Source organism: Fusibacillus kribbianus, assembly GCF_030053595.1.
Taxonomy (GTDB): Bacteria; Bacillota; Clostridia; order Lachnospirales; family Lachnospiraceae; genus Lientehia; species Lientehia kribbiana.
The window spans coordinates 115,344-230,686 of the sequence record NZ_JASGBQ010000002.1 but is presented as its reverse complement, the minus strand read 5'-3'; the positions used below and the strand labels follow the sequence as shown (position 1 = coordinate 230,686).

Genomic DNA, 115,343 nt, shown 5'->3' with positions numbered 1-115,343 from the left:
TTTTTCTTCCGCTGTCCACATAGAAATAATGGTGATAATCGTCCACCGTCAGTCGAAAGAGAAGGGCAAGGCCGCCTTCGTAGCGCTTTGCAAGCCCTTTGTTTTTCAGAAGGCTTTCTGCAGTATAGAGGGTGTGCTTCACACAGAACTGCCCTTCTTTTGAGATGGGCAAAACCGTCAGCTTTCCGTCACAGGGACTTACCAGATGGGAAGACTCCGGATCGAAGGGACGGTTTTCTTTTTTGATCCTGCGGATAAAAAAATCATTGTAGGAGCGGTAGGGCACTCCCTCATAGAGCTTCAGATCGATCTGATTCTTTCGGGTAAATGGACCGATAAAGGGGCGGGAGAGAGGACTTTTGAGAATGACTCCGCCTACCTTCGAAACGGCGGGCTTTGTCAGGAGCTTTACGGCAAATCTCCCGGGAGCTGTACCATAGAGCAGCCTTAAAAAACGGTCCTGACCGTCGTTGGCATAAACATCGTTTCCGGTTCTCGTTCTGTAACGCATTTCCGCCTCCTGAATGGTTTGTTATTCGATCTCTTCGATGATTTTTTCAATGATGGGACTGGTATCCCGATTGGCCCGGGGAGCACGGAAGTGATTGTAAACAAACAGGACGATAAGAGCGGCTCCGACGATTGCCACCAGGACTGCCAGCGTGCTGTTCTTCGGTTTGCGGAACGGAAAATCAACCACGAAGAGAATACCGACTACCAGAAGCACGATATGAAGCAAAACAATGAAATAAAAATCCGGAATAAAAAACTGAGTCAGGAAAATCAGTGGCAGAACCACAGACATGGATGTAATGGGAAGTCCGTGGTAATAATGGTTGGCGCCCTCTTCCGTCTGCTGACGCTTCCCTTCCAGAACATTGAAGAAAGCCAGGCGAATGACGGAGCACACACAGTAGATGGCAATGATCAGAAGCCCAAGGAAACCGCGGACACCTAAAAGGTAACAGATGAGAGCGGGAAAGGCACCGAAGCAGACCACATCGCACAGAGAATCGATCTGAATGCCGAAGGACTTTTCATCATCCGTCCGGTCTTTTTTTGTTCTGGCTATTTTTCCGTCAAACATATCACAGAGGCCCGACAGGGCAAGGCAGAAGATGGCAGTCTTAAAGTGTCCGTGGATGGCCTGTGTCATTCCGAAAACGGATGAAAGCAGGCTTATGTAAGTGAGTATCACTGTGTAATTGTAAAAACCGATCATATTGTGCCTCCTGAATAAAATATAAAATTAAGGCTGCCGCCTCTTATTTCCGATGATCATATGTGCTGCTCCGGTCATGACCGCACTGATGGTGAGCTGAGAATAATAGCTGATCCCCCGGCTGATGATCATGGCGGGCAGCAAAAGGCCGGCGCCGAAAACCGGAGTAAAGATGGATATAAACAGTTTTTCACTGATTCCCATACCGCCGGGCAGGGGAAGCATGTCAACTGCCAGGGAAATCATACCCTGAAGGCAGACGATGGTTACCACCGACTCTTCCGACAGTCCGAAAGCGCGGTAGGTCAGATAGGTGACAAAAAACAGTAAAAGCCGCTGTATGACAGTAATCAGAAACGCGTTGAAGACCACCATTTTGTGGCTCCAGAAAAAATCAGCGGCCTGATGATAGCGGTCCATGGAGGCTTCCAGTTTTTTTAAGCGTTTCTCCTTTTGCTTCAGAAGGTGCAGCCGTTCCAGAAGCTTCAGTCCTTTTACCATCAGCCATTTGGCCAGGCGGGGATGAAACACCAGGATCATCATCAGAGTGACGCAGAATACGTTTAATGCCAGACCGAGATACATCCAGAACATGACCGGTGAGAGAAACTCCATGACACGGACGGGACGAAGAATCAGAACAAGAACTCCCAGTACCACCAGAACCAGCTTGTAGGTGATGGTTACGATCATCAGAACAAGGGTGGATTCCGGGACGGGGATATCATCCTTTTTCATATAAATAATCTGGGCAGGCTGTCCGCCGGTGGCCGAGGGCGTGATGCAGCTGAAAAAGAATCCGATGAAGGAATAAAGATAACATCTCATCGGGCGGACCTTGTGACCGATGACCCGAAGAAGATAGCAGATGATAACAGATTCCCCGAAAATGAAGGTTACGACACAGATGATGCCGAACACGAGATAAAGGGGATCCGCAGTTTCGATATATGAAAAGATCAGCTCCAGGTCCTGGCCCTTGAAGACAGCCCATACGGTAAGGGTAAATACCGTGAGCAGAAAAATCAGATTTAAAATCTGTTTCTTTTTATTTCCCATGTTTTTTTCCTGTCGATGTAATCAGGCGTCTGATTCTTTCATTGACACCTTCAAAAAAAACCATAACCGGTTTATACCAGTCGAATTTCATTGCAATCCAGTAGCACAGCTGAGCCAGTCCGATACCGCCGATCACATCAACCAGATAATGCTGTTTGGTGAACTGAGTGGACAGACAGACAAGCAGTGCAAAAATCAGTGAGAAGATCTGATACCATTTTGGAACTTTTTTCTGTCCGCGGATTCCGATGTAGCAGAACCAGCTGGTAAGACAGTGAATGGAGGGAAACAAATTGGTCGGTGCGTCGATGGCATACAGCCAGCGCATCAGATTTTCCCAGATACCGTTTCCGACGACCTCCGGACGTACATTTGTTGTGGGAAGAATTACGAAAAACACTCCGCAGATCAGGCGGGAGAGAATATCAGCCACAACAAAACGGTATAAATGCTCCTTGCTCTGAGCCGCAATCAGCAGATAATTGACGATCCAGAAAATATAACAGATGAAATAGATGCTGACCCAGGCGGGAACAAAAGGAATCATCCGGTCAAAAGAAGTCGTTAAATCGTAATGATAGGCTCCCTCCATAAAGAGGCGGAGAATAAAATATACAATGTCGTTGACAAGGAAGCAGGTAAGGAGAGGAATGATTCCGTAAAACGGTATTAGTTTAACATATTTTTTCATTTTTTAACAGAGGTTTTCCGAAAGAAACTGCTTTCGGCGCCAAATTTCCGGCGGATAACATGAAATACCGTCCGGACAGGGAACCCGCCGGACGGTATCGGGTCTCTTTTGTGTCAGATGCTGATGAAGCCGAAGGCACTCAGGACAGAAGTGATCAGGATCGCGATGATACAAACAGGTGCAATATATTTGATAACAACGACGAAGAGCTTTTTCCCCTTGAAGGAAGCTCCTTCCGCCTCCGCCTCTTCAATGAGGGCAGCAGGCTTGATCACATATCCTACCAGTATGCAGGTGAGGAGAGCGACTACAGGCATCAGGACGCTGTTGCTGATGAAATCAAAGAAGTCCAGGAAAGCCATTCCGATGATCTGAACCTGAGCCAGTACTCCGTAGCCGAGGGCGGACAGACTTCCCAGTGCAATGATGCCGATGGTGGTGACGATACAGCTGGCCAGACGCTTCATGCCGGTTTTGTCGCAGATGATGGATACCACGGTCTCCATGAGGGAGATGGCAGAGGTAAGCGCTGCGAAAATCACCAGCACGAAAAACAGAACGCCGATAATATTGGTGATGGCAATGCTTCCGAATACCTTTGGCAGGGTAATGAACATCAGGCCGGGGCCTGCATTGATATCTGCTCCGCCGGTAAAGGAAAAGACGGCGGGGATGATCATAAGGCCTGCCAGGAAGGCGATGCCTGTATCAAAGATCTCGATCTGATGAACAGATGCAGTCAGATGAGAATCTTTCTTCATGTAGGAGCCGTAGGTGATCATGATACCCATGGCAAGGGACATGGAATAGAAAAGCTGTCCCATGGCAGCCAGTACCGTAGTCATGGAAAACTTGCTGAAGTCCGGCTTCAGGTAATAGATCACGCCGTCGATGGCTCCGGGAAGAGTCAGACAGTATACCGCGATGCCGATAGACAGGATGACCAGCAGAGGCATCATGAATTTGCTGACCTTTTCAATTCCCTTTTCCACTCCGGTCATAACGATGATGGCAGTGATCAGCACGAAGATGATAAACCATACGATCGGTGATACAGAAGAAATAAAGCTGCCGAAATAGTTACTGTCGGTGAGCACAGCCCCGTTGCCGGTGGCGTAAACAAACAGGTACTTGATGACCCATCCGCCGATTACACAGTAGTAAGGCGTGATGATGATCGGCACTAAGGATGCCAGCGGCCCGAGAAAGCGGAAGCGTTTGTCAAGAACGCCGTATGCATGAATGGCACTCTGTCTTGTTTTGCGTCCGATGGCGATCTCAGCCACCATCAGGGCAAAACCGAATGTTACAGCCAGGATCAGATAGCAGAGTAAAAAAATTCCTCCGCCGTATTTTGCGGCGAGATAGGGAAAACGCCAGATGTTTCCGAGTCCCACGGCGGAACCGGCCGCGGCAAGTACAAAGCCAAGCTTCCCGGAGAAACTGCTTCGTTTGGTTGTCTGTTCCATACATTACCTCCTGAAAAATATTATATGATAATTGTGTGTTCCTACTAGTTTACAATAAGATTGCAAAAGGAACAAGAGTAAAATTGGTTTTCCAGAAAAAAACTATAAGAAATTATCAAAAAAAGGCGAAGGGATTTGCTTTGCTATCGTTCTTTATTATGATATACTGATAGGAGATTCAGGAAAGGGATGGTAATATGAATATCCGGGAAGAGCTGGAAACTCTGGAAGAAAATACCTTAAGTCCCTATGCGGCCCTCAGCAGAAATACCAGGGGAAGGGACCGGGAGGAACCTCCCTGCGATATCCGTCCTGTTTATCAGCGGGACCGTGACAGGATTCTTCACAGCAAATCTTTCAGACGCCTGAAGCATAAAACACAGGTGTTTCTGTCACCGGTGGGGGACCATTACCGGACAAGGCTGACTCATACTCTGGAGGTGGCACAGATCGCCAGGACCATCTCAAAATCCCTTCGACTCAATGAGGAGCTGACGGAGGCCATTGCCCTGGGCCACGATCTTGGCCATACGCCCTTTGGGCATGCCGGAGAACATGCTCTTAATACTGTATGCTCCGAGGGCTTTGCTCATTACAGGCAGAGCGTCCGCGTGGTGGAGCGGCTGGAAAAGAACGGGCAGGGGCTAAACCTGACCTGGGAAGTGCGGGACGGCATATTAAATCATCGAACTTCGGGCCATCCGGCCACCCTGGAGGGTTCCGTGGTGCGCCTGTCGGACAAGATCGCCTATATCAATCATGATATCGACGATGCTATTCGGGCGGGGATCCTGAAAGAAGAAATGCTTCCTGCGGCGTATACGGACGTGCTGGGACATTCGGTGCGGGAACGACTGAACACGCTGATCCACAGCATTATCAGGGAGAGTATGGGAAAGCCGCAGATCCTCATGGTTCCGGAGGTGGAAGAGGCTATGAAAAATCTTAGGAGCTTTATGTTTGAGCATGTGTATACAAACAGTGTGTCAAAAAAGGAAGAACCGAAGGCAAAGGCCATGGTCATCGACCTTTTCGGTTATTATATGGACCATGTGGAGGAGCTTCCCGACGAATTCCTGCGTCTCATGGATCAGGGAGATTCCAGGGAACGGGTGGTCTGTGATTACATAGCGGGCATGAGCGACGGCTATGCCATTGATACCTTTACCGATTTGTTTGTGCCGAAGGCATGGAAAAACTGACAGAGGTGGGTTTATGTTTTATCCGGAGGAACTGGTGGAAGAGATCCGTTCCCGAAATGATATTGTGGATGTGATCTCTTCCTATGTGAAATTACAGAAAAAGGGCAGCACCTATTTTGGGCTCTGCCCCTTTCATAATGAGAAAACGCCTTCCTTTTCTGTGACTCCTTCCAAGCAGATGTATTACTGCTTTGGCTGCGGAGCCGGAGGAAATGTGATCACTTTTTTGATGGAATATGAGAATTATACTTTTAAGGAGGCGTTGACCTGGCTGGCGGACCGGGCAGGCATCGAGCTACCGAAGGAGGAGGAGAGCGCCGAGGCGAAAAAGCAGGCGGATCTTCGCGCCAGGATCCTGGAGGTGAACCGGGAGGCCGGCAAATATTTCTATTATCAGATGAAAGGCCCGGGCGGAAAGCGGGCCTATGAATATCTGCGGGGCCGGGGGCTGTCCGATGATACCATCCGCCGGTTTGGTCTTGGGTATTCCAATATGTACAGTGACGATCTGTACCGGTATCTGAAAAAGAAGGGCTATGATGACGAGCTCCTGAAGGAAACCGGCCTTGTGAAGGTGGAGGAGCGGGGGGCTCATGACAGGTTCTGGAACCGGGTTATGTTCCCGATCATGGACGTGAACGGAAGGATCATTGGCTTCGGGGGCCGTGTCATGGGAGACGGTGAGCCGAAGTACCTGAATTCGCCGGAGACGAAGGCCTTTGACAAGAGCCGGAATCTCTATGGCCTCAATTATGCCAGGACGGCCAGAAAACCCTATATGCTCATCTGCGAAGGATATATGGATGTGATCTCCATGCATCAGGCGGGCTTTTCCAATGCGGTGGCGTCTCTCGGAACGGCCTTTACATCGGGACAGGCCAGCCTGTTAAGAAGGTATACGGATCAGGTGGTTTTGACCTATGACAGCGACGGCGCCGGGATCAAGGCGGCCTTGCGGGCGATCCCGATCCTGAAGGAAGCGGGTCTTTCAGCCAGGGTGCTGAATTTAAAGCCTTACAAGGATCCTGATGAATTCATCAAAAATCTGGGGCCGGAGGCCTTTGAGGAACGGATCAGCCAGGCGAAGAACAGCTTTCTGTTTGAGACGGACGTGCTTTACAGCCAATACGATATGAAGGACCCGGAGCAGAAAACGGCATTTCACAATGCACTGGCGAAAAAACTCCTTCAGTTCCCGGAAAAGCTGGAACGGGAAAATTATATGGAGGCAGCTGCAAGACAGTATTATATTGAATTTGAGAGCCTGAAAAGCCTGGTCAATTCCATGGGAGGAAGAGTGGGGCTGGCGGCAGAAAAGCCGGTGCAGGTGAAACGGGAGAATAAAAAGGACAAGCCCGACGGAGTGCGGCAGTCCCAGAGGATCCTTCTGACGTGGCTTATCGAGGATGAGAGGGTATATCCGGCAGTGAAGGGGATCCTGGAGCCGGAGGATTTTACGGAGGAGCTGTACCGGAAGGTGGCAGCCATGGTCTATGAGGGACTGGAGCGGGGAACCCTTACCCCGGCCGGTATCCTGAGCCATTTTATCAACGACGAGGAAGAATATAAGGAAGTGGCGGCTCTGTTCAATACGTCGCTTTCCGAGCTTACCAGGGAGGAAAAGGAGAGAGCATTTTCGGAAACGGTGAAGCGGGTCAAACGGTACAGTCTGGAGGAAAAGAGCAGGAGTGTGACGGACATCGCTTCGCTGCAGAAATTAATACAGGAGCAGGCAAAAATAAACACACTGCATATTTCTCTCAATTAAGGAAAAAATATAGCCGAACAGTAGTTTTGAACGGAAGGACGGGAGTCATATGGAGGCGGTGAAGGGCGGGCTCAAGGACAAGCTGGCGAAGCTTATGACGCTGGCTGCACAGAGGAGAAATACCCTGGATTATCAGGAGATCATGGAGGTGCTGGGGGATGACAGTCTGAGTGCAGACTCCATTGACAAAACCTTTCAGGTTCTGGAGGCCGCGGGAGTGGAGATACAAAGTGAACTGGACGGAGATACCCTGCTGTTACCCGACGGCTCTGTTTATTCAGGCGGGGAAGCCGGATTCGAAGGAAACGACGGTTCGTCTGATTCGGGGGAAGACTCTGCCCGGGAGGCAGAAGGTGTTTCCAGAGAAGATCCGGTACGCCTGTATCTGAAGGAAATCGGCAAAATACCGCTTCTGACTTCGGGGGAGGAGGAGGAACTGGCGAAACGGATCGAAGATGGGGATGAGAAGGCTGCCAGACGCCTGGCGGAGGCCAATCTCCGGCTGGTGGTCAGTGTGGCCAAACGTTATGCAGGCAGGGGAATGCAGCTTCTGGATCTGATCCAGGAGGGAAATCTTGGCCTTATGCGGGCTGTGGAAAAATTCGATTATAAAAAAGGCTATAAATTCAGTACCTACGCCACCTGGTGGATTCGCCAGGCCATCACAAGGGCCATTGCGGATCAGGGAAGGACTATCCGTATTCCCGTACACATGGTGGAGACCATCAACCGGGTGATCCGTATATCCCGGCAGCTGACCCAGGAATACGGCCGGGAGCCCAGGCCGGAGGAGATCGCTGAGCGCATGGATATTTCGCCGGAGCGGGTTCGGGAGATTATGCGGTTTTCCATGGAACCGGTTTCCCTGGAGACGCCGGTGGGGGAGGAGGATGACAGTCATTTGGCAGATTTCATCCAGGATGATAGAATCCAGGTACCTGCCGATGCCGTGGATTCTGCCATGCTTCGGGAACAGATCGGCCAGGTGCTTCATACCCTGACAGAAAGGGAACGCCAGGTCCTCTGCATGCGGTTTGGGCTTCTCGACGGAGAGGGGCGGACTCTGGAAGAGGTAGGAAAGAAATTCAATGTGACAAGGGAGCGGATCCGACAGATCGAGGCAAAGGCTCTCCGAAAGCTGAGACATCCCAGCAGGAGCCGGAGACTCAAGGACTTTCTGGATTAGAGACAGCTTTATATCAGAAATAACAGGAGAGAAAAGTTAAATGATAGAAAAACAGGAACAAAAGTCTGAGGTCAGCTCGTTTTCGCTGTCCGAAAGGCTTAAAGCCATAGGGGCCATGGTGGATCGGGGAAGCCGTCTGGCAGATATCGGAACAGATCACGGATATCTGCCCATCTGGCTTGCGGAAGCGGGAATTGTCCCTGCGGCCATTGCCATGGATGTGAAGGAGGGGCCTCTTTCCAGAGCCAGGACCCATGTGAAGGAGCATGGGCTGGAAGAGAAAATAGAGCTTCGTCTCAGCGACGGCTTTTCAGCCCTTTCTCCGGGAGAGGCCGACACTGCGGTGATTGCGGGAATGGGAGGCCTTCTCATGGTACGCATTCTGGAACAGGGGGAGGCGGTGGCCCGGTCTTTGCGGCAGCTGATCCTCTCTCCTCAGTCAGAAATCGGACAGGTGCGGCGCTTCCTTCTGGAAAAAGGTTATGAGATCCTGGCTGAGGACATGGTTTTTGATGAGGGAAAGTATTACACGATCATAAAAGCAGCTTATGGCAGGCAGGAGAAGCCTGTCCCGGAGGAAAACTGGTCTTACATAGAACTGAGGTACGGACGGTTTCTTCTTGCCTCCGGAAAGCCGGTGGTGACAGATTTTCTTCGGAAAGAGATCCGTACGCTGGAGGAAGTGGAACAACGGCTTTCAGAGGCGGCAACTCCCCGGGCAGGCGAACGGCTGCCGGAGGTGGAGGAGGAGCTTCAGGCGGCCAGGGAAGCGCTTTGTACAGCGGAGGAACAGGAAGGGAAAGGAACGTGCGAAGGATGAAAACATGCGGAGAAATCAGAGACTGGTTCAACGAAAGGTGGCCGGAGAGTCTGGCCTGCCAGTGGGACAACGTGGGCCTTCTTGTGGGAAGGGCCGGAAAAGAGATCCAAAAAATATATGTGACTCTGGATGTGACAGATGAGGATGTGGAGGCGGCTGTTTCCATGGGAGCAGATATGATTCTGAGTCACCACCCGCTGATCTTCGGACCGGTAAAGAGAATCAATGACGCAGATCCTCATGGAAGGAGGCTTTTGACTCTCATAAGGGAGGATATCTGCTGCTACGGCGGTCATACCAGCTTCGATATTGCGAAAGGCGGCATGGCTGATCTGGCGGCCGAACGCCTTGGCCTTTTTGATGAAAAAAAGCCTCTTGAGCCTCTGGAGGCGACGGCGGAGCAGGATGGAGAAGCAGTTGGGATCGGCAAGGTCGGGTTCCTGAAAGAACCGATGACTGTGGAGGCGCTGGCCCGAACGGTAAAGGAGCGGTTTCAGATACCGGCGGTTACCGTGTACGGCGATTTTTCAGAAAAAAGAGCCGGAAGGATTGCAGTTTCTCCGGGTTCGGGGAAGAGCATGATGAAAGAGGCTGTCCGGGCCGGGGTCGATGTCCTGATCACAGGTGATATGGGGCATCACGAGGGCCTGGATCTTGCAGCGGAAGGAATCTCCCTGATCGATGCAGGGCATTATGGACTGGAACACATTTTTGTGGAAGAAGTGGCGAAGGCGCTGGAGGAGGAACAATTCGGGCTGGAGGTTGTGAGGGCTCCCCTTCATTACCCCTGCCGTGTTATATAATATAGAGTACAGAAGGTGACAGAGCCGGAAAGGGGTTGAAGTTATGTGGAAAATCATGTGGAGAGATCAGGAAATCGAGGTGGAAGAGGGCAGTACCCTCGGAGCGCTTGCAGAAAAGGTACAGAAGGAATATACCCACGAGATCCTTCTGGCCTCTGTGAACGGAAAGCTGGCAGAGCTGCATAAAAAGGTGAAGGATAACAGCCGGGTGGAGTTTTTGACGGCGGCAGATAAGCCGGGATTCCAGACCTACAGGAGAAGCATGGTCTTTCTTCTGGTGAAGGCGATCTATGCGGTGGCAGGCCGGGAGAAGCTGGATAAGGTGCTGGTGGACTTTGCAGTCAGCAAGGGCGTCTACGTGGACATCCGGGGCAGTGTTGCGGTCAATGAAGCCTTTACCAGGCAGGTGGAGGCAAAGATGCGGGAGTTTGTGGAGGAACGGCTTCCCATCAGCAAACGGAATGTGTCCACCGATGAGGCCAGGGAGCTTTTTGGAAAATACAGGATGTATGACAAGGAAAAGCTGTTCCGTTACCGCAGAGTGTCAAGGGTAAATATTTACAGCATCCGGAATTTTGAGGATTATTATTACGGCTATATGGTGCCGGATACCGGCTATCTGAAGTATTTCAGGCTGTATTACTTTGACGGCGGCATTGTGATTCAGATGCCGGTACAGAACACTCCGGAGGAGGTGCCGGATTTTGTGCCGGGAGAGAAGGTATATCTCTGCCAGAAGGAATCCTCCAAATGGGGGGAGGATCTGGGAGTCGATACGGTGGGAGATCTCAATGAGCGGATCGTGAACGGGACCATCGGTGAGCTGATCCTCGTTCAGGAGGCGCTGATGGAAAAAAAGATCGGTGAGATCGCCACGGCCATCGCTGCGGACAGAAAAAAGAAGTTTGTTATGATCGCCGGCCCTTCCTCATCGGGAAAGACCAGCTTTTCCCACAGGCTTTCCATCCAGCTTCGGACTCTGGGGCTGAAGCCTCATCCCATTGCCGTGGACAATTATTTTGTCAATCGGGAGGATACGCCGAAGGACGAGTTTGGGGAATACAATTATGAATGTCTGGAAGCCATCGACGTGGAACAGTTCAATCAGGATATGACAGATCTTCTCGATGGAAAGACGGTGGCCATGCCCACCTTCAATTTCAAGAAGGGAAAGAGGGAGTATAAAGGGGATACGCTGACCATGGGAGCAGACGACATTCTTGTGATCGAAGGAATCCACGGCCTCAATGACAAATTGTCCTACAGCCTGTCTCCGGAAAACAAATTTAAAATCTATATCAGTGCCCTGACCCAGTTGAATGTGGATGAGCACAACCGGATCCCCAGCACGGACGGACGGCTGATCCGGCGGATGGTGAGAGATGCGAGAACAAGAGGAACCAGTGCCCGGGATACCATCGCCATGTGGACTTCGGTGCGAAGGGGCGAGGAGGAGAACATTTTCCCCTACCAGGAGTCGGCGGATGTGGTGTTTAATTCTGCACTGATCTATGAGCTGGCGGTGTTAAAGCCTTATGCGGAGCCGCTGCTTTTCGGAATCCCGACGGATTGTCCGGAGTATATGGAGGCAAAACGTCTGCTGAAATTCTTTGATTATTTTCTGACGGTAGTCAGTGATGATATTCCGAAAAATTCCCTGCTTCGGGAATTCATGGGCGGAAGCTGCTTCAACGTGTAAAGGAAGGCAGGAGAAACACTTTGATATACGGCTGAAAAAAAGAAGGCGGTGAGCATGCTCATCGTCTTCTTTTAAGCAGGACTGTAAGCCGGGTTCTGTCGTGAATGGTCATCTATCTAGGCCTGCCGTCGCCGGCAGGCTCGAGCAACCTACCCGAAAGCAGACGGGCCGTCTTATGCTTTCTGTTCGGTCTTGCTTCGGATGGGGTTTACATATGCCCCTCCTGTTACCAGGAGGGCGGTAGTCTCTTACACTGCCCTTCCAACCTTACCGGTCAGAGACCGGCGGTACATTTCTGTTGCACTATCCTTGGAGTCGCCTCCACCGGACGTTATCCGGCATCCTGCCCTGTGAAGCCCGGACTTTCCTCGTCTGCGGCCTTTCGGCTCTGCAGCCGCGACCATTCATCCTGCTCTGAGGTATCATAGCATAAGCCGGACGGAAATTCAAGCGCCGGAGGCGATTTTCGGCTTTTCAGGAGCCGGGGAAAAGGATATGTCTTTTCTATTCAGGCAATCTGTAGTAAAATACAAAAAGTGGTTGTATTTTGTGATAGGAAAGGATAAGTTTATGAAACGAGAGATTCCTGTGGAGGAACTTCAAAGGCTGTATGGGCTAGGTGATCTGGTAAAGGCGGATTGTATGGGCTGTGATGGCTGTTCAGCCTGCTGCCGGGGAATGGGAAGCTCTGTGGTTCTCGATCCGTTTGATCTGTTTCGGATGGAAGCAGGGCTTGGAGTTTCCTTTGGAGCGCTTCTTGAGGATAAAATAGAATTGAATACGGTCGACGGACTGGTTCTTCCCAATATCCGGATGTCCGGAGAAGGAGAAAGCTGCGTATTTCTTGACGGAAGCGGCCGCTGTCAGATCCACCGGTTCCGCCCGGGGCTTTGCAGGCTGTTTCCTCTGGGGCGGTATTATGAGGGCGGGAGCTTCCGTTATTATCTCCAGAAAAGCCAGTGCCCGAAAGAAAACAGGGCCAAAATCAAGGTGAAAAAATGGATCGATACGCCGGAGCCTGTAAAAAATGAGGAATACATTCTAAGCTGGCATGATTTTCAGAAAAAGCTTCAGGCATGTTTTGACCGGACAGAAGAGGAAAAACTGAAAAACGATGTGAATACCTTTGTATTGAAGCTGTTTTACTCAGAGCCATACGATTCGGATCATGATTTTTATGAGCAGTTTCAGTTCCGGCTTAAGAAGGCGGAGCGTTTGCTTGAACTGATCGACTGGTGATCGTGGCTTCCACAGACATGATGTAGTATTGAAAACTATGAAAAGTGGTAAAAAATCTCCAAAATGCAAAACAAGGGGTTACAATCTTCACAATTCATGGTACAATGACCTGGAAAGCTTTGGGTATCACAACAGGAGGAGCTTCGATGAAACAGGAACATATCATAAAACGAATAGCGAAATTTGAAAAAGTAAGCCGGGGACAGTTTGAAAAGGATTTTCTGGATACCTTCGGCGGGGATGCACCGTGGGAGGAGGCTTACGAACGGGTGGCCATTCCGAGACGGGCGACGGCAGGCTCGGCGGGATATGATTTTATTACTCCGGTGGATATCACGCTGAAGCCGGGAGAATCTGTCAAGGTCCCTACCGGCATCCGCGCATCCATGGAGATGGGCTGGGTTCTGCAGATCTATCCGAGGAGCGGTCTGGGCTTTAAATACCGGCTTCAGCTCAACAACACGGTGGGCATTGTGGATAGCGATTATTATTACTCTGACAATGAAGGACATATTTTTGTAAAGCTGACCAACGACAGCAGAGAGGGCAAGATCCTGAAACTGGAAGCGGGCAGCGGTTTTGCTCAGGGGATATTCATGGAGTTTGGCATCACAGAGGATGATGATGCCAGCGCCTTTAGAAACGGCGGTTTTGGAAGCACCGGTGTATAAAGCCGGCGCTGTTAAAAATATTTATTAGGAAAAGGAAGAGAGAGCGATGAGTGATTACGTAATTATGACAGATTCTTCCTGCGATCTGCCGAAAGATTATATTGAGGAGCATGGATTAGATGTACTGGACCTGTTTTACAATCTGGACGGCGTGATTTACGACGGGGATAATCAGATGGAGATCGGGGAATTCTATAAGAAGATGCGGGAAGGAAGCATGCCGACGACCATGGCTGTGAACCCGGAGGATGTGGCGGCAGCCATGAAGAAGCATCTGGAGGAGGGAAAGGATATTCTTTTCATCGGATTTTCCTCCGGCTTAAGTGCCAGCTGCCAAAATGAAAGGATCGCGGCGGAGGAGATGCGGGAGGTGTTTCCGGACAGAAAGATCGTTGTTGTGGATTCCCTCTGCGCCTCCATGGGGCAGGGCCTTCTGGTCCACAGGGCTCTGAAGCTTCAGGCAGAAGGAAAAAGCCTGGAGGAGAATGAAAAGTGGCTGGAGGAGCACAAGCTGAATCTCTGTCATCAGTTTACGGTGGATGATCTTCATCACCTTCACCGGGGCGGCCGTGTTTCCAAGGCAACGGCGGTTCTCGGAACCCTGATCAACGTGAAGCCGGTGCTTCATGTGGATGACGAAGGGAAACTGGTGTCTCTGTGCAATGTGCGGGGAAGGAAAAAATCCATCCAGGCACTGGTTGCCAATATGGAAAAGACCATCGGCGGCTTCGAGGATGACAACGAGGATATTTTTATCAGTCACGGAGACTGCCTGGAGGATGCAAAGTATCTGGCAAAGCTGATCGAAGAAAAATTTGGCCCGAAAAATTTTACTTACAGCTATGTGGGCGCGGTCATCGGTTCTCATTCCGGCCCCGGAACTCTGGCATTGTTTTATCTGGGAAATAAGCGGTAATACTTATGAAAAATCAGAAAAGAAGGTTTATACAGACGTCTGCTGTCTGTCTGTGCTTCCTTTGCCTTTGTGCCTGCGGGCAGAAAAAGACAGGGGCGGCAGAATATGTGGAGCAGGGAATGAAGGCCCTGGAAAGTGGTGATTTTGCGGGAGCCAGAAGTTCCTTAAAAGCAGCAGGGGAGCTTTCTCCGGAGGAGCCAGGCATCTTCCGGGCTATGGGAATTGTTGATTACAGAGAGGGAAACTTCACAGAAGCGGCAGAAGCCTTTGAAACAGCGTTAGGGCTTCTGGGAGAGACAGGGCAGAGGACTCTCAGAGAGGATATTCTCCAGTATAAGGCAGATGCCGAAATGCAGAGCGGGAATTATGAAGCGGCAGTTACAGATTACACTTCCCTTGTCTCTCTGGACGGAGAAAATGCCGAATACCTTTTTAAGAAGGGGAAAGCCCTGATATCGGCAGGGAGGCCGGATGAGGCGGTTGCGGTTTTTCTTGGAGTGCGGGAGCTGGCACCGGAGAATCTGGATTACTGCGAGGATATTTACCTGACCCTTAAGGAGCAGGGAAAAAGCGAGGAGGGGCTTGTATTTCTCGAGGATATTCTGAAGAACTGTGAGCAGAACGAAAAGGAAACGGAACGGTACGGATCGGCTTGTCTGGAAATAGCCCGGTATGATATGGAAAAGGGACAGTATGAGCAGGCACTGCAGAATCTGGAGGCGGGGCTTTCAGGGGCAGAAGGAGCGGTACAGAGAGAGCTTTCCTATGGGGAGGCGGTCTGTCACGAATATATGGGAAATTATGAGACGGCCCTGGAGAAATTCACTGCTTATGAGGAGAATTATGGAACCGACGGGAAGCTGGAGCATGAGATCGCTTTTCTTAAGACCAGGACAGAACAGAGAAATTCAGGACAAGAAAATTCAGAGGAATCATGATTGAGATCAGGGAAATGGAAGAACAGGTCGTTCTGGTGGGTATAAGCACTGGTGACGGCGATGATGCGGAGGAATCTCTCCGTGAGCTTTCCGAGCTCTGCAGGACTGCAGGAGCGGTCACGGTGGGAACAATGATCCAGAACCGGGAAGCACCTCATCCGGGGACCTATCTGGGAACCGGAAAGATCGGGGAGCTTTCTGAGCTTATCCGGAAGCTGGGTGCGACGGGCATTGTCTGCGACGATGAGCTTTCGCCGGCACAGCTTAAAAACCTGGAGAATCTGCTGGACACCAAGGTAATGGACAGAACCCTTGTGATCCTGGATATTTTTGCTGCCAGGGCATCCACGAGAGAGGGAAAGATCCAGGTGGAACTGGCTCAGCTCCGATACCGTGCGGCAAGGCTGACCGGTCTCGGCAGCTCTCTTTCCCGTCTGGGCGGCGGTATCGGCACCAGAGGACCGGGTGAAAAAAAGCTGGAGGTGGACAGGCGGAGGATCCATGAACGGATCTCTGTGCTTAAGGCAGAGCTTTCGGAAGTGAAGAGACACCGGGAGACCACCAGAAGACAGCGGGAGCGGAACAAAAAGGCGGTGGCAGCCATTGTGGGATATACCAATGCAGGAAAATCCACGCTTTTAAATACGCTGACCGGGGCGGAGGTCCTTTCCGAGGATAAGCTGTTTGCCACACTGGACCCGACCACCAGGGAGCTTCTGCTGCCTGACGGGGAATCGATTTTGCTGACGGATACGGTCGGCTTTATCAGAAAGCTGCCCCATCATCTGGTGGAGGCCTTTCGGAGCACTCTGGAGGAGGCAAAGTATGCGGATATGATCCTGCATGTGGTGGATACCTCTAATCCGTCCATGGATATCCAGATGCACACGGTTTATGAAACCTTACGAAGGCTGGAGGTCATGGGAAAACCGGTGATCACGCTGTTTAATAAGGCCGATAAGCTTTCGGAGCTTCCAGTCCTCCGGGATTTTCAGGCCGATGAGACCTTGTTTGTTTCTGCAAAGACCGGTCTGGGGCTTTTGGAACTTAAGGAGATACTGACAAAGAAACTGAGGGAACGGAAGCTGTATCTGGAACGGCTCTATCCATATAGGGAGGCGGGTAAGATACAGCTGATCAGAAAATACGGACAGGTGCTTTCTGAGGAGTACAGGGAGGATGGAATTGCCGTCACCGGCTACATTCCTCCGGAATTTCTGGGGAAGCTGTAAGGGGAGGAACGATTCATGAGCTATGCGGACAGAGTCTTTATGGATACCTGCAGGGACATCCTTGCAAACGGTGTCTGGGATACGGATTATGATGTGCGTCCCAGATGGGAGGACGGAACGCCGGCCCATACCATCAAAAAATTCGGTGTGGTGAACCGGTATGATCTTTCGAAGGAATTCCCCATCATTACCATCAGACGGAGTGCCTTTAAGGGTGCCATTGATGAGATGCTGTGGATCTGGCAGAAGAAATCCAACCGGGTTTCGGAATTGAACAGCCATGTATGGGATTCCTGGGTGGATGAAGAGGGAACCATTGGTAAGGCCTACGGGTATCAGCTTGGTGTTAAGCATCAGTACCGGGAGGGAATGTTTGACCAGGTGGACCGGGTGCTTTATGACCTGAAGCACAATCCTGCCAGCCGGCGGATCCTGACCAATATTTACAATCACCATGATCTCCATGAGATGATGCTGTACCCCTGTGCCTACAGCATGACCTTCAATGTGTCAGGAAATAAGCTGAACGGCATCCTGAATCAGAGGTCTCAGGATATGCTGACAGCAAACAACTGGAACACGGTTCAGTATGCGGTGCTTCTGTGCATGTTTGCCCAGGTGTCCGGACTGGAACCGGGGGAGCTGGTCCATGTGATCGCCGATGCCCATATTTATGACCGGCATATTCCCATGGTGGAGGAGCTTCTGAAGCGGGAGCCGTATGAGGCGCCGGAGTTTGTTATGGATAAGTCTGTTACCGATTTTTATAAATTCACCGTAGACAGCTTCAGTCTGAAAGACTATCGCTATCATCCCTTCGGGGAGAAGATCCCGGTGGCGGTTTAAGGAGGAAGAAGATGCAGATAATCGTTGCGGCTGCAGAAAACTGGGCCATTGGAAAGAATGGTGATCTTTTGTGGCATCTGCCCCAGGATATGAAGTTTTTCCGTGAAAAGACCACGGGAAATGTGGTGGTCATGGGACGAAAAACCCTGGACAGCTTTCCGGGCGGTCGGCCTTTGAAAAACAGGACAAATCTGGTGCTGACGGCCAACCTGGAGTTTGAACGGGAGGGAGCTTTCATGGTCCACAGTGTGGATGAGGCTCTTGCCTGGCTTGAGAATTATGATCCGGAGCAGATTTTCATCGCCGGTGGAGGACATATTTACAGAGAATTTCTGCCTTACTGCGATACCGCCTATGTGACACGGGTCCATAAGGACTTTGAGGCAGACACCTTTTTCCCTGATCTGGATTCGGATCCGCAGTGGGAGCTTTTCAGCCGTGGGGAAGAACTTACCCATGAAGAGCTTTCCTTCTCATTTGATACGTATAAAAGGAAATGAACACTTGAAAAACAGGTGGACTGGTGCTATGCTTGTCTTGATAAAAAATTCAGAAAGGAAAGGTGAAAATCATGAAGAAATACGTATGCGGCCCCTGCGGTTATGAATACGATCCTGAGGTAGGCGATCCCGATAACGGTATCCCTGCAGGAACAGCATTTGAGGATCTTCCGGAGGATTGGGTATGCCCCATCTGCGGAGTTGGCAAGGATTCCTTTGAGGAGGAATAAAACAGGACACAGACAAAAAATGATTGTCCGGTAATGGAGGAGGCGTTATGCTTCCTCCATTTTTTCATTTCAGGCAGAATGGCTCTGTGTTCCCAGTTTCTTATAAAAAGAACAAACGTTCTGAAAACCCTTGCCATAACGGCTTTGAAGTGTTATACTGTAACAGAACATACATTCGGAATCGGAGGGCCCCATGGAAATCGGACAGGAAATCACAGGATTACAGGAAAAACTGCGGATATTGGCTGATGCAGCCAAATATGATGTGGCCTGCACCTCCAGTGGTGTGGGCAGGAGCGGAAAACGGGGATACACGGGAAATTCCGTGGCTGCCGGTATCTGTCACAGCTTTGCATCGGACGGCAGGTGTATTTCACTTCTCAAGATCCTTTTGACGAATCACTGCATTTATGACTGTAAGTACTGTATCAACAGGCGGTCAAATGACGTGGTACGGACTGCATTTACCCCGGATGAGGTCTGTCGTCTGACCATGGAATTTTACCGTAGAAACTATATCGAAGGATTGTTTTTGAGCTCCGGTGTGATAAAGTCTCCCAATTATACCATGGAGCAGATCTATGAGGTCCTTTATAAGCTGAGGGAGGTTTACCGGTTCAGAGGCTACATTCACATCAAGGCCATTCCGGGAGCGGACGAATCGATCCTTGATGCGGTGGGGCTTTTGGCGGACCGGATGAGTATTAATCTGGAGCTTCCCACCGCAGAGAGTCTTCATGCCCTGGCTCCTCATAAAAGCCGGGAGACGATCCTTACGCCCATGCGCCGGATTCAGGGGAAGATATCAGAATCCCGGATTTCCATGGGACAATCGCCCAGTCTGGAGCGGGCATGGGGAGTGAAGAATTTTTCTCATGGTATTTTTTCGGAAAAAGAGGAACGGATTTCGGATACGGGGGCTGCGGCAGCTTCGGAGTCTTCATTGACTGTTGAGTCTTCACTGACTGTTCCGGGGCAGTCCCGGTATCCGGCCCGGCAAAGGGAGATCCGCACTTATGCTCCGGCGGGACAAAGCACTCAGCTCATTGTGGGAGCTACCCCTGAGAGCGATTATCATATGATGATGGTGACGCAGGCGCTCTACCGCCAGTATGATTTGAAGCGGGTATTCTTTTCCGCCTATGTGGGGCTTAACGAGGACAGTGCTCTGCCTGCACCGGGGGAAAAGCCGCCGCTTCTGAGAGAACACCGGCTTTATCAGGCTGACTGGCTTCTTCGCTATTACGGCTTTCGGGCTGAAGAGCTTTTATCGGAGGACAGACCGAATTTTAATGTCTATCTGGATCCTAAGTGTGACTGGGCGGTACGGCATCTGGAGTGCTTTCCGGTGGAGATCATGAGGGCCGATTATGAGACCCTTCTCAGAGTACCGGGGATCGGTGCCAAATCTGCCAGGAGGATCCTGCAGGCCAGGAGAATCGGAAAACTGGATTTTTTCGATTTGAAGAAGCTGGGAGTGGTGCTCAAAAGAGCTCATTACTTTATTATCCTCAACGGAAAGCAGATGTTTCCGACGGCACTGGAGGAAAATCGCATTACAGCCGGACTCATCGGCGACAGCCGGAAAAAGAACTGGGAGCTGGAGCATACGGAGTGTTACCGGCAGCTGAATTTGTTTGATGATATGAAGCTTTCCGTGGAGGCGGAGGCGGAGGATTTCGGAAAGGCAGCCATGGGACAGCTCTGATGCAGCCTGCCTTTTGATAAGGCGGGAGAGAGGGGATGGAGGATGCGGGGATATTTGTGTGAGGATTCTCTGGAAGGGATCTTTACCGGGATTTACGATGCCTGGGCTTCCGGCCTGGGACATGATGGCGTACGTGTCCTTATGAAGAACCAGTACGAGCCGGAGTTTTTTATGGAGTATGAGGAGGTTCTGCCGGATTCGGAAAAGGCGGAGAAGGTGGCGCGTTCCATCAGGAGAAAAATTTCGGCGGAAGCTTTTCGAGCGGTGTACCGGACAGCTGTTTCACGGGAGCCGGAACGGGCAGATATCATATACCGTTTTCTGGTGGAAGGCTTCCGATATGGCAGGGAGACGCTGCAGCTTTTGCAGCTTCCTGCCGTGAGGCGGCTGTTTGAGGTGGACAGAATGGTGGGAAATGAAGCACACCGGTATCTGGAGTTTATTCGTTTTGAACAGATGAAAAACGGTGTGCTGTTTGCAGAGATTTCTCCCAAAAGCCGTGTTGTCACACTGGTTGCATCCCATTTCGCCGATCGGTTTCCGGATGAAAACTGGGTGATCTATGACGATGTTCACGGGGAAGCAGCCATCCATGGAGCTGGGAAGGACTGGGCAGTGGCCGGGCTTTCTTTGGAGGAAGCGGATGCTTATCGGAGAAACCAGGGAGTTTCTGACGAATATGAGGATCTTTGGAAGACCTTTTTTGAAGCGACCGGCATTCGGGAGCGGGAAAACTATCATTGTCAGAGGAATTTTCTCCCGCTCTGGTACCGGAAGCATATGACAGAGTTTTCTTCTTCCAGATGAGTTTAATCGATCAGGGAATTTATACTTTTCCCTCAACCAGATCAGAAAGGGTGATATGGAAGAAAAAATCGTGCACCACGGAATCAAATTTTATCCACATCGGCAGAGTTTTACAGACAGCTTTTCTTGGGCAGAGTTCTGCCTCGTTGACGAGACATGCAACGGAAGCGAGTGTCCCTTCCGTTAATTCCAGAATCTCACCAACTGTATATTCTTTCGGGCTGCGCGTAAGACGATATCCGCCGCCCTTTCCGCTTGTGCCCTTTACCAGTTTGCCTTTAACCAGTATTTTTACCACGATTTCCAGATATTTTTTTGAAATTCCCTGTCTGCCGGCAGCTTCGTCAAGAGGGACAGGGGACTCGGTCGATTGTTCAGCCAGATCTATCATAAAGCGAAGGGCATATCTTCCTTTTGTTGAAATCATAATAGCATTCCTCCTTTTTCTCCTATTCTACCTCAGTGGAATGGTATTATGCAAGAAAAACCTATTTACCCATTGATATAATAGGCAAATAGGTGTAATATAAGCACAACGAATTTGAGCAATCAATCTGGAAAGGAGAAGAATGCTATGTACAGAACAAACAATTCTTATGAGCTTATCATGTGTTGTTGCCGAATGTTGTTCTCCCGGACATTTTTATATGGCCAGGTGCATTCGTCTGCTTTGTGTTGCACCGATGTATGATTTTTCGTTATGAAATTCTTATCATGCCATTTGTCCGGGAGCTTTTGAAGCGTCCCGGATTTTTTATGCTCAAATTCCCATTATACCAAAAATCTGAAGAATAAAAGGAGATTATCGTTATGAGCAATTATAAATTTGAAACACTTCAGCTTCATGTAGGACAGGAAAAACCGGATCCCGCTTCGGATGCACGGGCAGTCCCTATTTATGCGACTACTTCCTATGTGTTCCACAACAGTCAGCATGCTGCAGACCGTTTTGGGCTGGCTGATGCAGGTAATATCTATGGCCGCCTGACCAATTCCACACAGGCAATATTTGAAGAACGGATCGCCGCGCTGGAAGGCGGTGTGGCGGGGCTGGCAGTTGCCTCCGGGGCAGCAGCAATCACTTATACGATTCAGACACTGGCTTCGCAGGGGGAACATATTGTTGCTCAGAAGACCATCTATGGCGGCACCAGCAATCTTCTGGCGCATACACTTCCCCTCTATGGAATTGAGTCTACCTTTGTTGACGTACATAATCTGAAGGAGGTAGAGGATGCCATTCAGCCCAATACCAAGCATCCAGATCATACTTTATATGAGAAATATTTCCCCAATGGCGGAGCATCTATTTTTACCTTTGAGATCAAAGGAGGACAGGAGGAGGCCTTCCGGTTTATTGACAACCTGAAAATCTTTTCCCTGCTGGCAAATGTCGCTGATGTGAAATCTTTGGTTATCCATCCGGCAACGACCACTCATTCCCAGTTGACGGATGAGGAACTTGCAAATGTGGGGATCAGCCGCAGTACCATCCGGCTTTCCATTGGCACGGAGCATATTGATGATATCATCGCAGATCTGGATCAGGCTTTCGATGCAGTATAAGGAGAAGGACGGGGAAATGCTTCATGTCATATGAATGGTCTCAATGCGGAAAACCTGTATAAAAAGCTGCCGCACCTGCTTTAAGGAACCTTCCTTAAATAGGGATAGCAAAAAGAAATAAATCGTGCTATAGTAAAAAGGAGTTTAAATACAGGTAATAAGGAGAGACGAGATCATGAACAGAGAAGACATTTTGAAGCGTGTGGACCATACTCTTTTATCCCAGACTGCTACCTGGGAAGAGATTCAGACGATTTGCGATGATGCGATCTGCTACGGGACTGCATCGGTATGTATTCCTCCGTCCTATGTGAAGAGGGTGAAGGAATATGTGGGAGACCGCATGGCGGTTTGTACGGTCATCGGTTTTCCCAATGGCTACAATACGACTGCAGTGAAGGCCTTTGAGACGAGAGAGGCTCTGAAGGAAGGCGCCGATGAGATCGACATGGTGGTGAACCTTGGCGATGTGCGGGAGGGAAATTTCGAAAAGGTTACGGAAGAGATCCGGACTCTGAAGGAGATCTGCGGGGATAAGATCCTGAAGGTTATTATTGAAACCTGTCTGCTTACGGAGGAAGAGAAGGTCGCCCTCTGCAAGGCTGTGACGGATGCAAAAGCAGATTACATCAAAACCTCCACCGGCTTTTCCAAAGCGGGAGCTACCTTTGCCGATGTGGAGCTTTTCGCGGCACATGTGGGGCCTGATGTGAAGATCAAGGCAGCAGGCGGCATCAGCTCCTTTGACGATGCAGAGAAATTTGTGAGCCTCGGTGCGGACAGGCTTGGAACCAGCCGTCTGGTGAAGATCATAAAGGCAGAAAAGCAGGCTTAAGCGGTTTTACAGATCAGGGTGGATTTGGATAACGAGAGGAGGGGGATACCATGTCGGAAAATTCGAATACTGATAAAAACAGTCAGGGGATCCCCCTGCCCCTTCCGACGCTCATCGAAGCGGCAAAACATCAGCTTGCGCTGGCATATGCACCGTATTCCGGGTTTCATGTGGCAGCTGCACTTTTATGCAGAGACGGGAGTATCTATACAGGCTGTAATGTGGAGAACGCTTCTTATCCGGCAGGAAACTGTGCGGAGCGGACGGCGGTGTTTAAAGCAGTCAGTGAGGGAAAGCGGGATTTTATCTGTATTGTCATTATGGGAGGGAAAAATGGCAGGGCAGAGGATTACTGTCCGCCCTGCGGCATCTGCAGGCAGGTACTCAGAGAGTTTGTACATCCGAAAGAATTTCAGGTGATTCTGGCGAAACCGACTGGGGAATATCGGGCGCTTTTTCTGGAGGAGCTCCTTCCAGAAAGCTTTGGACCGGAATACTTATAAGCGTTTTCAACAGGAATCACTGCTGAGAATTGGAGGTTCTTACCAAAAATATAATATTTTTGCTCTTTTTATAAAACATTTTGTCTCAATAGTTGATTTTTATTCGGGTTTTATGTATAATATGATTAGTAAATAAAAAGGGGAAACGTATCACGGAAAACCTTGACAATACGGATGGGAATATTATGACGGGGATGCAGCCTCTTTTTAGAAAATCTGCCGCCGAAGAATTGCGGCGGCGGTTCTGCCCTCAGGGCATTCGTATGCTCCGCATGGAGTATACGTTCCGTCAGACTCCGTATGTCGATGCAAGTACATATAAAGAATAATCTTTTCCGGAGGCGTAGAGGTTTCCGAAAAGAGGGTACTGTTTTTGTATGGATAAAGGGGTCTTTTACAAGACTCTTTTGTGTTTTTATTCGAGAAAACGTTTTTTGATGGAGAAAAAGGGAGTAAAAGGAGGAAGCCTATGAAACTCAAGTATGTGGGAAAGCGAATATTGATCATTATCCCGACCTTTATCGGTATTACAATACTCGCTTATTTTCTGTCGTCGATGGCACCAGGTGATCCTATTGATATGATCGTGGGTACTGCACAGCTTAGTGCCGAGGATATTGCCCGACTGAAGCATCATTATGGACTGGATCAGCCGGTCATTATCCAGTATTTCCACTGGTTTATCAGAATGCTGCAGGGGAATTTCGGTATTTCCTACCGGACAACTGAGCCTGTATTGGAGATGATCTTAAACAGATTGGGGCCGACCCTTCTGATCACTCTCACATCAGTTGTAGTATCGGTGATCCTGGCTATTCCCATGGGCGTAGGTGCAGCGGTTAAGCCTTATTCTCTTTGGGATTACATTGCTTCCGGTATTTCATTCCTGGCAGCGGCAGCTCCCAACTTCTTTGTCGCGTTGCTTTTGGTTTATATTTTCGGCGTACGTATGAAGGCTCTGCCCATCAGTGGTATGTATACAACGGCAAGCTCAAAATCCTTTGTGGATCTATTGCGTCATATGATCCTGCCGGTGACGGTCCTTGCATTCCAGCAGATCGGTAATTTGATCCGCCAGGTCCGCGGCAGTATGCTTGAGGTACTTCAGGAGGATTACATAAGGACTGCGAGAGAGAAAGGTCTTAAGGAAAAACGTGTCGTTATCCGCCATGGTCTCAGAAACGCTCTGATCCCTGTTGTCACAACGATCGGTATGAATCTGCCTTTCATCGTTGGCGGTGCCGTTGTAACAGAACAGATCTTCAGCTGGCCGGGAATCGGTTCCTTGATGGTGGATTCCATAAATGCCAGAGATTATCCCTGTATCATGGGAATCACAGTATTTATAGCCATTGTTGTTTTGATCGGAAACCTGATTACTGATCTTATTTATGGGTTATTGGATCCGAGAATCAGCTATAAATAGATGGGAGGAGATACAAATGGGTAACGAAAGCAAGAATAAGAAAAATAAAAAGAACTCCTATATGCACGATGTACTGGAACGCTTTATGTCTCATAAGCTGGCAGTCATCGGACTGGGGCTGATTATATTATTGATTATACTGGTAATTGTTCTTCCTCCGCTTTTGAAGCTGGATCCGTATACTTCATTTTCGAAGGGCGGCTTCAATCAGAAGCCCAGTGCAGAGCACTGGCTGGGAACAGATCGGACAGGCCGTGATATTTTTGCGCGTCTTGTATACGGCGGACGGATCTCGCTTGTTGTAGGTATCCTGTCAACGATCGTATCCATGCTGATCGGTGTTCCTCTTGGACTGCTGGCCGGTTATTACAGAGGCTGGGTTGAGACGATCATCATGCGTCTGGCAGATGTGTTCATGTCTTTCCCTTCCATGATGCTGATCCTGGTTCTGGTGGCTGTCATGGGTCCGTCCGTGGTTTCCATCACGGTGGTTCTCGGTGTTTTAGGCTGGACACAGTTTGCAAGACTGATACACAGCCGGGTACTCTCGGTTCGTGAAAAGGAATATGTGGAATCGGCAAAGGCAATCGGAACGAAGAACTGGAAGATCATTACTAAATATATTCTTCCGAACTCCTTCGCTCCCTGTCTGATCACGATGACTTTCCGTACTGCTTCGTCCATTTTGATGGAGGCATCCTTAAGCTTCCTGGGTATGGGCGTGCAGCCCCCTACGGCTTCCTGGGGAAATCTGATGTATGACGCCCAGTCCATCGTGGTTCTTTCCAAGCAGCCCTGGACATGGGTTCCGCCGGGACTTTGCCTGGTGATCACTGTCCTTAGCATTAACTTCTTTGGCGACGGTCTGCGCGATGCCCTTGACCCGAAGATGAAGATATAGGAGGAGAGAGCCATGCAGGAACAGAAGCCATTATTGGAAGTAAAAAATCTGAGAACATATTTTTATACCAGAAAGGGCGTTGTGCCGGCTGTTGACGGCGTGGATTTTCAGGTGGCGCCCGGTGAGATCCTCGGAATAGTAGGAGAGTCCGGATGCGGAAAGAGCGTGACTTCTCTTTCGATCCTGAATCTTCTGATAGATTATGCGAAGATCGAAAAGGGTAGTGAGATCAATTTTGACGGCCGCAATCTGGTGGAGCTTTCCAAAAAGGAAATGTGCAAGGTGCGCGGCAAGGATATTGCCATGATCTTCCAGGATCCCATGACTTCCCTGAATCCGGTCATGACCATCGAAAAGCAGTTGATGGAGACCGTTCAGACTCACAGAAATGTGTCAAAAAGTGAGGCAAGGAAGCTGGCATTGGACATGATGATCAAGGTAGGCATTCCTTCCCCCGAGAAGAGACTGAAGGAATATCCTCATCAGCTCTCCGGCGGTATGAAGCAGAGAGTTATGATCGCCATGGCACTCATGTGCAATCCCAAGCTTTTGATCGCTGATGAACCGACTACGGCACTCGATGTGACCATTCAGGCACAGATCCTTAAATTGATGAGAGAACTTAAGGATGAGACCGGTTCTGCAATTATGCTGATCACCCATGATATGGGCGTTGTGGCTTCCATGGCCGACGCTATCATGATCATGTACGCCGGCAGAGTGGTTGAGTACGGACGTGCAAAAGAAGTCTTTAAGAATCCGAAGCATCCTTATACGGTCGGACTGCTGAAATCCATTCCCAGACTGGATGAGAAGGTAGATTCCCTGTTTACCATTGAAGGTACTGTACCGAATCAGTACAATATGCCGGCAGGCTGCAAATTCTGGCCTCGCTGTCCGTATGCAACAGAAAAGTGTAAGACGGAGGAACCGTCCCTGATTCAGTATGGTGACTGTCAGGTAAGGTGCTGGAAATACGATGAAGAAAACAGAAAGGAGGAAAACGAAGCATGAGTGAAACACCCTTAGTTGAAGTGAAGAATCTGAAAAAATATTTCGTTGCCTCCAAAAGTATTTTAAAGAGCAAGAGGACTTATGTAAGCGCTGTAAACGGTGTCAGCCTGCAGATTAAAAAAGGCGAGACTCTGGGACTTGTAGGTGAGTCCGGCTGTGGAAAATCTACTCTCGGAAGAACGATCCTTCGTTTGACACCGTCCACCTCGGGAGAAATCTATTTCGATGGTCAGGATATCAATAAGCTGAGCAATGAGCAGATGCGTCTGATGAGACAGAAGATGCAGATGATCTTTCAGGACCCTTATTCCTGTCTCAATCCCAGAATGAACATTCTGGAACTTGTGCGGGCTCCTCTGGATGTATTTCAGGTGGGAACTCCTGCGGAGAGACTGGATAAGGTAAAGGAAATGCTGGAGATCGTAGGTATGGGTGAGCAGCATATGATGCGTTACCCCCATGAATTTTCCGGTGGTCAGAGACAGCGTGTGGGAATTGCAAGGGCTCTGATCTCCAATCCGGAGTTTGTAGTCTGCGATGAACCGGTATCGGCTCTTGACGTTTCTGTGCGTGCATCCGTACTGAATCTGATGAATCAGCTTCAGGAGCGGTTTGGACTTACATATTTGTTTATTTCCCACGATTTAAGCGTGGTAAAGCATATCAGCGACAGAGTAGCTGTTATGTACCTTGGCGGTATCGTGGAGATCACATCCAAGGATGAGTTATACAAGAATCCGCTTCATCCTTATACGAAAGCGCTGCTGTCGGCGATCCCTCTCCCCGATCCGGAGAAGAAGGCGGCACCGAAGATCCTGGAGGGTGATCTGCCCAGTCCCTATAATCCTCCTGCAGGCTGCAGGTTCCACACAAGATGTGAGCACTGCACAGCGAGATGCAAGGAGGAGGCTCCTGTACTTAAGGATATGGGAGGCGGACATCAGGTTGCATGTCACCTGTACGATTGATCAGGTATTTGCCGGAAAAACCGGTTGATACAAATAAATAATATTATATGGAGGAACAATATGAAGAAGAGCACACGTTTCTTGGCAGTTCTGCTTGCAGGCGTGATGGTTCTCAGCATGGCAGCCTGCGGCGGAAGCAGCGACAGCGGCACTAAGGCAGCTACTGAGACAAAGGCAGCCGGCGAGACAAAAGCAGAAGAGAACAAGGGCTCCGAGAACACCGGAGCAGAGAAGATTGTCACCATGGCAATCACCAACTCATGGGCAACCTGGTGCCCCTACTTTGATGCCGGCAATTACACCGACATCATTTCCGATCAGCTGTATGATCGTCTCTGGGTAACTTTAAAGGATGGTACTGTTGAGCCTCGTCTGGCAAAGAGCTATGAGATCGCTCCTGACCATGCCAGCATGACGATTCATCTGGATGAGGCTGCAAAATTCAGCGATGGCGAGCCTGTAACTGCTGACGACGTTATTTTCAGCGCAAAGCTGGACTGCAATCCTGAGTTCAACTCTGTAAAGAGAGACCAGATGAAGTTCGTTAAGGGTACTACCGAAGGCGGCGTTTGCGAAAACGAAGCTGATTTCGGATGGGAAAAGATTGACGATTATACCGTTAAGCTTTCCTTCAAAGAGCCCATGAATGAGCTGAACTTCCTGACCATGATGAACCGTTACTTCTATATCATTCCTGAGCACATCTACAGCCAGTACTCTGTAGCTGAGCTGAACGAGGCAGGTCCCTGGAAAGATAATATGATCGGTTCCGGTCCTTTCATTTACGATACCTCCATCGATGGTGAGCGTATTGAGATGGTTAAGAACGAGAATTACTTCCTTGGTACTCCTGATATCGACCGTCTTGTTATCCGTGTCGTTGAAGGAAGCCAGCTTCTTTCCAGCTTGATCAGCGGCGAAGTAGACGTAATCGCAGGCGCAGGTGTTGCTTCCATGCCTCTGTCTGACTGGCCGGCAGCACAGGAAGAGGAGAACCTTGAGACTGTTTCCGCTACTACATGGGCATATCAGGCAATGATCATCAACTGCACCAGCGACAAGATTCCCAACGCAGAGTGCAGAAACGCTATCAACATGGCTGTAAATCGTCAGGCTATCGTAGATAACCTCCTTGAAGGCCAGGGCGTTGTTCTTTACGCACCTTTCAGCAATGAGCATCCTTTCGTAGATGAGTCCAAGCTGACTCTTCCTAAATATGATCCTGAAGCAGCTAAGGCAAAACTGGAAGCCAACGGCTTCGACTTCAGCCAGACTCTGGAACTGATCGTTCCTGTCGGCAATGAAGTTCGTATTCAGTCTACCGTTCTGATTCAGCAGGATCTGGAAGCTATCGGCGTGAAGACCAACATCACTCAGTATGACTTCCCTACTCTGATGCAGATGATGCGTGACGGTGATTATGATCTTGGTATGTGCGGATCTGCCGGTTCCATCGATCCTACCGAGCCTCTTGGATGGCTTGGCCTTGGTACCAACCAGAACTTCCCTTGCATCATGGATTATTCCTACACCGAGCTGTTTGGTTCCACCAACTCTGTACTTGATACAAAGGAAAGAGCAGAAGCATTTGTGAATGTATGGCAGCATCTGTTAGATGATTCACCTGTTTGCTACCTCTACTCCGCAAACTTCCTTGCTGCATACAACAAGGATAAGGTATCCGGTGTTGATTATGATCTGAGCGGACAGCTTAACTGGAAGACCTGGACCTGGAAGGTTAATCAGTAATTTCCAAAATTGAGATCTATTGCAGGCGGCCTTTCCGGCCGCCTGTTTGATTCTGGCACCATATTAATAAAGGAGGGAAATAGAGATGAATGAGATGTATGTGAAGCATCTGCAGGGAATGGTTCAGATTCCTACCGTTTCCAATGCGGATGATTCCAAAATGGATTTTGGTCAGTTTGAAAAATTCCATCAGTATCTGGAGGAGATTTTTCCTGCGATCCATTCCACGATGGAAAAAAAGGTGATCGGTAAGGCAGGTCTGCTTTACAAGTGGAAGGGAAAGGACTCTGACAAGCTTCCGGTACTTCTGATGGGACATCAGGATGTAGTGCCCGAAGGTGATCATGACAAGTGGAAATATCCGCCTTATTCCGGAGAAGTGGCAGAGGGCTGTATCTGGGGCCGAGGTACCACCGACTGTAAATGTGTCATTCTGGCAGAGATGGAGACTGTGGAGGCTCTGATCAAAGAGGGCTTCCAGCCGGATTATGATATTTATCTGGCATACGGTTATAATGAAGAGGTCCAGGCACCGGTTAAGAGTGCAAAGGAGATCGTCAATTATTTAAAAGAGCAGGGCGTACGTCTCGGCTGTGTATTTGATGAGGGAAGCGGCATTACCGATGGAAGAGTCATGGGTTATGACGGCTATGTCTGCCAGGTAGAGCTGGGTGAAAAGGCTTACCATGACTACGAAATCTATAAGGATGATGCGGGTGGACATTCTATGGAACCCGGACAGGGAACTGCACTTGGTTCTGTTTCCAGAGCAGTTGTTGCCCTGGAAGCAAATCCCTTCCCCTATCGCCTGACTGACATTGTTGAAAATCAGCTGAAAGCTATGTCCCAGTGTATGACCGGTGAGAAGGCGGCTGTTTATGCTGATCCCAAGGGACATTGGGAGGAGCTTTGTGCCATGGCAAAAGAAGATAAGAAGCTGGATTCCCTGCTTCATACCACATGCGCTGTTACGATGGCATCGGGCAGCCAGCAGTCCAACATTTTGCCTGAGCATGCCAGCATGATCATGAACTGCCGTGTGCTTCAGGGCGATACGGAGGAATCCTTACTGGCTCATTTCCGTTCCGTGATCCCGGAGGATGTACAGGTGAGAAAGGTCCTGGGAGAGGATCCGGAGCCGGCTTCTTCTGTGGACGGAAGACCTTACAAGCTCATTGCGGAGATTGCAAAGGCCAACTACGGTGAGGATACCCTGGTGATTCCGGGGCTTCTGGCAGGCGGTACAGATTCCAGATTCTTCCCTGTGATCTGCGACAATGTATTCCGTCATACCGGTTTCTTCAGAGACGCAAGATGGGGCGCTGCTCATCAGGTCAATGAAAAGATTCCCTGTGACGCACTGGAATCAGCTATGAAGTTTTATCGAGAGCTTCTTCTGCGTTACTAGAGATCGTTATTTTGCCAGAAATTACCCTTGTCATAAAGCTGCTTCTGGTATATAATAGCTAATAGAAAATTTGAAGTGTATTTCAACCTGGAATGTTCGATCATCCTGTATGTTTTGAACCTACAGATTTGAAAACGGGATTCCTATATTGATGGGCGGATGTCGGGCCTCCTCAGAGTGGATGGCAGAAGTTCATTTGCGGTTACCCACCTAGCGAGGGCTAGGAATCAAAAGTACAGGAAACGGCATTTCGGGGGAATACGAAAGAGAGAGACAGCATATTATTATATGATAGTATGCTGTCTTTTATTTTTGGGCGAAAAGGCGGCTGCCAAAAGGAGGTAAGGAATGGGCAGAAAAAGAAGCTCAAACAGAAGAAAAATGCTTCCGGGAATCTTTTTAGCGCTTGCTCTTCTCGCAATTGTCGGTCTGTGTATCCGGAGCTTTTCGACGGAAAAGGAGGATACCGACGGTATTTCAAGGGCTCTGGCAGCCAGACAGACAGCGCTTTTGCTTGCATCTGCGGAGGAGATCAAAGGCGCCGGAGAAGCGAATGCTTCCGGAGCCTGGTATATGCCGTATGGAGCCTGCCTTTATGAAAAAGGGGTATGGGATAAAGAAGTGATACCGGATGACCGGGAAACCTACGAAGGCCTTCTGACATGGAATGAGCTTGCTTCGATGGCGGAGAAGCTTTCGCTGACGGAAGAACTTAATCCGGGCAAGGGGAACGTGACAGAAGAGGAATGGGAGGCATTTTATGAATTGCTTCTGAAAAAATATAACAGGGAAGGAGCGGTCGTCCGGAAAGAACTGACGATCATCGGCACGCCCAATCAGCTTTCAGAGGCGGGAGCCTGGGAGGTCTATACCGATCAGGGGGTTTTTTCTTTTGAAGGACTTTCCATGGACCGGTATGTGGACAGGCTTGTAAAAGGGCTGGTCAGAGGAAATCAGCTTCTGATGGTTACGGAGCTTTTGTCTGATGAAATTACATATGAGAACGTATGGATTGAGAGCTATGAAAACCAGGCGTTGAGAGTGAATGTGTGCGGTATCTGGAGAGAGCTTTCGCTGGGCAGAGAGGGCGAAAAATGCGGACAGGCAGTTGCGGATATCACCATGAAGGAGGGGAAAGTATCGGCGATTTTTCTTAAACGGGATTCTATCCGTGGAAAGCTCCTGGCTTTAGGGGAGACGGAGCTGGAGATTGAGGGTTACGGAAGGATTCCGACGGACGAGAAGTTTCGGGTCTTTCAGATCCGGGATGGATTTGAGGAATTCACCAGGGAAAAGCTGACGGTGGGCTACGATCAGGCCGATTATATTGTGGCAGGAGGGAAGATCTGTGCAGTGATCCTTGGAGAACCGGTCTTAGCCGGAAGTATCCGGGTGCTTCTGACCGATTACCGGATCGGTTCCATCTATCATGAGACGGTTTCCTTTACCTCTGACCATGGCTTTACCGTGTATTACGGGAAGGAGGAATCGGAACGCCATGGGGCGGGGGAACTGGTGGAGATGGCGGCGGCGGATGCCAGACTTTCAGAGGGGAGAATCCGAATTGTGCCGGATGAGGGAGGAAAAATCGGATTTACCTCTTTTTCGAGGAAATACGGAGAACCCTGGTATGAGGGAACGGCGGAGGTGGTCTGCTCGGATAACGGGCTTCTGATCATCAATGAGGTGGATCTGGAGACATATCTCTGTTACGTGGTCCCCAGTGAAATGCCGGAAAGCTATGGACTGGAGGCCCTGAAGGCTCAGGCTGTCTGCGCCAGGAGCTATGCCTGCCGGCAGATCGAAAAGGGAACCTACAGTCTATGGGGAGCCCATGTGGACGATACGACGGCTTTTCAGGTCTATAATAATACGGAAACAGATCCGTTAACCAGACAGGCGGTGGAGGAAACGAGAGGGCAGGTGATCACCTGCGGCGGGGAGCTGGTGACAGCCTATTATTACGCGACCTCCTGCGGCTATGGAAATGATCTGGCTGTGTGGGGAGAAAGTGAGAATGGATCTCCTTATCTTAAGAGCATCAGTATGTCAGACGGGGAGGCACCGGATCTGTCAGAGGAGTCCGCCTTTCGGACCTATCTGGAAACCCGGGATCCAACCAATCTGGAATACAGCGCACCCTGGTATCGATGGGAAACTGAGGTGTCTCTTGAGACGCTGAAGCAGAGGATGGACAGCTTTTTAAAGGGATACGCGAAGAATCACAGGGAGCTTGTTTTGTTCCGGGAGGAGGACGGAAGCTTCTGTGAGGCGGACGAAGACGGGCCGGAAACCATTGGAGAAATCGTTTCCATGACGGTACTGGAAAGAGAACGGAGCGGTTACGTGAGTATTTTTCTGGTGGAGGGAACCAAAGGGGCGGTGCAGATCCTGAGGCCGGGACCACTTCGGGCTTTTCTGGGCGGTACAGAACAGGTGTATCAGAAAAGCGACGGCAGCCAGGCAGAGGGGAAAACGATCCTTCCCAGTGCCAGTATCTGGCTGGAAGAAAAACAGGAGGAAGACAGTCTGAAGGGATATGTGATCCACGGAGGCGGCTACGGACATGGCGTCGGTATGAGTCAGACAGCGGCCAGTGCGCTGTCAGCCAGAGGAAAAACCTGTCAGGAGATCCTGCAGTACTTTTATCCGGGAACAGAGATCGGTGAGATTTTGTTGACACCCGTCAGAAATGTGCCTATAATGTAAACCAGTTGGGCTTACAAGGAGGACATTATGGAGAAAATTACAATGCAGACTCCCATTGTGGAGATGGATGGCGACGAGATGACCCGTGTTCTGTGGAAGATGATCAAGGAGGAGCTTCTGCTTCCTTTTATTGATTTAAAGACAGAATACTATGACCTGGGACTTCCCAACCGGGATGCCACCGATGACAAGGTGACGAGGGATGCGGCGGAGGCTACGAAAAAATACGGCGTCGCGGTGAAGTGTGCCACCATCACTCCCAATGCCGCCCGTGTGAAGGAATACGGGCTGAAAGAGATGTGGAAGAGCCCCAATGGAACGATCCGAGCGATCCTGGACGGAACGGTTTTCCGGGCACCGATCATTGTCAAGGGCATCGAACCCTATGTAAAAACCTGGAAGAAACCCATCACCATTGCCCGTCATGCCTACGGCGATGTATACCGGGCAGCAGAGATGAAGATTCCCGGACCCGGCACCTGTGAGCTTGTCTATACCGATGAGAATGGGGTGGAGACCAGGGAACTGATCCATGAATTCAAGGGACCGGGTGTGCTCCAGGGCATGCACAATCTGAATCGGTCCATAGAGAGCTTTGCTCACTGCTGCTTCACCTATGCGCTGGATACAAAACAGGATCTGTGGTTTGCAGCCAAGGATACTATTTCCAAGAAATATGACCATACCTTCAAGGATATTTTCCAGGAGATCTACGAGCGGGATTATAAAGCCCGGTTTGAAACGGCCGGCATCACGTATTTCTATACCCTTATCGATGACGCAGTGGCCAGAGTCATCAAATCGGAGGGCGGCTATATCTGGGCCTGCAAGAATTATGACGGAGATGTGATGAGCGATATGGTTGCCACCGCCTTCGGCTCTCTGGCCATGATGACTTCCGTGCTGGTTTCTCCTGACGGCAATTACGAGTATGAGGCAGCTCATGGTACCGTGCAGCGTCATTATTATAAATATCTGGAGGGAGAATCCACCTCCACCAACTCCGTGGCTACGATCTTTGCCTGGAGCGGCGCTCTCAGAAAGCGCGGAGAGATGGATGGGAATAAAGCCCTCATGGCCTTTGCAGACAAGCTTGAGAAGGCCACCATTGCCACCATTGAGAGCGGAATCATGACAAAGGATCTTGCGCTGATGACCACGATCCCCAATCCCCATGTGGCGGAGAGCGGAGAATTCATTAAGGAGATCCGGGGACGGCTGGAGGCCTGACTGTGGCGGTTTCCATCTTTCAGAATATGATAGAGTGAGGAACCGTTTTGCAGGAGGCGCAGGGTGAACCGCGTACATGAATTGATTGGCACCGAATGGGCCAGAAAACAGAATCTGACAGGAAAAGGCGTCGGAGTCGCAGTCCTGGATACGGGAGTTTATCCCCATCCGGATTTTGGCCGGCGCCTTCTTGCGTTTAAAGACATGCTTTCGGGAAAGAGAACTCCTTATGATGACAATTCCCATGGGACCCATGTGATGGGGGTGCTGGGAGGAAGCGGAGAAGGGTCAGGAGGCCTTTATGAGGGAGTGGCACCGGGCTGCAGTCTCATCGGAATCAAGATCCTTGACAGTCGGGGAAACGGTTCGGTTTCCAGTCTGCTGAAGGGACTCCGGTGGCTGAGAGACCACAAGAAGGAATATGGGATCCGGATCGTCAATATTTCGGTGGGCTCTGTTCCGAGAAAGGAAACCGGGGAGGAATCTGCCCTGATCCGTGGTGTGGAGGCTGCATGGGCCGACGGACTGGTGGTTGTGGTGGCTGCAGGAAATGAGGGGCCGGGAGCCCGGTCGGTGACGACGCCCGGAATCAGCAGGAAGGTCATCACGGTCGGATCCTCCGATGATCATCAGGCGGTGGAGGTGTGCGGCACCTCCATGGTGGATTATTCCGGTCGGGGACCCACATACAGGTGCATCTGCAAGCCGGATGTGGTGGCGCCGGGGGCGGCAGTGGTTTCCTGCAATGCCAGGAACGGAAAGGACACCCGTCTGTACGGAGTCAAGAGCGGCACTTCCATGGCAACTCCGGTGGTATCCGGAGCACTGGCTCTTCTCCTCGAAAAGGAGCCGGACATGACTCCCAAAGAGGTGAAGCTTAGGCTCAGGGAGAGTGCCGTGGATCTGGGGCTTCCCAGAAATCAGCAGGGCTGGGGAATGATTCATATTGCCAGACTGTTGAAACCGTGATAGGATAAAGTGGCAGGATTCAGACAGCTTTTGTGCCGGAAAAACCGGCAGAACGGAGATTCTATGAAGAAAAGAAGATTATTTTCCGCATGGATTCTTGTGCTTGTACTGGCGGCAGGAGTTCTTGGGGGATGCGGCAAAAAGAACACAGAAGAGACAGAAACGAGTGAGACATCCGGAAAACCGGCGGCGGCTTCGGAGCTGGTGGAGCAGGCGAGAGACGCCCTGGCCGGGGCAGATTCCATGAGCGGACAGCTTTCCATTGAAATGGCTATGGATTACAGCGCCCAGGGAGTTGAGGCGACCCTCGAATGTAAGGTTTCCCAGGATATGGAAATGGTACGGAAACCGGAGGCAGCCCATATGAAGGGGACCATTAACATTAATCTATCCGGCATTACCGTGGATACAGAGTCCTATGCGGTGAAGGAAGGTGACAGCTATGTGACCTACACCAAAAGCGCGGGACAGTGGTTAAAGCAGAAAGCGGACAGTGCCGATACCCAGGCAGATGCATCGAAAACCCTGGATATGTTGCTCAAAAATTCTGATTCTCTGACGATGGAAGAGACACAGGGAGAAGGCGGAAAGAAACTTTATCAGGTGAGCGGTGTCATTGAGGGCGGAGATTTTTCTAAACTTCTCGACCCTTCTGTGGGAGGCGTTACCTCTGAAGACTCTTATGGAGATCTGGATGCGGCAGTGACGCTTACCGTTGACGGGGAGAGCGGGATCCCTTCTGCGATCTCCATAGACCTGACAGAAAGCTACAATGCGTTCATGCAGGCCAACCGGGAAGCGGAAGGATTTGACGAGATTACAGTGACGGCCTTTTGTGTCACCATGTCCGGCTATGTATTAAACGGGGTTGGTGAGATCACAGTGCCGGAAGAGGTGAAGGCGTCAGCCATGGATATGGATGCTCTGGAGACCTCGCAGCCGGAGGAAAGTGAGACGTCTGATCCGGAAGAACCGGAAAGCAAAGATTTTGAGATCCAGCAGAATGAGTCCGGAGAGTACGTTCTGGGGACAAGCTGGGATGACAGCACAGCCAATATTGCAGTGCCGGCAGGCTTCTCCTATGATGCCGGCTCCGACAAAACCTGGCTTAAATTCAACAGTAAGGAAAACGATGGAGTCCATGAGCTTTCTCTGGTCTACAGCCTTTATACCCTCGATGACAATTACGGGGAGGAGGATCTGGCCCAGGTTCAGGAATCCACTTATGCCTACATGCTCACCTCCGGCGACTATGCGAAGGTATCCATGGAACCGCAGACAACTGTGACAGCTGGCGGAAGGACCGTTTCCTACACGAAGCTTTCCTATCTCTATCTGGGGACCATTTACTGCGAAGAGTACAATTCCTGGACTGTGCTTTCCGACGGAAGAATGATCCAGTGTACGGTGAAAGAAGAAAGCCGCGAGGAGGCCTGTGACAGGATCGATCCGGAGGAGATCCTTGAAACAGCCTTCGCGGCATTGAAAAACTGAACAATCTGAACGGTAAACCTATTCTGCAAGGCTCTCCCAAAGCTCGTAAAGGGCGGAGAGCCTTGTATCATTTTCTTCCTTTTCATGGGTCAGCTTCAGAAGCTCGCTCATGTTGGTGCAGATATCCGGTCTTGCAGACAGTTCGTCGATCTGAGCGTTCCTCTCTTCCAGGGAGGAGATTTCTTCCTCCGTCTTTTTTAATTCATTCTGGCGTTTCCGCTCTCTGGCTTTTTCTTCCTTCTGGGCCTGCCAGTCCAGACGGTTATCCGAAGGGACCGGCTGAGGAGAGAGTGCTTCTGCCGTTTCCTTTCCGACATAGGCGGCTGCCAGGGCTTCTCTTTTTTCCAGATAATAATCATAATTGCCGATGTAATTGATAAAGGTCTGCCCCTTAAGTTCCAGAATTCTGGTGGCGGTCCGGTTGATAAAATACCGGTCGTGTGACACATAGAGGACCGTTCCGGTGTAGTTATTGAGAGCATCCTCAAGAATCTCCTTGGATACGATATCCAGATGGTTGGTGGGCTCATCCAGGATCAGGAGATTGCTCTCCGAGAGCATCAGCTTTGCCAGCGATACCCGTCCCCGTTCTCCACCGCTCAGATCTCCCACCAGCTTGAATACGTCGTCGCCGGTAAAGAGAAAAGCGGCGAGAACGCTTCGCACCTGAGTGTTGTCCATGGACGGATAGGCATCCTGAAGCTCGTCGAAAAGAGTCTTTTCCATGTGGAGTACCTGCTGCTCCTGATCGTAATAACCGATCTTTACCCTTGAACCAAGACGGATATCGCCGTGGTCGGCGGGCAGCAGACCGTTTATGATTTTTAAAAGGGTCGTCTTTCCGGTACCGTTGTTTCCGATGACAGCCACCCGTTCTCCACGTTTGATCTCGAAGGAGACATCGGAAAAGAGGGTGTTGGTCCCGAAGGCTTTGGAAAGCTCCCGGACCGTCAGCACGTCATTTCCGCTCATGACCTGAGGCTCCAGCTTTATGTGCATGGCAGAGGCGGCTTCTGTGGGCTTTTCCACCCGTTCCATTCTGGAAAGCAGCTTTTCGCGGCTCTCAGCACGGCGGATGGATTTCTCACGGTTGAAGGAGCGGAGTTTCTGGATCACAGCCTCCTGATGGCGGATCTCCGCCTGCTGATTTAAATATTCCTTCATTTTGGCTTCCCGGAGCATGGCCCGCTTTTCGGCATAGGCAGTGTAGTTGCCGGAAAACATGGTGACATGGCCCTGATCGATCTCGATGATCTTTGTGACGACGCGGTCGAGAAAATAGCGGTCATGGGCTACGATGAGAACGCTTCCCGGATAATTCAGAAGATACGTTTCCAGCCAGGCGATGGAGGCCATGTCCAGATGGTTGGTGGGCTCGTCCAGAAGAATGATGTCGGGCCTGGAAAGCAGCAGCCGGCCCAGATACACGCGGGTCTTCTGCCCTCCGGAGAGGGTGGAAACCTGTTTTCCGAAATCCTCCTCGGAAAAACCGAGGCCCTTCAATACGCCGACGATCTCACTTTTCCAGGCGTAACCGTTGGCCTGTTCAAATTCATGGCTGGCCCTTGTGTAGGCGTCCATAAGACGGGAAAGCTCTTCGCCGTCGGCATGCTTCATGGAGGCTTCCAGCTCTCTCAGTCTCTTTTCCAGGTCAATGATATCCTGCTTGACCTCCAGAAGAGTGTCGTAAATGGTCTGATCCGACGTGCATTCCTGGTGCTGGGCCAGATATCCCAGAGTTTTATCTTTGGAAAGGACAACCGTGCCGCTGTCGGCAGAAAGCTCACCGGTAATGATCTTCAGAATGGTGGATTTTCCGGCTCCGTTGATGCCGACAATGGCAGCCTTTTCCCGGTCTTCTATATGAAAGGAGCCGTTTTCGATGATGGAAACGTCTCCGAAGGATTTGCTGATCTGATGGCAGGCTAAAATCATGATTCCTAATTCCTCCTCACATAAGTGCCTCATAAGGCATGCTGCAACAACATACATTGTAATAGTTACAAAGAAAATTGTCAAAGTTATTTGACAAGAAAGTATAGGGAGTCTATAATAAATAAGGGATATTAGCTTTTAATCCCGGACTTGGGTAAAAAGACATCATAGAAAAAATGGAAAACAGGTGAAAAACGTGGAACGAAAGGAAATTTCCAATGCGGTCATCAAACGGCTGCCTCGGTATCACAGATATTTGGGAGAACTGCTGGAGAGTGGGGTGGAGAGGATTTCCTCCAATGACCTCAGCGAGAAGATGAGTGTGACTGCCTCTCAGATCCGTCAGGACCTGAACAATTTCGGCGGTTTCGGACAGCAGGGCTACGGATATAATGTGCAGTATCTGTACAATGAAATCGCAAAAATTCTCGGTATAGACCGTCAGAACAATATGATCATTATCGGAGGCGGAAATTTTGGACAGGCCCTTACCAATTATTCGAATTTTGAACGGCGGGGCTTTATGATCCAGGCGCTTTTCGATGTGAGTCCGGAACGGATCGGGAAGACGGTACGCGGCATTATGACTCTGGATATGCAAAACCTGGAGTCCTTCCTTTCGGAGCATCACATTGATATCGCTGTGCTGACGATTCCGAAGCATGCAGCCCAGGAGGTGGCGGACCGTCTGGTTGCCTGTGGAATCAAGGCCATCTGGAATTTTGCTCATCTGGATCTTCGGGTGCCTGATGATGTGGTGGTGGAAAACGTCCACCTGTCGGAGAGTCTGATGCAGCTTTCTTATCGGATTTCAGAAAAAAGAGACCAGAAGTAATAGAGATTCCCCTGTCATTCTGACGGGGAATTTTGCTTATGTAAAGGAGTGACCCATGCAGGAGCTGTTGAGCGGCAGCCAAATGAAGGCTGTGGACCGTTATAATATCGAGACGCTGGGGATTCCGTCCCTGGTGCTTATGGAGCGGGCGGCCCTTGCGGTGGCCCGGGAAGCAGAAAAACTGTCAAAGCCGGAGGACAGGGTGCTTTTTGTCTGCGGAATGGGCAACAATGGAGCCGATGGTCTTGCCGCAGCCAGGATGCTGGTTCTCCATGGCCGGAAGGCGGAGGTTTTGCTGGTGGGAGATCCTGCCCGCGCGACAGAGGAACATACGGTCCAGAGAAGAATCCTGGAAAAACTGGATATCCCGGTGAACACCATGGACAGTTTTCCGGAATATAGTATAGAAAGCCCCTATGGGCTTGTGGTGGATGCGATTTTTGGCATTGGACTGTCCCGGCCCCTTGCCGGGGAGGCCGAGAAAGCCGTTTCCCTGGTGAACCGGGCGGCTTCCGGGGGCAGCAGAGTTCTGGCGGTGGATATTCCGTCGGGGATCTCGGCATCGAACGGGCAGGTACTTGGCATTGCTGTAAAAGCAGATGTGACAGTTACCTTTGGTTATGAGAAGGTCGGTATGGTGCTTTATCCGGGGACGTCCTATGCAGGACGGCGGATCGTGGCGGATATCGGGTTTGCGCCGATCCCGCATATGGAACCGTTGGCAAGAACCTTCTTTCCGGGGGAAAAGGGACGTCTTCCCAGGCGTCCGGCGGACGGGAATAAGGGAACCTTCGGCCGGGTATTTCTGGCGGCGGGAAGTGCCGGTATGAGCGGGGCTGCCTGTCTCAGTGCGAAGAGTGCCTACAGGTCAGGCGCCGGGCTGGTGGAGGTCTATACGGTGGAGGAAAACAGGCCGATCGTTCAGACCCTGGTGCCGGAGGCGGTTGTGACTGTCTATACCCCGGCGGTAGAAAACGGGTCGGAGCAGGAGAAGTATGAAGGTCTCTTAAAACGGGCGGCAGTGTTGGTGGCCGGACCGGGGCTTTCGACAGAGCCTTATGCCGGGAAGCTTCTGGCAGGACTTTTACAGGAAGCAAAGAAAAGGGAAATCCCCTGTGTTCTGGATGCAGATGCTCTGAATCTTCTGTCCGGAAACAGAGAGCTTTTCCGGTATCTTCATAAAAACACGGTGGTGACACCCCATATGGGAGAGATGGCAAGGCTGACAGGAAAAACAGTTGCAGAGCTGAAAGAGGATCCCATCAAAGCAGCAGCGGATTTTCACCGGGAAACGGGAGCTGTCTGTGTGCTCAAGGATGCCCGGACGGTGGTAGCGTCGGAAAAAGGAATTTATATCAACTGCACCGGAAATGACGGCATGGCCACGGGAGGCTCCGGAGATGTTTTGAGCGGAATCCTTGGCGGCCTTCTGGCAGGCCTTTCGGCGGAAGAAAGACAAAACGGTGCTGTGGCGGATCTGGCAGAGCTTGGCGTGTACCTGCACGGGCTGGCCGGAGACAAAGCGGCTGAGCGATATGGCCGCCGTTCCATGACAGCGGCGGATCTGGCGGCATCTGTCAGTGAGGTGCTGCTTGCATGGGAATAAGAAGAAAAAGAAAACCCTGGAGGAAAGAAATGGAAAATTACAGCCGCGCAGCGGCCTTTATAGATCTGGATGCCATTTATGACAACCTGAAAGCATTGAAAGACAATACGAAAGCGGGAACGAAACTCTGTGCGGTCATCAAGACGGATGGCTATGGTCACGGGGCTGTTCCCATTGCAAAACGGATCCGCGGTCTTGCCGACTTTTTTGCGGTAGCAACTGTGGAGGAGGCGTTCAACCTGAGACGCCATCAGGTGGAGGAGCCCATTCTTGTGCTGGGCCACACCCAGGAGGAGGCTTTTACCCGGGCAATCAAAGAGGAAATCCGTCTGAATGTTTACGATTACGAGACGGCAGAGCGGCTTTCCCAGGCGGCGGTGGCCTGCAAACAGACAGCGTACATTCATATTAAGGTGGAGACCGGTATGAACCGGTTGGGATTCCAGCCGGGAGAGCAGTCTCTTTCCGAGGTGGAAAAGATCGTGAACCTTCCCGGCATCTTTGTGGAAGGTCTGTTCAGCCATTATTCCAGAGCCGACGAGACCGATAAGCAGAGTGCTGAGAAGCAGCACAAGATATTCAGCCGGTTTGAGGAGGAGCTTTCCAAACGGGGTATTGAAATTCCGGTGAAGCATACAGGAAACAGCGCGGTGATTATTGATCTTCCCCAGTATGACGGGGATATGGTGCGGGCCGGGATCGCCCTCTATGGCATGTATCCCTCCGATGAGGTGGATATGGGAAGGATCCCTCTCAGGCCGGCTTTGAGCCTGAAGGCAAAGGTGATCTATGTTAAGACGATCCGGAAGGGAGAGGCAGTCGGGTACGGTGGGACTTTTGTAGCTGAGCGGGACACCAGGCTTGCCACCATTGCCATCGGCTACGGGGATGGTTACCCCAGAAATCTTTCCAACAAAGGGGACGTCCTGCTTCACGGACAGCGGGCTCCCATCGCGGGCCGCGTCTGTATGGATCAGCTGATGGTGGATGTGACCGATCTGAAAGAGCCTGTGAAGGTGGGAGATGAGGCTGTACTGGTGGGATTTGACGGAAAGGAACATATTTCAGTGGAGGAGTTGGCTGCTCTTGCCGGAACATTCAATTATGAGTTTGTCTGTGATCTGGGAAAACGGATTCCAAGGATCTATCTGAGCGGCGGCCATGTCGTCGGAAAAAAGGATTATTTCGAGGACGATTATCAGATCCGGTTATAGCAGAAGGAACCTCTTTGGAACCATTTTGCAGGCATATGTATGAACCGAAGAAACATTGGAAATACTTGAAAAAGAATCACCAATGGAGAATCGGAGCGTGAAATGGAAATGATTAAAAGAGGCGACATCTATTATGCAGATCTGAGGCCGGTCATCGGTTCCGAGCAGGGCGGTGTTCGTCCTGTCCTGATCATTCAGAACGATACGGGCAACCGCCACAGTCCCACCGTCATCTGTGCGGCCATCACGTCGCGGATGAACAAGGCGAAGCTTCCTACCCATGTGGAGCTGAAGGCGGATCACTGCCAGATGGTCAAGGATTCTGTGATCCTTCTGGAACAGCTTCGGACCATTGACAAGCAGCGGCTGAAGGAGAAGATCTGCCATCTGGATGACGGGCTTTTAAATAAGGTAAACACAGCATTGTTGATCAGCCTTGATTTATTTACATAAATGCAGGGCTTTCATACAGCAAAAGAAAAGGAGTTGGAAAAAAACATGGACGATGGGTATTCGCCCTGGAGTTTATTGCTGTTGTTGGTAATTATCGTACTGGAAATTGTTTTTTATGGTTTTGGCGAGGCTGTGCAGAAGTTAAACACCTCAGAGCTTTTGAAACGCAAGGAGGAGGGAGACAAAAAGGCGGCCGGGATTTTAAAGATCATGAACCGTTCCTTTACCTATTCCTCGGTTGTGCTCGCGGCATCTACCTTAAACGGGCTTCTGGGAGGCGCGATTCTTTTAAAGCAGGGACTTAAGCTTCTGTTACATAGTTTTTTTGAAGGAGATCCTCAGATCGGCCGATGGGGAGCAGTCCTTCTCACGGTGGTTACGGTCGGTCTGCTTTTTATTCTCTGTACCGGCATGGTCTCAGCCAAGCGGATCGCAGGAAAATATCCGGAGGCCTGGGCTTATCGGCTGCTGCCGGTGGTCCGCGTCTTTTCTGTTCCTTTTCTGCCTTTTGCCTGGGCGGTGGGAGGAATCTCCGGTCTGATTGCCACGATCTTTAAGGCGGCGCCCGGAAAAGACACGGAGAATGTCACAGAGGAAGACATCATGACCATGGTCAACGAGGGGCATGAGCAGGGGGTCATTGAAGCCAGTGAAGCAGAAATGATCACCAATATTTTTGAATTTGACGATAAGGAAGCCGGCGATATCATGACCCACCGGACCAGCATCCAGGCACTCTGCGGGGATATGACCCTCGATGAGGCGCTGGAGGCCATGCTGGCGGGCAGCAATTCCCGGTATCCCGTTTACCGGGAAAATCTGGACGACATCATCGGCATCATTCATCTCAAGGATGCTGTGCTGTTTCAGAAAAAGGAAGGGTTCGGTGAGAAAAAGCTGGCGGAGATCCGGGGACTTTTGCGGAAGGCCCATTTTGTTCCGGTTACAAGGAAGATCCGGAAGCTGTTTGAGGTCATGCGCCTTCGGAAGATCCATTTGGTTATGGTCATCGACGAGTATGGACAGGTGGAGGGCCTGATCACCATGGAGGACATTCTGGAGGAGATCGTTGGAAACATTCTGGATGAATATGACAAAGAGGAGGTATTTATCCAGCGGCTTTCGGACGGATGGCTGATCCAGGGGGCGGCGCCGCTGGAAGAAGTGGGAGAGCTTCTTTCACTGAATTTTGAGGACGAAGACGTTGATACGCTCAACGGTTTTCTGATCTCCCGGCTGGACAGGATCCCTTCGGAGGATGAGAAGCCGGAAATCGTATATGAAGGCTGCCGCTTCTCGGTGCTAAAGGTGGAGAATAAGATGATAAAGACTGTGAAGGTGGAACGGATTTTGGAGGAGGAGTCCCATGAAGAGGCTTGAAACAATAAAAACTCTTTTTTCCGACAGGATATTTTTGAGAAAAACAGTGATCATTGCAGTGCCTGTGGCAGCACAGGCACTTCTTAATACCGTGACCAACATGATCGACACCATGATGATCGGAACCCTGGGCGAGACGGTGATCGCCGGCGTGGGACTGGCCAACAAGGTCTTTTTTGTGTTTACTCTGCTGATCTTCGGTATTGCCAGCGGCGCATCGGTGCTGGGCGCCCAGTTCTGGGGAATCCAGGATGTGAAAAATATCCGGAAGGTTTTGGGGCTTTCCCTTGTCCTGGGCCTTCTCGGTTCCCTCCTTTTTACGATTCCCAGCTTTCTGGCTCCCCGCCTTGTCATGGGAATATTTACCAACAGTGCTGCCTCCGGCGCAGCCGGTGCGGAATATCTGCGGCTTGCCTGTTTAAGCTATCCGTTTACGGCGGTGACCAATATTTATGTGGCACTCATGCGTTCCACGGAGCGGGTGAAGACACCGGTGGTCACCAGTCTGATCGCGATTCTCGTGAATATTACCCTGAATTATACTCTGATCTTCGGCCATTTCGGAGCGCCAGCCCTGGGGGTCACTGGTGCGGCAATCGCTACACTGACCGCCAGAGTGGTGGAGATGCTCTGCATTTTTACGTATGTTTATGGATGGAAGACTCCGCTGGCGGCCAGAATTACGGAGCTTTTTGGTTATTCCCGCGCGCTGCTTAAGCAGTATGTCAAAACTGTGCTTCCGGTCATCGGAAATGAATTTATGTGGGGGCTTGGCGTTACCATGTATTCCCTCGCCTATGGGCGGATGGGAGATGCGGCAGTGGCGGCCATCACCATTTCCCAGACCATTCAGGATATGATCCTGGTGTTCTTCCAGGGAATGTCTGCGGCTGCAGCAGTGATCCTCGGTAATGAGCTGGGGGCCGGGCGGCTTACGGATGCGAAAAGAGATGCTTCCAGGATCTTATGGCTTCAGCTTCTTCTGACCTTTGTGCTGGGAGCTGTCTGCATTTTCGCCGGGAATCTTCTGGTGGGAATTTATGACGTGTCCGAGGAAGTATTCCGGGAGGCCTCCCTGTGTATGTTGGTCTACGGACTGTTTATGCCGTTTAAAATGACAAATATGGTCAATATCGTGGGTGTTTTGCGAAGCGGCGGAGATACCAGGTTCTGTCTGCTTCTGGACAGCGGAAGCGTGTGGTTCATAGGCGTTCCCATGTCCTTTCTGGGAGCTCTGGTGCTCAGACTGCCCATTCATCTGGTCTTTGCCATGACCCTCACAGAGGATGTTGTCAAGTGTTTTGTGGCCCACTGGCGCTATAAAAAGTACAAATGGCTGAAAAATCTTACGGTGTCCGTGTCTTAAGGCTTGTCAGGACAGAAAAAAGATGGTAAAATAAAAAGTCGAAAACAATTTAATGAACGATAAAGGAGAGTTTCAGATGTCAGGACATTCCAAATTTGCCAATATCAAACATAAGAAGGAGAAAAACGACGCAGCAAAGGGTAAGATTTTTACAGTTATCGGCCGTGAGATCGCTGTGGCGGTGAAGGAGGGTGGCGCTGACCCGGCCAACAACAGCAAACTGCGTGATGTTATTGCCAAGGCCAAAGCCAACAACATGCCCAATGATACCATTGAGAGGGGCATCAAAAAGGCAGCAGGCGACGCAAACTCCGTGAATTATGAGAGCATTACATACGAAGGCTACGGCCCCAACGGCATTGCCATTATCGTAGATGCTCTTACCGATAATAAGAACAGAACGGCTTCCAATGTCCGCAATGCCTTTACCAAGGGCGGCGGAAATGTGGGAACTACCGGCTGTGTGTCCTTTATGTTCGACAAGAAGGGACAGATCATCATCGACAAGGAAGAGTGTGATATGGATGCCGATGATTTGATGATGATGGCTCTGGATGCAGGAGCTGAGGATTTCGCCGAGGAGGAGGACAGCTTTGAGATCACAACGGATCCGGATGATTTCAGTGCTGTGAGAGAGGCGCTTGAGAAAGAAGGACTTCCCATGGCAAGCGCTGAGGTCACCATGATCCCTCAGACCTGGGTATCCCTTTCTGATGAGCAGGATATCAAGATGATGAACAGGATCCTTGATCTTCTCGATGAGGATGACGACGTTCAGGAAGTATACCACAACTGGGATGAATAAAGCACCATAAAAGATCAGTTGTCTGCACCCTGCGGTTTCCTGCCGCAGGGTGTTTCTTTCATATTTTACAGATACAGAATTCGGAGGTGACCGACGTGGAAATCGAACTCGGAAGAGAATGTGATGTTGATAATTGGATGCAGCTTGTTAATAAGGTAAAAGACAGTTTTCCCGGACTTGAGACGAAAGAAGCCCTGGAGGAGCACCGGCATACCGTTTTGGGTTTTATGAGGAAGGGATCTGCAATTTGTGCCAGAGTCAATGATCAGATCGTCGCTGCACTGTTGTTTTCGAGGGAGGACTCCATGCTCTGTTTTCTGGCGGTTGATGAAAACTACCGCAGACAGCGTATCGCAGAAAAAATGGTGACCTGCATGCTCTCGTTGATGAACGAAAAAAGGGATGTTGCCGTTACGACCTACCGGGAAGGAGTGCCGGAGGGAATTGCAGCCAGAGCCTTTTACAAACGATTGGGATTTGTTGAGGGAAAGCTGACAGAGGAGTTTGGAAGTCCCGTTCAGGAGCTTATATTAAAACGATGATCTCTGCTTACCGGTAGGATGAGCAGGAAATGGAAAGGCTGGAGGCAGAGTTCTGCTTTCCAGCCCTATTTGTTTTTTGCAACAGACATTCTGACAGGGAACGGCCCGACCCCTACCGGACTGCGTAAGCAGTCACTTCCGCAATGCAGGTATCATCCCAGCTTGTTCCGCTGTAGACGTTTTTGATGGTGAGGCGGACTGCAGAGGCCTCCACTGGAGAAGAAAATTCCAGATAATAAACGGACTTGTCCAAAGGAAAATCAATCGTATAGACAGCATCAGCCGAAGGGCCACCTGTAAACTCCAGTGAGAGAGTCTGCGGGCGGTTATTTCCGTAGAAATAATCATTATCCCGCCAGTTGCCCAGCTGGAAGCTCATGTATTGGATCTTGTGGGTGCCGTCATACTGGAGGGAGACGGATTCTCCGATTCCGCTGCCGGCAACTCCTTCCTGCCAGGAGGTTTCTGCCCGCCCGTCGGCGACACAAAGAGCCGAATTATCATAGCCGCTCTGAACAATGGTGGAGGTGGCAGACGCACCGGTCACAGTGACTGCATAGGCGCCGGACAGACCGGAGGGAATGGAGGAAGCCACAGTGAACGTGACAGGCTCTGCTGCCTCTGTAGTGGTAATAACAGCTGCCGTGGTGGGGATAGAAGCTTCTGTGGTGGGGGTAGACGTCTTTGCTGATGAAATATCAGATTCCTTAGTGGGAGATACAGACTCCTTGGTGGGAACTGCAGAGCTTTCAGAGGAAACGGAAGCCTGGCCGGAGGAGGATTCGGAATTCATAAGCAGGAGGGCGGTGATGCCGCCGATGGCCGCCAGAATGACGATCGTGATAACAGCGATCAGTCCCGTGTGACTTTTATTTTTTGTGGGTGGAAGGGGAGCACCGCAGTTTTCACAGAAGCGGGAATCCGGACTATTGGGGAAATTACAGTAAGGACAGTTCATAACGATCACCTCATCAGCATTTTTGTTCATTCTACTATAATTTATTTTTCTTGTCACGTCTTTTGTTCTAATGACTGGCGGGGGATCATACATTAGGGTAAGAAGGCAGGTGATGAAATGAAAGGCGGAGAAGAAATCTTAAAGCTTCTGGCCGGTTCCCTGAGGCCGCTTCTGGAACAGGCCCCTTTTTTGTTTGAACAGCTGCAGGAGCTGAGACTGCGGGCGGACAGGCCTTTTTTCTGTAAATATCAGGGGAATGAATACGGGTTTTTGGAAAACGGCAGGCCGGTTCTTATGGACAGGCAGAGTATAGGAGAGGAAATAAGGGAAGCTGCCTTTCGGCGGGTCAGCGGCCGGGAGGTGCGGGAGACGCTGGAATATGCCGGGAGCTATTCTCTTTATGCGTATGAGGAGGAACTCAGACAGGGCTTTCTGACGGTCCAGGGGGGTCACCGGGTCGGCGTGGCGGGAAAGGCTGTTTTTGAAGGAGGAAGGATCCGTACCCTCCGTCATGTTTCGTTTTTAAATATCCGTCTGGCCCATCAGGTGAAGGGATGTGCGGAGACGATCCTGCCTGTTCTTTATGACGGAGAGAGGGTGTGCAATACCCTGATCCTGTCTCCGCCCGGCTTCGGAAAGACGACGCTTCTGAGAGATATGATCCGGCTGATCTCCGACGGAGGAAAGGGCCATGCAGGAATGACCGTCGGTGTGGCCGATGAACGTTCGGAGCTGGCAGCCTGCTATCAGGGGATTCCGCAGAATGACGTGGGCATCCGCACGGATGTGCTGGATGCCTGTCCGAAGGCCCAGGGACTTTTCATGCTGATACGCACCATGGCGCCGCAGGTGGTGGCTGCCGATGAGATCGGAAGCGGGGAGGATGTATCGGCTCTCCGGCTGGCAGGCTTAAGCGGCTGCAGTGTTCTGGTATCGGCCCACGGCGCATCCCTGAGGGAGATCCGTGCCAGACCTTATGTCGGGGAGCTTCTTGAGGAAGGCTTTTTTGAGCGGTACATACTTCTGGGACAGGCGGGGAATGAGTCGGCCATGGGAAGAACTTCCGGGAAACGATCTGTGGGACAGATCGTCGGCGTGTTCGGAAAGGACGGGCAGTCTCTGCCGGCCTGGGAAAGCCGGAAAAACAGAGGGACGGACAAAAGTGCCGCCGGTGAAGAAAATAAGTCAGGAAAAGGGGAACAGCTATGGCAGTAAAAATTTTGGGGGCAGTCTGCATTATCGCAGCCTGCACAGCCATGGGCTTCAGGCAGAGCTTTAAGCTGAATCTGCGTTATAAAGAGCTTCAGGAACTGAAAAAGATCCTCTGCCTTCTTGCCGGAGAGATCCGGTTTGGAGGCGGAACACTGGAGGAGACCTTCCGGACTGTGGCGGCACGGAGCGGCTCTCCGTTTGAGGATTTCTTTTGTTTCCTTTCGGAGGAAATGAAGGAGAGAACCGGAGTCAGGCTTTCCGAGCTGTGGGACAGGGCTGTCCGGGAACGGCTTTCCGCTTCTCATCTCACGGAGGAGGATCTGGATATCCTGCTCAGAATGGGAAATGACCTGGGATGTCTGGACCGGGAAACCGGACTTTCCACTCTGACTCTTGCTTCCGAACAGCTTGAGGATGCAAGAAAGGACCTTTACGGAGAGCTTCCGAAAAAGATGAGACTGTATAACTGCCTTGGGATCCTGGCGGGAGTGTTTATTACCATATTGCTGATTTGAAGGTAAGGGGCGGAGGGAGACATGACGGTTAGCCTGATATTTAAAATCGCCGCAGTGGGTGTCCTGGTATCGGTCATCTGCCAGGTACTGAAGCACAGCGGAAGGGAGGAGCATGCCTTTCTCACCAGTCTGGCCGGCCTTTTGCTGGTGCTTTACTGGCTTGTTCCATATATTTATGACTTGTTCGAATCCATCAAAAAGCTGTTTTCCCTGTAGAAAAGAGGTGGCACAGTGATAAAAATTGCAGCGGTGGGGGTAGCAGCGGTGCTAATGGCCATGCAGCTCAGGGAAGTAAAGCCCCAGTTCGGTACCTATGTGGTATTCGGCGCAGGGATCCTGATTTTCTTTTATGCCTTTGCAAAGCTGGAGCAGCTGGTGGAGAGCATTGGAACGCTGGGAGAGTACGTTTCTGTGGAAACAGAGTATCTGAAGCTTCTCCTGAAAATGCTGGGGATCAGCTACGTGTCCGAGTTTGCCGCCTCCCTCTGCAGAGACAGCGGCTGCGGATCGGTGGCCGGACAGATCGAGCTTTTCGGGAAGCTCTCGATTTTACTTCTGAGCATGCCGGTGGTGCTGTCCCTTTTAAATACACTGGGACAGCTGCTCACATGAAGGGGCCGGAAAAGGCCCGGCGGATCGGGGCAGTCATGGGCCTTTTATGGGGCCTGTGGCTGGTGTTTTCCCTTTCGGTCCGGGCAGAGGGCGAAACGGACAAGTATGATTACAGCGAGGTTCAGGATACCATGGATGAAGTCATGGAGGAGGCCCCATCGTTTTCCTCCCTTGTGGAATCGATGGTTTCCGGAAACGCAGGAGAAATGCTGAAAGACCTTCCGGGGTATTTAAAAAACAGTCTTTTTTCTGAGATCAGGGAAAACAGGAAAAGTCTGGGACATGTTCTGCTGATTGCGGCCTTTGGGACGATTTTTTCCGGACTGGCAGCCTCTTTTCAGGATAAGCAGGCGGGGGAAACGGGATTTTACGTGACATATCTTCTTCTTTTATCCCTGCTCCTCACCGCCTTTTCAGAGGCGGCTTCAGTGGCGGAGCGTACCATTACCCATGTCCTGGAATTCATGGGAGCGCTGCTTCCGGCCTTTACCTTGTCGGTGGCTGCTGCAGGGAAGCCTCTCACCTCCGTATTTTCCTACGAGTTTGTTATGCTGGTCATCAGCCTTGCCCAGTGGCTGTTCCGGGTGGTATTTCTCCCCGGGATCCAGGTCTATGCGGTACTAAATCTGGTAAATCACATTTCCAGGGAGGACATTCTCACGAAGCTGACAGAGCTTTTGGAGCTTGTGCTGGGCTGGGGTATGAAAACGGTGATCGGTCTGGTGGTAGGCTACGGTGTGATCCAGAGCATGGTGCTTCCCATGGCGGATTCTGTGAAGACAGGAGCAGTGACGAAGGTTTTGAGTGCGATTCCCGGCATCGGCGGAGGCGCGGGCGCAGCGGCCAGTCTGGTGACCGGAACGGCCTGTCTCATCAAAAACGGGATCGGAGCGGCAGCTCTGGTGGTGCTTTTTTTGCTGGCGGCAGTGCCGATCCTTAAGCTGGCAGTGATAAATGTCCTGTATCACGGAGCAGCAGCACTGGTGCAGCCGGTAGCAGATGAACGGGTGACAGAATGTCTCACGGGTACGGCAGGAGCCGCTATGCTTCTCCTTAAGCTGACGGTATCGGCAGTGGGGATGTTCTTTTTGATCATTGGGCTGATGTGTGCCTTTACTTCAGCATGAAACAGGAAAGGGGACGGTCATGGATGGGTTTTATCAATGGGTCAGAAATATCGCGGCCTGTCTGATCTTCATGTCTCTCATTTTAAGGCTTCTCCCGGACGGGAAAAACGTCAAGTACATCCGTCATTTTATGGGAATGGTTCTGATCCTGGTGGTCTTGGCGCCGGCAGGGAAGCTTTTGCGTCTGGAGGAAAGCTTTTCGGAACTGGCGGTCTCTCTTGAACGGGACAGGGAAAGAGAGGAGTTTAAGGATGAACTGAAGCTTATGGGGGAGGAATATACAGATTCGGTGGTAAAGAGCTATGAGGAGGAGCTGGCAGTACAGGCGGGCCGTTTCCTGTCGGAAGCGGGATTCAGCTATGAGTCCGTCCGGGTAGAGATTGACGGAGAGGAAGGGAGTGCTTCCCTTGGACAGATCAGAGCTGTGGAGGTAAATATGTCTTCCGGGGAGGAGACTGGAGAGGAAGACTCCGGACAGATCGTTATAGAAAAAAAGAGGGTACAAATTTTGGATGAGGAGCCGGAACGGGGAAGCTATCGGGAGGAGGCTGAGGATGGGGAGCTTAGAAGGCTTCTGTCAGAGGAGCTTTCTGTTCCCGTAGACAGCGTTCACATTTTCCGGTGACGGTTTGAGGAAGGAGCAGAACATGAAAAAATGGAAGCTTCCTCTGGGGAAGGATGGGAAAGGAAAGACGAAAACCTGGATTCTGCTTCTTCTGGCAGGAATCCTGCTTCTGGTGATCGCGCTTCCGACCGATAAAAAGACAGAGACGACGGGGAGAAACACAGAGAGTTCTTCCGGACAGGAGGCTGCTTCGTCTGCGTCTAAAACTACAGATCAGTATGTCCGAGCCATGGAAAAGCGGGTGGAGGAGCTTCTCTCGTCCATTGAAGGAGCGGGAAAGGTGGAGGTGATGCTTACGGTGGAATCGGCGGGCGAGGTGATCCTGCAGACAGATGAAGACACAGAGGCAAAGAGCGAGAGGGAGACGGACAGCGCAGGCGGGGTGGGGACCCGGGAGGAGCAAAGCCGTTCCAGCCAGACGGTCCTTACCGGAAGCGGGAATCTGCCTTATGTGACAAAGGAGCTCTGCCCGAAAGTGACAGGGATCGTAGTTGCAGCGGAAGGCGGAGACAACGCAGCGGTAAAAGCAGAAATCTCGGAAGCCATGGAAGCATTATTTGACGTTCCCGCACATAAAATTAAAGTATTAAAGAGGATCAAAGAAGAATCTTAAAAAGGAGCGGTACTGTGAAGCGAATTGTAAAGAAAAACCAGATCATTCTGACACTGCTGGCAGTTATGATTGCTGTAGCAGGCTACTTAAGCTATGCCGGAAAAATTCAGTTTCCGGGAGGAGAAAAACAGGCTCAGGCCGATGTCGGAGAAGAGGAAACGGTTGCTGCAGGGCTTCTGGAGATCTCCGATGAGGACATTCTCAAAGAGAATCAGGCCCTGTCTGAGGCCGGCACAGGCAGTCTGAGTGATGTGTATGTGCCGTCAGAGGAGGATACGGAGGCGGAGGCCGGGGCAGATGTGCCGGGAGAGGCCGTACTGACCGGCGGAATGTCGGTCAATAACTATGTATCCCAGGCTCAGTTGAACAGGGAGCAGCTTCGCAGCAAAACAAAGGAGACCCTTCTGGAGGTGATCAACAATGATTCCCTCGGAGATGAGCAGAAGAAAGAGGCTGTCAACCAGATGATCGCCCTCACGGATGTGGCGGAAAAGGAAAATGCGGCTGAGACGCTTCTGGGGGCCAAGGGTTTCCAGAATTCGGTGGTTTGCATCAACGGTTCCACCGTGGATGTGGTGGTGGGAAAAACAGAGCTCACCGACGCGGAACGGGCCCAGATCGAGGATATCGTAAAGAGAAAAGCTGATGTGGATGCGGCAGATGTGGTCATTACCCTGATGGATCTGGATCAGTAAAGAATTACATATCGGGTTGATAAATATTCAGATTTTTGTTATAATGATAGACAAAGTATGAATTTGAGGTACAGGAGGTAACGGCAGTGGAAGTGGAAAACAGAAATACGCATATCCTGCATCATGATAAGGAAACCGTCGGTGAAGTTCAGATCGCAGATGAGGTGGTGGCCATCATTGCCGGTCTGGCGGCTACAGAAATCGAGGGCGTCGCTTATATGGCGGGCAATATTACCAATGAGCTGGTTGGAAAGCTGGGGATGAAGAACCTGTCAAAGGGCGTCAAGGTGGATGTGCTGGATACTTCCGTATCGGTGGATCTGACTCTCACCATGGAATACGGCTACAGTATTCCGGAGGTATCCGCCCAGGTTCAGGAAAGAGTAAAGTCAGCCATTGAGAATATGACAGGGCTTTCGGTGATCGATGTAAATGTAAAGATCGCCGGTGTGAATATTGACAAGACCAGATAGAAGATAATTGAAAAGGGTGCTTGGAGAAGCACCCTTTTTTAGGAGGAGACCATGAGCAGACACGAGCTGAGAGAGCATGTATTCCGGATGCTGTTCCGTCGGGAGTTTTTCGGGACAGAGGAAGAGTTTTCGGAGCAGGTAGACATGTACCTGGAGGAGCTTGAGCCCCTCGGGGAAGAAGACGAGAGCTATATGAGGAAAAAAACAGATGATATCTATGCCCATGTGCCGGAGCTGGATGAAAAGCTCAACGAGGTGGCAAGGGGCTGGAAGACCGGCCGTATGGGCAAGGTGGATCTGACCGTTCTCCGTCTGGCTCTTTATGAAATGCGGTATGAGGAGGCAGTGCCGGAGAAGGTTGCCATCAACGAAGCCGTTGAGATCGCAAGAAAGTACGGCGGCGACGATTCCCCGTCCTTTGTCAACGGGATTCTGGCCAAGCTGGTGCTGGAGCGGTAAGCATGGGGCGCAGCATCTATTCGGTGGGCCAGATCAATGCCTATATCAAGAATATGTTTACCCAGGATTATCTTTTGGGCGCCGTTTCCGTGCGGGGAGAGGTGTCCAATTGCAAGTACCATTCCTCGGGGCATATTTATTTTACTCTGAAGGATGAGAAGGCAGTCCTTCAGGCGGTGATGTTTGCGGGAAACAGGGGCGGTCTTTCTTTTACCCTGAAAGAGGGGCAGCGGGTGATCGTGACAGGAGCCGTGAACATCTATGAGAGAGACGGAAAATATCAGCTTTATGCGAAGCAGATTTCCCGGGATGGAGTGGGAAGCCTCTATGAGCAGTTTGCGGCGCTGAAAAAAGAGCTTTCCGAGCGGGGGCTTTTTGCTGAGGAATATAAGCAGCCCATTCCCCGGTATATTAAGACTCTGGGTATTGTCACTGCCGATACGGGAGCGGCTGTTCGGGATATTATCAACATCAGCCACAGGCGGAATCCTTATGTGGAGCTTTATCTTTACCCGGCAAAGGTGCAGGGAGAAGGAGCAGCCGACACCATTGTGGCAGGGATCGAGGCTCTGGAGCGGTTTGGCGTGGACTGCATGATCGTGGGGAGAGGCGGCGGATCCATGGAGGATCTGTGGGCTTTTAATGAAGAGAAGGTGGCCCAGGCCATTTTTGACTGTTCGGTCCCGGTGATCTCCGCCGTGGGTCATGAGACGGATTTTACCATAGCAGATTTTGTGGCGGATCTTCGTGCGCCGACTCCTTCGGCGGCTGCGGAGCTGGCTGTCTTCGAATATCAGTCCTTTCTTGCAGGTCTTTCGGAGGAAAGAAGGCGGCTCGAAGTAGCTATGAGACGGCGTCTGGCCTTCTATGAACAGGAGCTCGAGAGAAGGAAGCTTCGTGTCGGCAGATTCCGGCCGGATTACCAGATGGCAGAAAAAAGGCTCAGGTTGGATGCCTGTGAGGACAGGCTTACCGGTGCCATGGAGAGAAAACTCAGAGAGGCAGTCCATCGCCTGGAGCTTTATGCAGGGAGGCTTAAGGCCTGCTCTCCTCTTGACAGGATCACAGGCGGTTATGCCTTTGTGACAAGGGAGGATGGAAATCGTCTTTTGTCAGCGTCAGAAGTTTCCGCTGGGGAGCGGCTGACTCTGCAGCTTTCCGACGGTATCGTCCGGGTGCAGGTGACGGATACACAGACGGAGGAACCCTTTATGGGGGATGGTTTGTGCGCCGGAAAGGTATATGACGCGGCAAATTCCCAGGAGGGATGATGAAATGGAAGAAAACAGAGAAACACCGACAATAGAAGAGAGCTTTTCCAGACTGGATGAGCTTATTGCACGGCTGGAGGGGGACAGCCTTTCTTTGGAGGAGTCCTTCAAAGCCTATGCCGAGGGACTTTCCCTGGTGAAGCAGTGCAGAGAAAGCATCGATGAAGTGGAGAAAAAAGTGCTTGTTTTAGAGAAAAGTGGTGAATTACATGAGCTTTAAGGATGAAATGAAGGCCAAAGTGGAAGAAATAGAAAAACAGATCAGGAGCTTTCTTCCCGGGGAGAAGGGCTTTCAGAAAACCATATTTGAGGCGATGAACTACAGTGTCCTGGCGGGAGGCAAACGGCTTCGCCCTCTTTTGATGCAGGAAAGCTGCCGTCTGTTCGGGCGGGAGGGAAAGGAGATCGTTCCGTTTCTGGCGGCCATCGAGATGATCCATACCTCGTCTCTTGTCCACGACGATCTGCCGGCCATGGATGCCGATGAATATCGCCGGGGGAGAAAGACTACCTGGGTGGTTTACGGGGAGGATATGGCGATCCTGGCGGGAGATGCCCTCATGATCTATGCCTTTGAGACAGCGGCCAGGGCCTTCCGGGATACGGACAGGCCGGACCTGGTGGGAAGATGTATCGGGATCCTGGCAGAAAAGACAGGCATTTACGGGATGATCGGCGGTCAGACCGTTGATGTGGAAATGACCGGTAAGCCGGTTCCGGAGGATAAGCTGGATTTTATTTACCGGCTGAAAACAGGGGCACTTCTTGAGGCGTCCATGATGATCGGTGCCGTTCTGGGCGGCGCCACAGAAGAACAGATCAGCCTGATGGAGCAGGTGGCGTCCGATGTGGGACTGGCTTTCCAGATCCAGGATGATATCCTTGACGTGACCAGTACCTCAGAGGTTCTCGGAAAGCCGGTGGGCAGCGATGAGAAAAATGAAAAAACCACCTATGTGACCCTGAAGGGTCTTGCCGAAGCAAGAGAAAAGGTGGAGTTTTATTCCAGAAGAGCGGCAGCGGCCCTTGAAAGCCTGCCGGTCAGAAATGAATTTCTGGAAGAGCTGCTTCTTATGCTGATGACGAGAGAAAAGTAAAGAGGATTGCGCCATGTTAGAGAAAATTGGTTCTCCGGAGGATCTGAAGGCTCTGGAGCCTGAAAAATACTCTGCGCTGGCGGAGGAAATCCGTCAGTTTCTCATAGAAAGGGTTAGCGAGCACGGTGGTCATCTGGCCTCCAATCTCGGTGTGGTAGAGCTGACCATGGCCCTTCATCTGGCTCTTGATCTGCCGGAGGATAAAATCGTGTGGGATGTGGGACATCAGTCCTATACCCATAAGATCCTGACGGGCAGACGGGATGAATTTTCAAGCCTCCGGGAATTCGGGGGCTTAAGCGGCTTTCCCAAACGGCGGGAATCAGAGTATGACTGTTTTGATACCGGTCACAGCTCCACATCTATTTCGGCCGGGCTGGGACTGGTGGAGGCGAGAGACCGGATGGGTGAGGATTACACGGTGGTTTCCGTCATCGGGGACGGAGCTCTGTCCGGTGGTATGGCCTATGAGGCTCTGAACAATGCCTCGCGGCTGAAAAGCAATTTTATCATTGTTCTCAATGACAACAACATGTCTATTTCCGAAAGTACCGGAGGCTTTTCCCGGTATCTGTCCAAGATCCGTGTGGGAAGCGGTTACAATACATTGAAGCGGGATCTGCGCAGAGGGCTTTCCAAGGTGCCGGGCGTGGGAGAATCCCTGGTGGAGAATATCAGCCAGGCAAAGATGGCTCTCAAGCAGTTTATGGTTCCCGGAATGTTTTTTGAGAATCTGGATATTACCTATGTGGGGCCTCTGGATGGCCATAATATATCCCAGATGGTCCGGATCTTTGAGGAGGCCAAAAAGATCGACCGGCCGATCCTGATCCACGTTAAGACAAAGAAAGGAAAGGGCTATGAATTTGCGGAGCGGTATCCCTCCAGATTCCATGGCATCGGACCCTTTGACATAGAGACAGGAAAGAGCATCGGGGAAAAATCCGGAATCAGCTGGACGGAGGCATTTTCTCACAGCATCTGTAAGCTGGCCGGAGAGGATGGGCGGATCGTAGCCGTGACGGCGGCCATGCCGGAGGGGACGGGGCTAAAAAAATTCGGCTCCCTTTATCCGGAACGACTTTATGATGTGGGGATCGCCGAGGAGCACGGAGTCACCTTTGCAGCCGGTATGGCGGCAGGAGGACTTAAGCCGGTGGTGGCGGTCTATTCCTCTTTTTTACAGCGGGCTTACGATCAGATTCTTCATGATGTCTGCATTCAGAAGCTTCCGGTGGTATTCGCTCTTGACCGGGCCGGTCTGGTGGGAAATGACGGGGAGACCCATCACGGGATCTTTGATCTGTCTTATCTTTCCAGCCTTCCGGGAATGACGGTGTTTGCGCCGAAAAACAAATATGAGCTGCGGGCGGGGCTGGAATTTGGTCTGGCTCTTGACGGACCTTTTGCGATCCGCTATCCCAGGGGAACAGCCTATGCAGGGCTAAAGGATCATGAGGCCCCCATCGAGCTGGGAAAGAGCGAAGTGATCTTCCGGGGAGAAAAGGTTGCCCTTCTGGCAGTGGGAAACATGGTAGAGACGGCAGTCTCTGTTTATGAACGACTTCAGGCGAATGGGATTCCGGCCACCCTTGTCAATGTGCGTTTTGTGAAACCTATGGATACAGAGCTTCTTAAAGAGCTTGCTCCGGAGCACAGCCTCTTTGTCACTCTGGAGGAAAATGTGATCACAGGCGGCTTTGGGGAGCACGTGGCTTCCTGGATCTGTGATACAGGCGTTTCTGTGGGGCTTTTGAAGGAGGGAATTCCCGACTGCTTTGTGGAGCATGGTGCGACAGAGATATTGAAAAAGAAGCTGGGACTGGATGCAGGATCCATATATGAGGACATCATCCGCAGACTGAGCGACAGCAGGGAAGGATAGAGCATGAAGGAACGACTGGATGTGCTTTTGGTTTCCGGGGGCTATGCCGAGTCCAGGGAAAAAGCAAAGGCAATGATCATGGAAGGCCTGGTTTTTGTGAACGGGCAGCGGGAGGATAAGGCGGGAGCGGCCTTTTCTCCGGATGTGCCCATCGAGGTGCGGGGACAGGTCTTAAAATATGTAAGCCGCGGAGGATTAAAGCTGGAAAAGGCCATGACCCATTTCGGCCTTTCCCTGGAAGGAAAGGTCTGTATAGATGTGGGAGCATCCACCGGAGGGTTTACGGACTGCATGCTGCAGAACGGCGCGGTGAAGGTCTTTTCCGTGGATGTGGGAAGAGGTCAACTGGCCTGGAAGCTCAGGCAGGACGAGCGGGTGGTCTGCATGGAAAAGACCAATATCCGTTATGTAACACCAGAGGATATCGGAGAACCGGTTTCCTTTGCCTCTATTGATGTGTCCTTTATTTCACTGACCAAGGTACTGCTTCCTGTGAGGGAGATCCTGGGAGAACAGGGGGAGATCGTCTGTCTCATCAAGCCTCAGTTTGAGGCCGGCCGGGAAAAAGTGGGGAAGAAAGGCGTTGTACGGGAACCGGAGACCCATCTGGAGGTCATAAAAAAGGTAATGGACCATGCAAAGGAGCTGGGCTTCGGCAGACGGCATCTGGAATTTTCACCCATCAAGGGACCGGAAGGAAATATCGAATATCTTCTTCATCTTGTAAAGAACGGTGAGGATATTCCTGAGATCTGCCCGGAAAAGATCGTGGCAAAGGCACATGAGGAACTGAGATAAATGAACCGATTTTATATAATTACCAATCGAGATAAGGATCCCGATCTTCAGGTGACCGGGAAGATCAGAGATTTTCTGGAGAGCCGGGGGAAGAGCTGTATGCTGAGCGTGGAAGGACTCATGCCGGATAATACCGACTGTGCCCTGGTGCTGGGAGGAGACGGTACTCTCCTTCAGGCAGCCAGGACTATGCGGGGAAATGAGGTGCCTCTTCTGGGGGTCAATCTGGGAACGCTCGGTTATCTGGCGGAACTGGATGTCCATATGGCTCTGGAAGGTCTTTCGGAGCTTCTGGAACGGGGGCCGGCGGGAATCGAGGAACGGATGATGCTGGCGGGAACCGTGTACCACGAGGGAAAACCGGTCTGTGAGGATCTGGCCCTCAATGATATTGTGGTAGGGCGAAAATCCGGCTTCAAAATTGTCCGGTTTCATGTCTATGTAGACGGAGAGTTTTTAAGCGCCTATGCGGCTGACGGCATGATCGTGGCGACCCCGACGGGGTCTACCGCATACAATCTGTCTGCGGGTGGTCCCATCGTGGAGCCGACGGCCTCTCTGTTGGTGATGACGCCGGTGGCACCCCACGGAATGTTAAACAGAAGCATTGTGTTTTCCGACAGAAGCAGGATCAAGATAGAGCTTCAGTCTCCATCCGGAAGGCCGGAGACCGAGGCACTGGTCGGATTTGACAGTGACAGTCAGTTCCCGCTTTGTCCGGGTGACTATATTGAGATCAGAAAAGCGGAACTGACAACAAAGATTCTGAAGCTTTCCCACATCGGATTTCTGGAGACGCTTCGCCATAAAATGTCGGACGAATGACAGCCGGCACAGGGGGACAAAACTATGAAAATTGAACGCCACAGCAAAATTGTGGAACTCATCGGAAAATACGAGATCGAAACTCAGGAAGAACTGGCGGCAAAGCTCAATGAGGCCGGCTTCCGGGTGACTCAGGCTACGGTATCCAGGGATATCCGGGAACTGAAGCTGACAAAGGTAGCGGTGGACGGCGGGAAGCAGAAGTATGTGGTCCTCCACAAGGCGGACAGCAGCTTAAACGATAAATACATCCGCATCCTTCGGGACGGCTTTGTGTCCATGGATATGGCCCAGAATATTCTGGTGGTCAAGACCGTACCGGGAATGGCCATGGCAGTAGCGGCCGCTCTGGACGCCCTTCATTTCCATGAGATCGTCGGCTGCATTGCAGGAGACGATGCCATCATGTGTGCCGTCCGGAGTGTGGACGATACGATCATTGTTATGGAGAAGCTCAGGAGAGCCATGTCCGTCTGACGGAAGGAGAGGGGAACATGCTGTTAAATTTGCATGTAAAAAATATTGCACTCATCGACGAGGCAGATGTGAGTCTTGGAGACGGTCTGAATATCCTCACCGGTGAAACGGGAGCTGGTAAATCCATCCTCATCGATGCAGTGAATCTGGCTTTGGGAGTGAAGACGGCAAGAGGGCTTCTGCGGGACGATGAGACACCTGCCAGCGTGGAGCTTCTTTTCCACGTGTCAGGAAGGGAAAAAAAGCAGGCCCTTCGTGAACTTGGCGTAGTTCCGGAAGAGGATGGTTCCGTTCTTGTCACAAGAAAGCTGAGCCAGGGAAAAAGCATCTGCCGCATCAACGATGAGACGGTCACCGTGTCCCGGCTGCGGGCAGTAACCGCTCTTCTCATTGATATACACGGACAGCATGAGCATCAGTCCCTGCTGCATAAATCCAAGCATCTGGAGATTCTTGACGCTTATGCCAGACATGAGGAGGCCGATGTGAAGGCGCGCCTCAAGGAGGCCTACGGACGGTTTAAGGAAGCGGAGGAAGAGCTTTCCTCCTATGAGATCGGGGAGGAGGAGCGGATCCGGGAGATGGATTTTCTCACCTATGAGATCAATGAGCTTTCTTCGGCGGATCTGAAGGAGGGGGAGATTCCGGAGCTGGAGCTTCGTTACAAGCGGATGGTCAGCAGCGGAAAGATCATGGAATGTGTTTCCAGAGCCATGGAATATGCCGGAAGCGACTGCGGCGCGGGAGATTCCATGAGCCGGGCGGTTCGCGAGCTTTCCGAGGCGGTGAATTACGATGACAGTCTTTCCGAGCTTCTTTCCCAGGCGGAGGAGGCGGAAAGCATTGTAAGCGATCTGAGCCGGGCTCTTTCCGATTACGGATCAGAGCTTCAGTTTGATGACAGGGAACTTTCTGCCCTGGAGAAGCGACTGGATTTTCTCCATGGATTGCAGATGAAATACGGAGAAACCTATGAGGAAATGATCGGAGCTCTGGAAAGCCGCAGAGAGCGGCTGGAACAGCTGGAGGATTTTGACGGGCGGAAGAAAAAAGCTCAGGCGGCCTGGGAGAGTGCAAAGCATGAGGCGTTTCTGTTGGCCAAGGAGCTTTCTGACATTCGGAAGGTGGAGGCTTTTCATCTGACCGAATCCATCCGTTCGGCTCTGGTGGATCTCAATTTCCTGGATGTACAGTTTTCCATGGAGTTTAGCTGGCTTGACAGGATCACGGCAAACGGCTGCGATGAAATGGAGTTCCTGATCTCCACGAATCCGGGAGAAGCCCTTAAGCCTTTGGGCCAGGTGGCCTCCGGCGGTGAACTTTCCAGAATCATGCTTGCCATCAAGGCGGTGCTTGCCGATACGGATGATATTGAGACTCTGATTTTTGATGAGATCGATGCAGGCATCAGCGGGCGGACAGCCCAGAAGGTTTCGGAAAAGCTGAATGATATCGGGCGGAGCCATCAGGTGATCTGTATTACCCATCTGCCCCAGATCGCTGCCATGGCCGACAGGCATTACAAAATAGAAAAAACAGTGAAAAACGGAAGAACGGTCACAGAGGTGACGAAGCTGGGAGAGAGAGAAGAGATCGCCGAGCTCTGCAGACTTCTTGGAGGTGCGGTCATCACCGATGCGGTGGAGGAGAACGCAAGAGAGATGAAGGAGCTGGCCAAAACCTATAAATGCTGATTTTGGGGTCTCATCCTTTCAGGAAAATTTTTCCTGAGAAGGAATGAGGCTCTTTGTATGTCTGCCGTTCTTTTGCTTCATACTAAGGGAAACGGAGAACCGATTCCAAAATTCCTGAGGTACGGAGGCAGGCCATGACACGGAAGCAGAAATACAGACAGCTTTTAATCGTTCTGATCTGGTTTATGATTATTTTTACCGGTTTCTTTTCTTATTATTACCTGAGAAGTCAGATTCCTGAAAAAATTCATGTGGTGGTGGGAGAGAAAGGAAGCTTTTCGTTTTCTCTTCCCTGGGGAAGTACTCTGGAGACGGAGAGCGAGGAAGTACTTCTGGGAAACAGTTCCAATATACCGAAGGGAGCTGTCCGTATCGATACGAAGGACAGTGTTACGGTTCAGGGCATGAAAACGGGCCGGTATGCCATGGATCTGAAGCTGTTTGGAGTGATTCCGCTTCGCAGCATTCAGGTGGATGTGGTGGAAGAACGGTTGGTTTATCCGGGTGGGGAATCTATCGGATTATATCTGGAAACGGATGGGGTCATGGTGGTCGGGACAGGAGAGCTTACAGACAGGGAAGGAAATACGGTGGAGCCTGCCTACGGTATCATGCAGTCCGGAGATTATATTCTGGAGGTAAACGGAACGGAGACGCCGGATAAGGAAACACTGATAGAGACCATTTCCAAAAGCGGCGGGCAGGCCTGCATTTTTAAGATCAGAAGAAATGGAGAGCTTCTGAAGGTGAAGGTAGATACTGTGGAGACAGAGGATGGAACCTTAAGGGCGGGCATCTGGGTCAGGGACGACGCCCAGGGAATCGGAACACTTACTTACGTGGAGGAAAACGGAGCGTTCGGAGCTCTGGGTCATGCCATGAGTGACAGCGATACGGGAAAGCGGCTGGAGACTGCCGGGGGCGCTCTGGAGAGAGCCAGTATTCAGGATGTGATGAAGGGCGAAGCCGGAGCACCGGGTTCCCTCCTGGGAACGATCATTTACGGAAGCGGAAAGCTGGGAATCATAGAAAAAAATACGGAAACAGGCGTTTTTGGGACGCTGACGGATCGGACGATCCTTGAAGGAGAAGAACCTGTTTTGTTGGGGTATCGCCAGGACGTGGAGCTTGGCCCCGCTGTGATCCGTTGCTGTGCCGACGGGGAAATGGAAGAATATGAGATCGAGATCATCAAGGCCGACAGGACCACCGACAGCAACAAGGGTCTGGTGGTTCAGGTGACCGATGAGGACCTTCTGGCCCTCACCGGAGGCATTGTCCAGGGAATGAGCGGAAGTCCGATTATCCAAGATGGAAAACTGGTAGGAGCGGTTACTCATGTGCTGGTGAACGATCCGACAAAAGGTTATGGGATTTTTATTGAGAATATGCTGGATGCAGCGGGATAATCCTAAGCAGGTAATGCAATGAGTATCACATTGTGTTGCTTGCTTTTTATGTATAAAAAAGAAAGAATTATTTTTCATAAACCACGCATTGCGATTCCGCAAATAATGTGATATGATTAATGAAACACTACATGGAGGCATTCAGAAATAATGGAATCTGCAGATAAAATACGGAGACTTAGGGAACAAACAGGAATGACCAGGAAAGATTTTTCAATACATATTGGAATTCCTTTGAGAACGATAGAGGATTGGGAGGCGGGGCGCAGGAGACCGCCGGAATATATTCCACGGCTGATTGACTATCAGCTGAAGTATGAAGAATTAATCGGGAAAATGAAAAAGGAGGAGCAGGATGTTGATTAATAATGAAATTGTAATTTTTGAAACGGAAGATAAGCAGGTGAAATTACCTGTAGCTGTGGATAACGAAACAGTATGGCTGAATCGTAATCAGATATCTGAGCTGTTTGACAGAGATGTAAAAACAATTGGTAAGCATATTAATAATGCTCTTAAAGAGGAATTATATGTTGATAATTCAACTGTCGCAAAATTTGCGACAGTTCAAATTGAGGGAGAACGAGAAGTAGAAAGAAATATCGAATACTATAGCCTTGATGTTATCATTTCCGTTGGCTATCGTGTGAAATCAAAACGTGGTGTGGAATTTCGCCGTTGGGCTAATTCCGTATTGAAACAGTACATATTGAAAGGATATGCTGTGAATGATAATCGTATCAAACAGCTGGGAGAAGTGATACGAATTATGAAAAGGACGGAAAATGAACTGGACAGCAAACAAGTGCTTTCCGTAATTGAAAAGTATAGCAATGCACTCGATCTGCTGGATTCTTATGATCACCAGAACATGACTCGACCGAAAGGAAATGAAGCAACATATGTTCTTCAATATGAAGAATGTATGGAGGTGATTCAGAGTATGCGATTTGGTGATGAATCGGATCTATTCGGTAAAGAGAAGGATGACTCTTTTAAAGGCAGTATCGGCAATATTTATCAGTCTTTCGGTGGAGTGGATATTTATGAATCACTTGAAGAAAAGGCAGCCAATCTTTTATACTTTGTAACGAAGAATCATAGTTTTTTTGATGGAAATAAAAGAATTGCAGCAACCATGTTTTTGTATTTTCTGGATAAGAATAATGCGTTGTTTGTAGACGGGAAAAAGAAGATAGAGGATTCAACATTGGTTGCCCTCACGATCATGATTGCTGAATCGAGGCCTGAAGAAAAAGAAATGATGATCAGCGTGATAATGAATTGCATGCAATAAAAATGTTGTCCTTAATGACAATCACTCGTGAGCGGCAGCCCGATTATTCAGAACGGGAAGCTGGTGAGCGCGGTGACGCACGTTTTCGTCAATGACCCGACGAAAGCCGGACAGCCGACAGACACGAAGTGACTGGCGGCTGCAGCCCGGCGGAGTAAAAGGAACGAACCTCTCTGGAAGTTCTCTCAGGGAGGTTCGCCTTGATTTATTATGTTAATCTTGCCATATGGCTTGATTATACAGGCAAAGATAAAAACGCAATGTACATAATCAAAATGTACTAGAGCTGGTAGGTAGCCCAGCCGTCCTATATTCTATAGGGTAAGTAACCTGCCCTCCGGGTTGTCCATTCTTTGCTTAACAATTATTTGCGCGAACTATGAGGAAAGTAATCTGCCTGCAGAATTACTTGACAAAAGTCGCGACAACGAGCACGACTGTGCGGGACAGGAGGGATTGTCATGGACAAAGTGAGCAGCAAACTGACGGTATTTTTTGAAGATCCGTTTTGGGTAGGAGTTTTTGAGCATATCGAAAATGAAAAGCTCTCGGTGGCTAAGGTGACTTTTGGTGCAGAACCGAAGGAGTACGATATTCAGGAGTATATTCAAAAATGCTATTATGGTTTGCAGTTTAGTCCGGCTGTGGCAACTGTTGTAAAAGAGACGAAAAGAAATCCAAAGAGGATGCAGCGTGATGCGAAAAAACAGATGCAGGAAAACGGCATCGGCACAAAATCACAGCAGGCGTTGAAAATGCAGCAGGAGCAGAACAAACAGGAACGTAAGATAAGAAGCCGGGAACAAAAAGAGGCGGAAGAGATACGGATGTTTGAACTGAAACAGCAAAAGAAAAGGGAAAAGCATAAGGGGCATTAACGCCCCTTAGCGTCGGTGAACAGGAACCGTGTTGCCCTCTGTTCACCGACGCTGGCTTTATCCGATTGTTCTCAACGAATCATTTCTTCATCAGCCATGATTTCGTCTGAAAGGTCTTTTAGATTCTGAATGGAAAGCTGATTCTTTCCGCGTTTCTTAGCGGTATAAAGCTCCTTATCTGCTGCGTCGTAAAGCCCCCGGAAGGAAGAGCCGTTGGGGGAGGAACAGGCAGCACCGGCTGACAGAGTCGGAGCTGTGGGAAGCTTTGTCAGAGCTCTGCTGATTGAGCGGAAAACCTCTGAGGTCCTTCGGTGGATGTCTTCCAATGTAGCGTTTCGCCCGAAGCGGAGCAGGCAGCAGAATTCGTCGCCGCCCATGCGTCCTGCCAGGTCATCCTGGCGGATTGCGGATGTGAGGGCACCAGTCAGGCAGAGCAGAAGCTCGTCCCCCTTTGGATGTCCGAAGGTATCGTTGTAATCCTTGAAATGGTCCACATCCATCATCATCAGAACACAGCGGGAGTTTTCGCCGGAAAGCTCCCGCTCACAGTTCTTTCGGAAGGCAGCCTGATTTAACAGTCCGGTCATGGGATCCTTCTGAATGGATTCCTCAAGACGCCTGAGGCTCATCATGGCCCGGTTGCGGGCCTGACCGATCTGGAGCTGGACAGAGATGGAATCCGTGATATCCGAAACGATGATCGTGGACCGTTTCTTTCCCGAGGCAGGGTCTGTGTCGGGAATACCGGTACAATATACGTACCGCCCGGTTCCATCCTTTCGGCGGATGCGGTGTTCCAGATAAACAATGCCTGCATGTCCGACCATATCGTTAACCATTTTCCAGTAGATCTCCTTGTCTTCCTCAAAAAGAAGATCGTTTTGTGTAAGAGAAAGATTCCGGATATCATAGATGGTATAGCCGGTAAGCTGTTCGAAATTTTCATCCACCTGCTCAATGACTTCTTTATCATTCAGAAAATACTGGGAATAACGGACCGGATTCACCAGAACGGTCTTTGCGGGAGCCGTTTCTTTGGAACCTTCTTTTTCAGCGATATTCTCCGGATGTATCGTTTCACAGGTGGTTTCTGAGGGATGGGATTTTCCGTTTTCCAGCATTCGCACAAAGACATCCACGATGTAAGGGTCAAATTGAATGCCGGAACAGCGGACAAGCTCAGCACAGGCGGCTTCGCTGGTGATCCCCTTCCGGTAGGAGCGGTCGGTGACCATGGCATCGTAGGCATCCACGACACTGATGATCCTGGAGAGAAGAGGAATGGCTTCAGACTGCTGACCGTCAGGATAACCGTTGCCATTCCAGTATTCGTGGTGGTGCAGGATGGGCTCTGCCACAATGTTGAGCTCGGGGGTGGCTCTGGCGATACGGTAGCCTTTTTCCACATGTCCCCGCATGATGATCCATTCTTCGTCTGTCAGAGGCCCCGGCTTGTTCAAAATATGGAGAGGGATCCCCACCTTTCCAATGTCATGGAAAAGACACAGCAGGGAAAGCTGATCTCTTTCATAATCGGTAAGGCCGATCCGGTAAGCAAGGCTGTCACCCAGCAGTCTGGTTCGCTGGACATGCCCTTCTGTTTCCGGATCGCATTCGATCAGCATCTGACGCAGGGATTCGATGGCGCTGGAGCGGTCGGATTCGCTGTCAAGAACCTTTCTGGTTCTCAGGATGGAGATGGCCTTTCCGGCGGCATCCATGACGTCATTTGTCTCATCCAGCATACAGACGGCAAAATCTATTTTCAGACGGAAGGGAAACTGGGAATAGGTCTGCAGCTGCTCTGCTGCATCCTTCATCCGTTTTTTAATCTCATTTTTGGACAGACCATAGCAGACAGCACACAGATTGGCATCCCGGAGACGGATGAATACGGTATTGGCCGGCAAATGCTTCTTCATGACCTTTGCCTGGAGGGCGATTGCCTCATCGCCGCAGCTTTGGCCGATGGTATTATTGAGGAGAGACAGCCGGTTCAGATTGCAGACGGCAGCACCCACCGGCTGGGTCTGAGAGGAGGACAATTCTTTCCGGTGAAGAGAAAAGTAGTGTTCTGTCTGAAAACCGGTCAGGGAATCAATTCCCAGCATATTGTTGGTAAAGATAAAAAAGCGGGCTATGATCCTCTGTTTCTTGTCCCGGAGAAGCTGGAAGTCGCAGATATAGGAGGTATGCTCCCCATTGGGCTCGGTCCAGTAAAAGCGGGTCTCTTCGTCCAGGGAGGGCAGCAGGGTCCTGGCAGCCTGGTTGGAGAGAATCAGCCGGTCATTGTCATCAAAAAGGAACAGAGGCTGACTGGAATGGTCCAAAATGATCTGGCGGGCCTGGTTGAGAAGGTTTCGGTCACCGCGGACAAGTGTATTCCAGTAAATAACATAGCCAAACAGGCTGTACAGCAGAACGGAATAGTCAATGTTCCGCTCTGTCAGCTGCAGCAGATAGGCGGCATTTATGATAACGACAAACAGTACACTGAAAATGATGCGAAGATAATAGTTCCGGTATAAATAGGAAATACGGAACACATTCATAAAAATCAGAATAAAACCATATCCGATGATCAGGTAACACAGAAGCAGATGAAGAGTATAAAACGGGTGGGGTTCAAAGACCCAGCTGGCTATACCGCTGTTGCCGACATTATGAAAAGCATAGGTAATAGCTTTTTCATGGAAGGGGTTCGACAGGAGAATCAGGATATCGATGGAAGACCAGATGTGCAGACCGGACAAAACACATCGGGCACTTTTGACGCGAGAGGTATCAATATCCAGAAATGCATAAAAAAACCTAAGCAGAAAAAGCAGCATACAGTCAATGAAGCAGAAATAGATGCTGCTGCTTAAGGACATGACGAAATAGTTTTTAGTCATGATACTGATCAGGTAGGAGATGCTGACCAGGGCGGAGAACAGCATGGAAAAACCCAGCATCCGCCCCTTGCGGGACTTCTTAGACAGACACTGAAAACTTACCAGCAGATTGGCGAGTGCAGTGAAGGAAAAAAGGCAGCAGCATATAATTCGGTCCATAGGACATCCTCCGCATTCTTCTGATAAGACCATTATACGACAGGGTGAAAGGGATTTCTACTGCTTTTTCAATTTGTACCTGCATGAATCTGTGTTCCATACAGACTGACGAAAATTTTTTGTGCTTTTTGAAAAAAACAACCCCCATGGGGGCTTAAAATTCGAAAAATATATTGTTATACTATTATCAGTTGAGAGTCTAGAACGAGATTCGTTCGGGAAAGAGAGGTACATAGTTATGCATATGGCAGACGCATTAGTGGCCCCGGCAGTCGCCGCTACCATGTATGTTGCTTCCGGTGTAACCACCGGTATTTCCGTGAAAACTTTAAAGAAGGATGAAAATACAGCAAAGCTGCCCACTATGGCGGTGGCTTCTGCCCTGGTTTTTGCAGGACAGATGATCAATTATACGATTCCGGGTACCGGTTCCTCCGGTCATCTGTGCGGCGGCATGCTGCTGTCGGCGCTCCTCGGACCTCAGGCGGGCTTTTTGTCCATGGTGGTGATCCTGGCGATCCAGAGTCTGTTTTTTGCCGACGGCGGACTTCTTGCTCTCGGAGCCAACTGCTGGAATATGGCATTTTATGGATGCTTTGTAGGATATTATCTGATCTGGAGACCGATCATGCAGGGTAAACTGTTCTCGGGCCTTGGGACGAAGGCGGCAGGACGTATCCGGATCATCCTGGCAGCTGTCCTGGGCTGTGTCCTCACTCTTCAGCTGGGAGCTTTCTCGGTTGTTCTGGAAACCTCCGTTTCCGGTATCACGGAGCTTCCCTTCGCAGCTTTCGTCGGCATTATGCAGCCGATCCATCTGGCCATCGGCCTTGTGGAGGGGCTGATTACCTCAGCGGTTCTCCTGTTTGTCTATGAGACACGTCCGGAGCTTTTGATGGATGTGAATACAGATCAGGAGAAGGTCAGAAATAAATGCTCGTTAAAGACGACACTGGTGATCCTGGCAGTGGTGGTCGCAGTGGTGGGAGGCGGTCTGAGCCTCGTCGCCAGCTCCAATCCCGACGGCCTGGAATGGTCCATGTTCGGTAACGGAGAAGCGGGCTACAGCGAGAACATGGGACTGGATGAAGAAAACTATGGTGTTTCCAGCAGTGCAGCCGATGTGGCCGGATCCATCCAGGAAAAGACGGCGGTGCTTCCGGATTACGCTTTTTCAGAAAGTGACAGCGCCGTGGGAACCAGCGTTTCCGGCCTGGTGGGTTCCGCAGTAGTTGCCGGAGCAGCGGCTCTCATCTGTCTGGCAGGAGGCTTTTTCCGAAGGAAAAAAAATACTGCAAAAGCATAGAATTTATGATAAGATAGCAGAGGCATCCTTTGGGTGCCTCTATACGCTTTTTTAGAGGTTATTATGGATAAATTATCTCATGCCCAGTCGGAGCTTCGGGAAATGGATGCTCTGGCTGCAGAAAACTCGCCGATCCACAGGATCCATCCCTTATGCAAGCTTCTGGTCACGATTCTTTATATTGTGGTGGTGGTATCCTTTCCCAAATATGATTTTACAAGGCTGATCGTCATGGTGCTGTATCCGGTCCTTTTGTTTCAGGCTGCAGGGATTCCGGTTCATGTCTGCTTTTACAAGCTCAGGATCGTTCTGCCTCTCGTCTGTGCAGTGGGCCTTGTGAATCCTTTCCTGGATCATACGCCGGTGATGCAGCTGGGATCTGTGGTTATCACCGGAGGAGTGGTATCCATGGTGACGTTGATGCTGAAGGGTGTTTTTTCTCTGATGGCATCCTTTCTTCTGATAGCAACAACGCCTATGGATTCTCTTTGTGCCGCCTTAAGAAAGCTGCATGTTCCCGTGATTCTGACGACCCTCCTTCTTCTCACCTACCGTTACATCGGGGTGATGATAGAAGAACTGTCTGTCATGAGTCAGGCCTACAGCCTCCGGGCTCCGGGGCAGAAGGGAATTCATATTTCCGCCTGGGGTTCATTTTTGGGACAGATGCTTCTTCGTAGCATGGACCGGGGGGAGGAACTGTACAACAGTATGATGCTTCGAGGTTTTCATGGTGATTTCTTTTATGTCAATGTGCCGCCTCTCAAAATTTCCGGCATCGTTTATACTGCGGTTTGTACAGGAGCGTTTTTTTGCGCCAGATATTTTGATATTACACAGCTTCTCGGAAGTCTGTTTGCGGGGTGAACAGGATGATAAAATTTGATCATGTATTTTTTTCCTATGACAGAGAACACTATGTGGTGGAGGATCTGAGCTTTTCCATTGGGAAGGGAGAGTCGGTGGGACTCATCGGAGCCAACGGAGCAGGAAAATCCACTATTATGAAACTTCTTTTGGGACTCCTCAGCGGGCAGGGAGAGATCCTGGTGGAAGGGATCCCTGTGGAGAAGAAGAATCTGCCGCAGATCCGACGGAAGCTGGGATTTGTTCTGCAGGATTCCGATAATCAGATGTTTATGCCTACCGTTTATGAGGATATGATCTTTGGACCGAGAAATTACGGACTAAGTAAGGAAGAAGCGGACAAAAAGGTGGATGAGGTCCTGGGCCGCCTGGGGCTTTTGGAGTTAAAGCATCGCTATAATCATAAAATATCCGGAGGGGAAAAGAGGATGGCAGCCATTGCCACCATACTTGCCATGGAACCGGATGCCATCCTGATGGACGAACCTTCCACGGCACTTGATCCGGTCAACAGAAGGACGGTAATCAATACGATCAACAGCCTTGCTCAGACAAAGCTCATTGCCTCCCATGATCTGGATATGATTCTGGATACCTGTCAAAGAGTGATCCTTCTTGCCCATGGGAAAATAGTGGCGGACGGGGATGCAAAAACGATCCTGCAGGACAGGGCTTTACTGGAAGCCAACCGGATGGAACTTCCCTTTTGTCTGCAGGGATGGCACGGAGGAAAATAAGAAAGCAAAGTCATGGGGAGAAGCTGCATCCTGCAGATCTCCCTTTTATTTTTTGAAAAATCTCTTGACATATACCGTGGTAGGGTATATAGTAAAAATACCCGAAGGGGGTATTAATTGCAAAGGAGGGTAATACAGATGGAGCAGTATACGGTAACAGGGATGAGCTGTGCAGCCTGCAGCGCCCGGGTAGAGAAGGCAGTTTCCGGAGTACCCGGTGTCTCGTCCTGTTCTGTAAGTCTTTTGACCAATTCCATGGGAGTGGAAGGAACAGCCTCTCCCTCTGATATCATAAAAGCAGTGGAGGAGGCAGGATATGGAGCTTTCCAGAAAAAGAAAGGAGATATGGCGCAAGCTGTACCGGCCGGGACAGAAGGGGCCGATGAAGATGCGCTGAAGGACAGGGAGACACCGGTCCTAAAAAAACGTCTGATCGCATCTCTTGGATTTCTCCTCGTTCTCATGTATTTTTCCATGGGACATATGATGTGGGGCTGGCCGGTTCCTTCATTTATGGAGGAAAATCATGTGGCCATGGGGCTTCTGCAGCTGCTTTTGGCGGCGGCAGTCATGGTCATCAATCAGAAGTTCTTTATCAACGGATTTAAGGGTCTGGTGCACAGAGCTCCCAATATGGATACACTGGTTGCACTGGGCTCCGGAGCTTCCTTTATATGGAGTGTTTACGCCCTGTTCGCCATGACAGACGCCCAGGTGAAAGGCGACATGGCCGGTGTCATGACTTATATGCATGAGTTTTATTTCGAATCCGCAGCTATGATCCTGGCACTCATTACCGTCGGAAAGATGCTGGAAGCGCGTTCCAGGGGGAAAACCACGGATGCTCTTAAAAGCCTGATGAAGCTGGCACCCAGGACCGCCACGGTAGTGAGGGACGGAAAAGAAGTGATCGTTCCCATTGAGCAGGTTGGAAAAGGAGACGTGTTTGTGGTGCGCCCCGGCGAGAGCATTCCTGTGGACGGCAGAGTCCTGGAGGGAATCAGTGCGGTCAATGAAGCCGCTCTGACCGGCGAAAGCATTCCTGTGGATAAGGCAGCGGGAGATCCGGTTTCGGCTGCCACGGTTAATCAGTCCGGATTCATCAAATGTGAAGCCGTGAGGGTGGGAGAGGACACGACACTGTCCCAGATTATCCGCATGGTCAGCGATGCGGCGTCTACAAAGGCGCCCATTGCCAAGGTCGCAGATAAGGTATCCGGCGTTTTTGTCCCGGCAGTTATTTCCATTGCGGCGGTAACGGTGATCGTCTGGCTCCTTACAGGGCAAACCTTCGGGTTTGCGCTGGCACGGGGAATTTCTGTTCTGGTGATCAGCTGTCCCTGCGCCCTCGGTCTTGCTACTCCGGTGGCGATCATGGTGGGAAACGGAGTCGGTGCAAAACATGGCATTCTGTTTAAAACGGCAGTCTCTCTGGAGGAAACAGGAAAAGCGCAGATCGCAGCGCTGGATAAGACAGGGACGATCACAAACGGGGAACCTAAGGTGACGGATGTGATTCCTGCAGAGGGAGTGACCGAGAAGGAATTTCTCGAGGCTGCCTATGCTCTGGAGCAGAAAAGCGAGCATCCGCTGGCAAAGGCGGTTCTGGAGCTGGGAAAAGAACGGAAGCTCTCTTTGAGGGAGGTTTCAGATTTTAAAGCCCTTCCCGGCAATGGCCTTTCTGCTTTGCTGGACGGTGAGGAGCTGGCCGGCGGAAGCTTAAGCTATATCAGCGGCCGGACTGCTGTGCCGGAGCATATGAAGGCACAGGCACAGGCGCTGGCAGAGGAAGGAAAGACGCCGCTTCTCTTTATGAAGGGAGGAAAGCTTTCGGGAATCATCGCAGTGGCAGATGTGATCAAGGAGGACAGCCCGCAGGCGGTAAAAGAGCTTCAGAATATGGGGATCCGGGTGGTCATGCTGACCGGAGACAATGAGCAGACAGCAAAAGCCATTGGCAGACAGGCCGGCGTGGATGAGGTGATTGCCGGAGTTCTGCCCGACGGCAAGGAAAGCGTTATCCGCGCTCTGAAGGAGAAGGGCAGAGTCATCATGGTGGGGGACGGCATTAACGATGCTCCGGCTCTCACAAGGGCCGATATTGGTATAGCAATCGGTGCCGGTACGGATATTGCCATTGATGCGGCAGATGTGGTGCTGATGAAAAGCCGCCTTTCCGATGTGCCGGCAGCCGTGCGGCTGAGCCGTGCAGCGCTGAGGAATATCCACGAAAATCTGTTCTGGGCCTTTTTCTATAATGTGATCGGGATTCCGCTGGCAGCAGGTGTGTGGATTCCTCTCTTTGGCTGGAAGCTGAATCCCATGTTTGGCGCGGCAGCCATGAGCCTGTCCAGCTTTTGCGTAGTATCCAATGCGCTCCGGCTGAATTTTTTCGATATCCGGAACGCATCAAGAGACAAAAAAATAAAAGAAAAACATAAAAAGGAGAAGAAAACCATGGTAAAGACAATGAAAATTGAAGGAATGATGTGCGGACATTGTGAGGCAAGGGTGAAGAAGTGCCTGGAAGCCCTTCCCCAGGTGGCGGAGGCAGCCGTAAGCCACGAAAACGGCACGGCAGTTGTCACCCTCAGTGAAGCGGCAGATGACGCGCTGCTGAAAAAGACAGTGGAGGATCAGGATTACAAGGTGATTTCCATCCAGTAAAAAGAAATCAAATGCGAACCGGGTTTCCGAGAGGAGGCCCGGTTTTTTTGTGGTGCAGGGGATGGATTGACGAGTGCCCTTTGGGATAAATATTAAAACTTTAGAAAAAAATACAGAAAACCCCCTTGATATTTCATCCTAAATCACGTAGAATGGTGGTAAGTGGTTAATATATGGATGTAAGTGGTATAAAGTGGTTATTTTCAGGGTGACTTAAGATGACGAATCAGTTTATGGGTGAATACAATCATACGATGGACGCCAAGGGGCGTCTTATTGTTCCCGCCAGGTTCCGGGAAGCCGGGGGGGATAAATTTATCGTGACAAAGGGACTGGACAAGTGCCTGTTTGTATTCACGGAGGACAAGTGGAGTTCTGTAGTCTCCAGCATCAGCCATATGCCACTGACCAGCGGAAATGCCAGAAAGTTTTCCAGGTTTTTCATCGGAAGCGCCGGAGAGTGTGAAGTGGATAAGCAGGGACGGATTTTGATCCCCGCAAGTCTCCGTGCCTATGCGGATCTTGCCAAGGATGTGGTTCTGGTGGGAGTCGGAAGCCGGGTAGAGATCTGGAATAAGGATGCCTGGGATGATGCCAGTGAATATGACGGAATCGAAGAGATTGCCGAGGGCCTGGAGGAGCTGAGATTTTAACCATGAAATTTTCACATAAGTCAGTACTTTTGGAAGAAACAATCGAATATCTCAATGTGAAGCCGGACGGTATCTATGTGGACGGCACTCTTGGAGGAGGCGGACATGCCTTTGCGGTTTGCAACCGGCTTTCGGATAGAGGCAGGTACATTGGCATTGATCAGGATGCGGCTGCTATTGAGGCGGCTTCCGAACGGCTTGCTCCTTTTGGCGACCGGGTGACCATTGTGAGAAACAATTACGAAAATATGGACACCGTGCTTCGGGATCTGGGAGTTCATGCAGTGGACGGGATCCTTCTTGATCTTGGTGTATCCTCCTATCAGCTTGATACGTTGGAAAGAGGATTTTCCTACAAGGAGGATACGGTTCTGGACATGCGGATGGATCAGCGTCAGACCGTTACGGCAAAGGATATCGTAAACGGCTACAGCGAGGGAGATCTATTCCGTATCATCCGTGATTATGGCGAAGACCGATTTGCTCAGAATATTGCCAGGCACATTGTGGCAGCCAGACAGAAGGAAGAGATACGAACGACAGGCCAGCTTGTGGAGATCATAAAGGCAGCTGTGCCGGCCAAGGTGAGGATGACAGGCGGTCATCCGGCCAAGAAAACCTTCCAGGCGATCCGCATCGAGCTGAATCATGAGCTTGATGTGCTGAATCGTTCCCTTGACAGGATGATTGATCTTCTGAATCCGGGAGGCAGACTCTGTATCATTACCTTCCATTCTCTGGAGGATCGTATGGTCAAGACCAGCTTCCGAAAAAACGAAAATCCATGCATCTGCCCGCCCAGCTTTCCTGTATGTGTGTGCGGCAGAGTGGGCAAAGGAAAAGTGATTACAAAAAAACCGGTTCTTCCCTCGGAGGAGGAACTTTCCGATAACAAGCGGGCTAAAAGTGCCAAGCTTCGGGTGTTTGAAAGGGTATAAGCCTGCCTCCGGCGGCTTGGCCCAGGGAGGGTTATCATGGCAGAATATAAAAGACAGAACGTCCGCCGGACAGCGGGAAGATATGAGGGGCGGAATTTGTACATCGTAGAAGGAAATACGGCAAGGCAGTTTGAGAATCAGGAATATTATATTCCGGAAGAGCGGCGGGGAGAAGAGATCCGCCGGGCCAGACGGACAAGGGAAAGAGCACTGCAGATCAGTCCTGCTTTTGTCCTGTTTCTGGCTCTGGTATCGGTATTTATGCTGGGAACCTGTGTCAGCTATATGAAGGTTCAGGCCTCCATCCATACCAGGATGGCCAATATTGAAACGCTGGAGGGAACCCTGGCAGAGCTTAAGGATCTCAATGAGGCCACCAGCTCCAGGATTGCCGTTGCCTCCGATATCCATCAGATTTACAAGACGGCCACGGAAGAGTTGGGGATGGTATATCCGGACGACAGTCAGGTGATATACTATGACAGAACAGAAAGTGAGTACGTGCAGCAATATGAGGACATCCCGAGAGAATAACACTGCCGGCAAAAAAAACCGGTCAAAACATGCTCCTAAAATATTTCAGAAATACATGAAAAAAAAGCTGGCGCTCACCTTTTTTCTGGTGGCGCTGGTTTTGTTTGGTCTGGCAATCGTGGTAGGCTTTATCGGAAGGGATCATGGGGAAGAATACGGGAAGCGGGTACTGGCCCAGCAAACCTATGCATCCGGTACGATTCCTTTTAAACGGGGGGAGATCACTGACCGAAACGGTACGGTTCTGGCTGCCAACGAGGCAGTATACAATCTGATCCTGGATCCCTCTGTCATCAATTCCAGTGAGAATATCACAGGTCCGACCCTTGATGCCCTGGTGGAATGTTACGGCTACGACAGATCTGAGCTGGAAAAGCTGCTGGAGGAGAATCCCAACAGCAAATACATCCGTTATGAAAAACGAATGAGTGAGGAAAACAGAGATAAATTCCTTGCAAAAGAAAAAGAAGTCAATGAAAACATGGATATCAAGGATAAGATCGACGGTGTCTGGTTTGAAACGGAATACAAGAGGATCTATCCCTACTCCACACTTGCCTGTGATCTGATCGGCTTTGCTTCTGAAGACGGGTCCACAGGAAGCTACGGTATTGAACAATATTATAACGATGAGCTGGCCGGAGTTCCGGGACGGGAATACGGTTCCATCAATGAGGAAGGCAATGCGGAAAAAGTGACCAGGGATGCAGTGGACGGTAATACGATAGTATCTACTATTGATGTGAATTTGCAGACCATTGTCGAGAATCAGCTGAAGCTTTTCAACGAGAAGATCGGTTCAAAAAACACCGCGGTCATTGTGATGAATCCGAACAATGCGGAAATTCTGGCAATGGCGACTTATCCTTATTATAATTTAAACAATCCTTCAGATCTTACAGTCAGCGGGTATTATACAGAAGAACAGATCAATGCAATGAGCGAGGAGGAGAGACTGGAGACCCTCAATGAACTCTGGAAGAATTATATTACCCAGACTACCTATGAGCCTGGTTCGACCGCAAAGCCGTTAACCATTGCTGCCGGCCTTGAGGAAGGAAAACTTTCCGTATCAGACAGCTACATGTGCGACGGAGGCTGGGATATTCCAAATACGAACGGAAGCAGGATCAGCTGCCATAAGACATCCGGTCACGGAATGCTGGATGTGAAGGGAGCCATTGTGGAATCCTGCAATGATGCGTTGATGCAGATCGGATGGCAGATAGGAAGCGAAGTCTTCTGCAAATACCAGCCGATCTTCGGGCTGGGAGACAGGACCGGCATTGATCTGCCGGGTGAGGAATACGGCATCTTAAAAAGGGAAGAGGACATGTCGGAGGTCGATCTGGCCACCAACTCCTTCGGACAGAATTTCAATGCCACAGTCATCCAGATGGCGGCCGTTTACTGTTCTATCATCAATGGCGGAAATTATTATACACCCCATGTGGTCCGGGAGATTTTAAGCTCTGATGGCGCTGTGATCGAGACGAAGGAAAAAAATCTGGTGCGTAAGACGGTCAGTGAGAGCACTTCGGAATTTCTGCGGGAAGCCATGCTTGCCATGGTCGATGAGCAGACACCCTGGTCCACGGCCATTCCCGGCTATGAGATCGGAGGAAAGACAGGAACGGCAGAGAAACAGCCGAGAAGTGATAAGAAATATGTCGTGTCCTTTGCAAGCTTTGTGCCGGCCAGCAATCCGGAATATTTCATGATGGTGGTGATCGATGAACCGGATGTGGAGGATCAGTCCACCGGCGGTTACGCCACGACTCTGACCCATGATCTGTGGGTGGATATCCTTCCTTATCTGAACCTGTTCCCGACCAGAGATACAGGCGAGGAGACGCAGCCTTCCACAGAGAATGTACTTCAGGAGCCGGGCCAGAATACACCGGAAGAGCCAGAGGGCGAAAATCTGAACGGCGAGAATCCGGATGAGACGGATACACCGGAAGGGGAACTCCCGGAAGGAGAAAATCCGGACGAGCCGGAAGGCGAGGGCTATTCCGGTGGAATTTTTCAGGGGGATTTTGAATAGTCTGTAACAAAAGCCCCGGAGGGAACGGATGGTTCCCAATTATACCTATCATCGTTTGAAAATATTAATCGTGTTTATCGTCTGTTTGACGGGCTTTGGAATATTAATGGGCAGGCTGGGATATCTGATGCTATTTCAGTCTGCTCATTATACAGCTTTGGCGGAGGAGCTTCATGAGAGAGAACGGTCCATCAAAGCGGCCAGAGGCCGGATCTACGATGCCAACGGCACAGTGATTGCCGATAACCGGACTGTCTGCACGGTGTCTGTCATTCACAGTCAGATTTCTGATGCAGATGAGGTGGTGAAGGTGCTTTCGGAGCAGCTTGAGCTCGACGAGGTGTCTGTTCGGAAAAAGGTAGAGAAAATAAGCTCCAGGGAGATCATAAAATCCAATGTGGACAAAGCTGTGGGGGATGCCATTCGTGTCTTTGAGCTTGACGGTGTAAAGGTGGACGAGGATTATAAGAGATATTACCCGTTTGGAAGTCTGGCATCCAAGGTGCTGGGCTTTACCGGAGGAGACAATCAGGGAATCATCGGCCTGGAGGTGAAATACGAAAACTATTTAAAGGGACAGAACGGGATGATACTCACGCAGACCGATGCAAGAGGGGTAGAGATCGATGCAGCAGCTGAGGGTAGAATTGAACCGGTGGATGGAAACAGCCTGTATTTAAGCCTTGATATGAACATCCAGAAATTCGTGGAGCAGGAAGCTCGGAAGGTGATGGAGCAGAAGCAGGCAAAAAAAGTATCGGTCATTGTTATGAATCCGAAAAACGGAGAAATCTATGCCATGGTCAATGTGCCGGAATTTGATCTGAACGATCCCTTCACGCTGAATGTCCCGATCGATACTTCATCCATGAACAGTGAGGAAAAGCAGGAGCTTCTCAACCAGATGTGGAGAAATCCCTGCATCAACGATACCTATGAGCCAGGTTCGACCTTCAAGATCATCACAGCGGCGGCAGGACTGGAGGAGGGAGTGGTTTCTCTGACCGATACCTTCCATTGCCCCGGCTACAGGATCGTGGAGGACCGGAGGATCCATTGCCATAAAGTGGCGGGTCACGGCTCGGAGACCTTTGTCCAGGGAGTCATGAATTCCTGCAATCCGGTGTTCATTGAGGTGGGCCTTCGGCTGGGAGTGGAAAACATGTGCCGGTACTTCAACCAGTTCGGCCTCCTTTCCCGGACGGGGATCGATCTGCCCGGTGAAGCGGGAACGATCATGCACAAGGCGGAAAATATGGGAGAGGTGGAGCTTGCCACCGTTTCCTTCGGTCAGTCCTTTCAGATCACACCCATCCAGCTGATCACAACGGCCAGCTCTATCATAAACGGAGGAATCCGTATCACGCCTCATTTTGCCGTTGAGGTGAGAAACAGTGAGGAAACCGTGATCGAGAAGCTTTCGTGGGAGACAGGGGAGCGTATCGTATCGGAAGAGACCAGTGAGACCATGCGTAATATTCTGGAACAGGTGGTGGCGGAGGGAACCGGCCACCGGGCTTATCTCGAAGGATATCGGATCGGCGGAAAGACGGCCACCTCAGAGAAGCTTCCGCGAAGTGAAAACCGTTATATTGCTTCTTTTATTGGCTTTGCTCCGGCCGATGATCCGGAAGTCATTGCCCTGATCACCATCGATGAGCCGCAGGGAATCTATTACGGCGGAACCATCGCCGCACCGGTGGTATCCAATATCTTCGATAATATTCTGCCTTATCTGGGGATTGAGAAAGAGGAGCTTCCCGAAGAGTCTTCGGAAAATTAAGGCCATGGAAAATTAGAGAGGTTTAGAGGTTGATTCTTCCACTGAAAAGTCTTATACTGTAACAGTTAAGGGAAATACAGGGGCTGTCCGGCGGTCCCCAATAAAAATACAGGAGTATCTATATGGATGTAAAGTTTACAGCAATCATTTCCGTTTTGATTTCGTTTGCCATAAGCGCAGTACTCTGTCCGATCCTGATTCCTTTCCTTCGGAAGCTGAAATTTGGTCAGACAATCCGGGAGGAGGGGCCGAAAGCCCACGCGAAGAAGTCTGGGACACCGACCATGGGCGGCGTGGCCATTCTGATCAGTATTGCAGTTACCAGTCTTCTTTTTGTGAAGGATCATCCGAAGCTGATTCCGATTCTTTTTACTACAGTAGGCTTCGGTGTGGTAGGACTTCTTGATGATTTTATCAAGGTGGTGCTCAAGCGCTCCGAGGGGTTAAAGCCCTGGCAGAAGCTTCTGGGCCAGCTGGTCATTGCCGGTATTCTCTGCTATTATCTGCTGACCTCTGACGTGGTTTCCACAGCTATGATCATTCCCTTCACCGGGGGAAAAACGCTGAATCTGGGATGGTTTTTCATTCCTGCCTTTTTTGTCATTGTGCTGGGAACCGATAACGGTGTAAATCTGACTGACGGGCTGGACGGACTGTGCACCAGTGTGACGATTCTGGTAGCTGTGTTTTTTACCGTGGTATCCATCGGGGAGGAAAGCGGAATTGAACCGATCACCGGAGCGGTCGTGGGAAGTCTCCTGGGCTTTCTGGTATTCAACGCGTATCCGGCCAGAGTCTTCATGGGAGATACCGGTTCGCTGGCGTTGGGCGGTTTTGTAGTTTCTACGGCCTTTATGCTGCAGATGCCGATTTTTATTCTGCTGGTGGGCTTTATCTATTTTGCAGAAACTCTGTCTGTAATGCTTCAGGTGGCTTATTTCAAGAAGACCCATGGAAAGCGCCTGTTCCGCATGACGCCAATTCATCATCATTTTGAGCTGGGCGGCTGGTCGGAGACCAGGATCGTGACTGTGTTTTCCACAGTGACAGCGCTTCTTTGCCTGATCGCCTATCTGGCAATGTAACGGATGGAAAAAAGAGAGGAAAAGACATGAATAAAAAAATACTTGTGGCCGGAGGCGGTATCAGCGGGATCGGAGCGGCAAAGATGCTTCTTCAGACCGGGAAAGAGGTCGTTTTATACGACGGAAATGAAAAACTGGATAAAAAGACGCTGGAAGGAAAATTCACCGGAGCATGTCCCGAAATCGTTCTCGGAGAGCTTACCGATCAGGTGATCGGCGAGACGGAGGCCTGTGTGATCAGTCCCGGGATTCCCCTCCGTGTCCCTTTTGTTCAGAAGCTTCGTACAGCGGGAGTACCTGTGTGGAGTGAGATCGAGGCTGCTTTCCGGCATGCAGAAGGCAGACTCTGCGCCATCACGGGAACCAACGGAAAAACCACAACGACGGCGCTTGTGGGAGAAATATTCGGAAATTACTATTCCAGCAGCTTTGTGGTTGGAAATATCGGAACAGCCTATACGGGAAAGGCTCTGGAGACCAGGGAGGATTCTGTCACTGTGGCGGAGGTTTCCAGCTTCCAGCTTGAGACGATCGATACCTTTCATCCCCAGGTCAGCGCCATCCTGAATATCACACCGGATCATCTGGACCGGCACGGTTCCATGGAGGAATATATCCGAGTGAAGGAGCTGGTGACAAAGAATCAGACAGCAGAAGATGCCTGTGTGCTCAATTACGAGGATGAGGTGCTCAGGTCCTTCGGACAGAATATTCTGCCAAGGGTTCTCTGGTTCAGCAGCAAACGGCGGATTCCCGGAGGCATTTACCTGGAGGGCTCCGTCATTGTCAGCGAGCTTTCCGGTGAACGGGAGATCGTGATCGACATTTCCGAGCTGAATATTCTCGGCAATCACAATTATGAAAACGCCATGGCAGCAGCAGCGGCGGCCTTTGCCATGGGTGTGCCCATGGAGGTGATCCGTAAGACTCTCCGGGAGTTCAAGGCAGTGGAGCACCGGATTGAATTTGTGGTGGAAAGAGACGGAGTTTCCTATTATAATGATTCCAAGGGAACAAATCCGGATGCGGCCATTCAGGGAATCAGGGCAATGGTACGTCCTACGGTGCTCATTGCAGGCGGCTACGATAAAGGTTCAGTTTACGGAGAATGGCTGATGGCCTGTCAGGGAAAAGTCAAGAAGCTGATTCTGCTGGGGCAGACGGCTGAGAAAATTGCAAAAGAGGCAGAGGAGCTCGGCTCTCTTGATTTCTGCTTTGCAGCCTCCATGGAGGAGGCAGTGGAGCTGGCAAGGGAAGCAGCGGCTCCCGGTGATGCGGTGCTTTTGTCTCCGGCCTGTGCAAGCTGGGGAATGTTCAAAAATTATGAAGAACGGGGCAGGATCTTCAAGGACCTGGTCAGAAAATGATTTGAGGCGGCAGCCGAACTATAATCTGGAAGTTGGAGTGTGTGGATGGCAGAGCAGGAAACCAGACCGAAAAAGAAGAACAGACGTCAGCGTTATTTCGATTACAGCCTTCTGGCAGTTATCGTCTTTTTGTGCTGCTTCGGTCTCATCATGGTGTACAGCTCCAGCTCCTATGCAGCCCAGGTCAAGACCGGGGATTCTCTGTTCTATCTGAAAAAGCAGGGCGTGGCTCTGATTCTTGGCTTTGTCTGTATGTTTCTTGTCTCCAGGATCGATTACCATAAATATGCCAAGGTGGCAGTCCTTGGCTATTTGCTGGCATTTGTGCTGATGATTCTGGTGAATTTCACGCCCCTCGGCATTGAGTATAATGGTAAAAAACGCTGGTTTGGTTTCGGGAGCACCTCTCTTTTCCAGGCGGCGGAGGCCGTCAAGGTGGCGGTGATCCTGTCCATGGCGAGTCTGGTAAATAAGTTTTCGAGAAAGATCGATACATGGAAGGCCCAGCTTTTGATTCTGATCCTTCAGGCACCGCTGATCCTTCTGGTTGCAGACAATAATCTGAGCAGCGGTATCATTCTTCTTGGCATCGTGTTTGTTGTACTGTTTGTGGCCAGCCGGAAAAAGCTTCGTTTTTTTATGGCGGTGGCCATTGTGGCAGCGCTTGCTGTATTTGTCACTGTGTTTTCGGATAAGATCCTCGAGCTTCATATTCTGAAAGAATATCAGCTGGAACGTATCCTCTTATGGAAAGATCCGACCTCCTATGCTCTGGAGGGCGGTCATCAGGTCCTTCAGGGACTCTATGCCATCGGCTCCGGCGGCCTTTTCGGGAAAGGCCTCGGGGAGAGTATGCAGAAGCTGGGGTTTGTGCCGGAAGCGCAGAATGATATGGTCTTTTCCATTATCTGCGAGGAACTGGGTCTTTTTGGAGCAATCTGCGTGATCCTTCTGTTCCTGTTTATGATCTGGCGGTTTGTGGTGATCGCAAACAATGCACCTGACCTGTTCGGAGCCATGCTGGTGGTGGGGATCATGTCCCACATTGCTCTTCAGGTGATCTTAAATGTTGCAGTCGTTACCAATACGATTCCAAATACAGGAATTACGCTGCCCTTTATCAGCTACGGAGGTACTTCGGTGGTATTCCTGATGGTGGAAATGGGGGCAGCCCTCAGTGTGTCGTCCAGTATACGCTTTGAGCGGTAGCGGAGGAATGCCATGGGTGAACGAAGAGAAGAAAAACATCAAAAGAGAAGAGGAAGGGGACGCAAATGGCTTGTGATGTTCGGCACTTTTGCGGCCCTTTTTCTGGGAGTCCTGCTATTTGCCTACAGCACCAGGCTTACCGACGTGACTGTGACGGGTACCGGCCGTTATACGGAGGAAGAACTGATTTCCATGATTTTTAAGGAGGACAGAGACTGGAATACCTTTTATGCCCTCTATAAAAATAAATTTAAAGAACACGAGGATATTCCTTTTATTGAGAAATATCAGGTGAAGGTGACCGGTCTTCATTCCGCAAAGGTGACTGTATATGAAAAAAGCCTGGCTGGCTGTATAGAATATATGGGTTCCTATCTGTATTTTGACCGGGAGGGAATCATTGTGGAGAGCTCTCGGGAGCTGACTCCCATGGTGCCATTGGTGACCGGACTCAGGTTTCAGAATGTCGTCATGTATGAGAAGCTGACGGTGGAGGATGACAGCATTTTCAGTGAGATCCTGAATTTGTCCCAGCTTCTGGCCGGTTATGAGATTCAGACCGAGGAGGTACATTTTGACAGTCACAAAAACATTTTTCTTAAAGTAGGAAGCCTCACGGTGGTCCTCGGTGACAGTACCTATATGGCAGAAAAACTGTCGGAATTTCATGATATGCTTCCGCAGATAGAAGCGCTTTCCGGCACTGTGTATCTGGATGGATACTCACCGGATGCACAGAATCCTTCGTATCCGTTTATTCAAAATTAAAAAATAAGCTTCGTAAAAATTAATGTATTTTTCTAAAAGTAGTAGTTGATTATTTTTAAAAAATGACTTATGCTATATAAGTGGTGACACCTGTGAAGCGGTGTCTGCCTTTCGAGTGTCAGGTCAAGGGAGGAAAAAATTTTGTTAGAAATTAAGATTAATGAATCCGAGAGCTCAGCGAAAATTATTGTTATTGGTGTAGGCGGCGCCGGCAATAACGCTGTGAATAGAATGATCGATGAGAATATCTGTGGTGTGGAGTTTATCGGTATCAATACGGATAAACAGGCACTTCAGCTTTGCAAAGCTCCGACAGCGATCCAGATCGGAGAAAAGCTGACCAAGGGTCTTGGTGCCGGAGCCAAGCCTGAGGTAGGTCAGAAGGCCGCTGAGGAAAGCGCTGAGGATATTGCAGCAGCCGTTAAGGGTGCTGATATGGTATTTGTTACCTGTGGTATGGGCGGCGGTACCGGTACGGGAGCTGCTCCTGTAGTGGCAGGGATCGCCAAGGAGATGGGGATTCTGACCGTCGGTGTTGTGACAAAGCCCTTCAAGTTTGAGGGACGTGCCCGTATGAACAATGCACTGAACGGCATCGCCCATCTGAAAGAAAATGTAGATACGCTGATCGTTATTCCCAACGATAAGCTTCTGGAAATCGTTGACAGAAGAACGACGATGCCGGAGGCGCTGAAGCGTGCGGATGAAGTCCTTCAGCAGGCAGTTCAGGGCATCACGGATCTGATCAATGTACCGGCCCTGATCAATCTTGACTTTGCGGATATCCAGACCGTCATGATCGATAAGGGAATTGCCCATATCGGAATCGGACGTGCAAAGGGGGATGACAAGGCGATCGAGGCAGTTAAGGAGGCTGTATCCAGTCCTCTTCTGGAGACTACCATCGAGGGTGCTTCTCATGTGATCATCAATATTTCCGGTGATATCGGTCTTATGGAGGCCAATGAGGCGGCAAGCTATGTTCAGGAGCTGGCCGGCGATGAGGCCAACATTATTTTTGGTGCGATGTATGACGATACGGTACAGGATGAGGCCAGCATTACTGTCATTGCTACAGGCCTGGAGTCTTATGATGCCAGTGCGCCTGTAACTCAGAAGGCAGCTGCTTCCACAGGCTTCTCTTCCTATAAGTCTGCGTCCAAGACGGTTCCTTCTTACGGAAGCCAGTCAGCAGCAGGTTCCTACAGCGGAGCTTCTGCAGCGGCAAAGCAGCCTTCCGCAGCGCCGGCATCTGAGAGGAGGACGGTTCCCGTTCGTCCCGCTACACCTGGTTTCAATGGCGGTGCCACTTACCGGGTACCGGAGAATAAGGGAAACATTACGATTCCTGATTTCCTTCAGAGAACAAAGAAATAAGTACATGATTTATGTGAAATGAGCGATATCTGGTTTTGACCGGATATCGCTTTTTTTTCTTGACAGGAAAACGGTCGTTTACTATAATTTGAGGTAAACAATCGTTTACTTTCGGAGGAGGATAAGATGGCTGATACGAAAGAAAGAATTTTGATGACTGCTCTTCACTTATTTGCAAGAGACGGTTATGAGGCTGTTTCTGTCAGTTCTATAGCAGGAGAGCTTGCCATGACAAAGGGGGCGTTATATAAGCATTATAAGAATAAGAGAGATATTTTTGACAGTATTGTGAAAAGAATGTACCAGATCGATGCCGAACAGGCGCGGAAATACCAGGTACCGGAGGAGAAAGCAGAAGACAGACCGGAAGCTTATGAAACCATATCCCTGGACAGCATCCGGAGCTTTACGGCCGCGCAATATCTCTTTTGGACGGAAGATGAGTTTGCATCTGAATTCCGCAGAATGCTCACGTTGGAACAATATCGGAATGCAGAAATGTCGGAGCTTTATAAAAGCTGCCTGACTGCCGGGCCGGTTGCTTATATGGAGGATATTTTTCGGGCAATGATAAAAAACGGTATATTAAAAGAGGCCGACCCCGGACAGCTGGCTCTCGAATACTATGCACCGCTTTATTTGCTGATCAGTCTGGCAGATCATCCAGGCGGAAGGGATCAGTCCTTAACGGTTTTAAAGAACCATATGGAACGATTTATTCAGTGTAATGCGGCCGGAACCCGGGGAAAGGATTCGCTATGACAAATGGAATTATGGCTGCATATGGACGTTCAGATCCAAATGCGGCGTATGCGCGGGATTATCATGAGGGCTGCACGGCAGGCCGGATCCTTTCGCAGGAGAAAGGGATCTATCGTCTGATCAGTGAAAAGGGAGAACAGTTTGCTGAGATATCCGGAAAGCTGCGGTATCACGCCAAACGGGCTGCAGATTTTCCTGCCGTCGGCGATTTTGTGGTGGCAGACTGCAATTCTTTTCAGGGGAATGCGGTGATACATGAAATTCTGCCGAGAAAGAGTGTTTTTATCCGAAAAGCAGCGGGGACGGGCAATACGGAGCAAGTCGTTGCGGCAAATATCGATACGGTTTTTATCTGTATGTCGCTCAACAGGGATTTTAACCTTCGAAGACTGGAACGATACTTTGCTGTCGCCTGGGAGAGCGGGGCATCACCGGTGATCGTTTTAACGAAATCGGATCTGTGTTCGGATCCGGAAGCTTTCATCAGCCATGTGGAACAGATTGCGTTCGGAACAGATATTCTTCTGACTTCTGCCATGGAACAGGACGGATACAAAAAGCTTCTGCCATACATCCCCTTTGGCCGTACAGCTGCACTGATCGGTTCGTCCGGTGTCGGAAAGTCCACCCTGATCAATCAGCTGCTGGGAGAAGACCGTATGGAAACAAGAGGGCTGCGAAATGATGATAAAGGGAAGCATACCACTACCAGACGCGAGCTGTTTCTGCTGGAACAGGGTGGTATGGTGATCGATACGCCGGGGATGAGAGAGCTTGGATTATGGGATACCGGCGAAGGCCTGGAGCAATCCTTTTCTGATATCAAAGCGCTGGCGGCCATGTGTCGGTTTTGTGACTGCAGTCACACCGATGAGCCCCATTGTGCTGTTCAGGAAGCAATCGCGAAAGGGGAGCTTTCGAAGGAGCGTTTCCAGTCCTATCAGAAACTGAAAACTGAGAACAGATATACCGAAGATACAGAGGGATATCTGGCAGAAAAAAAGCAGAAATTTAAAAATATTGCGAAGGTGAACAAAAGCTTCCGCAGAAGATAAGGAGAGAACCTGCCGGAAGAGCTCCTTCTGTCCTGGACACCGGAACAGCTTGACTATATGCATGATGTGGAATACTGGTCAAAGATGGTTGGCAGCTGTCGGAATGCAGAAATTATTACAGTAGAAGAGATGGAAAGCAATGAGGAGGTCTGGGCCGACTGGCTGAAGCAGGAAAATGAATATGCCGTCGGGGACAGAAAGGCAATGGAAGCAGGCGGCGGAAAATATCTCAATTTTATTGCGATCGTCCTGAGAAAGAAATGATAGACACAAGAGACAATCCCTTTTACCCGATTGTGCACCTTTTTGGCTGTTTTGTGACTTCCATGTGGGGCAAGAATTCGTTATAATGGCCTCAGAGAACATCGAAATATCAGGAAAAGGAGACGGCCATGAAGGAAAAGATTAAAATTGTAACCATTGGCGGAGGAAGCAGTTATACTCCGGAGCTGATGGAAGGATTTATCAGGCGGTATCAGGAGCTTCCTGTCGGAGAAATCTGGCTGGTGGATGTGGACGCGGGAAAAGAAAAGGTTGAGATTGTTTCAAGACTTGCCCAGAGAATGTGGGATGCGGCCGGATATCCGGTTCAGGTTCATGTGACGCTGGACAGACGGGAGGCGCTTCCCGGGGCGGATTTTGTGACGACTCAGTTCCGTGTGGGACAGCTGGAAGCAAGGATCAAGGATGAAAGGATTCCCAGCCTCCATGGCATGCTTGGGCAGGAGACCAACGGAGCGGGCGGTATCTTCAAGGCGTTTCGCACCATTCCTGTCATCGGACAGATCATTGAGAATATGAGAGAACTGTGTCCCGATGCCTGGCTGATCAATTTTACCAATCCCAGCGGTATGATCACAGAGGCGGCGATCCGGAAATTTGGCTGGAAAAAGACCATTGGACTGTGCAATGTTCCCGGCATTGCAGAGATGAAGGAGCCGGAAAATATCGGCTGCAGGCCCGGCGAGCTTGTGTATCAGTTTGCGGGACTCAATCATTTTCACTGGCACCGGGTCTGGGACAAGGATGGAAACGAAGTCACGGAGAAGCTTTTGGAGCATATCAATGAGAGAAACGGCGGCACACCGGTCAATATTTATCAGGCGCCTTTTCCCATGGAGCTGCTTCATTCCATGAAGATGATCCCCTGCGGCTATCACCGTTATTATTATAATGCAGATGAAATGCTTGCCCACAGCATGGAGGAATTTCGCAAAGGAGGAACAAGAGCGGAGCAGATGCACCGGGTGGAGAAGGAGCTCTTTGACCTGTACAGAAACCCGGAACTTAAGGAGAAGCCGGAACAGCTTGGCAAGCGGGGCGGCGCCTATTACAGCGACACAGCCTGCGAGTGCATCAGTGCCATCTATAACAACAAACAGAAGCGGATGACCGTCAGCACGGAAAACCGAGGCGCCATTTCCTGCCTTCCGGCAGATTCCATCGTGGAGGTATCTTCTCTGATCTCCGCTAAGGGAGCGGAGCCGGTGGCCTGGGGCGAGATGCCGCCTGCAGAGCGGGGATGGCTTCAGGTGATGAAGGCGATGGAGGAGTGCGTCATTGAAGCGGCCATCACCGGCGATTACGGTCTTGCCCTGGAGGCGTTTACTCTGAATCCGTTGATTCCCGGAGGAAAGGAAGGAAAGAAGGTGCTGGATGAGCTTCTGGTGGCTCACGAAACGTATCTCCCCCAGTTTGCAGACAAGATCGCAGAGCTGAAGGCGGCAGGAGTGGAAACAGAGGATGAGGTGGTACGGGACCTTTTACGAAGGGGGCTTTGAGTATGAACTTCTATATGGGGATCGATGTCGGAGGAACAAAAACCTCCTATGGCTTATTTGATGAAGATAAGAAACTGATCTATAAAGAAAAGCTTCCGTCGGACGATCAGAAGGGACCTTTGGAGTTTTTCGGCCAGGTGGCAAAGAAGCTTTTGGAATTTGCCGAAGCTGCAGAAAACCGGGGCGGGTCGCTGGCCGGTATCGGGATCGGTGTGCCGGGCTTTGTGGATTTTGAGAAGGGGATCATCGCCAGAATTCCAAGTCTGCCCAGGCTGGACGGCTTTGGAGTGGCAGATTTTCTGAGGGAACAGTTAAGCGCGGCAGGAAAGGGAGAAATTCCGGTCGTGGTGGACAATGACGGACACTGCGGGGCTTTGGCGGAATACCGCCAGGGCGCCGGGAAAGGCCATAGAAATATGCTGTACTGTCCGGTCAGTACCGGGATCTCCACAGGCATGATTCTGGATGGCAGACTCTTTCGGGGAAGCAACGGTGCGTCCGGTGAGAGCGGTCATATGCTGACCTGTATCCCGGAGGAGGAACAGATCCCCTGCATGTGCGGAAACTCCGGCTGCTTCAATTCCATGGGCTCCGGAAAGGCGATCCTGACCCATGTGAGACGGTGGCTGGAAGAAGGAGAGACAAGTATTCTTCCCGAACTTGCCGGCGGTACTGAACATATCACCGCAAAGCATATCAATGAGGCATACGAAAAAGGAGATGCTCTGGCTGTCCGTGCGGTGGAGCAGATGGCACATTATCTGGCGGTCTGGATCTTCAATGTGTATATGCTTTTAAATGTGGACTGCATCGTGTTTGCCGGCGGTCTCCTGGCTATGGGTGACAAGCTGTTCGGAAGGATCCGGGAAGAATTTGAGCGTTATCACACCAATGGATTCCCGGTGGAATTTCATTTTACCAAGCTGGGAGAGGATTCCGGGCTCATCGGTGCCATGGAACTGCTGTTTTGATCCTCAGCGCTGTTCCGTCACAGATGATCGGAAACCGGCGGGTGTCATGCCTGTTATGGCTTTAAAAAGACGGAAAAAATATTTGGGGGAGTTGTAGCCCAGTGCATAGGCTACCTCCTCCATTGTTTTTTGTGTGGTGATCAGAAGAAGCTTGGCCTTTTCTATGCGGAGCATATTGAGGTATTCCACGACAGTCTTTCCGGTTTCTTTTTTAAACTGTTTGGTCAGGGTAGAGCGGCTGATGAAAAACAGGGAGGAGAGAGTATCCAGGCTGATCGTTTCAGTCATATGAAGGTTCAGATATTGGATGATCCGTTCCATATTGGTAGGAGGCGCAGCCTCACTCATCCGGATCAGTTCGATGAGGAGAACACGCAGCAGAAGAGACAGCTGTTTTGTACAGCAGCTGGATTTATGATATTCCTCATGGATCATGGAAAAGAGGCTGCCCAGCTTCCCGTCATGATCCTGGACCTGAATCGGATGCTCCAGATTAAGCTGCGGCAGTTCTACCCAGAAGCAGTAGGCTACATTTTCGGGAGATGCCTGAAACCGGTCCTGATGCCAGCAGTTGACCGGGTAAAGGATGGTGTCAAAGAAGGTGAAATTCTGGGAACCGTCCAAAAGCTCGGTCTTTCCAAAGCCTTCCTTTCGATAGATCAGCTCGGTGTAGGGATGGCGATGAAGCGAATAATCCCACAGAGAAGAGAGCCCGTCAAAGAGCTCACAGAATTTAAGGGAAGGCTCACAGTGATAAATCTGATCAATGAGTGAGGGATCCATGGCGTCTCCTTTTCCAAGTCTTTTTCTTATTCTGATTATGGAGGAAGCGATTGTAAATGTCAATCGGTACATACCGTTTCATTGCGAAAACAGTCGATGAAAAATGGCTTTTCGCTCCTTTCTTTTGACAGATTCCGCAGAAGGAATCCTCTATAATAACCCCTGTGAAAATGAATTTATACATAGACGTGCTGTTTGCAGTAAATGTTTGGATGAATATGGGACTCTTATGGCTGACGGGGATCTGCTTAAGATACCGGAGGAAAGGACTTTGGATCGTATCGGGAGCCGCAGTGGGAGGACTTTGGAGCTGTCTTCTGATTCTGCTTCCGTTCTGTTTCCGTGCCTGGCCGCTTCCTCGATGGGGTGAGCTTCTTCTCACCTATCTGGGGATTGGCCCCGCCATGTGCCGGATCGCCTTTGGACGGCGCAGGGCGGCAGAACTCTTCCGTGCGTCCCTTATGCTGGCTGTTGTATCCATATTCATCGGGGGTTTTTTGAATCAGCTGTATTTCCATACCGGTGCAGGATATGTGATGAGAGAGCTTCTGACAGGCAGGAGTGCACAGGGAGGAGGGCTGTCTGTGCTCCTCCTATTGGCTGCTGCTTCTTTTTTTGCAGGAAAAGAGCTGCTTCTCTTTTTTTCTGCCGGAATCAGAAGTCGGGAAAATCTTGTACAGGTGCATCTGGTACGGGGAGAGAAAAGGATCACGGTAACGGCCCTTTTGGATACGGGAAACCGCCTTTATGAGCCGGCTACCGGCCTGCCGGTGTCTGTCGGGGAAAAGGAAGCCCTCAGGGAGCTTTTTCCGGAACCGGAGGAGGATACAGGATTCTTTCTGATTCCCTACCGCAGTGTGGGAGGAGAAGGATTTCTTAAGGGAAAACGGCTGGATTTCATGGAAATTATCCTGCAGGGGGAAACGGTCACGAAGATCGACGGCCCTCTGGTGATTGCCCTCAGGGAAGGAAGCCTTTCCTCAGACGGAAGCTATCAGTTGATTCTGCATCACGAGTTTACCGATGTGACAGCATCTTCAGGGAAGAGGAGGAAAAAATATGGTCGTCAGAGTAGCAGTTCCAAGCAGGTTTCAGCTCAAATTCATCACCAGCATGAGGAGTCTTCTGTTTTCAAAGAAAAACGAAGTCCATTACATCGGGGGCAGCGATGTCCTTCCGGCACCGTTTTCACCGGAAACAGAGGCAGTGATGATCGCCAGGCTGGGAACACCGGAGGAGAAGGAGGCGAGAGCCGCTCTGATCGAGCATAATCTGAGGCTGGTCGTTTACATAGCAAAAAAATTTGACAATACCGGTGTGGGGGTGGAGGATCTGATCTCCATTGGAACCATCGGCCTGATCAAGGCGATCAATACCTTTAACAGTGAAAAGAATATCAAGCTGGCCACCTATGCATCCCGATGTATCGAAAACGAAATTCTGATGTATCTCAGGCGGAACAGCAAGACAAGGCTTGAGATTTCCATTGATGAGCCCTTAAACGTGGATTGGGACGGCAATGAGCTTTTGCTCTCCGACATACTGGGAACGGAGGAGGATGTGATTTCCAGAGGGATTGAGGACGAGGTGGAAAAATCTCTTCTGAAGCTGGCTATCGGAAAGCTTTCGGAGCGGGAACGGAGGATCGTCTGTCTGAGATTTGGCATTGACCGGGAGGACGGGAGCGAGATGACCCAGAAGGAGGTGGCTGATTTAATGGGAATTTCCCAGTCCTATATTTCCAGACTGGAGAAGAAGATCATTCATCAGCTGAAAAAAGAAATTGTGCGGTTTGAATAAATGTGGTAAACTACTGTTTGTAATTACTATTTTCAGGAGGAAACCGTTTGCTATGAAGATGCTTACAAAGTACAGACGTGCAGCAGCCGTGCTGTCTGCATTGTGTTTGATATTGGGATTGGCCGGCTGCGGCTCAGGAACGAGCGGCAGCACAAGCGGAAAGGATGCCTATCAGGCCTATGTCATCAGTATTATGGATGCCAATTATCTCGGGAAATATGACCAATATATGGAGATCACCGGTTCTGCGGAGGCGGAGGCGCAAAAGATCTATGAGGCCAATGTCCAGGATTTTGCTCTGGAGATGGAGGATGCTTTCTCCATCAAACAGGATGTGGTCAGCGTGGCACTGACTGAACGGGTCATCGGGATGGCAAAAACTGTTTACAGTCAGGCGAAATATCAGGCGGTGGATGTGATCCGGGACGGAGATACCTATACGGTATCGGTGGAAATTGAGCCCATCGATTTCTTCGGGACCATTAAGGAGCCCTTCCGGTCGGCAGTGGATGCCTTTAATCTTCGGGCAAAGAACGGCGAATTTGACAACCTTACCAATGAAGAATATGAGGAAGCCTATGGCGAAGCCGTAGTGACAGCGCTGGAGGGAAAACTGTCCCCTGTGACTTACGCAAGCAAGATCAAAGTCGATATCACGCTCGATTACGATAAAGACAATAATGTGTATGTGATCAGCGATGAGCAGATGGAAGGCCTGGACGACAAGGTTGTGAATATGTCCAGATAAGCTGGAAATTTTTCCTTTTTTTTACGAAAAACTCTCCGTATAAATCCACCGGAATCCGTGCATCATTCTATATAGAATGATGATGCGGAGGTAACGGTATGGCTGTATACAAGGTGGAAATCTGTGGAGTCAATACTTCCCGGCTCCCTCTCTTAAACTCAGAGGAGAAAGAAGAACTCTGGGAGAAGATTAAGAACGGGGACCGGGAGGCCAGAGAGCGGTACATCAAGGGAAATCTCCGACTGGTGTTAAGCGTCATTCAGCGGTTTTCCGGCAACAATGAGAATATTGACGATTTATTTCAGATCGGCTGTATCGGCCTGATCAAGGCAATTGACAATTTTCAGACGGATAAAATGGTGAAATTTTCCACGTATGCCGTACCGATGATTGTCGGGGAGGTCCGAAGGTATCTCAGGGATTCGGGAAGCTCAATCCGTGTCAGCCGTTCTCTCAGAGATACGGCCTATAAGGCGATTTATGCGAGGGAAGCCCTGATGAAGCAGAACTCCAAGGAACCCAACATTATGGAAATCGCAGACGAGGTGGGGATGACCAGGGAGGAGATCGTCTATGCACTGGATGCCATCCAAAGCCCTGTGAGCCTTTATGAGCCCATCTACACCGATGGCGGTGATACGCTGTATGTCATGGATCAGATCAGCGACAAGAAAAATAAGGAAGAGCGGTGGGTGGAACAGATTTCCTTAAGTGAAGCTCTGAAGCGTCTTCCGGAGCGGGAACGTCATATCATTGAGCTTCGTTTTTTCGAAGGCAAGACCCAGATGGAGGTGGCAAAGGAAATTGCCATATCCCAGGCCCAGGTCAGCCGCCTGGAAAAAAATGCACTGCGCAGCATGAGGAATTATTTAAGCTCATAAATAAGAGTAAGCGGAAGATTCGGTTCGGGAATCTTCCGTTTTATAATTTCTTGGAGCTTCCTCCGATCATGTGATAAGTTTCACTGTTTAAAAAGCTGGCCCGTTTGACGGAGTCTTCGCCGTAGCGTTTGCGGATCTGATCAATGGCGGAATCCAGCTTTTCCAGTCTGTCATATTTTTCCGAATCAAACAGATTATACTGACGGTAGGACTGTTCTGCCAGTTTGCTGGTCTGAATACCGAGAAGACGGATGGGTGTGCCGTCCCACATCTCATCAAAGAGGGAGGAGACGGCGCAGAACAGCTCTCCGGTCACATTGGTAAGGACGGGGAGTATCCGCTGATGGGTATGGCTTACAAAATTGCAGTCTGTGATCCGGACTGAGATGCAGGAGGCTCTGAGACCGTCGTGGCGGAGTCTGGTACATACGGTTTCGCACAGGGACAGAAGAATATTTTTGGCAGTCTCGGCCGATTCCACATCGTAGGGAATCGTGGTGGAATTTCCTACTTCCTTGTCTTTGGCTATGTGAGAAAAAAGCTGGCCGTCGTCGATGCCGTTGGCATACCGGTGCAGCATTTCTCCGTGCTTTTTCAGATGAGCACGGATCGTGGCAGGATTGCTGGCTGCCAGCTGTCCAATGGTGTGGATACCGAGATTCCGAAGAGAGTTTTCTGCTGAGCGGCCTACCATGAAAAGCTCACTGATATCGAGCGGCCACATTTTGGCAGGGATCTCGTCAGGAAAGAGCGTGTGGATCTTATTTGGCTTTTCAAAATCGCTGGCCATTTTGGCGAGAAACCGGTTTTCGGAAATGCCCACATTGACGGTGAAGCCGAGCTCTTCATAAATGGTTTTCTGGACAGAACAGGCGGCCTCTGTCGGACTTCCGTACAGAAGCTCTGTTCCTGTCATATCCATAAAAGCCTCATCAATGGAAAACTGCTCCACATGAGGGCTGTAGCGTTTGAGAATTTCCAGAAAGGCTCTTGAATTTTTGTCATATAATTCAAAATCCGGCGGAAAGAGTACAAGATCCGGGCATTTTTTTAGGGCAGAGACCACCGGCTCCCCGGTTCGGACGCCGAAGGATTTTGCCAGAGGAGACTTGGCTAAAATGATACCGTGGCGCTTTTCCCGGTTTCCGCCAATGGCAGAGGCGATGAGACGGATATCTTCCCCGCAGCCGTTCTGCAGTTTATGGACGGCGGTCCAGCTTAAATAGGCGGAATTGACATCAATATGAAAGATCAGGGGACGATGGGACATAGGAAGCTCCTTTCACAGGATCAACAGCAAACTTTTGTTTATCTATTATAACATATGATCTTCCGAAAATCAAACATATGTTCTGAAAAATATTTTTCTTTCTTGTGCATTGCCCTTACCTGTGTTATGATAGAGTCCATCGGAGGAAGCTTATTTATGGGAAAGGCACTTTACATTGCAGAAAAGCCCAGTGTTGCCCAGGAGTTTGCAAAGGCTCTCAAGGTGGGCGGAAAACGACATGACGGCTATCTGGAATCGGAGGATACCATCGTGACCTGGTGCGTCGGCCACCTGGTGACCATGAGCTATCCGGAAGCATACGACAGCAAATACAAACGGTGGAGTATGGACACTCTGCCGTTTATTCCTGAACATTTTAAATATGAGGTCATCGGAAATGTGAAGAAGCAGTTCCAGACCGTGAAGGGACTCCTAAACCGGGAGGATGTGGAGACGATTTACGTCTGCACCGACTCGGGGAGGGAAGGAGAATACATCTACCGTCTGGTGGAGCAGATGGCCGGAGTCCGGGGGAAGAAACGGCTTCGGGTCTGGATCGATTCTCAGACCGAGGAGGAGATCTTAAAGGGGATCCGCACAGCCAGGGATCTGAGCGATTATGATAATCTGGCGGAGTCCGCCTATCTGCGGGCCAAGGAAGATTATCTTATGGGAATCAATTTCTCCAGGCTTCTCACCTTAAAATACGGAAACGTGATCTCGGGCTGCATGAAGTCGGACAGAACGGTTGTCAGCGTGGGACGGGTCATGACCTGTGTCCTTGGCATGGTTGTCCGAAGGGAACGGGAGATCCGTGAATTTGTGAAAACGCCCTTTTACCGGGTGCTGGCTTCCGTGACCTGTGAGGGAAGAAGCTTTGACGCAGAGTGGAGGGCTGTGCCCGGGAGCCGTTACTACGGAACTCCTGCGTTATATAAAGATAACGGATTTCTGGAACGGGAAAAGGCGGAGGAGATGATCAGCCGCCTTTCGGAGAAGAAACCTCTGTCGGCAGAGCTTATATCTCTGGAAAAGAAAAAGGAAAAGAAGAACCCGCCGCTTTTGTTCAATCTGGCGGAGCTTCAGAACACCTGCTCCAGAAGATTCAAACTGAGTCCTGATGAGACCCTCAAGGTGGTGCAGGAACTTTACGAGAAAAAGCTGGTCACTTACCCGAGAACGGATGCCAGAGTCCTTTCCACGGCAGTGGCAAAGGAGATCTATAAAAATATTCAGGGCCTGAAAGCGATTCCCGGCGTGTCGGGCTTTGCCGCCCACATTCTGGAGAGCGGAAGCTACAAGGGGATCAGCAGGACAAAATATGTGAATGATAAGCAGATCACGGATCATTACGCCATCATTCCCACCGGCCAGGGCATCGGGGCATTGAAGGGGCTTTCCGGCGTGTCGGTGAAGGTTTATGAGGTGATTGTCCGCCGCTTTTTAAGCATCTTTTATCCGCCGGCGGTGTATCAGAAATTTGGCCTGGAGCTTCTTATCGGGGATGAGCATTTCTTCGCCGGCTTTCGCGTACTTCTGGAGGAGGGCTATCTGGCGGTGACCGGCTATAGGAAAAGTAACGGCGCCAGAAAAGATAGTACGGGAAGCGCAGCTGACAGTGAGGACGGCGACGGAGCGGGAGAGGAAGCCGGGAAGGATGGGAAAAGTCCGGAGGCCGATATCAACGATCCGGAGTTTTTAGAAGCCATGAAGCGGCTGTCCAGGGGGCAGCGGCTGCCTGTGGAGGCGCTGAACATCAGAGAGGGAGAGACCTCACCGCCCAAGCGGTACACCTCCGGAACCATGATCCTTGCCATGGAAAATGCCGGACAGCTCATTGAAGACGAGGAACTGCGGGCCCAGATCAAGGGAAGCGGCATCGGGACCAGTGCAACCAGGGCAGAAATCTTAAAAAAGCTTGTAAACATTAAATATCTGGCCTTAAACAAAAAGACTCAGGTGATCACGCCCACCCTTCTCGGTGAGGTGATCTACGATACGGTTTACATGTCGATCCGGCCTCTTCTGAATCCGGATCTGACAGCCAGCTGGGAAAAGGGCCTTACCTATGTGGCGGAAGGAACCATTACCGGCGAAGAATATATGCAGAAGCTAAAGGATTTTATCGTCAGACGGACGGAGAATGTGATGCGGCTCGGCAACAGTGCCCAGATTCGGCAGTGCTGCAGCCGGGCAGAGGGATTTTATAAAAAGACAGTACGGAGCAGAAAGCGTGAATGACCATGTGGAAAAAATGTGTGGGTTTATACAGAAAATATGAGGAGATCATCAATTATCTCATAGTGGGAGTTTTGACAACGGTGGTGAGTCTGGCCATCTATTACGGATCAGTTCTTACCTTTTTAAATCCGGAAAATGCCATTCAGCTGCAGATCGCCAACGTGATCTCCTGGATCGGTGCAGTGGCCTTCGCCTATGTGACAAACCGGAAATTTGTCTTTAAAAGCCACAGCAAAAACCGGCTTTCGGAGGTGGCAAAATTTGTGGGCTCCCGTGTGGCGACCCTTCTCATGGACATGGCTGTCATGTATCTTCTTGTGACCCTTCTTCACGGAAGCGATAAGATCGCCAAGCTGGTAAGCCAGGTGGTGGTCATGGTGGGAAATTATGTGTTGAGCAAGCTGTTTGTGTTTCGGAAAAACAGCCAGAGGTGACGGACAATGGATTACAAAAAAATGCTGGAAGAGAAAAAAAGGCTGTCAGAGGGAACGGATGACAAGTCTCAGAAGATCATGGAACAGGTCATCCGCCGTGTGATTGCGGGAGACTGGAATATGACCCCCGACGGGACAAAGGCCGAAAAAGCCGGTGTGCAGACCTCGAAAGACAGGGGGCCCCGCATTCATGATATGATGAGAAAGGAGTTTGTATCCTGTGATGAGGAAAAGGGGATCCTGACTCTTGCCTTTGAGGTGGAGGAATGGGAACTGAATCCCAACGGTGTCATGCACGGCGGACTCATTGCCACCGCCATGGATACCACCTGCGGGATGCTGGTGCGTTATCTTTCCGGGAAGCTGGGAGCCTCCACGATTTCTCTGAATGTGGATTATTTAAGACCGGTACCGTTGGGAGACCGGCTGCTTGTGACAGCCCGCGTTCTCCGTATCGGAAGGAAGGTGGCAAATCTGACGGCGGAGGCTGTGAGGGCATCCGACGGCAAAACGGCAGACGCGGCGGCGGCAGTTTTCTATTTGGGTGAATAGGAAGCCATAAAGTATTTTACAAATTGGAATTCTGTGGTATGATATAAAAATATCGGAGACACTGTAAAAAATGGTGTCCTATTGAAAAACAGACAGCAGGAGGCTTTTATGGAAAACGAAACTAAAAACTTTATCGAGCAGATCATTGATAAGGATTTGGCCGAAGGGGTCTATGACCATGTGCAGACCAGGTTTCCACCGGAGCCCAATGGCTATCTTCACATTGGACATGCCAAGTCGATTCTTCTGAATTATGGACTGGCAAAGAAGTATCAGGGTAAATTTAACATGCGTTTTGACGACACGAACCCGACCAAGGAAAAGAGTGAGTTCGTGGAATCCATAAAGGCTGATGTAGCCTGGCTCGGGGCAGACTGGGAGGACCGTCTGTTTTTCGCATCGGATTATTTTGAGACGATGTATGAATGCGCAGTCAAGCTGATCAAGAAGGGGAAGGCCTTTGTCTGTGATCTGACGGCAGAACAGATTCGGGAGTATCGCGGAACCCTGACCGAGCCTGGGAAGAACAGCCCTTACCGGGACAGGAGCGTCGAGGAGAATCTGGAGCTTTTTGAAAATATGAAGAAGGGTGTTTACAAGGACGGCGAGAAGGTTCTTCGCGCCAAGATCGATATGGCTTCTCCCAACATTAATATGCGGGATCCTGTCATTTACCGCGTGGCACATCTGACCCATCACAATACGGGAGATGCCTGGTGCATTTATCCCATGTATGATTTCGCCCACCCCATTGAGGATGCGGTTGAGCATGTGACCCACTCCATCTGTACACTGGAATTTGAAGATCACCGGCCTCTGTATGACTGGGTAGTGCGGGAGTGTGAGTTTGATCATCCGCCCAAGCAGATCGAGTTTGCCAAGCTGTATCTGAAAAATGTGGTGACCGGCAAGCGGTATATCAAGAAGCTGGTGGAGGACGGTATTGTGGACGGTTGGGATGATCCCCGTCTGGTGTCCATCAGCGGTTTGAGACGGCGCGGCTATACGCCGGAGTCCATCCGCATGTTTGTGGAGATGGCAGGCGTTTCCAAGAGCAACAGCATCTGTGAGATGCCCATGCTGGAATACTGTATCCGTGAGGACCTGAAGATGAAGCGGCCCAGAATGATGGCAGTTCTTCATCCTCTGAAGCTTGTCATTGACAATTATCCTGAGGATCAGGTGGAATATATGGAGGTCCAGAATAATCAGGAAAATCCGGAACTGGGCGTCCGCACCGTTCCCTTCTGCAGGGAGCTTTACATCGAGCAGGAGGATTTCATGGAGGTGCCTGTGAAAAAGTATTTCCGTCTCTTCCCCGGCAATGAGGTCCGCCTCATGAACGGATATTTTGTGACCTGCACCGATGTGGTGAAGGATGAGAACGGAAATGTCACCGAGGTACACTGCACGTATGATCCGGAGACAAGAAGCGGAAGCGGCTTCACCGGAAGGAAGGTGAAAGGAACCATCCACTGGGTATCCGCCCGCCATGCAGTGAAGGCGGAGGTCCGCCTTTATGAGAACATCATCGATGAGGAAAAGGGAGTATACAATGAGGAGGACGGAAGTCTGAATCTGAATCCCAATTCCCTGACGGTCCTGAAGGAATGCTATCTGGAGCCGGGACTGGCAGATGCCAAAGTGCCGGACAGCTTCCAGTTTGTGAGAAACGGATATTTCTGTGTGGACAGCAAGGATTCCACTCCGGAGCATCCGGTATTCAACCGGATCGTATCACTGAAGAGCTCCTTTAAGATCGAAAAGGCTTAAATGGGCCTTCTCCTGCATATAGTAATCATGAGAATTCTGAATGTGGTGAGTCATGATCTATGTGGTGGAGCAGGGGGATTCCCTGTATTCGATTTCACAGCGCTTCGGTGTGACGGAAGCGCAGCTTATCCGGGATAATCAGCTTTATGGCCTGTCTCATCTTGTGGTGGGGCAGGCTCTGTTGATTTTGACAGGAGAGAAGACCGTTTCGGTGGGAGATCTGTTTTCCTCCGGTTATACGTATACTTTTGTGAATCCGGGAGTTCTTTCGGAGGCACTTCCCCATATGGATGAGCTGATGGTGTTTTCCTACGGCTTTACCATCGACGGGGAGCTGATCCCGCCGGCCGTGGATGACCTGCCTGTGATCAGACAGGCCTGGAGGGCAGGGGCAGAGCCTGTGTTGGTTTTAACACCCTTCGACGCTTCGGGAGCCTTCAATAATTATCTGGTCAGGCAGGTGGTGGAAAATAAGCAGGTTCAGGACACACTCATTGCCAACCTTCTTCAGACGGTAGAGGAACGGGGCTATATGGGTGTCGACGTGGATTTTGAATTTATCCTTCCGGAAGACCGGGTATATTACGCAGAATTTGTCGGAAATTTGAGAGAAGTCATGAACCGGAACGGTTATAAGGTCTCGGTGGCTCTGGCGCCAAAGGTGTCAGCAGACCAGCGGGGCCTTTTGTATGAGGGAATCGATTACCGCCTCCTGGGAGAAAACTCAGACCAGGTGCTTCTCATGACCTATGAATGGGGCTATACCTACGGGCCGCCCATGGCAGTGGCTCCCATCAATAAAGTCCGGCAGGTGCTGGACTATGCCGTACAGGAGATCCCGGCGGAAAAGATCCTGATGGGGGTTCCCAATTACGGGTATGACTGGCCCCTTCCCTTCGAGCAGGGAGTGACGGAAGCGAGGACCATCGGAAATGTGGAGGCTGTTTTGCTGGCAGCTGAATACTATGCGGAGATCCGGTTTGATGAGACGGCGAAGAGCCCGTATTTCTTCTACATGGAAAACGGCAGGGATCACGAAGTATGGTTCGAGGATGTGAGAAGCTACGAGGCGAAGTTTTCGCTGGCTAACAGCTATGGCTTTCGGGGTGTCGGTTTCTGGAATTTTCAGAGACCGTTTCTGGCAGGCTGGCTGCTGCTTTCCGACATGAGGGGAAGGTGACGGCTCAGATGGCACATGGATTTATTACGGTAAATTTGCAGAGGAATAAAGCTGAAAATCTTGACAGACAGGGAAATATGTGTTAATTTTGTGAAGTAAATGAGTTTGGATGCTTGCAATGGGGCGGGCCGGAGAAATGCCGTATGCTGCCTGTGTGAGCGGAAAAGAAGGTTGAGCAGGTGAGGCAAAGATCTCCCCTGCTTTTTTCATTGCCGTATTCCCTGCTTGTTTTCCGAGGAGAAGATTCAGATAAAACAAAAAGAGGAGAGAGTGTATGGAAAAGATGATTGCACAGATTAACGGCATCGTCAATAATTTTGTCTGGGGAATCCCCATGCTGGTGCTTCTGGTGGGCACGGGCATTCTGATGACGGTGCTCACAAAGGTATTTCAGGTCTCCCATATCGGATATTGGATGAAGCATACCTTTGGCAGTATTTTTACGGATAAGCACATTACAAAGCACACGGGAGCGGAGGATAAGTCGATTTCACAGTTCCAGTCCCTGTGTACGGCACTGGCGGCTACCATCGGTACCGGCAACATCGTCGGCGTGGCATCTGCTCTGATCTTCGGCGGCCCCGGAGCGATTTTCTGGATGTGGATCGTAGCCTTCTTTGGAATGATGACCAATTATTCTGAGAATGTCCTTGGTATTTACTTCCGCAGAAAGAACAGCAAGGGCGAATGGAGCGGCGGCGCTATGTATTATCTGCGGGATGGTCTGGGCGCCAAAAAGCATATGAAATATGTGGGCTCTGTCCTGGCGGTGCTGTTCTCGGTATTCTGTCTGCTCGCTTCCTTTGGAATCGGAAATATGAGCCAGATCAACTCTATTGCCGGAAATATGCAGGGAGCTTTCGGGATTCCCAAGCTTGCCACCGGAATCGTGCTGATGGTTCTGGCCGGACTGGTGATCATCGGCGGTATCAAGAGAATCGCTTCTGTTTCGGAGAAGCTGGTTCCTTTTATGGCCATCATTTATATTCTCGGAGCTCTTGGTATCTGCATCATCAACGGAAAGCAGGTGGGTGCGGCTTTCACTGCAATCTTCAAGGGTGCGTTCCAGATGAAGGCCGTGGGCGGCGGCATTGTAGGCTCCGGCTTGAAGCTGGCGCTCACCTGGGGTATGAAGAGAGGCGTATTCTCCAATGAGGCAGGTCTTGGTTCTTCGGTTATGGTTCACTCCAGCTCCAATGTGAAGGAGCCTGTCCGTCAGGGAATGTGGGGAATCTTCGAAGTGTTCGCTGATACCATTGTGGTTTGTACGCTGACGGCTCTGGCTGTTCTGACCTCCGGCCTGGTGGATCTAAACACGGGCGCCGTTTTAAGCAGCTCGGAAGGCTCTGCGCTGGTGGGAGAAGCCTTTGGCACAGTCTTTGGTCAGGCAGGTCCGGCATTCATCGCCATCGCCATCCTCCTGTTTGCCTTTTCCACAGTGCTCGGATGGAGCCATTACGGAACAAAGGCCTTCGAGTATCTGTTCTCTGAAAAATGGACCATCGTTTATCGGGTGATTTTTATTGTATTTATTCTCTGCGGCGCCACCATGAACCTGGAGCTGGCCTGGGATCTTTCTGATACCTTCAACGGCCTTATGGCGATCCCCAACCTGATCGGTGTTCTTGTTCTGTCGCCCATCGTAATGAAGATTACGAAGAATTATGTGGACAGAAGAATCAAACATCAGGATATTGATCCGATGCTTTCCGCCTTCCCGGAGATTCAGGCAGAACAGGCCAGAGGGCTGGACGAGAGTGATTGAGCATAGCTTCGGACGTTTGAAAAAATTCCTTAAAAAATCGCTGAGGTCATTGTGACTTCAGCGATTTTTGACTTAGGGTAAAGATAAGAGATAAATTTAAAATATGTCATACGTAACAATTTAGCTGTAAAAAATGAAAAAATATGTTATTAATAACAATACAGGAGATTATTAATAAAAATATGTCACACATAACAATTCGATGTATATTTTGAAATAAATATGTTATACTTAAAATAAAAGGAGGTTGTTATTATGAATACCGAAGATATGAGTTCTATATTTGAACAAATAGATAACTTAAAAAAACCTGCATCTGAATCAAAAGGAAAAACTTTTGATACTTCAAAAAATACTCTACGCGAAGTGTTAAATGGAGTATCAGAGGAAATACAAAGAGTGTTGGATGAGAATAATTTTACACAGGAAGATTTATGTCGGATTACTAATATGTCCCAATCTAATATCAGTAAAATACAAAACGGTAAGGTTGTTCCTAAAATAGAAACCTTACAGAAGATTGCAATGGCTACAAACACAAGACTGGTAATAAGTTTTGAGAGTATTGAAGGAGATGATCAGTAATGGCGTTTATCAAATCGATTGAAATAAATCAATTCAGGGGTATTCAGAAATTAACTGTTTCAGGCTTTTCTAACATTAATCTCATAGCAGGAGATAACAATAGCGGTAAAACAACATTTTTAGAAGCAATACAGTTGTTGTTTGTTAAATCACAGCTGAGCTCCATTAAGAATGTGATTAATCAAAGAACAGTAATCAACCCAAACAGCAGTTTTTATACTTCATTTATCAAAATGTTTAATATTGAACAGAACAAAGAGCAACTGGAAATTGATATTTATGCGAACAGCAGTAATGGGCCGCTTGAGTTTGAACTGAGTGGGTGTGAAAGAACGGTTTCTGGTGAGGATGCCCTTCAGTTGTCAACACTGTCAGCACGCCAAAAAACACAGTATAAAAGATCGCCAGCTATTATTCCTGAAACAGCTAAAATATTTACTGGGAGTATTATCACTCAAACAGAAAAGAAGACAGTAGAAAAAGAGATACGATGTACTTCTTTGGATAATGGAATTCCGGGAACTATCGTAAAAAGGGAAGTTCATTATATACCATCTTTCGGACACTTGCGCTACGATTTGTTACGGAATATTGTAGAGAATCAAGAATACAAGAAGCTTGTAATCGATATCCTGAGACAATTTGATGATTCTATTGAGGATATTTGTTATACGAAAGCAGATGATGGAACATATCTGGAGAGCATCATCACAAAGAACAATGTAATTTTGCCTTTTTCTGTTTATGGTGACGGCATCAAAAAAATATTATATATTCTTAATAAGCTGTTTGATGCCACAGATTCATTATTATTGATTGATGAGATAGAAACGGGGCTGCACAAAAAATATTTTGATATATTGTTTCCGGTCGTATTTGCATTGGCAAGAAAGCTGAATGTTCAAGTGTTCATCGCAACACATAGTATTGAAGCCATTGAAGCAATACTAAGATATGGTAATTACGAAAAAAATGACAGTAAGAATGATCCGATAAAGGTTATTACATTAAAAAAAGTCGAAGTAGATAATGGCAGTAACATAGTTGCACGAAATGTTACGGGCAAATATGTATACGATAACAGAAAAGTATTTGAATTCGAGGTGCGCCTATGATGACAGAATTAGTACTTGTAGAAGGCGTGTCAGATGTACAGCTGATAAGTTATTATTTGCAAAATGTGTATGGATGGAAGCATGAAAAAAGTAATATACTTGGTATATTTCAGCTTGATGAACACGAACATATTGAGAACCTTTCAAAAAATGAAAACCAGCTTATTTTATGCGGTGTGGGGGGCAATGGTAAATTCGCGTATTTTGTTGAACAGCATCGTGTAAATGATATGATTGTTGAGAAAGATATTTCTTCATTAATGGTTGTTACAGACAGAGATGAATCGTCGGATGTGAAGGTCACAAGAGTAATTAATAACTCGCTTGAGAAGATATCCGTCAAGGCCGGCCAATGGATGAATAATAGTATCGAGGATTCATTTAAGCAGCAGAAGATCATTAGTACATATCTTTTAATCATTCCGGGAAATGAAAAAGGTGCATTGGAAAAGGCAATAATTGATGCATTGAATGATATTCCAGAAGAAACCGATTTAATTCAAAAAGTGGTTCAGTTTATTGATTCCCTAAAAAGGGAGTTGGTTCCTGAATTAAATCAGACCAATAAAGCGAACAAAGCAACGGTAGGAACGTTTTTCAGTGTTCGGGCTCCTAAAAATGCAATGAGATCTTTGGGTATCTTCATTTCAAAAATAGATTGGTCAAAATCAGAATCTCTAAAAATGTTATTTTTACCGTTCCAGTATTTGGGAGAGGGAAAACCAATTGAAACTAAATAGCTCTAAGAAATCTGGGACAAAGAAGGGGCAAAGCGGAAATAAACTTTTACTTTATTGTTCTGCATGTGGATCAGGCGGCTTACTCTGCATCGTTGACAGCGGGATATCATGCCGATATAATGATAAAAGGATCTGCTGCTGCCTGTAGGAAATCATTACAGGACAGCAAAGTATCTCAGAAAAAGGCTTTGAGAAGGGGGGAGGACACAGGATGGCGGCTATCAGTTTAAAGAAGGCTTCCGGAGGAAAAAAGGGTGTAGGTTTTTTTACAGTCGCAGTGTTTCTTGTTGTGCTTATCCTTCTTTCAACCGGGCACGCAGGAGCCCGGGTTGGAACGGAATCTGTAAAAATCAAGAGCACCTACTGGCCGTCAAAAGAAATACCGAAGGAGGAGATCCTTTCCGTTTCCTTCCGGGAGGATTTTGATACGGGAAGACGGGTGGGCGGCTTTGGAAGCTTTGTCCTTTCTCTGGGGCGTTTTCAGAATGAAGAGTTTGGAAAGTATGATCTGTATGCCAACAACGGGTGTAAGGCGTATGTCGTTATGGAGACCGTGGACGGAATGGTCGTGGTTAATGAGAAAAAGGAAGAAGCTACAAAGGCTCTTTATGAAGAGATCAGGGCCTTGATCGATCAACAGGAAAAGTGAGGGAACGGATTATGATTTCTATTGATGATAAGTTATGTATCGGCTGCGGTGCCTGCGCGGCAGACTGTCTTCTGGACAATATTCATCTGGAGGAGGGAAAGGCAGTTTACGGTGAGCGGTGTATCGGCTGCGGGCATTGTGTTGCAGTCTGTCCGGTGAAGGCAGTATCCATTCCGTCGTATGATATGGAAGACGTGGAGGAATACGATCAGGAAACCTTTGTTTTGAAGCCGGAGCAGTATCTCCATGCGGTGAAATTCCGAAGAAGCATCCGCAACTATGAAAACAGGCCGGTGGAGGAGGAAAAGCTGGAACAGATCCTGCAGGCAGGACGCTATACACCGACGGCAGCCAACCGGCAGGCCTGTCGGTTCTATGTGGTGAAGGAGCAGCTTCCGGAATGGAAAGAGCAGGTTTGGAAGGCACTTCCCACAGTCATTGAGCTTCTTTGGAGTGAGAATGGGAAAATGGCAGTGCGTTTTGAGCAGTTTTTGGAGGAGCACAAAAAGGATCCGAAACGGGATTCCCTGTTTTTCCAGGCTCCGGTTTTTCTGGCAGTGGAAGCGCCGGATTCCTTTGATGCGGGCCTGGCGGCTGCCAATATGGAAAACATGGCAGTGGCGCAGGGACTTGGGGTTCTTTACAGCGGATACCTCACAAGGATCATCGGGGAGTCTCAGGAACTGAAACAATGGCTTGGCCTTTCTGACAGATCGCCGGCTATCTGTATGCTTTTGGGATATCCTTCCGTGAATTATAAGAGAACGGCACCGAGAAAGCCGGCAGATATTGTACGGAAATAAGATTGTAATAAATGGAGAGTGGCTTGTATGACAGAAGAAAAAAAGGCCGGGATCGAGGAGAAGCTTCTTGAATTTCCTCTTGCCGAGTATGCCTATATCCGGCCGGAGGAACTGACATTTCCGGACCGGGTCCGTTATATCTGCAAGACGGAGTGTCCGCGGTATAATACCTCCTGGGCCTGTCCTCCGGCGGTGGGAACCGTGGAGGAGTGCAGAGAACGATGCCTTTCCTATGAGGAAGGGTTTATGTTCACGACCTTTTCCGAAGTGCCGGACATTGCAAATCTGGAGGAGACACTGACCTTCCGGGAGGAGCATGAAAGGATCACAAGACAGATCCGGGAAATATTCCGGGAGGAGGGCTTTGAGGTCCTTGGACTGTCAACAGAATCCTGCGCGATCTGCGGAGAATGCGCTTATCCGGCTGCGCCCTGCCGTCATCCGGACAAGATGTTTCCCTGTGTGGAAAGCTATGGGATATTGGTGACAGAGCTGGCGGAGCGCCATGGCATCCAGTTCCTTTACGGGGGGAATGTGGTGACCTGGTTTAGTCTGCTGCTGTTAAAAGAGAGGAAGGATTCATGAAAAAATACTTTAGAATCGGTCTGGATGTGGATGATATCCTGTTTTCCTGCAATGAATATGCGGTGGAGCTGGCCAACAGGGAATATGGCTTTGAACCGCCGATGACGATAGAAGAGATCCAGTCCTGGGGAAAAACCGGCAGACGAACAGATGTACTGCTGGATTATTATCAGAAGGAAAGCTTTGTAAAAAATCAGCCTCTTTTACCGGGGGCAAGGCAGTTTGTGGAAGAGCTTTCCAGACGGGCGGAGGTATTCTTTGTTTCCGCCATTCCGCCGAAGCTGATGGGGATCCGGGAGGAGCAGCTTTCCGAGGCATTTCCCATGGTGCCGGGGAAAAATATGATCCTCGGGTTTCGCAAGGAGCTTGTAAATATGGACATTCTTCTGGACGACGGAGGGCATAATATCTCCTCATCCAGCTCCGCTTATCCGGTTCTCATGCGAAAGCCCTGGAACCGCCATATGACCGGCTGTATCTCTGTCAATAATTACGATGAATTTCTGACTTTTCTTGATATCCTCATGAATCCCATGGCATACCAGTGTGAGGGTGGGACGGAAAACAAGGTTCTGGCGCTCATTGGTCCTTCCGGTTCCGGGAAGACGGAACTTATGGGAGAGCTTATGAAGACCTGCGGAGCGGTACGCGCGAAATCCTACACCACCAGGGAAAGAAAGGGAGGAGAGGAAGAGGACGCTTACCATTTTGTGACACCGGAGGAATTTTTCCGGCTGGAGCAGGAGGGCGCTTTTTTTGAGACCACCCGATATGCCCAAAACTGCTACGGAAGCATGATCAAGGATATCGATGACGTGCTGGCCGGAGGAAATCATGCGGTAATGGCGGTGGATATCTGCGGAGGCATCGCTTTAAAGAGGGCTTATAAAAAACGGGCGGCTCTGATATTTGCGGAAAGGCCGAAGGAGGAACTGATTTCTTCGGTTCTGGACCGGCGCTGTCCGAGAGAGGAAAAGATCAAGCGCCTGGTGTCTCTGGACACGGAGCTTCGAAATGAGGAATTCTGCGACTTTACAGTCAGAAATTCGGAAGACCTTCGAAAGCTGATGACAAAAATCTGAGCAGCAGATGAGAAAAGAAAAAAGGAGAGACGGATATGGCAAACAGAGAAGGAAAATGTCCCCAGTGCGGAGGAACTTTGAGTATTCCGGAGGAGCTTCTTAAGTTTTCCTGTATGTACTGCGGTGCAGTGCTCCATCAGGAGGACCTTGTTGTGGCTCAGGTGAAAAAGGAAAAGAACCCTCTGGAGGACATGCTTCAGAGGCTTTATGAAACAGGGGATGAAAAGACCGAGGATCTGATCGATCAGATGCTTGAGCTTGATAAATACAGCTTAAAGGCCAATGAAATCTATACGCGGCTTCATTTCAATGAGCTTCTTTTGAACCATCAGGACGCCCTGAATCATTTCAGCCGCTCGGAATATACCGTATATTTTGATAAGTATAAGCTTCAGAGCCGTCCGGTTCTGGAGGCTCTGGACCGGTATGCCGTGGCTTCGGAGGATAAGGGAGAGGCGCTGATGCATGAGCTGGCGAAGGAGCTTTTTGAGGCAGTGGACAAAAAGCTGGAAACGGATCCTTCCCTGAAATCCAGAAATGCCCGATCCATGAAAAAGGATCAGTATAAGACCATACTGGCGATCTATATGGTTCCCATGGTACAGGAGCAGAAGCTTTCCGCCGGAGGGCGGCTGGCTGACATCCTGGTGGAGGAGTGGATCCGCAAAAATCCCAAACAGAAGATTGCCAGAGCCAGCTATCAGGATCTGGTGTCCGGATTTAAAAAGGGAAAACTGTGTTTTATTACGACTGCGGTCTGCGAGTCCTTCGGAAAGCCTGACGACTGCTATGAGCTTACAAGCTTCCGAAGGTTCCGGGATGAGCAGATGCTTGCGACACCGGAGGGCAGAGCACTGGTAGAGGAGTATTACGACGTGGCACCGGCCATTGTCACCTGTATCGATCTTTCGGAGGAGCGAAAGAGTGTATACGCGGATATCTGGAGGGAGTGGCTCGCTCCCTGTCTCAAGGATATTGAGTCCGGCAGAATGGCCGACTGTGGGAAACGGTATGGGCAGATGGTAAGAAGTCTGAAACAAAAGTATCTGTCGTAAGTATCACATGACGCCGAAGGAATTCATCGACAACGGCTTTACAGAGGAATGACCATTATTCGTAGACCTTATCTTCATATTCATTTAATACCAGAGAGACATTCATGTTTCCGTTGCGGCACCGGATTCCGTCGATAAAGGCTTTCTGGCTGGCGTTCTTTTTCAGCTGAATGCGGTAGACCAGTTCGAACAGGGTGCCGAATTCTGTGGTGCGCACTCGGCGCATTTTGTAGGAAGCAGTATATTCTTTGAGGATATCGTCAAAGACTCCTTCGTAGTTTAAATCCTCCGGAATAGTGATCTTGAGAGTCATGGCTTCGGTCTTCGGATGGCCGAAGCCTGTTTTTTCAAGAAGGATCATAGCAAGGCACAGAATCAGGGCGAAGAGCATCGCATAGGTGAGAAAGCCCATTCCGGCTGCCAGACCGACGGCCACAGTGAAGAATACATAGGCGATATCCTTGGGATCTCCCGGTGCGCTCCGGAAGCGGATCAGGGAGAAGGCTCCTGCCAGCGAAAAGGCCCTGGCCACATTGCTGCCTACAAGAAGAATGACAGTGGCAATGATGGCAGGAAGCATGATCAGCGTAATGGGGAAGGAAGGCTGGCAGCCGCTTTCTTTGTGGGTGAAAAGATAAACGCAGCTGATGAAAAGTCCGGTCAGAAGGGCACAGCCTAAAATAGCAAGGGTGGAGGAGAGAGTCAGGCTGTCACCGGCCACCGAGGAAAATATGTAGTTCATTAGAAGAACTCCTTTCTTATTATAAATCAGGCGGGGCGTTTTGCCCCGGGACACATTTGTCTGTACATGACTCCGTATTTGGAAAAGCTTGCAGGATGGATATGTAGAGCAGAAAATGCTTCTGCCAGCCACAGGGGGGCTGCTCCGGTCAGCTTGACCTCCATCAGGCAGGTGCCGGGATCCAAAAGGTCCCCCAAGGGACTGGAGGTCTGTCTCAGATCCTGAGAACAGATATGAAAATCGAAGGTAATACGGAAGTCCGGGTCGGTCAGCCCGAACAGTGCGGCACGGTCATAAGAAATGGCGGCCGCAGGGGTAATGGAGTATTGATGAGTGAAATAAGAAATCTCGCGGAGCACCTGCCTGTCGAGATAAGTCTGCATCGTTGGAATTCTGCGTCCGGAAACAAAATCTGAGGCGTCCCGATAGCTCAGGGCGGCACGTCTTTTGGTAACGATTCCTCCCACCTTTTTCTTGAGCTCCAAAAAGACCGGAGAATCTTCAGATCCCAGAGGAGAATAGCTTCTGAGCCGCAGCTTTTCCTTATAATAGGGCTTTGCCAGGGAAGCGCGGATCAAACGGTAATCGTCGGTATCATAATAAATGTTGTAAATGGAATACAGAGCTCCGTCCGGACAGTATTCGTCGTAGGTCATATATGGCTCCATCCGTTTTCGAAGCTCCTCATACTGTTCCATGGTAAGCAGATATTTCTTTTCCAGCCGTTTGAAGGTTTTTATACTCATGGTGTCAGTCCTTTCTGTATGCTGCCGTCATTATAAGGGTGGAACCTTAAATTTGTCTGAAAAGAGAATTTCAGAGTAATTTCAGCTTGAAAAACTACAATATAGAATGATTTCTTATAAAATGATACAGAGCATTTTCCTGGAGGAGCTTATGAGAATACTGATTGTGGAAGATGAGGTAAGACTGGCTGAGGCTCTGGCTCAGATCATGGAAGAGCAGGGGTATACGGCAGATCTTGCCTATGATGGAATAACAGGACTGGATTATGCAGAAAGCGGGATATATGATGTGGTTGTGCTGGATGTGATGCTTCCCGGCATGAACGGCTTTGACGTGGTGCGTACTATGAGAAAGCATAAAAATCAGACGCCGGTGCTGATGCTGACGGCGCGCTTTGCAACCGGAGACAAGGTGCGGGGGCTGGACTGCGGGGCGGACGATTATCTGACGAAGCCCTTTGAAACAGAGGAGCTTCTTGCAAGAATCCGGGCTGTCTCCAGAAGAACCGGAGAGGTGGCGGTGGAGCGGTTAAGCTATGGCGATGTATCCTTGAATCTGAGTACCTATATGCTGGAACGTGGTGGGAAAAGCGTCCATCTGGGGAAAAAGGAGTTTGAGGTAATGCGGCTTCTTCTCTCCAATCCGAAGGCAGTGCTTCCCAAAGAGACCCTTCTCCTGAAAATCTGGGGAAGCGAGTCGGATGCCGAAGATAACAATGTGGAGGTTTATATTTCTTTTCTCCGTAAAAAGCTGGCCTTTCTGGGGGCGTCGGTCACCATTGGAACGGTGCGTAAAATCGGATACCGCATGGAGGAAGGTACCTTATGATAAAAAAACTGAGGAGAAAATTTATCCTTGTAAATATGCTCCTTGTGAGCATTGTACTGCTGATCACCTTTACTGTGGTGTGTGTAGTTACAAGCGGAAAATGGCGTCAGGAAAGCATGACGGCCATGGAGCTTCGGCTTTCCCGGCTTCAGGAGCCTCCGGAGGAACTGGATAAGGGAGGCGGAAAAGGTCGTCCGTTCCAGATGGCGGATCCCAGAGAAAATTCTGTTTTTGTAGTGCTTCTCGACGAGACGGGAGAGGTTAAGGAGGTTGTCGGAGATTCTCTCGTCATTGAAGATGAGGTGGTGGACGAGCTGGTGGAGGACTGCCTGGAAAAGGAGAAGGACAGCGGAACGCTGGAGGAAATGGCGCTTTGGTATTTGAGGCGCAGCGACGGCCGGGGAACGAGAATTGCTTTCATGGACAGAAGCGAAGAGCTTTCGGATATGAAAAGCCTGATCCTTCTTTCCCTGCTGGTGGGAGTGGGAAGCCTGTCTGTTTTTCTTATTATCAGCATCTGTCTTTCCGGATGGGTCGTCGGGCCGGTGAAAGAGGCCTGGGAGAGGGAACAGCGTTTTGTGGCGGATGCTTCTCATGAACTGAAAACGCCTCTGACAGTAATTCTTGCCAATACGGGCATTCTCATGAGCCATAAGACAGAAACCATAGAGGATCAGGAAAAATGGGTGGAGAATACCAGAACCGAGGCTGTCCGGATGAAAGGTCTTGTGGATAATCTTCTGGAGCTGGCCCGGGCGGATGCGGGAACAGAGAGAGTGAGTTTTACACAGCTTAATTTCAGCGATCTTGTCTGGAGCGCGGCTCTTCCCTTTGAATCGGTCATGTTTGAGCAGGGAAAGACACTCCGAATGAATATTGAGCCAGACCTTTATGTACAGGGGGATTCAGGAAAGCTGACGGAGCTGATCGTGATCCTTTTGGATAATGCCTGTAAATATGCAGAAGAAAAGGGCATCATTACACTGACCCTGACAGCTCTCAAAAATCAGGTGAGGCTGTCGGTGCACAACACGGGAAGCTATATTGACAGCGAGAAAAGACGTCATCTTTTTGAACGGTTCTACCGGGGCGAGGAATCCAGAAGCAGGAAAGCCGGCGGTTACGGCCTGGGACTTTCCATTGGAGAAAATATTGTAAAGCTCCACCATGGGAAAATTTCAGTGGAGAGCG

109 protein-coding genes, 2 other RNA genes and 4 pseudogenes (2 of these 115 cut by a window edge) are annotated in these 115,343 nt (G+C 50.0%); 100 read left to right on the top strand and 15 right to left on the bottom strand.

Annotated features, from left to right (window positions below):
* The 5 genes from QJ036_RS02790 to QJ036_RS02770 form a co-directional block, all read right to left on the bottom strand.
* On the bottom strand, positions 1 to 511 hold the 5' portion of the coding sequence (locus QJ036_RS02790) for a phosphatidylserine decarboxylase (protein ID WP_283229916.1). The gene continues 356 nt to the left of window position 1, outside the view; 511 of the gene's 867 nt are visible here — the first part of the coding sequence; its start codon is at positions 509 to 511; the stop codon falls past the left edge of the window.
* Between the two features lie 21 nt (positions 512 to 532).
* Positions 533 to 1,222: a CDP-alcohol phosphatidyltransferase family protein gene (locus tag QJ036_RS02785; RefSeq protein ID WP_283229915.1), complete on the bottom strand. Its 690-nt coding sequence runs from the start codon at positions 1,220 to 1,222 to the stop codon at positions 533 to 535.
* Between the two features lie 27 nt (positions 1,223 to 1,249).
* Positions 1,250 to 2,281 (bottom strand): lysylphosphatidylglycerol synthase transmembrane domain-containing protein, encoded by a 1,032-nt coding sequence (locus QJ036_RS02780; RefSeq protein ID WP_283229914.1) that lies wholly within the window; start codon positions 2,279 to 2,281, stop codon positions 1,250 to 1,252.
* The gene (locus QJ036_RS02775) at positions 2,271 to 2,972 is read right to left on the bottom strand and encodes a phosphatase PAP2 family protein (RefSeq protein WP_283229912.1); all 702 of its coding nucleotides are present in this window, start codon (positions 2,970 to 2,972) and stop codon (positions 2,271 to 2,273) included. Before QJ036_RS02775 ends, QJ036_RS02780 begins: the two co-directional genes overlap by 11 nt.
* A gap of 113 nt (positions 2,973 to 3,085) precedes the next feature.
* A complete protein-coding gene (locus tag QJ036_RS02770) occupies positions 3,086 to 4,441 on the bottom strand; it encodes a sodium-dependent transporter (RefSeq protein WP_283229911.1) in 1,356 nt (451 codons plus the stop codon).
* Between the two features lie 197 nt (positions 4,442 to 4,638).
* Here QJ036_RS02770 and QJ036_RS02765 point away from each other — a divergent pair, with 197 nt between their 5' ends.
* Genes QJ036_RS02765 through QJ036_RS02740 form a run of 6 tightly spaced genes read left to right on the top strand, consistent with a single transcriptional unit; the run spans position 4,639 to position 11,919 of the window.
* Entirely contained in the window at positions 4,639 to 5,643 is a 1,005-nt protein-coding gene (locus QJ036_RS02765; RefSeq protein WP_283229910.1) for a deoxyguanosinetriphosphate triphosphohydrolase, read from the top strand.
* A gap of 13 nt (positions 5,644 to 5,656) precedes the next feature.
* Positions 5,657 to 7,411 carry a DNA primase gene (gene dnaG, locus QJ036_RS02760; protein ID WP_283229909.1) on the top strand — a complete coding sequence of 585 codons (1,755 nt, stop codon included), beginning with the start codon at positions 5,657 to 5,659 and terminating at the stop codon, positions 7,409 to 7,411.
* A gap of 49 nt (positions 7,412 to 7,460) precedes the next feature.
* On the top strand, positions 7,461 to 8,597 hold the full coding sequence (gene rpoD, locus QJ036_RS02755; RefSeq protein WP_283229908.1) for an RNA polymerase sigma factor RpoD: 1,137 nt from the start codon (positions 7,461 to 7,463) through the stop codon (positions 8,595 to 8,597).
* Between the two features lie 40 nt (positions 8,598 to 8,637).
* Positions 8,638 to 9,417: a tRNA (adenine(22)-N(1))-methyltransferase gene (locus QJ036_RS02750; RefSeq protein ID WP_283229907.1), complete on the top strand. Its 780-nt coding sequence runs from the start codon at positions 8,638 to 8,640 to the stop codon at positions 9,415 to 9,417.
* A complete protein-coding gene (locus QJ036_RS02745) occupies positions 9,414 to 10,220 on the top strand; it encodes a Nif3-like dinuclear metal center hexameric protein (RefSeq protein ID WP_283229906.1) in 807 nt (268 codons plus the stop codon). Before QJ036_RS02750 ends, QJ036_RS02745 begins: the two co-directional genes overlap by 4 nt.
* A gap of 43 nt (positions 10,221 to 10,263) precedes the next feature.
* A complete protein-coding gene (locus tag QJ036_RS02740) occupies positions 10,264 to 11,919 on the top strand; it encodes a nucleoside kinase (RefSeq protein WP_283229905.1) in 1,656 nt (551 codons plus the stop codon).
* Between the two features lie 68 nt (positions 11,920 to 11,987).
* On the opposite strand, the gene rnpB is transcribed toward QJ036_RS02740, so the two are convergent.
* Positions 11,988 to 12,335, bottom strand: an RNA gene (gene rnpB / locus QJ036_RS02735) — RNase P RNA component class A.
* A 154-nt stretch (positions 12,336 to 12,489) separates the two neighbouring features.
* Between rnpB and QJ036_RS02730 the strand changes: the two genes are divergently transcribed.
* The 10 genes from QJ036_RS02730 (at position 12,490) to QJ036_RS02685 (ending at position 21,006) form a co-directional block, all read left to right on the top strand.
* A complete protein-coding gene (locus QJ036_RS02730) occupies positions 12,490 to 13,158 on the top strand; it encodes a YkgJ family cysteine cluster protein (RefSeq protein ID WP_283229904.1) in 669 nt (222 codons plus the stop codon).
* A gap of 146 nt (positions 13,159 to 13,304) precedes the next feature.
* Entirely contained in the window at positions 13,305 to 13,829 is a 525-nt protein-coding gene (locus tag QJ036_RS02725) for a dCTP deaminase/dUTPase family protein (protein WP_283229903.1), read from the top strand.
* A 46-nt stretch (positions 13,830 to 13,875) separates the two neighbouring features.
* The gene (locus QJ036_RS02720; RefSeq protein ID WP_283229902.1) at positions 13,876 to 14,745 is read left to right on the top strand and encodes a DegV family protein; all 870 of its coding nucleotides are present in this window, start codon (positions 13,876 to 13,878) and stop codon (positions 14,743 to 14,745) included.
* A 5-nt stretch (positions 14,746 to 14,750) separates the two neighbouring features.
* On the top strand, positions 14,751 to 15,683 hold the full coding sequence (locus tag QJ036_RS02715; RefSeq protein ID WP_283229901.1) for a tetratricopeptide repeat protein: 933 nt from the start codon (positions 14,751 to 14,753) through the stop codon (positions 15,681 to 15,683).
* A complete protein-coding gene (gene hflX / locus QJ036_RS02710; RefSeq protein ID WP_283229900.1) occupies positions 15,680 to 16,915 on the top strand; it encodes a GTPase HflX in 1,236 nt (411 codons plus the stop codon). The genes QJ036_RS02715 and hflX overlap by 4 nt, the downstream gene beginning before the upstream one ends.
* Before the next feature lie 15 nt (positions 16,916 to 16,930).
* On the top strand, positions 16,931 to 17,761 hold the full coding sequence (gene thyA, locus QJ036_RS02705; RefSeq protein WP_283229899.1) for a thymidylate synthase: 831 nt from the start codon (positions 16,931 to 16,933) through the stop codon (positions 17,759 to 17,761).
* Positions 17,762 to 17,772: 11 nt separating this feature from the next.
* On the top strand, positions 17,773 to 18,261 hold the full coding sequence (locus QJ036_RS02700) for a dihydrofolate reductase (RefSeq protein ID WP_283229898.1): 489 nt from the start codon (positions 17,773 to 17,775) through the stop codon (positions 18,259 to 18,261).
* 71 nt (positions 18,262 to 18,332) lie between these two features.
* On the top strand, positions 18,333 to 18,491 hold the full coding sequence (gene rd / locus QJ036_RS02695; protein WP_283229897.1) for a rubredoxin: 159 nt from the start codon (positions 18,333 to 18,335) through the stop codon (positions 18,489 to 18,491).
* A 193-nt stretch (positions 18,492 to 18,684) separates the two neighbouring features.
* Positions 18,685 to 20,199, top strand: coding sequence for a putative DNA modification/repair radical SAM protein (locus QJ036_RS02690; RefSeq protein ID WP_283229896.1), 1,515 nt, complete (start codon positions 18,685 to 18,687; stop codon positions 20,197 to 20,199).
* Between the two features lie 42 nt (positions 20,200 to 20,241).
* Positions 20,242 to 21,006, top strand: coding sequence for a TIGR03915 family putative DNA repair protein (locus QJ036_RS02685; protein WP_283229895.1), 765 nt, complete (start codon positions 20,242 to 20,244; stop codon positions 21,004 to 21,006).
* Between the two features lie 19 nt (positions 21,007 to 21,025).
* On the opposite strand, the gene QJ036_RS02680 is transcribed toward QJ036_RS02685, so the two are convergent.
* Positions 21,026 to 21,433: an RrF2 family transcriptional regulator gene (locus QJ036_RS02680; RefSeq protein WP_283229894.1), complete on the bottom strand. Its 408-nt coding sequence runs from the start codon at positions 21,431 to 21,433 to the stop codon at positions 21,026 to 21,028.
* A gap of 383 nt (positions 21,434 to 21,816) precedes the next feature.
* On the opposite strand from QJ036_RS02680, the gene QJ036_RS02675 reads away from it, so the two are divergent.
* From QJ036_RS02675 to QJ036_RS02610, 14 genes are all read left to right on the top strand, one after another.
* Complete coding sequence (locus QJ036_RS02675; RefSeq protein WP_283229893.1) at positions 21,817 to 22,572, top strand: PLP-dependent transferase; 756 nt, start codon at positions 21,817 to 21,819, stop codon at positions 22,570 to 22,572.
* Between the two features lie 175 nt (positions 22,573 to 22,747).
* Positions 22,748 to 23,407, top strand: coding sequence for a deoxyribose-phosphate aldolase (gene deoC / locus QJ036_RS02670; RefSeq protein WP_283229892.1), 660 nt, complete (start codon positions 22,748 to 22,750; stop codon positions 23,405 to 23,407).
* 50 nt (positions 23,408 to 23,457) lie between these two features.
* A complete protein-coding gene (locus tag QJ036_RS02665) occupies positions 23,458 to 23,910 on the top strand; it encodes a cytidine deaminase (protein ID WP_283229891.1) in 453 nt (150 codons plus the stop codon).
* A 469-nt stretch (positions 23,911 to 24,379) separates the two neighbouring features.
* A complete protein-coding gene (locus tag QJ036_RS02660) occupies positions 24,380 to 25,336 on the top strand; it encodes an ABC transporter permease (protein ID WP_283229890.1) in 957 nt (318 codons plus the stop codon).
* A 16-nt stretch (positions 25,337 to 25,352) separates the two neighbouring features.
* Positions 25,353 to 26,237 (top strand): oligopeptide ABC transporter permease, encoded by an 885-nt coding sequence (gene opp4C, locus QJ036_RS02655; RefSeq protein WP_283229889.1) that lies wholly within the window; start codon positions 25,353 to 25,355, stop codon positions 26,235 to 26,237.
* Between the two features lie 12 nt (positions 26,238 to 26,249).
* Entirely contained in the window at positions 26,250 to 27,251 is a 1,002-nt protein-coding gene (locus QJ036_RS02650) for an ABC transporter ATP-binding protein (RefSeq protein ID WP_283229888.1), read from the top strand.
* Positions 27,248 to 28,219: an ABC transporter ATP-binding protein gene (locus QJ036_RS02645; RefSeq protein ID WP_283229887.1), complete on the top strand. Its 972-nt coding sequence runs from the start codon at positions 27,248 to 27,250 to the stop codon at positions 28,217 to 28,219. The genes QJ036_RS02650 and QJ036_RS02645 overlap by 4 nt, the downstream gene beginning before the upstream one ends.
* Before the next feature lie 60 nt (positions 28,220 to 28,279).
* On the top strand, positions 28,280 to 29,968 hold the full coding sequence (locus QJ036_RS02640) for an ABC transporter substrate-binding protein (protein ID WP_283229886.1): 1,689 nt from the start codon (positions 28,280 to 28,282) through the stop codon (positions 29,966 to 29,968).
* Positions 29,969 to 30,053: 85 nt separating this feature from the next.
* Positions 30,054 to 31,376, top strand: a complete 1,323-nt coding sequence (locus QJ036_RS02635; protein WP_283229885.1) for a M20/M25/M40 family metallo-hydrolase — start codon at positions 30,054 to 30,056, stop codon at positions 31,374 to 31,376.
* A gap of 81 nt (positions 31,377 to 31,457) precedes the next feature.
* Positions 31,458 to 31,637: non-coding RNA, 6S RNA (gene ssrS, locus QJ036_RS02630), on the top strand.
* 87 nt (positions 31,638 to 31,724) lie between these two features.
* Positions 31,725 to 34,085 (top strand): SpoIID/LytB domain-containing protein, encoded by a 2,361-nt coding sequence (locus QJ036_RS02625; protein WP_283229884.1) that lies wholly within the window; start codon positions 31,725 to 31,727, stop codon positions 34,083 to 34,085.
* Positions 34,086 to 34,112: 27 nt separating this feature from the next.
* On the top strand, positions 34,113 to 35,315 hold the full coding sequence (locus QJ036_RS02620; RefSeq protein ID WP_283229883.1) for an NADP-dependent isocitrate dehydrogenase: 1,203 nt from the start codon (positions 34,113 to 34,115) through the stop codon (positions 35,313 to 35,315).
* 63 nt (positions 35,316 to 35,378) lie between these two features.
* Positions 35,379 to 36,284, top strand: coding sequence for a S8 family peptidase (locus QJ036_RS02615; protein WP_283229882.1), 906 nt, complete (start codon positions 35,379 to 35,381; stop codon positions 36,282 to 36,284).
* A 63-nt stretch (positions 36,285 to 36,347) separates the two neighbouring features.
* Positions 36,348 to 37,778, top strand: a complete 1,431-nt coding sequence (locus tag QJ036_RS02610) for a DUF6612 family protein (protein ID WP_283229881.1) — start codon at positions 36,348 to 36,350, stop codon at positions 37,776 to 37,778.
* An 18-nt stretch (positions 37,779 to 37,796) separates the two neighbouring features.
* On the opposite strand, the gene QJ036_RS14305 is transcribed toward QJ036_RS02610, so the two are convergent.
* Positions 37,797 to 38,225, bottom strand: a complete 429-nt coding sequence (locus QJ036_RS14305) for an ABC transporter C-terminal domain-containing protein (protein WP_416388537.1) — start codon at positions 38,223 to 38,225, stop codon at positions 37,797 to 37,799.
* 48 nt (positions 38,226 to 38,273) lie between these two features.
* Positions 38,274 to 39,713 (bottom strand): annotated as a pseudogene (gene abc-f / locus QJ036_RS02605) (ribosomal protection-like ABC-F family protein); the annotation flags it as partial.
* A gap of 196 nt (positions 39,714 to 39,909) precedes the next feature.
* On the opposite strand from abc-f, the gene QJ036_RS02600 reads away from it, so the two are divergent.
* From QJ036_RS02600 to QJ036_RS02565, 8 genes are all read left to right on the top strand, one after another.
* Positions 39,910 to 40,548, top strand: coding sequence for a redox-sensing transcriptional repressor Rex (locus QJ036_RS02600; RefSeq protein WP_283229879.1), 639 nt, complete (start codon positions 39,910 to 39,912; stop codon positions 40,546 to 40,548).
* Positions 40,549 to 40,603: 55 nt separating this feature from the next.
* Positions 40,604 to 42,154: an NAD(P)H-hydrate dehydratase gene (locus QJ036_RS02595; protein WP_283229878.1), complete on the top strand. Its 1,551-nt coding sequence runs from the start codon at positions 40,604 to 40,606 to the stop codon at positions 42,152 to 42,154.
* Between the two features lie 29 nt (positions 42,155 to 42,183).
* Positions 42,184 to 43,368: an alanine racemase gene (gene alr, locus QJ036_RS02590; protein ID WP_283229877.1), complete on the top strand. Its 1,185-nt coding sequence runs from the start codon at positions 42,184 to 42,186 to the stop codon at positions 43,366 to 43,368.
* Between the two features lie 102 nt (positions 43,369 to 43,470).
* Positions 43,471 to 43,821, top strand: coding sequence for a type II toxin-antitoxin system PemK/MazF family toxin (locus QJ036_RS02585; protein ID WP_283229876.1), 351 nt, complete (start codon positions 43,471 to 43,473; stop codon positions 43,819 to 43,821).
* A gap of 45 nt (positions 43,822 to 43,866) precedes the next feature.
* Positions 43,867 to 45,201, top strand: coding sequence for a hemolysin family protein (locus tag QJ036_RS02580; RefSeq protein WP_283229875.1), 1,335 nt, complete (start codon positions 43,867 to 43,869; stop codon positions 45,199 to 45,201).
* On the top strand, positions 45,188 to 46,567 hold the full coding sequence (locus QJ036_RS02575; RefSeq protein ID WP_283229874.1) for an MATE family efflux transporter: 1,380 nt from the start codon (positions 45,188 to 45,190) through the stop codon (positions 46,565 to 46,567). Before QJ036_RS02580 ends, QJ036_RS02575 begins: the two co-directional genes overlap by 14 nt.
* 76 nt (positions 46,568 to 46,643) lie before the next feature.
* Positions 46,644 to 47,372: a YebC/PmpR family DNA-binding transcriptional regulator gene (locus QJ036_RS02570; protein WP_283229873.1), complete on the top strand. Its 729-nt coding sequence runs from the start codon at positions 46,644 to 46,646 to the stop codon at positions 47,370 to 47,372.
* A gap of 95 nt (positions 47,373 to 47,467) precedes the next feature.
* Positions 47,468 to 47,914, top strand: a complete 447-nt coding sequence (locus tag QJ036_RS02565; RefSeq protein WP_283229872.1) for a GNAT family N-acetyltransferase — start codon at positions 47,468 to 47,470, stop codon at positions 47,912 to 47,914.
* 112 nt (positions 47,915 to 48,026) lie between these two features.
* On the opposite strand, the gene QJ036_RS02560 is transcribed toward QJ036_RS02565, so the two are convergent.
* Complete coding sequence (locus QJ036_RS02560) at positions 48,027 to 48,872, bottom strand: zinc ribbon domain-containing protein (protein ID WP_283229871.1); 846 nt, start codon at positions 48,870 to 48,872, stop codon at positions 48,027 to 48,029.
* A 117-nt stretch (positions 48,873 to 48,989) separates the two neighbouring features.
* On the opposite strand from QJ036_RS02560, the gene spoIIIAA reads away from it, so the two are divergent.
* The 23 genes and pseudogenes from spoIIIAA (at position 48,990) to QJ036_RS02445 (ending at position 66,834) form a co-directional block, all read left to right on the top strand.
* Positions 48,990 to 50,087 (top strand): stage III sporulation protein AA, encoded by a 1,098-nt coding sequence (spoIIIAA, locus tag QJ036_RS02555; protein WP_283229870.1) that lies wholly within the window; start codon positions 48,990 to 48,992, stop codon positions 50,085 to 50,087.
* Entirely contained in the window at positions 50,078 to 50,599 is a 522-nt protein-coding gene (locus tag QJ036_RS02550; protein ID WP_283229869.1) for a stage III sporulation protein AB, read from the top strand. Before spoIIIAA ends, QJ036_RS02550 begins: the two co-directional genes overlap by 10 nt.
* Positions 50,600 to 50,620: 21 nt before the next feature.
* Complete coding sequence (gene spoIIIAC / locus QJ036_RS02545; RefSeq protein WP_283229868.1) at positions 50,621 to 50,815, top strand: stage III sporulation protein AC; 195 nt, start codon at positions 50,621 to 50,623, stop codon at positions 50,813 to 50,815.
* 15 nt (positions 50,816 to 50,830) lie between these two features.
* On the top strand, positions 50,831 to 51,211 hold the full coding sequence (gene spoIIIAD / locus QJ036_RS02540; protein ID WP_283229867.1) for a stage III sporulation protein AD: 381 nt from the start codon (positions 50,831 to 50,833) through the stop codon (positions 51,209 to 51,211).
* On the top strand, positions 51,208 to 52,338 hold the full coding sequence (locus QJ036_RS02535; RefSeq protein WP_283229866.1) for a stage III sporulation protein AE: 1,131 nt from the start codon (positions 51,208 to 51,210) through the stop codon (positions 52,336 to 52,338). The genes spoIIIAD and QJ036_RS02535 overlap by 4 nt, the downstream gene beginning before the upstream one ends.
* 19 nt (positions 52,339 to 52,357) lie before the next feature.
* A complete protein-coding gene (locus tag QJ036_RS02530; protein WP_283229865.1) occupies positions 52,358 to 52,963 on the top strand; it encodes a stage III sporulation protein AF in 606 nt (201 codons plus the stop codon).
* A 22-nt stretch (positions 52,964 to 52,985) separates the two neighbouring features.
* A complete protein-coding gene (locus QJ036_RS02525) occupies positions 52,986 to 53,576 on the top strand; it encodes a stage III sporulation protein AG (protein ID WP_283229864.1) in 591 nt (196 codons plus the stop codon).
* Between the two features lie 14 nt (positions 53,577 to 53,590).
* Positions 53,591 to 54,271, top strand: a complete 681-nt coding sequence (locus QJ036_RS02520) for a SpoIIIAH-like family protein (RefSeq protein ID WP_283229863.1) — start codon at positions 53,591 to 53,593, stop codon at positions 54,269 to 54,271.
* Between the two features lie 86 nt (positions 54,272 to 54,357).
* Positions 54,358 to 54,744: an Asp23/Gls24 family envelope stress response protein gene (locus tag QJ036_RS02515; protein WP_283229862.1), complete on the top strand. Its 387-nt coding sequence runs from the start codon at positions 54,358 to 54,360 to the stop codon at positions 54,742 to 54,744.
* A 51-nt stretch (positions 54,745 to 54,795) separates the two neighbouring features.
* Complete coding sequence (gene nusB / locus QJ036_RS02510; protein ID WP_283229861.1) at positions 54,796 to 55,203, top strand: transcription antitermination factor NusB; 408 nt, start codon at positions 54,796 to 54,798, stop codon at positions 55,201 to 55,203.
* A gap of 2 nt (positions 55,204 to 55,205) precedes the next feature.
* Entirely contained in the window at positions 55,206 to 56,474 is a 1,269-nt protein-coding gene (gene xseA, locus QJ036_RS02505; protein ID WP_283229860.1) for an exodeoxyribonuclease VII large subunit, read from the top strand.
* 4 nt (positions 56,475 to 56,478) lie between these two features.
* Complete coding sequence (gene xseB, locus QJ036_RS02500) at positions 56,479 to 56,694, top strand: exodeoxyribonuclease VII small subunit (RefSeq protein ID WP_283229859.1); 216 nt, start codon at positions 56,479 to 56,481, stop codon at positions 56,692 to 56,694.
* Entirely contained in the window at positions 56,684 to 57,571 is an 888-nt protein-coding gene (locus QJ036_RS02495; protein WP_283229858.1) for a polyprenyl synthetase family protein, read from the top strand. The genes xseB and QJ036_RS02495 overlap by 11 nt, the downstream gene beginning before the upstream one ends.
* A gap of 10 nt (positions 57,572 to 57,581) precedes the next feature.
* Positions 57,582 to 59,456, top strand: a pseudogene (gene dxs / locus QJ036_RS02490) (1-deoxy-D-xylulose-5-phosphate synthase); the annotation flags it as partial.
* Positions 59,457 to 59,459: 3 nt separating this feature from the next.
* Positions 59,460 to 60,254 carry a TlyA family RNA methyltransferase gene (locus tag QJ036_RS02485; RefSeq protein ID WP_283229857.1) on the top strand — a complete coding sequence of 265 codons (795 nt, stop codon included), beginning with the start codon at positions 59,460 to 59,462 and terminating at the stop codon, positions 60,252 to 60,254.
* Positions 60,255 to 61,079, top strand: coding sequence for an NAD(+)/NADH kinase (locus tag QJ036_RS02480; protein ID WP_283229856.1), 825 nt, complete (start codon positions 60,255 to 60,257; stop codon positions 61,077 to 61,079).
* Positions 61,080 to 61,103: 24 nt separating this feature from the next.
* The gene (gene argR, locus QJ036_RS02475; protein ID WP_283229855.1) at positions 61,104 to 61,556 is read left to right on the top strand and encodes an arginine repressor; all 453 of its coding nucleotides are present in this window, start codon (positions 61,104 to 61,106) and stop codon (positions 61,554 to 61,556) included.
* 17 nt (positions 61,557 to 61,573) lie between these two features.
* Entirely contained in the window at positions 61,574 to 63,250 is a 1,677-nt protein-coding gene (recN, locus tag QJ036_RS02470; RefSeq protein ID WP_283229854.1) for a DNA repair protein RecN, read from the top strand.
* Between the two features lie 134 nt (positions 63,251 to 63,384).
* Positions 63,385 to 64,659, top strand: coding sequence for a SpoIVB peptidase (spoIVB, locus tag QJ036_RS02465; RefSeq protein ID WP_283229853.1), 1,275 nt, complete (start codon positions 63,385 to 63,387; stop codon positions 64,657 to 64,659).
* 150 nt (positions 64,660 to 64,809) lie between these two features.
* A complete protein-coding gene (locus QJ036_RS02460) occupies positions 64,810 to 65,025 on the top strand; it encodes a helix-turn-helix domain-containing protein (protein WP_331487463.1) in 216 nt (71 codons plus the stop codon).
* Complete coding sequence (gene rhuM / locus QJ036_RS02455; RefSeq protein WP_283229851.1) at positions 65,015 to 65,956, top strand: virulence protein RhuM/Fic/DOC family protein; 942 nt, start codon at positions 65,015 to 65,017, stop codon at positions 65,954 to 65,956. The genes QJ036_RS02460 and rhuM overlap by 11 nt, the downstream gene beginning before the upstream one ends.
* 27 nt (positions 65,957 to 65,983) lie before the next feature.
* Positions 65,984 to 66,088: pseudogene (locus QJ036_RS14205) on the top strand (SpoIVB peptidase S55 domain-containing protein); the annotation flags it as partial.
* A gap of 329 nt (positions 66,089 to 66,417) precedes the next feature.
* Positions 66,418 to 66,834 carry a YjdF family protein gene (locus QJ036_RS02445; protein WP_283229850.1) on the top strand — a complete coding sequence of 139 codons (417 nt, stop codon included), beginning with the start codon at positions 66,418 to 66,420 and terminating at the stop codon, positions 66,832 to 66,834.
* Positions 66,835 to 66,905: 71 nt separating this feature from the next.
* Here the strand turns inward: QJ036_RS02445 and QJ036_RS02440 are convergent, their stop codons facing one another.
* Positions 66,906 to 69,887 (bottom strand): diguanylate cyclase domain-containing protein, encoded by a 2,982-nt coding sequence (locus tag QJ036_RS02440; RefSeq protein ID WP_283229849.1) that lies wholly within the window; start codon positions 69,885 to 69,887, stop codon positions 66,906 to 66,908.
* A 238-nt stretch (positions 69,888 to 70,125) separates the two neighbouring features.
* On the opposite strand from QJ036_RS02440, the gene QJ036_RS02435 reads away from it, so the two are divergent.
* The 19 genes from QJ036_RS02435 to QJ036_RS02345 all read left to right on the top strand — a co-directional run bounded on the left by QJ036_RS02435 (position 70,126) and on the right by QJ036_RS02345 (position 91,794).
* Positions 70,126 to 71,193 (top strand): energy-coupling factor ABC transporter permease, encoded by a 1,068-nt coding sequence (locus QJ036_RS02435; protein ID WP_283229848.1) that lies wholly within the window; start codon positions 70,126 to 70,128, stop codon positions 71,191 to 71,193.
* 63 nt (positions 71,194 to 71,256) lie between these two features.
* Positions 71,257 to 72,060 carry a cobalt ECF transporter T component CbiQ gene (cbiQ, locus tag QJ036_RS02430; protein ID WP_283229847.1) on the top strand — a complete coding sequence of 268 codons (804 nt, stop codon included), beginning with the start codon at positions 71,257 to 71,259 and terminating at the stop codon, positions 72,058 to 72,060.
* A 5-nt stretch (positions 72,061 to 72,065) separates the two neighbouring features.
* On the top strand, positions 72,066 to 72,797 hold the full coding sequence (locus QJ036_RS02425) for an energy-coupling factor ABC transporter ATP-binding protein (RefSeq protein WP_283229846.1): 732 nt from the start codon (positions 72,066 to 72,068) through the stop codon (positions 72,795 to 72,797).
* A 138-nt stretch (positions 72,798 to 72,935) separates the two neighbouring features.
* Complete coding sequence (locus QJ036_RS02420) at positions 72,936 to 75,464, top strand: heavy metal translocating P-type ATPase (protein ID WP_283229845.1); 2,529 nt, start codon at positions 72,936 to 72,938, stop codon at positions 75,462 to 75,464.
* Between the two features lie 218 nt (positions 75,465 to 75,682).
* Positions 75,683 to 76,117: a division/cell wall cluster transcriptional repressor MraZ gene (mraZ, locus tag QJ036_RS02415; protein ID WP_283229844.1), complete on the top strand. Its 435-nt coding sequence runs from the start codon at positions 75,683 to 75,685 to the stop codon at positions 76,115 to 76,117.
* A 2-nt stretch (positions 76,118 to 76,119) separates the two neighbouring features.
* Complete coding sequence (gene rsmH, locus QJ036_RS02410; protein ID WP_283229843.1) at positions 76,120 to 77,055, top strand: 16S rRNA (cytosine(1402)-N(4))-methyltransferase RsmH; 936 nt, start codon at positions 76,120 to 76,122, stop codon at positions 77,053 to 77,055.
* Between the two features lie 36 nt (positions 77,056 to 77,091).
* Entirely contained in the window at positions 77,092 to 77,589 is a 498-nt protein-coding gene (locus QJ036_RS02405) for a cell division protein FtsL (protein WP_283229842.1), read from the top strand.
* A 55-nt stretch (positions 77,590 to 77,644) separates the two neighbouring features.
* On the top strand, positions 77,645 to 79,636 hold the full coding sequence (locus QJ036_RS02400) for a peptidoglycan D,D-transpeptidase FtsI family protein (protein WP_283229841.1): 1,992 nt from the start codon (positions 77,645 to 77,647) through the stop codon (positions 79,634 to 79,636).
* Positions 79,637 to 79,664: 28 nt separating this feature from the next.
* Entirely contained in the window at positions 79,665 to 81,419 is a 1,755-nt protein-coding gene (locus tag QJ036_RS02395; protein ID WP_283229840.1) for a peptidoglycan D,D-transpeptidase FtsI family protein, read from the top strand.
* Between the two features lie 122 nt (positions 81,420 to 81,541).
* A complete protein-coding gene (gene mraY, locus QJ036_RS02390) occupies positions 81,542 to 82,504 on the top strand; it encodes a phospho-N-acetylmuramoyl-pentapeptide-transferase (RefSeq protein ID WP_283229839.1) in 963 nt (320 codons plus the stop codon).
* A gap of 26 nt (positions 82,505 to 82,530) precedes the next feature.
* Positions 82,531 to 83,871, top strand: coding sequence for a UDP-N-acetylmuramoyl-L-alanine--D-glutamate ligase (gene murD, locus QJ036_RS02385; protein WP_283229838.1), 1,341 nt, complete (start codon positions 82,531 to 82,533; stop codon positions 83,869 to 83,871).
* 45 nt (positions 83,872 to 83,916) lie between these two features.
* Positions 83,917 to 85,080 carry an FtsW/RodA/SpoVE family cell cycle protein gene (locus QJ036_RS02380; protein WP_283229837.1) on the top strand — a complete coding sequence of 388 codons (1,164 nt, stop codon included), beginning with the start codon at positions 83,917 to 83,919 and terminating at the stop codon, positions 85,078 to 85,080.
* 12 nt (positions 85,081 to 85,092) lie between these two features.
* The gene (locus QJ036_RS02375) at positions 85,093 to 85,848 is read left to right on the top strand and encodes a cell division protein FtsQ/DivIB (RefSeq protein WP_283229836.1); all 756 of its coding nucleotides are present in this window, start codon (positions 85,093 to 85,095) and stop codon (positions 85,846 to 85,848) included.
* A 141-nt stretch (positions 85,849 to 85,989) separates the two neighbouring features.
* The gene (gene ftsZ, locus QJ036_RS02370) at positions 85,990 to 87,225 is read left to right on the top strand and encodes a cell division protein FtsZ (RefSeq protein ID WP_283229835.1); all 1,236 of its coding nucleotides are present in this window, start codon (positions 85,990 to 85,992) and stop codon (positions 87,223 to 87,225) included.
* Between the two features lie 126 nt (positions 87,226 to 87,351).
* On the top strand, positions 87,352 to 87,987 hold the full coding sequence (locus tag QJ036_RS02365) for a TetR/AcrR family transcriptional regulator (protein ID WP_283229834.1): 636 nt from the start codon (positions 87,352 to 87,354) through the stop codon (positions 87,985 to 87,987).
* A complete protein-coding gene (gene rsgA / locus QJ036_RS02360; RefSeq protein WP_283229833.1) occupies positions 87,984 to 89,042 on the top strand; it encodes a ribosome small subunit-dependent GTPase A in 1,059 nt (352 codons plus the stop codon). Before QJ036_RS02365 ends, rsgA begins: the two co-directional genes overlap by 4 nt.
* Before the next feature lie 57 nt (positions 89,043 to 89,099).
* Positions 89,100 to 89,306 (top strand): hypothetical protein, encoded by a 207-nt coding sequence (locus QJ036_RS02355; protein WP_283229832.1) that lies wholly within the window; start codon positions 89,100 to 89,102, stop codon positions 89,304 to 89,306.
* Positions 89,307 to 89,434: 128 nt separating this feature from the next.
* Positions 89,435 to 90,823: a 6-phospho-beta-glucosidase gene (locus QJ036_RS02350; RefSeq protein WP_283229831.1), complete on the top strand. Its 1,389-nt coding sequence runs from the start codon at positions 89,435 to 89,437 to the stop codon at positions 90,821 to 90,823.
* Positions 90,824 to 90,825: 2 nt separating this feature from the next.
* Positions 90,826 to 91,794, top strand: coding sequence for an ROK family protein (locus tag QJ036_RS02345; protein WP_283229830.1), 969 nt, complete (start codon positions 90,826 to 90,828; stop codon positions 91,792 to 91,794).
* A 3-nt stretch (positions 91,795 to 91,797) separates the two neighbouring features.
* Here QJ036_RS02345 and QJ036_RS02340 read toward each other — a convergent pair whose 3' ends face one another.
* The gene (locus tag QJ036_RS02340) at positions 91,798 to 92,577 is read right to left on the bottom strand and encodes a helix-turn-helix domain-containing protein (RefSeq protein ID WP_283229829.1); all 780 of its coding nucleotides are present in this window, start codon (positions 92,575 to 92,577) and stop codon (positions 91,798 to 91,800) included.
* Between the two features lie 170 nt (positions 92,578 to 92,747).
* On the opposite strand from QJ036_RS02340, the pseudogene QJ036_RS02335 reads away from it, so the two are divergent.
* From QJ036_RS02335 to sigG, 4 genes and pseudogenes are all read left to right on the top strand, one after another.
* A pseudogene (locus QJ036_RS02335) lies at positions 92,748 to 93,581 on the top strand (sigma-E processing peptidase SpoIIGA); the annotation flags it as partial.
* A 55-nt stretch (positions 93,582 to 93,636) separates the two neighbouring features.
* Positions 93,637 to 94,377, top strand: a complete 741-nt coding sequence (gene sigE, locus QJ036_RS02330; protein WP_283229828.1) for an RNA polymerase sporulation sigma factor SigE — start codon at positions 93,637 to 93,639, stop codon at positions 94,375 to 94,377.
* Between the two features lie 52 nt (positions 94,378 to 94,429).
* Positions 94,430 to 95,125 (top strand): hypothetical protein, encoded by a 696-nt coding sequence (locus QJ036_RS02325; RefSeq protein WP_283229827.1) that lies wholly within the window; start codon positions 94,430 to 94,432, stop codon positions 95,123 to 95,125.
* 98 nt (positions 95,126 to 95,223) lie between these two features.
* Positions 95,224 to 96,006 carry an RNA polymerase sporulation sigma factor SigG gene (gene sigG / locus QJ036_RS02320; RefSeq protein WP_283229826.1) on the top strand — a complete coding sequence of 261 codons (783 nt, stop codon included), beginning with the start codon at positions 95,224 to 95,226 and terminating at the stop codon, positions 96,004 to 96,006.
* A gap of 40 nt (positions 96,007 to 96,046) precedes the next feature.
* Here sigG and QJ036_RS02315 read toward each other — a convergent pair whose 3' ends face one another.
* On the bottom strand, positions 96,047 to 97,276 hold the full coding sequence (locus QJ036_RS02315) for a Y-family DNA polymerase (RefSeq protein WP_283229825.1): 1,230 nt from the start codon (positions 97,274 to 97,276) through the stop codon (positions 96,047 to 96,049).
* Positions 97,277 to 97,432: 156 nt separating this feature from the next.
* On the opposite strand from QJ036_RS02315, the gene QJ036_RS02310 reads away from it, so the two are divergent.
* From QJ036_RS02310 to QJ036_RS02245, 14 genes are all read left to right on the top strand, one after another.
* Positions 97,433 to 99,517: a DNA topoisomerase gene (locus QJ036_RS02310; RefSeq protein ID WP_283229824.1), complete on the top strand. Its 2,085-nt coding sequence runs from the start codon at positions 97,433 to 97,435 to the stop codon at positions 99,515 to 99,517.
* Between the two features lie 17 nt (positions 99,518 to 99,534).
* Positions 99,535 to 99,951: a GtrA family protein gene (locus QJ036_RS02305; RefSeq protein ID WP_283229823.1), complete on the top strand. Its 417-nt coding sequence runs from the start codon at positions 99,535 to 99,537 to the stop codon at positions 99,949 to 99,951.
* Positions 99,952 to 99,957: 6 nt separating this feature from the next.
* Complete coding sequence (locus tag QJ036_RS02300; protein WP_283229822.1) at positions 99,958 to 100,503, top strand: PaaI family thioesterase; 546 nt, start codon at positions 99,958 to 99,960, stop codon at positions 100,501 to 100,503.
* A gap of 108 nt (positions 100,504 to 100,611) precedes the next feature.
* A complete protein-coding gene (locus QJ036_RS02295) occupies positions 100,612 to 102,276 on the top strand; it encodes a glutamine--tRNA ligase/YqeY domain fusion protein (protein WP_283229821.1) in 1,665 nt (554 codons plus the stop codon).
* A gap of 52 nt (positions 102,277 to 102,328) precedes the next feature.
* Complete coding sequence (locus QJ036_RS02290; protein ID WP_283229820.1) at positions 102,329 to 103,456, top strand: glycosyl hydrolase family 18 protein; 1,128 nt, start codon at positions 102,329 to 102,331, stop codon at positions 103,454 to 103,456.
* A 274-nt stretch (positions 103,457 to 103,730) separates the two neighbouring features.
* Positions 103,731 to 105,221, top strand: coding sequence for an alanine/glycine:cation symporter family protein (locus tag QJ036_RS02285; RefSeq protein ID WP_283229819.1), 1,491 nt, complete (start codon positions 103,731 to 103,733; stop codon positions 105,219 to 105,221).
* A 255-nt stretch (positions 105,222 to 105,476) separates the two neighbouring features.
* Complete coding sequence (locus QJ036_RS02280; protein ID WP_283229818.1) at positions 105,477 to 105,806, top strand: helix-turn-helix domain-containing protein; 330 nt, start codon at positions 105,477 to 105,479, stop codon at positions 105,804 to 105,806.
* Complete coding sequence (locus QJ036_RS02275) at positions 105,806 to 106,921, top strand: AAA family ATPase (RefSeq protein WP_283229817.1); 1,116 nt, start codon at positions 105,806 to 105,808, stop codon at positions 106,919 to 106,921. The genes QJ036_RS02280 and QJ036_RS02275 overlap by 1 nt, the downstream gene beginning before the upstream one ends.
* Positions 106,918 to 107,661: a DUF3226 domain-containing protein gene (locus QJ036_RS02270; protein WP_283229816.1), complete on the top strand. Its 744-nt coding sequence runs from the start codon at positions 106,918 to 106,920 to the stop codon at positions 107,659 to 107,661. The genes QJ036_RS02275 and QJ036_RS02270 overlap by 4 nt, the downstream gene beginning before the upstream one ends.
* Positions 107,662 to 107,872: 211 nt before the next feature.
* Entirely contained in the window at positions 107,873 to 108,310 is a 438-nt protein-coding gene (locus QJ036_RS02265; RefSeq protein WP_283229815.1) for a PH domain-containing protein, read from the top strand.
* Positions 108,311 to 108,321: 11 nt separating this feature from the next.
* Positions 108,322 to 109,113: a nitroreductase family protein gene (locus QJ036_RS02260; protein WP_283229814.1), complete on the top strand. Its 792-nt coding sequence runs from the start codon at positions 108,322 to 108,324 to the stop codon at positions 109,111 to 109,113.
* 27 nt (positions 109,114 to 109,140) lie between these two features.
* Complete coding sequence (locus QJ036_RS02255) at positions 109,141 to 109,698, top strand: DUF2284 domain-containing protein (RefSeq protein ID WP_283229813.1); 558 nt, start codon at positions 109,141 to 109,143, stop codon at positions 109,696 to 109,698.
* Positions 109,695 to 110,780: a 5' nucleotidase, NT5C type gene (locus QJ036_RS02250; protein ID WP_283229812.1), complete on the top strand. Its 1,086-nt coding sequence runs from the start codon at positions 109,695 to 109,697 to the stop codon at positions 110,778 to 110,780. The genes QJ036_RS02255 and QJ036_RS02250 overlap by 4 nt, the downstream gene beginning before the upstream one ends.
* 35 nt (positions 110,781 to 110,815) lie before the next feature.
* The gene (locus QJ036_RS02245) at positions 110,816 to 111,835 is read left to right on the top strand and encodes a CFI-box-CTERM domain-containing protein (protein ID WP_283229811.1); all 1,020 of its coding nucleotides are present in this window, start codon (positions 110,816 to 110,818) and stop codon (positions 111,833 to 111,835) included.
* Between the two features lie 55 nt (positions 111,836 to 111,890).
* Here QJ036_RS02245 and QJ036_RS02240 read toward each other — a convergent pair whose 3' ends face one another.
* Together QJ036_RS02240 and QJ036_RS02235 are read right to left on the bottom strand one after the other, a co-directional pair.
* On the bottom strand, positions 111,891 to 112,577 hold the full coding sequence (locus QJ036_RS02240) for a DUF4956 domain-containing protein (RefSeq protein ID WP_283229810.1): 687 nt from the start codon (positions 112,575 to 112,577) through the stop codon (positions 111,891 to 111,893).
* Positions 112,578 to 112,603: 26 nt separating this feature from the next.
* Positions 112,604 to 113,323, bottom strand: a complete 720-nt coding sequence (locus QJ036_RS02235) for a polyphosphate polymerase domain-containing protein (RefSeq protein ID WP_283229809.1) — start codon at positions 113,321 to 113,323, stop codon at positions 112,604 to 112,606.
* Positions 113,324 to 113,474: 151 nt separating this feature from the next.
* Between QJ036_RS02235 and QJ036_RS02230 the strand changes: the two genes are divergently transcribed.
* Positions 113,475 to 114,152, top strand: a complete 678-nt coding sequence (locus QJ036_RS02230; RefSeq protein ID WP_283229808.1) for a response regulator transcription factor — start codon at positions 113,475 to 113,477, stop codon at positions 114,150 to 114,152.
* A protein-coding gene (locus tag QJ036_RS02225; RefSeq protein WP_283229807.1) for a sensor histidine kinase crosses the window boundary here: on the top strand, positions 114,149 to 115,343 show its 5' portion. 53 nt of this gene lie beyond the right edge of the window; only the first 1,195 of its 1,248 coding nucleotides appear in the window; the start codon lies at positions 114,149 to 114,151; its stop codon lies beyond the right edge, outside the window. Before QJ036_RS02230 ends, QJ036_RS02225 begins: the two co-directional genes overlap by 4 nt.

Bases quoted from the DNA above. Each gene is read 5' to 3' on its own strand.
- QJ036_RS02785 (WP_283229915.1), bottom strand. From the start codon at position 1,222: ATGATCGGTTTTTACAATTACACAGTGATACTCACTTACATAAGCCTG.
- QJ036_RS02780 (WP_283229914.1), bottom strand. From the start codon at position 2,281: ATGGGAAATAAAAAGAAACAGATTTTAAATCTGATTTTTCTGCTCACG.
- QJ036_RS02775 (WP_283229912.1), bottom strand. From the start codon at position 2,972: ATGAAAAAATATGTTAAACTAATACCGTTTTACGGAATCATTCCTCTC.
- QJ036_RS02770 (WP_283229911.1), bottom strand. From the start codon at position 4,441: ATGGAACAGACAACCAAACGAAGCAGTTTCTCCGGGAAGCTTGGCTTT.
- QJ036_RS02765 (WP_283229910.1), top strand. From the start codon at position 4,639: ATGAATATCCGGGAAGAGCTGGAAACTCTGGAAGAAAATACCTTAAGT.
- dnaG (WP_283229909.1), top strand. From the start codon at position 5,657: ATGTTTTATCCGGAGGAACTGGTGGAAGAGATCCGTTCCCGAAATGAT.
- rpoD (WP_283229908.1), top strand. From the start codon at position 7,461: ATGGAGGCGGTGAAGGGCGGGCTCAAGGACAAGCTGGCGAAGCTTATG.
- QJ036_RS02750 (WP_283229907.1), top strand. From the start codon at position 8,638: ATGATAGAAAAACAGGAACAAAAGTCTGAGGTCAGCTCGTTTTCGCTG.
- QJ036_RS02745 (WP_283229906.1), top strand. From the start codon at position 9,414: ATGAAAACATGCGGAGAAATCAGAGACTGGTTCAACGAAAGGTGGCCG.
- QJ036_RS02740 (WP_283229905.1), top strand. From the start codon at position 10,264: ATGTGGAAAATCATGTGGAGAGATCAGGAAATCGAGGTGGAAGAGGGC.
- QJ036_RS02730 (WP_283229904.1), top strand. From the start codon at position 12,490: ATGAAACGAGAGATTCCTGTGGAGGAACTTCAAAGGCTGTATGGGCTA.
- QJ036_RS02725 (WP_283229903.1), top strand. From the start codon at position 13,305: ATGAAACAGGAACATATCATAAAACGAATAGCGAAATTTGAAAAAGTA.
- QJ036_RS02720 (WP_283229902.1), top strand. From the start codon at position 13,876: ATGAGTGATTACGTAATTATGACAGATTCTTCCTGCGATCTGCCGAAA.
- QJ036_RS02715 (WP_283229901.1), top strand. From the start codon at position 14,751: ATGAAAAATCAGAAAAGAAGGTTTATACAGACGTCTGCTGTCTGTCTG.
- hflX (WP_283229900.1), top strand. From the start codon at position 15,680: ATGATTGAGATCAGGGAAATGGAAGAACAGGTCGTTCTGGTGGGTATA.
- thyA (WP_283229899.1), top strand. From the start codon at position 16,931: ATGAGCTATGCGGACAGAGTCTTTATGGATACCTGCAGGGACATCCTT.
- QJ036_RS02700 (WP_283229898.1), top strand. From the start codon at position 17,773: ATGCAGATAATCGTTGCGGCTGCAGAAAACTGGGCCATTGGAAAGAAT.
- rd (WP_283229897.1), top strand. From the start codon at position 18,333: ATGAAGAAATACGTATGCGGCCCCTGCGGTTATGAATACGATCCTGAG.
- QJ036_RS02690 (WP_283229896.1), top strand. From the start codon at position 18,685: ATGGAAATCGGACAGGAAATCACAGGATTACAGGAAAAACTGCGGATA.
- QJ036_RS02685 (WP_283229895.1), top strand. From the start codon at position 20,242: ATGCGGGGATATTTGTGTGAGGATTCTCTGGAAGGGATCTTTACCGGG.
- QJ036_RS02680 (WP_283229894.1), bottom strand. From the start codon at position 21,433: ATGATTTCAACAAAAGGAAGATATGCCCTTCGCTTTATGATAGATCTG.
- QJ036_RS02675 (WP_283229893.1), top strand. From the start codon at position 21,817: ATGAGCAATTATAAATTTGAAACACTTCAGCTTCATGTAGGACAGGAA.
- deoC (WP_283229892.1), top strand. From the start codon at position 22,748: ATGAACAGAGAAGACATTTTGAAGCGTGTGGACCATACTCTTTTATCC.
- QJ036_RS02665 (WP_283229891.1), top strand. From the start codon at position 23,458: ATGTCGGAAAATTCGAATACTGATAAAAACAGTCAGGGGATCCCCCTG.
- QJ036_RS02660 (WP_283229890.1), top strand. From the start codon at position 24,380: ATGAAACTCAAGTATGTGGGAAAGCGAATATTGATCATTATCCCGACC.
- opp4C (WP_283229889.1), top strand. From the start codon at position 25,353: ATGGGTAACGAAAGCAAGAATAAGAAAAATAAAAAGAACTCCTATATG.
- QJ036_RS02650 (WP_283229888.1), top strand. From the start codon at position 26,250: ATGCAGGAACAGAAGCCATTATTGGAAGTAAAAAATCTGAGAACATAT.
- QJ036_RS02645 (WP_283229887.1), top strand. From the start codon at position 27,248: ATGAGTGAAACACCCTTAGTTGAAGTGAAGAATCTGAAAAAATATTTC.
- QJ036_RS02640 (WP_283229886.1), top strand. From the start codon at position 28,280: ATGAAGAAGAGCACACGTTTCTTGGCAGTTCTGCTTGCAGGCGTGATG.
- QJ036_RS02635 (WP_283229885.1), top strand. From the start codon at position 30,054: ATGAATGAGATGTATGTGAAGCATCTGCAGGGAATGGTTCAGATTCCT.
- QJ036_RS02625 (WP_283229884.1), top strand. From the start codon at position 31,725: ATGGGCAGAAAAAGAAGCTCAAACAGAAGAAAAATGCTTCCGGGAATC.
- QJ036_RS02620 (WP_283229883.1), top strand. From the start codon at position 34,113: ATGGAGAAAATTACAATGCAGACTCCCATTGTGGAGATGGATGGCGAC.
- QJ036_RS02610 (WP_283229881.1), top strand. From the start codon at position 36,348: ATGAAGAAAAGAAGATTATTTTCCGCATGGATTCTTGTGCTTGTACTG.
- QJ036_RS02595 (WP_283229878.1), top strand. From the start codon at position 40,604: ATGCAGGAGCTGTTGAGCGGCAGCCAAATGAAGGCTGTGGACCGTTAT.
- alr (WP_283229877.1), top strand. From the start codon at position 42,184: ATGGAAAATTACAGCCGCGCAGCGGCCTTTATAGATCTGGATGCCATT.
- QJ036_RS02585 (WP_283229876.1), top strand. From the start codon at position 43,471: ATGGAAATGATTAAAAGAGGCGACATCTATTATGCAGATCTGAGGCCG.
- QJ036_RS02580 (WP_283229875.1), top strand. From the start codon at position 43,867: ATGGACGATGGGTATTCGCCCTGGAGTTTATTGCTGTTGTTGGTAATT.
- QJ036_RS02575 (WP_283229874.1), top strand. From the start codon at position 45,188: ATGAAGAGGCTTGAAACAATAAAAACTCTTTTTTCCGACAGGATATTT.
- QJ036_RS02570 (WP_283229873.1), top strand. From the start codon at position 46,644: ATGTCAGGACATTCCAAATTTGCCAATATCAAACATAAGAAGGAGAAA.
- QJ036_RS02560 (WP_283229871.1), bottom strand. From the start codon at position 48,872: ATGAACTGTCCTTACTGTAATTTCCCCAATAGTCCGGATTCCCGCTTC.
- spoIIIAA (WP_283229870.1), top strand. From the start codon at position 48,990: ATGAAAGGCGGAGAAGAAATCTTAAAGCTTCTGGCCGGTTCCCTGAGG.
- QJ036_RS02550 (WP_283229869.1), top strand. From the start codon at position 50,078: ATGGCAGTAAAAATTTTGGGGGCAGTCTGCATTATCGCAGCCTGCACA.
- spoIIIAC (WP_283229868.1), top strand. From the start codon at position 50,621: ATGACGGTTAGCCTGATATTTAAAATCGCCGCAGTGGGTGTCCTGGTA.
- QJ036_RS02535 (WP_283229866.1), top strand. From the start codon at position 51,208: ATGAAGGGGCCGGAAAAGGCCCGGCGGATCGGGGCAGTCATGGGCCTT.
- QJ036_RS02530 (WP_283229865.1), top strand. From the start codon at position 52,358: ATGGATGGGTTTTATCAATGGGTCAGAAATATCGCGGCCTGTCTGATC.
- QJ036_RS02525 (WP_283229864.1), top strand. From the start codon at position 52,986: ATGAAAAAATGGAAGCTTCCTCTGGGGAAGGATGGGAAAGGAAAGACG.
- nusB (WP_283229861.1), top strand. From the start codon at position 54,796: ATGAGCAGACACGAGCTGAGAGAGCATGTATTCCGGATGCTGTTCCGT.
- xseA (WP_283229860.1), top strand. From the start codon at position 55,206: ATGGGGCGCAGCATCTATTCGGTGGGCCAGATCAATGCCTATATCAAG.
- xseB (WP_283229859.1), top strand. From the start codon at position 56,479: ATGGAAGAAAACAGAGAAACACCGACAATAGAAGAGAGCTTTTCCAGA.
- QJ036_RS02495 (WP_283229858.1), top strand. From the start codon at position 56,684: ATGAGCTTTAAGGATGAAATGAAGGCCAAAGTGGAAGAAATAGAAAAA.
- QJ036_RS02485 (WP_283229857.1), top strand. From the start codon at position 59,460: ATGAAGGAACGACTGGATGTGCTTTTGGTTTCCGGGGGCTATGCCGAG.
- QJ036_RS02480 (WP_283229856.1), top strand. From the start codon at position 60,255: ATGAACCGATTTTATATAATTACCAATCGAGATAAGGATCCCGATCTT.
- argR (WP_283229855.1), top strand. From the start codon at position 61,104: ATGAAAATTGAACGCCACAGCAAAATTGTGGAACTCATCGGAAAATAC.
- recN (WP_283229854.1), top strand. From the start codon at position 61,574: ATGCTGTTAAATTTGCATGTAAAAAATATTGCACTCATCGACGAGGCA.
- spoIVB (WP_283229853.1), top strand. From the start codon at position 63,385: ATGACACGGAAGCAGAAATACAGACAGCTTTTAATCGTTCTGATCTGG.
- QJ036_RS02460 (WP_331487463.1), top strand. From the start codon at position 64,810: ATGGAATCTGCAGATAAAATACGGAGACTTAGGGAACAAACAGGAATG.
- rhuM (WP_283229851.1), top strand. From the start codon at position 65,015: ATGTTGATTAATAATGAAATTGTAATTTTTGAAACGGAAGATAAGCAG.
- QJ036_RS02445 (WP_283229850.1), top strand. From the start codon at position 66,418: ATGGACAAAGTGAGCAGCAAACTGACGGTATTTTTTGAAGATCCGTTT.
- QJ036_RS02440 (WP_283229849.1), bottom strand. From the start codon at position 69,887: ATGGACCGAATTATATGCTGCTGCCTTTTTTCCTTCACTGCACTCGCC.
- QJ036_RS02435 (WP_283229848.1), top strand. From the start codon at position 70,126: ATGCATATGGCAGACGCATTAGTGGCCCCGGCAGTCGCCGCTACCATG.
- cbiQ (WP_283229847.1), top strand. From the start codon at position 71,257: ATGGATAAATTATCTCATGCCCAGTCGGAGCTTCGGGAAATGGATGCT.
- QJ036_RS02425 (WP_283229846.1), top strand. From the start codon at position 72,066: ATGATAAAATTTGATCATGTATTTTTTTCCTATGACAGAGAACACTAT.
- QJ036_RS02420 (WP_283229845.1), top strand. From the start codon at position 72,936: ATGGAGCAGTATACGGTAACAGGGATGAGCTGTGCAGCCTGCAGCGCC.
- mraZ (WP_283229844.1), top strand. From the start codon at position 75,683: ATGACGAATCAGTTTATGGGTGAATACAATCATACGATGGACGCCAAG.
- rsmH (WP_283229843.1), top strand. From the start codon at position 76,120: ATGAAATTTTCACATAAGTCAGTACTTTTGGAAGAAACAATCGAATAT.
- QJ036_RS02405 (WP_283229842.1), top strand. From the start codon at position 77,092: ATGGCAGAATATAAAAGACAGAACGTCCGCCGGACAGCGGGAAGATAT.
- QJ036_RS02400 (WP_283229841.1), top strand. From the start codon at position 77,645: ATGAAAAAAAAGCTGGCGCTCACCTTTTTTCTGGTGGCGCTGGTTTTG.
- QJ036_RS02395 (WP_283229840.1), top strand. From the start codon at position 79,665: ATGGTTCCCAATTATACCTATCATCGTTTGAAAATATTAATCGTGTTT.
- mraY (WP_283229839.1), top strand. From the start codon at position 81,542: ATGGATGTAAAGTTTACAGCAATCATTTCCGTTTTGATTTCGTTTGCC.
- murD (WP_283229838.1), top strand. From the start codon at position 82,531: ATGAATAAAAAAATACTTGTGGCCGGAGGCGGTATCAGCGGGATCGGA.
- QJ036_RS02380 (WP_283229837.1), top strand. From the start codon at position 83,917: ATGGCAGAGCAGGAAACCAGACCGAAAAAGAAGAACAGACGTCAGCGT.
- QJ036_RS02375 (WP_283229836.1), top strand. From the start codon at position 85,093: ATGGGTGAACGAAGAGAAGAAAAACATCAAAAGAGAAGAGGAAGGGGA.
- QJ036_RS02365 (WP_283229834.1), top strand. From the start codon at position 87,352: ATGGCTGATACGAAAGAAAGAATTTTGATGACTGCTCTTCACTTATTT.
- rsgA (WP_283229833.1), top strand. From the start codon at position 87,984: ATGACAAATGGAATTATGGCTGCATATGGACGTTCAGATCCAAATGCG.
- QJ036_RS02355 (WP_283229832.1), top strand. From the start codon at position 89,100: ATGCATGATGTGGAATACTGGTCAAAGATGGTTGGCAGCTGTCGGAAT.
- QJ036_RS02350 (WP_283229831.1), top strand. From the start codon at position 89,435: ATGAAGGAAAAGATTAAAATTGTAACCATTGGCGGAGGAAGCAGTTAT.
- QJ036_RS02345 (WP_283229830.1), top strand. From the start codon at position 90,826: ATGAACTTCTATATGGGGATCGATGTCGGAGGAACAAAAACCTCCTAT.
- QJ036_RS02340 (WP_283229829.1), bottom strand. From the start codon at position 92,577: ATGGATCCCTCACTCATTGATCAGATTTATCACTGTGAGCCTTCCCTT.
- sigE (WP_283229828.1), top strand. From the start codon at position 93,637: ATGGTCGTCAGAGTAGCAGTTCCAAGCAGGTTTCAGCTCAAATTCATC.
- QJ036_RS02325 (WP_283229827.1), top strand. From the start codon at position 94,430: ATGAAGATGCTTACAAAGTACAGACGTGCAGCAGCCGTGCTGTCTGCA.
- sigG (WP_283229826.1), top strand. From the start codon at position 95,224: ATGGCTGTATACAAGGTGGAAATCTGTGGAGTCAATACTTCCCGGCTC.
- QJ036_RS02315 (WP_283229825.1), bottom strand. From the start codon at position 97,276: ATGTCCCATCGTCCCCTGATCTTTCATATTGATGTCAATTCCGCCTAT.
- QJ036_RS02310 (WP_283229824.1), top strand. From the start codon at position 97,433: ATGGGAAAGGCACTTTACATTGCAGAAAAGCCCAGTGTTGCCCAGGAG.
- QJ036_RS02300 (WP_283229822.1), top strand. From the start codon at position 99,958: ATGGATTACAAAAAAATGCTGGAAGAGAAAAAAAGGCTGTCAGAGGGA.
- QJ036_RS02295 (WP_283229821.1), top strand. From the start codon at position 100,612: ATGGAAAACGAAACTAAAAACTTTATCGAGCAGATCATTGATAAGGAT.
- QJ036_RS02290 (WP_283229820.1), top strand. From the start codon at position 102,329: ATGATCTATGTGGTGGAGCAGGGGGATTCCCTGTATTCGATTTCACAG.
- QJ036_RS02285 (WP_283229819.1), top strand. From the start codon at position 103,731: ATGGAAAAGATGATTGCACAGATTAACGGCATCGTCAATAATTTTGTC.
- QJ036_RS02280 (WP_283229818.1), top strand. From the start codon at position 105,477: ATGAATACCGAAGATATGAGTTCTATATTTGAACAAATAGATAACTTA.
- QJ036_RS02275 (WP_283229817.1), top strand. From the start codon at position 105,806: ATGGCGTTTATCAAATCGATTGAAATAAATCAATTCAGGGGTATTCAG.
- QJ036_RS02270 (WP_283229816.1), top strand. From the start codon at position 106,918: ATGATGACAGAATTAGTACTTGTAGAAGGCGTGTCAGATGTACAGCTG.
- QJ036_RS02265 (WP_283229815.1), top strand. From the start codon at position 107,873: ATGGCGGCTATCAGTTTAAAGAAGGCTTCCGGAGGAAAAAAGGGTGTA.
- QJ036_RS02260 (WP_283229814.1), top strand. From the start codon at position 108,322: ATGATTTCTATTGATGATAAGTTATGTATCGGCTGCGGTGCCTGCGCG.
- QJ036_RS02255 (WP_283229813.1), top strand. From the start codon at position 109,141: ATGACAGAAGAAAAAAAGGCCGGGATCGAGGAGAAGCTTCTTGAATTT.
- QJ036_RS02250 (WP_283229812.1), top strand. From the start codon at position 109,695: ATGAAAAAATACTTTAGAATCGGTCTGGATGTGGATGATATCCTGTTT.
- QJ036_RS02245 (WP_283229811.1), top strand. From the start codon at position 110,816: ATGGCAAACAGAGAAGGAAAATGTCCCCAGTGCGGAGGAACTTTGAGT.
- QJ036_RS02240 (WP_283229810.1), bottom strand. From the start codon at position 112,577: ATGAACTACATATTTTCCTCGGTGGCCGGTGACAGCCTGACTCTCTCC.
- QJ036_RS02235 (WP_283229809.1), bottom strand. From the start codon at position 113,323: ATGAGTATAAAAACCTTCAAACGGCTGGAAAAGAAATATCTGCTTACC.
- QJ036_RS02230 (WP_283229808.1), top strand. From the start codon at position 113,475: ATGAGAATACTGATTGTGGAAGATGAGGTAAGACTGGCTGAGGCTCTG.